The organism is Glutamicibacter sp. NPDC087583, from assembly GCF_044743685.1.
In the GTDB taxonomy this organism is placed as follows: domain Bacteria; phylum Actinomycetota; class Actinomycetes; order Actinomycetales; family Micrococcaceae; genus Glutamicibacter.
Genome location: NZ_JBIUWY010000001.1, coordinates 746 through 114468 on the forward strand (window position 1 = coordinate 746; position 113723 = coordinate 114468).

Here is a 113723-nt window from a genome sequence, read left to right on the forward strand (position 1 = left end):
ATGCTGACGCTACCGATGCTGACGCTACCGATGCTGACGCTACCGATGCTGACGCTACCGATGCTGACGCTACCGATGCTGACGCTACCGATGCTGACGCTACCGATGCTGGCGATAACGACAGCAACGATTCGGGCAAGAACGATTCTAAGAACGATTCCAAGAAGGACAAGTTGGCCGACACCGGCGCAAACGCTCCACTGGTAATCGGCGGAATCGCCTTGCTGCTGGTCCTCGCAGGTGGAGCCGTAACCGTGCTCCGTCGTAAGAAGGCCTAAGCTATCGTAAAGTAGCACCATAAATCTTGAGCTGGGCAGCTGATATTAGCTGCCCAGCTCAAGACTTTTTATTTGGCACATGACTTAGATGTGGCTGCGCATCTGAACCTTGTTCTGTTGGAATATAGTTCTCTTAAATAGGCGAGTAATCGATACAGAAGATTTCAGTAGCTGGCTGAATGCCCGGCAAAGTGTTCAGCAGAGACCGATGTCGATAGAAAATTTGGGCAATGACGGCAAGCGGAATGACGCCCTGACATTCGAGAGGTAAGGATGACCAAAAAAGGTCACACGCGAAGGCTGATAGCCGTAATTGTTGCGTTGGTAATGGTGCTTGGTTATAGCGCAGTAGCAGTATCCATGGCAGTGGAAGCATCTAATCCAGTGAAGCGCGAATTATCGCCGTTCTTCAGTCAGAAATGGAATGTTTTTGCTCCCAATATTCAGAAGCGCGACTCCTACTTGGAGGTTCGCTCCCGGGCATATGACGACGACGGGAAAATCACAGAATCGGAATGGATTCCCGTTACCGAAGTAGAGCGACTACTGAATAAAGGCAGCTTGGCCCCCTCCCGGATTCAAAAACTTTCTCAAAACACCACCAGTGTTTACCTCTCACGATTCAACAAGCTGAAGTCCGATCAGCGGGAAACTGCACGGAAGAACTTTGTCTCTGTTGACGGTAAGAAACGCGATGTCATGACCGACAGTGAAGTCGTCAAAGCCATCCAGGGTGAAGAAAAAAACTCATCACGTGTAGTGAGCTTTGTACGTATGGATTACATGCTTGTTCGCTACGCCACGGTTTACTCTGAAGCCTATACCGGGAAGAAAGCACGTGATGTGCAATGGCGCATCGTCGGAGATCGAAATAACGACTTCAACCACCGCTTCATGGACGACGCGCAATTCGAAACGAGCGTGCGAACCTTCGGATGGCGTGCGGCTGATGCCAGCCCGTACGAACATGCCGTGGAGCATTTGGAGAACATGATTGACCGCCAGGAAGGCCGATAGGAAATGACATCTCTTATTGATAAATTCGGTAACTGGCTTCTCGAATCTAAACACTCTCTGATCAGCTTCTCGTTGCTGCGTATTATTTACGGCATCGGTATGCTCACCGTCTTGCTGCCAAGCATGGAAGACCGTTCCATACTTTGGGGGCCAGCCTCCTGGTGGGTTGATCCGGAAGCCAAACGGCGCGGCTACTGGACCTTTGACACGATTCTTACCAAGAGCGACGAATTGCTCTTCAGCCTTGGGTACATGGCTTTCATAGCCATCGTGCTGATCTTCATCGCTGGCTGGAAGACTAAGTACATCACGCCGTTGTTCCTGCTGTTCCTCGTTGCGTTGCAGTCCAACAACCCATATCTCACCAACGGCGGGGATACGCTAACGCGAATTACCTTGCTCTTCCTTGTTTTCGCCAACCTCAACGAGCATTTCTCAGTGGATTCTTGGTTGCGGCGACGTAAGGGAAAGACCGTCAATCGCAAGAACAAGCCAGCATGGAACGCGGTCCACAATATCGTGCTTCTGCTGTGCATGGCGCAGATCGTCATTGTCTACGTTATCTCCAGCTATCTGAAAGTCATCGGGGATAACTGGCTTGATGGAACGGGCTTCTACTATGCCTTGAATTTGGAGTCTTATCAGATCTACCCAGGACTCAACGAGCTGATTTGGCAGTCCAGTTTGTTCATCAAAATATCATCGTGGATGACTCTGATTGCCCAGGGCGGTTTCATCATTTTCATTCTGTGGCGCAAGCTGCGTCCATGGGCTGTGGCGGTCCTATTCACTATGCACATGGGCATCGCGCTTCTACTGGCAGGTCTCTGGCAGTTCTCGTTGGTCATGATCGCTTTGGACTTGCTCTTCATTTCCAATAAGGAATGGGCGGCGATCGCTGGATTCGTGAACAGAAAGATTCTTCGAAGGCGCTCGATCGAAGACGAACTTTTCGAAGAAAAGGAACTGGTTGCAGCTGGACGATAGCTAAACACAAAAATATGGGGTAGCTGAACTTTTGGTTCAGCTACCCCATATCGTTTAAAGAATTATTCGCCTACGTAGAACAGGCGCTTGTTCACGAATTCGTCCATGCCCAGCGGGCCAAGCTCGCGGCCGAAGCCCGAACGCTTCACGCCGCCAAACGGCATTTCTGCACCCTCTGCGCTGGCTGCATTCACGTTGGTCATGCCGGACTGCAGCTTCTGAGCCACCCTGGAGGCACGCTCGACGTCGGTGGAGTGCACCGAACCGCCCAAGCCGTAAATGGTGTCGTTGGCCAGCTCAGTGGCTTCCTCGTCGCTGGATACCTTGTAGACCACTGCTACCGGGCCGAAGAGCTCCTCGTAGTAGGCACGCATCTCCTTGGTGATGCCGGTGAGCACCGCAGGGGAGTAGTAGGCCGAAGGGCCGTCGTGCAGCACGCCGCCGGCGTGCAGGGTAGCGCCCTTGGCCACGGCGTCCTGGACCTGCTCGTGCAGGGACTCTGCCGCCTTGCGGGAGGACAGCGGAGCGAAGGTGCCTTCGGCTTCCGCCATCGGGTCGCCAGGCTGCAGGCCTTCGGCACGCTTGGTCAGTTCGGAAACGAACTCGTCATAGATGTCTTCCATGACGATCATGCGCTTGTTCGAGTTGCAGGCCTGGCCGGTGTTGTCGATGCGGTAGCCCCAAGCGGTATCCACGATGCCCGGTACGTCATCGGAGTCCAGGACAACAAATGGATCCGAGCCGCCCAGCTCCAGTACGGCCTTCTTCAGGTTGCGGCCGGCCTGCTCGCCGATAATGGCGCCAGCGCGCTCCGAGCCGGTCAAGGAAACACCCTGGATCCTGGAATCGGCGATGATGGTGGAGATCTGGTCGTGGGTGGCGAAGAGGTTGTTGTAGACGCCGGCCGGTACTCCAGCCTCATCCATGATTTCCTGGATGGCCAGTGCTGAACGCGGGCAGGACTCGGCATGCTTCAAGATGATGGTGTTGCCCAGCATCAGGTTAGGTGCCGCGAAGCGCGCTACCTGGTACAGCGGGAAGTTCCACGGCATGATGCCCAGCAGCGGGCCAACCGGGCGCTTCTGAACGACGGCCTTGCCGCCGGAGAAGGACTTGATCTCCTGGTCCGCTGCCAAGGCTGGTCCCTCGGTGGCGAAGTACTCGAAGATCTCCTGGCAGAATTCAGCTTCGCCCACGGCCTCGGACAATGGCTTGCCCATTTCGGTGGTCATGATCCTGCCGAGTTCTGCTGCGCGCTCGGCGAAGAGCGTGCCTACCTTGGAAACAATCTTGGCGCGTTCGTTGATGTCAACGTCCTGCCATGATTCGTAGGCGCTCTGCGCGGCAGCCAGCGCCTGTTCGACTTGCTCATCGGTGGCCGCGGCGAATTCCTCGACGACTTCACCGGTTGCCGGGTTCAAGACCTTGTAGGTTGGGGCGCTCATCAATGCTCCTGTCGTATGCACAAAAGTGGTCAGCGTAAGCCGTGTGGATCTAACGCTAGCGGACTCCACGCAATAAATGAATGTAATTCACTTCATATTGCGTCTACTCCGAGCTTATCCGCAGAAACAACATTCAGCCACCAAGGAACAGTAGGTATTTGGCTTGAGTGGAAGTTGCAGACGGAAGCGAATGAAAAAGCCGCGGTTTCCAAGACTTGTCTCGGAAACCGCGGCTCAAGAACACAGGTATTACCTGTGTGATCAGTGGATTACTAGCCGATAGCGGAAGAACGCCACCAGTCGATTCCGGCATCGCCCTGGGCGATCTTGGCAATCTGGGCCAATTCCGCGTCGGAGAACTCAAGGTTGTCCAGCGCGCCCAAGTTCTCGTCGAGCTGCTTGGTGGACGAGGCGCCGATCAATACCGAGGTTGCCGCGCCATCGCGCAGCAACCAGGCCAGGGCCATCTGCGCCAGCGACTGCCCGCGCGTCTGCGCAACCTCGTTCAGGCTGCGGACCTTGGCCAGGTTCTGATCGGTCAGCTGGGCTTCGAGCGAACGGCGTCCGCCTTGGCGGACCACATCAGTGGTTTCCAGGTACTTATCGGTGAGCAGGCCCTGGGCCAGCGGGGTGAAAGCAATGGTGCCCATGCGTTCCTTTTCCAGGGTTTGCAGCAGGCCGTGCTCTACCCACGGGTTCAGGATGTTGTAGGAAGGCTGATGGATTACCAGCGGGGTTCCCAGGTCCTTGGCGATAGCGGCAGCCTCGGCGGTGCGTTCTGCCGAGTACGAGGAGATGCCCACGTAGGTGGCCTTGCCCTGGCGAACCAGGGTATCCAAAGCGCCGATGGTTTCTTCCAGAGGAGTCTTCGGATCGAAACGGTGCGAATAGAAGATGTCCACGTAGTCCAGATTCATCTTCTTCAGCGAGGCTTCGCAGGAGGCCAGCAGGTACTTGCGCGAGCCGAAGGTGCCGTGCGGGCCTGGCCACATGTCGTAGCCGGCCTTGGAGGAGATGACCAGCTCGTTGCGGTAGGGCTTGAAGTCCTTTTCCATCATGCGGCCGAAGTTCTCTTCGGCTGAACCTGCCGGAGGACCATAGTTGTTGGCCAGATCGAAGTGGTTGATGCCGTTATCGAAAGCGTGGCGCAGGATCTCGCGCTGGGAATCGAATGGACGGTTATCGCCGAAATTCCACCACAGTCCCAGGGACAGCGGGGGCAGGCGCAGGCCGGAGTCGCCAACGCGGCGGTAGCCGAAGTGCGCATAGCGGTCTGCGGCAGCAGTGTAGGGACGGTGCAGTTCCGGGATGGACGGGAGGCGTTCGTATTCCACGAGGCACCTTTCTGCCAGGTCAAGCGCTGGCGAGCGGAAATCGATTTGACGTCAGTTTCCACAATAGGCCAGAGCCTGAACTAAATAAATAGCGCAAAGGTGGATCCGCTGTGTGCGTAATGGTTTCGTGGATTGGGATTAAATGAAGAACCGACCCGCCAGGCCAAGGAGGTAACGCCTGTGCGGATCGGTTCATCTAGATCACTCGCACCTTGAGAAGGTAATAACCACACTAGGAGCTGAAACTTGAAAGTAGCTGAATGCGAGGTGTGCGGTCTCTTGGGAAAAGGCTTTTGCTAATAATTCGAAGGCGGATCCGAAGCCGGGAATGACTCGTCTTCCCACTCTTCGACGAGAGCTTCATCGTGCTCGTCATGGCGCTTCTTTTCTTCTGCGGCCAGCCGCAGCTTTTCCTCTTCAGCGCCACCGGGCTGCCCAGCAGCTGATTGTTCAGGCATGATCTTCCTCCCAACTTCCGTGGGCCACCCCCTGCGGATGGCTGGACCCTGTGTCTTCAGTGTTCACCTATTAGCCGCGGATGTCGAGGGCGGCGGCAAACACTGATTTCGCCTTCAACGTCAATACAGGATTTAATCGAAGGCATGCCGATGATCAATAATCCCGCAGATGGTTCCGAAATCTTCTTTGACGATGACGGGGCTGCCGGGGAGCCGATTCTCTTCCTCCATGGCTCCGCCCTGTCCCGGTCCATCTGGAGAGGACTCGGCTACACCAAGGCGTTGGGCCAGGGGCACCGCACCATCCGCATGGACCTGCGCGGGCATGGCAAGTCAGCCAAATCCCATGACGTAGCCGACTACACCATGGACAAGGTGGCCGGCGATATCCGCGCGGTGATGGATCACCTGGGCATCGGACGTATTCACATTGTCGGCTACTCTTTTGGCGCACGCACCGGGCTCCACCTGGCCATGCACCACCCAGAGGAGGTGATCTCGCTGATCATGCTCGGCGGCACCTACGAAATTACCCCCGGCGAAATCGGGAAGCTCTTCTTCCCCGGCTACCTCGAGGTCCTGCGCAATGGCGACATCGAAGGATTCGTCACCGGGCAGGAAAAGAATGGACGCCTGGATCCAGCAACCCGCATGGCCTTCAAGTCCAACGACCCGCTGGCCCTGGCTGCCTACTACGAGGCCGCCGAGACCCTGCAGAACATCAATCTGTCCGAGCTGGGCAAGATCAGAATCCCGACCTTGCTGCTGATCGGCACCCGGGACCAGCCGCGCTTCGACCAGAACAAGATCATGGTCCGCACCTTGCCCAATGCGCGCATGGTGGCCTTGCCGGGGCGAACCCACGGCAGCACCCTGTTCCCGATTGAGCCTGTGGTCAAGGCCATCGAGTCCTTCTGGGCTGGACGCCAAGCATGAGTTCGGCCCGCTTCGACCTGAACAGGATTGCTTCAGGGCTGGCTTTCGGTCCCAGCAGGGAGGAACTCCATGAATCCTTGGCGGCTAATCCTGCCCAGCCGTTGGTGATCCAGGCGCCACCGGGATCCGGCAAGACGACGATAGTTCCACCCACGGTAGCCAACGCCCTGGACCAGGCAGGACTGGCTGGCAAGATCATCGTGACCCAGCCACGTCGTGTCGCTGCCCGGGCTGCTGCCCGTCGCCTCGCCCAGCTTGATGGATCGGTTCTGGGCCAGCGCGTTGGCTTCGCCGTGCGCGGGGAACGGCAGTCTTCGGCGCAGACCCGCGTGGAATTCGTGACCGCAGGCCTGATGCTGCGCAGGTTGCTGGCCGATCCGGATCTTGCCGGTGTGAGCGCGGTGATCATTGATGAGGTCCACGAGCGGTCGATCGATACGGATTTGTTGCTGGCGATGGCCAACCAGGTCAGCGAATTGCGTGATGACCTGTCGCTGATCCTGATGAGTGCCACCTTGCACGCCGGGGAACTCTCGGCGCTGCTGGCCCGTGGCCATGCCGCTCCAGTGCTCAGCGCCCACACCGCGCAGTATGCCGTGCAACAAGCTTTCGACAGCTTCGCCGGAATCCGGAATACCGAACGCGGACTGAATGATGACTACCTGCGCCACGTTGCCGCCGTCGCGGTACGCCACAGCGCGGAAGCCAACGCAGCAAGCGCAACCCCGGTGGACACCTTGGTGTTCGTCCCCGGGGTACGGGAAGTCGACCGCGTCTGCTCGCAGATTGCTGCCTCCGGAGTGCAAGCCCTGGCCTTGCACTCGCAGATCTCTTCCAAGGAACAAGACCGGATCCTCAGTGAGCCGGAGGCTGGCAGCGCCCCGCGGATCATCGTCTCCACCTCCATTGCCGAATCGTCGGTGACCGTGCCGCGCGTGCATCTGGTGGTGGACGCCGGCTACGCCCGCGAGCCGCGCCGAGACAGCTCGCGTGGTTTCTCGGGGTTGATGACCGTGGTGGCCAGCCGTTCCGCGGCCACCCAGCGGGCGGGCCGGGCAGGACGACTCGGGCCGGGCAAGGTGGTGCGGACCTTGGACCCCAAGTCCTTTGCCGCCGCCCCGGCGCACTCCACACCGGAAATCCGCACCGGCGACCTGGTCGCCGCCGGCTTGTCGCTCGCAGCATGGGGGACCCCGCGTGGCGAGGGGCTGGCCATGTGGGAAGCGCCGCCGGCTAGCGCCATGGCCAGCGACGAGCAGATCCTGCGCAGCCTGGACGCGGTTGACGGCACCGGGCAGATCACCGCCCTGGGCGAGCAGATGATGAAGGTTCCAGCAGACCCGCGTGCCGCCCGCGCGTTGCTCGAAGGCAGCCGGATTTTCGGCACCCGGGCTGCCTCGGATGCTGTCGCATTGCTGGCCAGCTCGGAACGCATTGCCAGTGCGGACCTGAATGAATTGCTTGCCGCGGTGCGCCGGAGTTCGCATCCGGCGCACCGTGCCTGGAAGCATGAAGCGCAGCGCCTGGAAAAGCTCCTGGGCAGTGCGGAAAACCGCACCGGGCGGCAGCCTGCACCGGCGGCTGCGGCCCTGACAGGCGTGTGCGCTTTGGCGTACCCGCAATGGATTGCGCGCAAGGTCGGCCCGGAGGAATACCTGTTGGCTTCGGGGACCCGGGCAACCTTGCCACGCGGCAGCCAGCTGATGCATGAGGAATTTCTTGCGGTCGCCGAAGTTTCCCGTGCCGGATCCAAGGCGGTGATCCGACGGGCCGTTGGCATCGAACTTGGCACTGCCGTCGACCTGTTGCCGCAGATGCACCAGAAGCGCGAAGTGGCGGAGCTGGTTGACGGCAGGATCACCGCTCGCCAGATCGAGAGCTTTGGCGAGATCGAGCTGGCGGCCCATCCGGTCAAGGCCACCGCAGAGCTGGGCATGCAGGCTGTTGCCAGCGCCATAGCTACGCAGGGGATAGCCTTCTTCGGCACCCATGAAAAGTTTGATGCCTTGCGCCGGCGGATGGCCGTGGCCCATCGCCTGCTGGGCGAACCCTTTGCCGCGATGGATGACCAGGCCCTGATTGCCTCGGCGGGCAACTGGTTGCAGCCGGTCTTGCGGCAGGTAGCCGCCGGCAAGAACGCGGCCAAGGTTGACCTGTATTCGGCATTGCGGACCTTGCTGCCGTGGGAGCATGCCCATGATTTTGATTCGCTGGTGCCCGAACGGCTCCAGGTGCCTTCGGGATCAAGGATTTCCGTGGCCTATCCCGAGGTCGGTGAAACCGGTCCAGCGGTCGTCGCCGTGAAATTGCAAGAATGCTTCGGGCTCGATGAGTCGCCGCGGCTGGTCAAGGGCAAGCTTGCCGTCCAGTTCCACTTGCTTTCGCCCGGTGGCCGGCCGCTGGCGGTGACCGATGACCTGGTTAGCTTCTTCAATGGGCCCTACGCCCAGGTGCGTTCTGAAATGCGCGGGCGCTACCCGAAGCATCCTTGGCCGGAGAATCCATGGGACCACGTGGCAACGGCAAAGACCAAGAACCGATTGGGCCAGCAGTAGGCAAAAGCACGCCGGGGCCGAGGCCCGGAAGAACGAGCCAGGTCCCGGCGTGCTTTCCGGCGCCCAGGTTCTAGGCGAACGCTGAGAAGCCGGTGATGTCGCGGCCCATGATCAAGGCCTGCACGGTTTCGGTGCCTTCATAGGTGTGGATTGCTTCCACATCAGCGAAATGGCGGGCCACGCGGTTGCTGGTCAGGATGCCGTTGCCGCCGAGCAGGTCGCGGGCGTTCGCTGCGATGGCGCGTGCGGTGCGGGTAGCGGTGTACTTGGCCAGCGACGCCTGCGGGCCGGTCAGCTCGCCGGAAGTTTCGCGCTTGGTCGCCTGCATGACCAGAACCTGGATAGTAGCCAGTTCGGACTGCATGCGGGCCAGGCGCTCCTGGACGATCTGGCTGGCGGCCAGCGGACGCCCGAACTGCACGCGCTGCTTGGCGTAGCTCACGGCCGACTCGTAGCAGGCGGTCGCGTGGCCCACGGCAGACCAGGCGACACCCAGCCGGGTGGCGAACAGGACGCGCGAGGTGTCCTTGAAGCTCTTGGCTTCGGGCATCACATCGTGGTCCGGAACGAAGACGTTCTCCATGCGGATATGCGCCTGCCAGATAGCGCGCAGGGAGAGCTTATTTTCGATGGTGGTGGCCTTGTAGCCTTCGGCATCCTGGTGCACGATGAATCCGCGGACCTTGCCTTCGTCGTCGCGGGCCCAAACGATGCTCACGCCGCCGACCGAGCCGTTGCCGATCCATTTCTTTTCACCGCTCAGGCGGTATCCGCCCTCGACCTTGGTGGCACGGGTTTCCAGCGAAACCGAGTCGGAACCATGAGTTGGTTCAGTCAGCGCGAAGGCGCCTGGAAGTTCGCCGCGCAGCATGGGGATGGCGTACTTCTTGATCTGCTGGGCATTGCCGCAGTACAGCACGGAGCGTAGAGCCAGACCGCCCTGGACGCCAACAATGGTGGAGACCGAACCGTCGCCACGGGCCATTTCCATGTTGACCAAGCCGGCAGCCAGCGGGCTCATTTCCTCGTAGCCTTCCAGGTTCAGGCCATCGCGCAGCAGATCCGCATCGCCGAGCTTCTTGAGCAGATGCAGCGGGTAGTCGGCCTTGTCCCAGTACTCGTGGATGTCGTCCTTGACCTCGTCGAGGATGAATGCACGGGCCTTGGCTCGCCACGCGTTGTCCGCTTCGCCTACTTCGGCGAAGATTCCGGTCGGATCGATATTGACGTCTCCGGACCACAGGTCGTATTCGGGTTCGACAACGCCGGCGGGAAATTCAAAACCGGTCTCCAGCTGGGACATTTCAGATGCTCCTAATAGCTACGGTGAAAAAGCTTCACTCCTAGACTAGTGGAACGCAGTGCCATGTCAAGAAACTTGGTTTCAAGAGTTGGGTGGAATCGATTAGTTTCCGTGCTCTTTGAGCGCGCGGGAGACGGCCTGGAGAATCGCCTGCTCATCGGCGCCGGCATCCAGCACGGAAACCACCACGCTGGGGGCCGCAGGCTTGGGGGCGGCCGCTGCCTGTCCGGGGTCGAGCAGATCTGCGAAGCGGTTCAGGAACTGGCGCACATCGTTGGCCAGCTTGGTGCGGTCCGTGCATTGCGCGTCTTTCAGCCAGCTGCGCAAATGATCGTTGTGGATCGCAACCAGGCCAGCGCTAACGCCCAGGCACAGCGACTTCTCCGTGGCGCTCTTTGCCAAATCGCGACGGTTCAGGAACCCGTAAAACGCCCGTTCGTAACGGTGAGTGGAGACCAGCTCGCGCTCTCGCAGCGACGGCACCGAGGAGAGCAGCTTGTGGCGCAACTGGGCACCTTCGGGGTTGACCGTGTACTGGTCGAAAACCACATGCGCGGCATCGATGAGCGTAGTGATTGCATCAACCGACGAGGCGGCCAGCGTGGTCTCGACGTGTGTAATGATCATTTCCTGGTCGGCGAAGACCATATTCTCTTTCGACCCGAAACGGCGGAAGAAAGTGGAACGGGAAATGCCAGCGGCAGCTGCCAGCTCGTCGACGCTGGTGGCATCGAAGCCCTGGGTAATGAGTAGATCAAGGGCTGCTGGGGGTACTGCGGAAGAAGCGATCATGATTCACGAATTTAGCACGATTCAAGCTGGGAAATTCTTGGGTTCAGCTATGCGCGCCGCGCAAATGATTGTGAACTACTGCGCCCATGACTACGCTGAACATCAGGGCGTTCCATGCAGGAACGCCATTCTTGGACGAAATGAAAGAGAAGTGAGGGCCCATGGGAATCTCGATTGCAAACGCCGCGCTACGTTTGGTCAGTGGTGCGTTCATTCTCAACAGCGGCATCAACAAGTTGCGCATCGATGAAGCCAGCGCCGCAGGCCTGCAGCAGATGGCAGCCAACGGCGTGCCTCAGCTGGCCGAGCTGGAACCGGCAGTTTTCGGTAAGGCCGTATCCATCGGCGAGATCTCGCTGGGTAGCGCCTTGCTGCTGCCGCTGATCCCATCGCGGCTGGCCGGCTTAGGCCTGGGCGCATTCTCCGGTGTGCTGCTGGCTTCCTACCTGCGCACTCCGGGCATGACAGAATCCGACGGCATCCGCCCAACCGCGGATGGCACCGCCCTGGCCAAGGACGTATGGCTGGCAGGTATCGCTGTGGCATTGATTCTTGGTCGCAAGGGCGCCAAGAAGATCAAGAAAGCAAAATAAGCGGACGGAATCGCTTGAGCAAAACACTCGGCACGCCGTAAGTTGATCTTGGAGACTGCGGTTTTCAGCGGCCACATTTGAACTACAAGCTAAGAGGAGAACCAATGGGTTTCTTAGATGATGCAAAGAAGAAGCTGGGCGAGGCAGTCGAAAACGCGAAGGACTTCGCAGGCGACGCTACCGAGAACGTGAAGAACTTCGCAGCGGACGCCCAAGAAAAAATCGGCGAGAAGGTCGATGAATTCAAGAACGGCGATAGCAACGAAGAACCTGAAGACAAGGTCTAGCGACCACGAAGCCAGCGCCTGATCCAGCGACTTTCGAGTCCCGGACCAGGCGCTGGCTCCGTTAAGAGCTGCCTCTGGCTAGTGGCGCTGCGCCTTCTTGCCATCGCTGAGGAACGCTACAACGAGCACAGCAGCCACGCCGATGAAGCCTGGCAGCATCAGTGCCTGTCCCAGGCCAACAGACGTGGCTTCCATGATCACCGCAGGATCCTTGGAATCTGCCTGCGCGATCTGTGCCGAAATGCGGGCATCCATCATCACCGCGATCAGCGCAGAACCAAGCACTGAACCGATTTGCCGGGTGGTGTTGTAAATCCCTGAACCGGCACCCGCATCACGCGCGGTCAAGTCCTTGGTGGCTGCCAGCGACAGCGATGGCCAGATCATGGCTGAACCGATGCCTTGAACCGCTGAAGGAATCAGCAGCATCCACAGCGGGATATCGGCGTGCATCATGAAGGCGTAGACCACCGTGGCACCGCCAAACAGGAAGAACCCGGGCACGGCCAAGATCCGCGGGCTGAGCTGATTGACCTTCTTTCCCAGCTGCGGCGCGAGGAAGATCGCCACGAAAGCCATCGGAGAAATCATCAACGCGGATTCGGTGGGAGTCAGGCCTCGGACATTCTGCAAGAAGAACACCATCGGCAAGGCGATGGTCGCGATGGTCAGGCCCATGAAGGTGATCGCGACATTGGCCAAGGAGAAATTGCGGACCTTGAACAATCGCAGCGGAACCAGCGGTTCAGACGTGGTCTTGGACTGCCACCAGATGAAGGCTCCCATCAGCACCGCGCCGATGATAATCAGATGCCACGAATTCAGCGGGCCAATGAATGGTTCCCAATTGGTGGCATCGCCTTCCTGGATGCCGAAGACCAAGCAGAACATGGCCAACGCCGAAAGGATGACGCCGAACCAGTCGAAGGAATGCGCTTGGGATTCAAGGGCTGGCACGAATTTGAAGACCATGGTCAAGCTGACTACCGCGATGGGCAAGTTGATGAAGAAGATCCATTCCCAGCCGATGGAGTCCACCAGCAGACCGCCGGCAATCGGACCGATCAGCGAAGCGATGCCCGCCACTGCACCCCATAGGCCCATGGCTGCACCGCGGTGCTGATAAGGGAAGAGGCGGGTAATGAGCGTCATCGCCTGAGGGGAAATCATCGAAGCGCCAAGGCCCTGGACGGCGCGCGCCGCCACCAGCGAGCCGAGGGAATCGGACAAGCCGCACCACAGCGAGGCCAGCGAGAAGACCACCATGCCGATGAGGTAGATATTGCGCGGACCGAAGCGGTCACCGAGGCGCCCGGTGACCAGCAGCGGCACCGCGAAGGTGAGCAGGTACGCGCTGTTGACCCACAAGATGCTGGAGATATCGGCGTCCAGCGACGTCATGATGGAGGGCATTGCGGTGGACACGATCGTGGTGTCCAGCAGGATCATGAAGAAGCCGATGACCAGTGCCCAGAGGGCACGCCAGGCGGCTTTCTTGTCGAAGTGTGTTTCGGGATTCGCAGTTTCAGGCACTGGTCAAGGCTAGTCCCTATCAGCCCTGTGCGGAACGGATAGCGAAACTATGCATAGGAAATCAGTCGAAACTCACATCGCCCGAGATGCGGGTGGCGACATCGCCACTGACCCAGACGCCTTTTTCGGTAGCTTCAATATGCAAGATCGCTTCGCGGCCCAAACGCGTGCCCTGGCGCACGGTATAGCGCTGGGGTGCATAACCGGTCTGCGTCAGCCAGATGCCGAACGCAGCATTCAGCGAACCGGTGGCAGGGTCTTCCGGAACAGCCTCGCCGGGAATGAAGGCACGGACCTCATAGTCCGCCGGAGGCTGCAGCACCACATTGCGGAAGCGCTCTTCGGAACGCTCAAAATCAGAGAAGTCCAGCGGACGCAGCTCTTCGCGGGTACCGGAAACGCGCGGCATGACCGATCCGCGCGGTTGCCACACGCTCTGCGAAACGCTGGCTGCGGTGTAGGGGCCGATGACGCCTACTTCCAATCCCTGCAGCGCCTCATAGTCAGGTTCGATGCCCAGCACGATATCGGCGTCACGCAGCACCAGGCCCGCAGGATGCGGACCGTTGACCAGCCACTGGTGGTCCACCACGTCTTCTTCGCGAATGCCCAGCCCGGCAATCGCCCATTGCAGGACATCTGGTTCCAAAGGGCCCGACCTGGTCAGCGGGGGTGCGAGGAAGGCCAAGCGCCGCGAGTGGCGGTCGCTGCTTTCCCGTTCCACACGCACCGGAATCAGCCCGGCACCGCATTGCTGGATCAGATGGCCTGCGGGACCAGCCTCGCCACCGGACTCCAGCCAAGCATGAGCCGCGCCCAGCGTCGGATGGCCAGCAAAGGGCAGCTCGGTGCTCGGGGTGAAAATGCGAATGGCGTAGTCCGCTTCCTCATCAGTGGGCTCGACGAAGAATACAGTTTCCGCAAGATTCAGCCACTGCGCAAAGTGCTGCATCTGGTCATCGCTCAGGCTGTCGGCATTGAACACGACTCCCAGGCCATTGCCGTTGAAAGCAGTGGGTGCAAAGACATCAACCTGCTGATAAGAGAATGTGCGCGACATACTTAGCATGGTGGCACATTAATCAGCAGGTTGACCCGGTGTTACGTGGTACGTCACGCAAAAAGTTGCGAACGCATCAAGGAAATGAACCTTCTTTACCAATGGTGCGCAACATCGATGACCAAGCGTGAACCGTCGCCAGGTCCAGGCAGTGCGAACACGCGCATGGGCAGCCGTGCCCTGGTCGAGAGCCCCACTTTGGTTTGGCCTTCAAAGCTGCCCAGCCACACCAATTGGCGGAACGTCGTGTAGCCCAGATTCTTCACTTCGGCGCCCGGGTTGAAATCCTCGGTTACCGGGGCCTGCACCAGGATTTCCAGGTTGGCACCGCCAGTGGTGTCCACCTGCAGGCCGGAACCGATTCCGGTCAGTTCGCTGACATACCTGGCTGAATGGCTGGCAGCTGGTCCTGCGAGATCGATGACCAGCCGGTCAAAGCACAGGTGCCGTCCGGTCCGAAGATTTTCCACTGCGGAATGCGTGGACAAGGAGCTGGTTTTGGCCAAGGATCCCCAATAAACCGTTGGGCAGGAAGCAGACGCGAGGGCGGCCGGAGCGGGGGCCGCCGCGGAAGCAGGCGTCACCACGAGCAAGGCTGCCGCCACCGTGCCTAGAACGATTCCAATTTTTCCGTGGCGCATATGGATCACCGTCTCTCTTGGTTTGCGCCCGCAGGCAGAGCGGACTGCCAGTGAGTCAACTAAAGGCCTGGAATGCGGCAAGCGCAAGGGCAGAAAAGAATTGGAACCACTCTGAGACGCTTCTGCAATGGAGCCGGAGAACTCCCGGGCCGTAGGGCGGAAGGCAGGTTCCACACAGCATTTATTTAGCGCCATATGACATGCTTTAAACATGTCACCTACCCCCGTTGAACCCATCGGCGAAACCGTCGAGGAAGTCATTACAGCCTCAAGCTTCCTCCCCGAATCGTTGCAATTTTGGGTTGTCCTGCTCATCGGTGCGCTCGTAGCCGCAATCCTGGCGTTTGTTTTCAGCGGCGTTTCCCGCCGCGTGCTGCGCCGGATCGGCGTGGACGAAGCCGACGTGAAAGCCACCAGATTCCCGTTCTTCGGCCTGGTTACCTCGATTATTGCCAAGTCGGCCTTCGCGGTCTTCTATCGAGAACGCACTTGGTACAACCCCTGGCAGTTCGCCATTTTGATCATTCTGGTCTTCTTCCTCACCTGGTTCATCATCAAGCTGGTGCGCGTGATTGAGACCGGCATGATGGCACGCTTCGAGGTGAGATTCGGTCCAGGGCGCAGGCTGGCCAAGGTCCAGACGCAGGTCGGCCTGATGCGACGGGTACTGGTTGCGGTGCTCTGCATCATTGCAATCGCCGCGGTGCTGCTGACGATCGAGCAAGTCAGGGCGCTGGGGGCCGGCCTGTTGGCCTCGGCTGGCCTGGCTTCGGTGGTCGTTGGCCTGGCCGTGCAGTCAACCTTGGCGAACGTATTTGCCGGCTTGCAAGTGGCCTTTACCGACTCGATTCGCGTGGATGACACGGTGGTAGTCGAGGGGGAACGCGGCACGGTAGAGGAGATCACCCTCTCCTACGTCGTGGTGCACCTGATCGACGGGCGCCGGATGATCCTGCCATCGACCTACTTCACCACGACGCCATTTGAGAACTGGTCGCGGCGCAGCACGGAGATCTCCGGAAACGTAGCACTGCAGCTGAAGCTCAATGCGCCGATTTCCTACCTGCGCCAGCGCAGCAGCGAACTGCTTGAAGCCTCCGACTGGTGGGATGGCCGGGACAATGAGCTGCTCGTGACCGACGCGCAAAACGGCTTGCAAACAGTGACCATTTATTTATCCGCGCGCAACGCCGGGGACCTGTGGAACCTGCGCAATATGCTTCGGGAGAAGCTGCTGGCCGAGCTGGTGGAAAACTACCCTGATTGCCTGCCGGATCCCCGGATGATTCCAAGCAACCCGGTCTAGCGGCATAACGGAAGCCGCTGATCCCAGTACTGTGAACTGGGATCAGCGGCTTTTGCCGTTTCCGGGGACTTAGAGCCGCAACGCAGCGGGTCCGTAGTCGTTGTAGCGCTCCTGGCGGGCCGTCGCTTCGCGCAATGCGGAGATGAGCGACTCGGCCTTGCCAATGAGATCCTGGATCAAATCATCGTCGCGTTCCACCCAAAGGTATTCGGGAACCGCGCGCACCGGCACGAAATTATCGTGCTCTTCCCAAACGAACAACGTGCGTTCGGCCCCGATCACATGCTGCTGCCAGAGCACCTGGCGCAGGTAGCTCTTGGGGATCTTCTTGAAGGGCTTGTTGGTGGTCTTGATTTCAGCCAAAACCGGAACTCCCGATGCATCGAAACCCAAGCCATCGGGAGTCGCCAGATGGAGTCTCGAATGCTGCGAGTGGAAGAGCTGGGAGGAGGGGAAAATATTGAAATTCTCTTGGACCCAGGCAGCGATGACCGGTTCGCGCTTGCGCCCGTGATCGGTGTAGGGATTGCCGGAGAAGCCATTGCCGTAGAGCTTGTCCCATGCGGCGTTCTTGATGGACTTCTCGGTGGACAACTTGGCCACGTCCGTTGCGGTGATGCCCTGGGCCCGTGCGCGGAGCCACTCAATGCGGTTGGAAGAGTCGGCTAGAACACGTTCGAAGCATTCATGTTGGACGCCGGGCACAGTAATCACTTGACCTATTCTTCCCCATGAATGGGCAAGAACCGTGCACCTTGGGCTTCGAGCTGGCGTGAGACTAGTCGCTGGCTTCAGCGATAGCGGTCAACAGCTGATTGATAGTCGGTGTCTGGCTGGCACGGAATTTCTCCGTGCCTTCCTGCAATAGCCGAATGACCGGGGTGCTGGTGATTCCCATTTCCTCGCCGCGCTCCACCTGCTCCACGACATTGATCTCTTCGACCTCCAACGCGGGCAGCAGTTCCTGCACGCGGGCGACAGCCAGCCGCGTGCGCACGCACGGTGCGCAGAATGGTTGCGTATACAGTTCCAGCTTCATCTGTTGCCTACTGCTCCTGCTGTCGTCGTGAACTAGCTGCCGGCTGCTCCTACCGGGGGATGAGCCTGGCCGGAGGCTACTTGGAACCCTGCGCTGATGCGCGCGGGTACCATTTGTTGAAAACATTGGGTCATGCTTGAAAATTCCCTTGGCCATCCTCCCGTACTCGCCGCTCACGGACTCTACCGCAGCTTCGGTTCCACCACTGCACTGAACGGCGTCGATCTGCAGATTTCACTGGGCCAGTCCCTTGCCATCATGGGCCCCTCGGGTTCCGGAAAATCCACGCTGCTGCACGCACTGGCCGGTATTGAACTTCCCGACGCCGGCAGCATCATGCTGAACTTCCCGGGCCGTGCACCGGTGGATATCCAGGGGCTCAAGGATAAGGCGCGCACCAGGCTGCGCCGTGAATCCTTCGGCTTCGTCTTCCAATCCGGACTGCTGATTCCCGAGCTCACTGCCGAAGAGAATGTGGCCATGGCCTTGATGATCAACGGCGTGCCACGCAACGCCGCCATTTCCAGTGCCGGGGCGGCCCTGGCGGAACTGGGCCTGGCAGGAATGGAGCAACGCCGCATCGGCCAGCTCTCCGGCGGGCAGCAGCAACGAGTAGCCATTGCCCGCGCGCAGGTCACCGGGGCGATGGTGGTCTTTGCCGATGAACCTACCGGCGCGCTGGATTCAACCACGGGCTTCGAAGTGCTGAAGATCTTGCTGCAATGCACCGTCGGTGCCGGAAAATCCCTGGTGATGGTGACCCATGATCCCAATGTCGCCGCGCGCTGCGACCGTGTAGTGCAGCTGCAGGACGGCCAGCTGATCAGCGACAGCCTGCGCCCATCGGCCACCGTGGATGGCGGTGCCCAGAAGTGAATATCCTGCACCTGTCATGGATGCTTGGCCGGCCGGCGAAGTCCCGGCTGGCACCACTGATCCTGACCGCCAGCGCCTACGCCATGGTCAGCGCGATCCTGCTGATCGTGCTGGGAGGCGCCTACTCCTTTACCAGTTTCGAATCCGCGGCCCAGGGGATGTACCTGCCATTGGCAGCCTTCGCCGTGGTGCTTCTGGTAGTCCCATTGCTGGTGCTGGGATCGGCCGCTGCCCGGCTCTCCGCGCGGTCCAATGACCGCGCCCTGTCGTCCTTGCGCTTGCTCGGCGCAACCGGGGCGCAGATCGGCCTCGTGGCCGTGCTGCAAGCCGCCGGCACGGCGTTGGCCGGCGCACTCGCCGGAATCGTGCTCTACCTCCTGGCCGCACCAGTGGCCTCGCTGATTCCGTTCCAAGGTGCGCCGATCGGTTCGGCCATCTATTTGCCGCTGTGGGTGCTGGCGATAGCAGTAGTCGCTGTCGTGCTCCTCTCGGCAGGCAGTGCAGCTGCCGGCTTGCGCAAATTGGTGATCACCCCGTTGGCGGTGGCAACCCGCAGCACGGTGCCCACCCCCAGCTGGCTGCGCGCGGTGATCACCCTTGCCGGCATTCTGGTGCTGTACATGGTGTTCTCCAACATGGGCCAGTTCGTGCAGTCCATCGCCGCGATCATCGCAGTGGTGGTTGGCGGTTTCGGCTTCGGCCTGCTGGTGATGAACCTGGTCGGTCCGTATCTGGTGGCGAAGGTGGGCAAGGCCAAGCTGCGCAAGGCCAGAACTCCGCAAGAGCTGCTGGCAGCCCGCATGATCCTGGAAAGCCCTGCCGAATCCTGGCGCCAGGTATCCGGGGTTGCCATGGCTTCGTTCGTCGCGGTGGTGGGCGGCAGCGGGGCCGCCTTGATGGAGCTGACCGGAAGCGAACTCGATCAGGGCACCTGGCTGGAGCATGTGCCGGCCGATGTCACCACCGGCGTGCTGGTGACCTTGGCGATCAGCTTCATCTGCGTGGCCGCTTCGGCGGCGATCTCCCAAAGCGCCAGTACCCTGGATCGCGCTGAGCTGTATCGCGGGCTGAACCGGTTGGGCATGCCCTACGAAACGATGAACGCCGCGCGCACCAAGTCGATCATGATCCCGGCGCTGGCTGCCTCGATCGGTTTCGCCATCGCCTCCACGGTGCTCGTGCTGCCCCTGGCCGGGGCCGCCATCCTGCTCAAGCCGCTGACGGTCATCACGGTAATTGTCTCCGTGTTACTCGGCTTGCTGCTGGTGCGGGGAGCAATTTTGGTGGCTGATCCGCGGAAGCTGCTAGCAACTAGAGAATAAAGTCTCTGGTCAGCCCACCGAAAAAACCGCCCGATTTGGTTAGGGTCACTTCAGGGCCGGTGATTAGGGACGTTTCGTGTTGCGTAATGCGCAGAGAAACGCGTATCGTGGCATACGGCCCGGATAGGCATGCCTAACCTAGCTAAACAAAACGTTGACAGAACCTCGCATAGTCTGGAATCACCGACCCATGAAAAATTCACGTCGCGCCGGAATTTTCGCCGCTTCAACTGCCATCCTCGCCTTGGGCCTGACCGCCTGCGGCGCGTCGAGCAACTCAGCGGATCCGTCGGCTGACACTTCAGCCAAGGCCGCAGAAGACTTCACTCCGGTCACCATCGAGAACATCTATGGTGAAACCACGATCGAAAAAGTCCCGGAACGCATTGCGACCATCTCGTGGGTCAACGCAGATACCCTGCTGGCTCTGGATACCGTGCCGGTCGGCATGGACACCGACACCTACGGCATGAACGAGAACAACTCCACCGCATGGAAGGACGCCGCTCTGGAAGAGCAGGGCGCTTCCATCGGCTCCGAGAAGGCGCCCGTGCAGTACAAGGTGGGCGATGACATCGACTACACCGGCATCGCCGCCAGCAAGCCCCAAGTCATCTTCGCTCCATACTCGGGGTTGAAGAAGGAGCAGTACGAGAAGCTGCAGGAAATCGCTCCGGTCGTTGGCCCCATCGAGCCTAACTACCTGACCAGCTGGGAACAGGTCACCGAAGTTGCCGGCCAGATGCTGGGCAAGGAAGAAGAAGCCGACGCCCTGATCGAAGAGATCGAAGGCAAGCTGGCCAAGGTCGGCGAAGACAACCCAGCGCTGAAGGACACCACCTTCATCGCCGCTGACCTCTCGGCGCCGGATACCGCCTACATCTACTCCGAAGGCGACACCCGCCCGCGCTTCCTGAGCGCACTGGGCATGACCCAGGCCGAGTACGTGCAGAAGAACGCCGCCAAGGACACCTTCTTCTTCACCGTGTCGCCGGAAAAGGTCAACGAGTGGGATTCGGACATCGTCTTCGCTTCGGCTGTTGCGGGCAACACCATGGAAGATGTCGTCAAGGGCCAGCCGCTCTACGGCCAGATCCCTGCCGCGAAGAACGATGCCGTGGCACTGCCAGGCACCGATGAAGCAACCCTGGCGATCTCCGCGGCTTCGCCGCTGTCCATCGAATGGGCACTGGATAACGTAGTTCCAGGCATCGTCAAGGCTGCTGACAACGCAGCTGCCGCGAAGTAGCTCCGGCTAGGGATTCACTGACAGATAGCGCAATTGGGCTTCCAGGGAATGGGTAGCTGCGCCCACCAAGCGCGCATCGAGGTCGGGGTAGACATGCTCCAGCAATTCAGCTGGCTGCGTGTGGACCCCGGCCTTGCCGAGTTTCTGCAAAGCCGCACGCACCTGGTCCAGCCGCGCATGCCGATGCTTGATGTACATCTGCAGCAGCGGATGCGAGGAATCATGCTGCTCGCCGTGCGCCGGATGCAAAGCCATATCGGGCAGCGCGAGCAACCGATGCAAGGAATCCAGGTAGTCGGCCAGTGTGCCGTCCGGGTGTTCCAAGATGGTGGTGCCCCGGCCCAGCACGGTATCCCCAGTGAACAAGTGGGCACCCCCGCCCTGGCGGATGAAGCACACCGAGTCCGAGGTGTGGCCAGGGGTGAAGACCACCTGGATGATGGCGCCGGCGGCGCTGATCGTTTCGCCATCGGCGAGCACCGGGGCATCCCGGCAGTACTGCTCCAGCATGGCACGCACCGGCGCACTGGTCATCCGGTAGAGCGCATCGATGCTTCCCGTGTGATCGGCATGCCGATGGGTAATGAGCACCAGTTGGATGTCGAAGGCCGCCAGCGCCTGCAGATGGTCCTCGAGCTCAGGGCCCGGATCAATCAGGACGACCGGAGTTCCAGGAAGAAGTTCATCCACTGCAGGGTCGAACAGCAGATAGGAATTAGTCCCGTCCAACGTCATTTCAGAAGGGTTCTGCGCGCGAAGCAGGCCGATGCCTGGAGTGATAATAGTGGGCAAGGGAAGAAGAGCCATAGCAATGAGTGTAGGAACCAATGACCGCGACTGAAAGTATTACGCGCCAAGCACCGGGGGCCAAGTCGCCAAAAGCTGGCCGGAAGCTCGGCGCCTTGCTGCTCCTTGCCCTGTTGCTCGGGCTGGCGCTGTTCGCTTCGCTGCTGCTGGGCGCGCGAAACGTCTCGATGGGCACCGTGTTCGATGCCATCTGGAATTTCGACCCGTCCAATGGCGACCAGGGCGTGGTTGCGTCCCGCTTCGCCCGCACTGTTGGAGCCATCGTGGTTGGCGCTGCCCTGGGTTTGGCTGGCGCCGGATTGCAGGGGCTGACCCGCAACCCGCTGGCCGATACCGGGATCCTGGGCTTGAACGCCGGATCCTCCATGGCCGTGGTGCTGGCGATCGCGTTCCTTGGCGTCAGCTCCCTGGCCGGAATCATGGTGGCCGCCTTCCTCGGCGCTGCTGGGGTGATGGCCTTGGTTTATCTCGTGGCCAACGTGGGCCGTGAAGGCGCCACGCCCATTAAGCTTGCGCTGGGCGGTGCCGCCATGGCTGTGGGCGTGGGCGCGATTACCAATGCGATCCTGATGATTTCCGATGCCACCATGGACCGTTTCCGCATGTGGCAGATCGGCACGTTATCCAGCAGCGGCATCGACACCTTCCTCGGGGCCATTCCCGTGGTGGCCGCCGGGGCACTGATCGTGCTGTCCACCGCCAAGGTATCCAATGCCGTGTCCATGGGCGATGACACCGCGATCGCCTTGGGCTTCAACTTGAACCGCGCCCGGCTGATCGGCTCCATCGGGGTGGTCATTCTCGCTGGCACAGCCACCGCAGTGGCCGGGCCCATCGCCTTCGTCGGCCTGATGATCCCGCATGCCGTGCGCTTGCTGGTCGGTTCCGACTACCGCTGGCTGATGCCAGCGAGCCTGATCGCCGGGCCGATCCTGCTCTTGCTGGCTGATACGGTGGGACGAATCATCGCCCCGCCCAGCGAGATCCAGGTAGGCGTCATGTGCGCCATGCTGGGTGGACCGATCTTCATCATCATGATGCGCAGCGGCATGAAGTCGGTGAGCCTGTGAGCACGAGCGAAATGGCAGCAGCCAACATGACCCAGCCCCGCAGCACCACGGAAACGGCCGGACCGGCGACGGCCCCGGCCTCGAAAGCCGCACCGGCGCTGGCAGCCCGCCGCAGATCCCGGGTGCGCCGCACCGCCTTGTGGATGTGTTTGGCCCTGGCGCTCGCCGTGGCGGCCTACCTGTTCTGGGGGCGGGACCGCCTCCCAGCTGCCGAAGTCTTCCAGGTGCTCAGCGGTGAAAAGGTGCCGGGCACCAGTTTCATCATCATGTCCGACCGCCTGCCGCGCATTGCGGTGGGTGCCCTGGCCGGTGCCGGCTTGGGCATTTCCGGTGCCTTGTTCCAGCGCTGGCTGGGCAACCCGCTGGCCAGTCCCGACGTGATCGGCGTGGGCTACGGCGCATCGGCGGCCGCGGTTTTCGCGATGATCACCCTTGGCTATACCGACTGGAAGCTCAACGCCTTCGCCCTGGCCGGCGGGCTGCTGGTCGCTGCATTGATCTACTGGCTCTCGGCCTCGGGCACGCGGACCGGTCCCCGGCTGATCCTGGCGGGCCTGGCCATCGGCGCGATGCTCCAGGCGCTGATCCAGTACCTGCTGACCCAGGCGCAGGTGAATACGGCCAGCGATGTGATGCACTGGCTGACCGGCTCGCTGGCCTCGAGCAACTGGGAGAATGCAATGCTGCTTTTGGCGTCCCTTGGCGCCATCGGCATCCTGTTGCTGCCCCTGGTGCTTCGCCAACTGAAAATGCTGGAGCTGGGCGAGGACACCGCGGCGGCCCTGGGGCTGCACGTGGGCTGGGCCCGGGCGATCTTGGTCTTTGTTGCTGTGGCCATGGGCGCCTTGCCGATTGCCGTCACCGGGCCGATGGCGTTCGTTGCCTTCCTGGCCGGCCCGATTACTGCCGCGCTGAACCGCGGCCCGATCAACATCCTGCTTTCCGGTTTGACCGGGGCAACGCTGGTGACTGTCGCCAATTTCTTTGCCGCGAACCTGTTCGCGGATCTTTCGCTGCCGGTGGGCGTTATCACCGGCGCATTCGGTGCACCCTTCCTGATTTGGATTCTGGTGCGCGCAAACTCAACTGGAAGCGGGGCATAACCCATGGCCACTTTGCAGGCAAGCGATCTGACCCTGGCCTATGACAAGGTCACCATCGTCGACGAGCTGTCGCTGGATATCCCTGCCGGGCAGGTGAGCATCGTCGTCGGGGCCAACGGTTGCGGCAAGTCCACCCTGCTGCGCGCATTGTCGCGGCTGCTCAAGCCAGCCGGGGGCCAGGTGCTCCTGGACGGCGCGGACATCCACTCCAAGCCGGCCAAGGAAGTCGCCAAGACCCTGGGCTTGCTGCCGCAATCGCCCACCGCTCCGGACGGCATCACCGCCCGCGAGCTGATCAGCCGCGGCCGCTACCCGCACCAGGGCCTGTTCAAGCGCTTCTCTGCCGAGGACGAGGCAGCGGTTAATCGCGCCATGGAGCTGACCGGCACCACCGAGCTGGCCGACCGCTCGGTGGACGAGCTCTCCGGCGGTCAGCGCCAGCGCGTCTGGATCGCCATGGCCCTGGCGCAGGAGACCGACCTGCTGCTGCTCGACGAGCCGACCACCTTCCTGGACGTGGCGCACCAGCTCGAAGTCCTGGATGTGGTCAGCGAGCTGAACCGCAGCCGCGGGATCACGGTCGTGATCGTGCTGCACGATTTGAACCTGGCCGCCCGCTACGCCGACTACCTGGTGGCGCTGCGCCACGGCAAGATCTACGCTGCCGGCCATCCCAACGATGTGGTCACCGAAAAGACCGTCAAGGATGTTTTCGGCATGCCCAGCCGCGTGATCCCCGACCCGGTGGGCGGCACTCCGCTGGTGCTTCCCATTGGCCGCCACCGGGTGCTGCGCACCGAGCAGGTGCTCGCTTCCCAGGGCATTTTCCGTACCGAAGCTTCGGCAAAGAAAACTGCGGTGAAGCAGGCGGCAAATGTGAAGCAAGCTGCCCAAGCAGCCGCCGCCCTTGATCCGCAATCAGAACGCCCGGCCCATGAGCATGTGCCGACGTTGGCCTTTGACACCACTGTGGTCAATAGCCAGCAGCTCGCGCCATCCTTCCGCCGGGTGACCGTCAGCGGCGAGGACCTGGAGTACTTCGGCACCAACAGCCACCCGCTGGATATGCGCATCAAGCTCTTGCTGCCACCGGCTGGCGGTACTGCGCTGACCGACGAGATCGCCTCGATGCGCCCTGGCGCGATGACCAGTCCTGCCGAGCAGCAGGGCTGGTACAAGCGCTGGTTGTCGATTGATCCCGATACCCGCGGCCACATGCGCACCTATACCGTGCGGGCCTTCCGCGAAGCCGGGCACCGGGACAATATCGGGGCCACGGCCGAGCTGGATATCGACTTCGTGATGCACGGGCACATGGTTGACGGCCAGCTCCAGGGCGGGCCGGCTACGGAGTTCGGCGACCGGGCCAAGGTGGGCGACCAGCTGTTGCTGCTGGGCCCGAACAAGACCCTGAACGACTCCAGCTACGGCGGCATCGAGTTCCGCCGCGGCGAGGCAACCCGCGTGGTGCTGGCCGGTGACGAAACCGCCGCCCCGGCGATTTGCGCCATCCTCGAAGCCTTGCCCTCCAACGTCACCGGCCATGCGCTGATCGAGGTCCCGGAGACCACGGATATCCTCGGTGCCTCCACCCGCTCCGGCGTCTCGGTGCAGTGGCTGACCCGTGGCAGCCATGAGCATGGTGAATTGCTGCAGTCGGCCTTGCGCCAGGTAGTCGCGATTCCAGCAGCCGGCGTGGTGCATACCAACGCCGAGCCGGAAGATATCGATGTTGATGCGGACATCCTGTGGGAGACAGGCCAGGAAAATTCCGCACCGTTCTACGCCTGGATTGCCGGTGAAGCCGGCACGGTCAAGGAAATGCGCCGTTATCTGGTGCGCGATGCCGGCGTGGACCGCAAGCAGGTAGCCTTCATGGGCTACTGGCGCCGCGGGAAGACCGAGAACTAGCGGGCAGCGGCAACCAGCGCCCGAGGCCCCGGCACGCATATGCTGGGGCCTCGGGTTCTATCCGCTAGCTGGCAGCTAGTTCTCTTTCGCCGGGTTCTTGCAAGCGCTGCGCACCGGCCGCGGGTTCTCGCGGTCCAGGATTGCCAGCAGCCGGGTGAGCTCGGCGCGGTCCTCGTCGCCGAGCTTGTCGAAATAGCCGTCCATGCTCGAACGGCGCAATTCGGCGAGCTCGCCGAGCTGGGCGCGGCCCGTGGCACTGAGCGCAATCAACGTGGCGCGGCGATCGGCCGGATCGGGGGTGCGCACGACAAGCTCCTTGGCTTCCAGCTGGTCGACTACCTCGGTGGTCGAGCGCGCGGCGATGTGCAGCTGTTCTGCGAGCTGCGAGTTGCGCAGCCCGATCCTATCGGCCCGGGACAGCAAGGTCAGCACCCTCGATTGGTGCGGAGTGATGCCCAGGGGAGTCAAGCTGTCCCTCCATCTGCCGCGAAGCATGCGTGAAGCGTGGAGGAAAAGATCTGCCAAGTCAGGCTTGGGCTCTTCGTTCTGCATATGTTCAAGGATAGTGTGTTTCTGGGTACAATTTCAAGATGCAACCACATAGTGAGGTTCCCTCTGTTATTCTGGACTTGAGAAATTCAGAGGTAGAGGGGGAGTCCATGAGTGCAATGGGAATGCCGGGGCCGCATCCGGGCGGTGGCGGGCAAGGGCGGTCCGGCAACGCCGCCCGGGACAAGCAGCGGCTCACCGAGCATCCGGTGTCCCTGGCGCGCATCGCCGCGCTCTTCCGGCCCCATCTGGGATCGGTGATTGCGGTCATGGTGCTGATCGTGGCAGCGTCGGTCATCGGCCTGGCCCAGCCGTTCATCATCCGCGAACTCATTGATGACGCGATTCCCAACAGCAATATCCGATTGCTGCTCTTGGGTGCCGTGGGACTGGTGCTGATCTCCCTGGCTACCGCGATTCTGGAAGTCGTCCAGACCTGGCGGGCAACCCTGATGGGCCAACGCGTCATGCATGGCCTGCGGACCGGGCTGTTCACGCACCTGCAGAAGCAATCCCTGGGATTCTTCACCAACTCGCGCTCCGGGGACGTGCAGTCGCGCCTGGTCAACGACGTGGGGCAGATGCAATCGGTGATTACCAATTCGGCCACGAGCATTGCCTCGAACCTGACCACCGTTGTGGCCACCGCCTGCGCGATGGTGGCGATCTCGTGGAAACTGAGCCTGATCTCATTGGTCGTGCTGCCGCCAGCGGTGCTGCTTGCCAAGCAAACCGCGAAACTGCGCCGCGCCGTGACAGGAAAGCGCCAGCGCGAGATGTCGAACCTGGCTTCGCTGATCGACGAGCGCCTGAGCATCTCCGGGGTCCGCCTGGCCAAGATCATGGGCACCGGAGCCGCTGATGCGGCGGCCTTCGGAGAGTCCAGCCACAAGCTCATCGACCTGGAAATGAAAAGCGCTTTGGCCGGGCGTTGGCGCATGGCCACGATGAGCATCATTTTCGCGGCCATCCCCGCGGTGCTGTACATCGTGGCGGGGCTGCCCGCCACCGGGCAGGGAATGAGCATCGGCACCTTGGTGGCCTTTACCGGGCTGCAGGCCGGAATCTTCCGTCCGGTCATGGGCATGATGCAGATTTCGGTCCAGTGGGTCTCGGCCTTGGCCTTGTTCAGCCGCGTCTTCGAATACCTGGATACGGACCAGGCGCTGCCGGTACCCCAGCGGCCGCGAGCGGTCGAACCCGGGAAGCTGCGTGGCGAAGTGCAATTGCGCAATGTCAGCTTCCGCTACCCCGAGGCTGACCGCGCCACCCTGGAACAGCTGGATTTGACCCTGGAGGCGGGAACAATGACCGCGGTTGTCGGTTCCACCGGTTCGGGAAAGTCCACCCTGGGGTCCTTGCTGCCCCGGCTGCTTGACCCTACCGAGGGCCAGGTATTGCTCGACGGCATTGACCTGAAGGAATTCGATCCTGAAGGCATCGCCCAGGCGGTCTCCGTCGTTGCCCAGGAAAGCTACCTGCTGCATGCTTCGATTCGGGAGAACCTCCTGTGGGCAGCGCCCCAGGCCACCGAGGAAGAGCTCTGGCAGGCGCTGGAAGCCGCGCAGATTGCGCAGCTGGTCCGCAGCCTGCCGCAGGGCCTGGAAACCCAGGTGGGGCAGCGCGGCCACCGTTTCTCCGGTGGCGAGCAGCAGCGACTGGCTATTGCCCGCACCATGCTGCGCAAGCCCAAGGTCCTGGTGCTCGACGAGGCGACCAGTGCCCTGGATACGGTCACCGAGGCTTTGGTGCAGCGGGCGCTGGACGAGCTCGCACTGGGGCGAACTACCTTGCTGATCGCGCACCGGTTGAGCACCGTGATGCGAGCGGACCGCATCGTCGTGCTAGAAGCTGGCCGGATTGCCGAAGCGGGAACTTTTGACGAGCTGGTCCAGCTTGGCGGGCAATTCGCCCAGCTGGTAGCCAAGAGCGAACTGGCCGAAAGGGCCAGCTAGCACTGGCCATCTTTCAGTCCCTGCTTTTCCAGCGAGGCCAGGATCTTCGGCAGCGCCGATTCCAATGCCGTGCGTTCGGAGGGGCTCAGGGAATCGAAAATGGTTTCACGCACGAAGCTCACGTGGGTTGGCGCGGCTTCCTCAATGGTCTTGCGCCCCTGGGCGGTGAGCGTAATCTGGTGCCCGCGGCGGTCGGTCTCATCTGAGCAGCGGCTGACCAGGCCCTTGGCTTCCATGCGGCGCAGCAGGTGGGAGAGTCGCGAGCGGTCCCAGCGCAATGCGGTCGCCACGTCGGCCGGGCGTAGACTTGGTTCGGTTGTTTCCGAAAGCACAGCCAGCACCGAGTATTCACCGGAGAGCATGTTCGAATCGCGCAGCAGCTGGCGATCCATGCCACTGGGGAACTGCCAGAGGAACTCGCGTATGGTGCGCCAGAGGTCCTGCTCGCTGTCGGTGAGCCAGCGGGTCTCTTCGCTCTTCATTCTCTTTCCTAACCATGTTGTCCCCATGGGGGACATTCAAAATATTGTTGACGCATCAATCATCTCCTGTATAGTGGAATTTAGCAAGAGAAGATGACGTGTCAACTAAATTGTTGGCCGGAGAACTCCAAGGAGAGCAACTTGTCGAAGATCGCTATCGTTACCGGTTCCACCCGTCCAGGACGTGTCAACCAGGGCGTCGCCCAATGGGTGCTGGCCAGGGCCCAGGAATTCGGTGGTGCCGACTACGAGCTGGTGGACATCGTCGAGTTCAACCTGCCGATGCTCGACGAGCCGTTCCCGGCCGCCTACCAGAACTACCAGAACGGGCACACCAAGGCCTTCGCCGCCAAGATGAGCGAATTCGATGGATACATTTTCATTGTTGGCGAGTACAACCACTCCGTCCAGCCTGCATTGGCCAACGCACTGAGCTACCTGAATGCAGAACTGAACAACAAGGCCGCCGGCATGGTCGGATACGGCTCCGCCATGGGCTCGCGTGCCGTGGAGCACCTGCGCGGGATCCTCTCGGAACTGCAGATCGCCCACGTGCAGAAGACCGGCATGTTCTCGCTATTCTCCGACTTCGAGAACTTCTCGGCTTTCGCTCCGACCGAACGGTCGGCCAATAGCGTGCAGCCCATGCTTGAACAGGTGCTCGCCTGGAGCAAGGCGATGCGCACCGTACGTGAAGGCGCCACGGTCAACGCCTAGACCGGGTTGAAATCGGCGGGGGAATGGAAAAGTGCATTGCGCCATTTCCATACCTGCCCAACTGCCATAGTCTCGAGGTGAATGGTTTATGCACGGGACTTCAAAATTCTTTGGAAGGAATGCGATGAGCGAGGAATATTCGACCAAGGGCGCCTACGTCACCGGCGGAGAATTCACCCGGGACACCAACTACATCCAGGACCGCATCGTCGCTGATGCCAGCGCCGAGCACTATGGCGAGGGAAACAGCCACAGCAAGATCGGGCATCCCAACGCGGGGCTTTCGGACGGGGCCCGGCTTTGGCCGGTGGAAGCTGGCCGCTACCATCTGGTCGCAGCCCGCGCGTGCCCCTGGGCCAACCGCACCCTGATCGTTCGCCGCCTGCTGGGCTTGGAAGACGCGCTGTCCGTCGGACTGCCCGGCCCAACCCACGACGCACGCAGCTGGACCTTTGACCTGGACCCCGGGGGCAAGGACCCTGTCCTGGGTACCGAGCGGGTCCAGGAGAACTACTTCAAGCGCTTTGCCGACTATCCACGCGGCATCACTGTGCCGGCAATCGTCGATATCCCCACCGGTGCGGTTGTCACCAATGACTACCCGCAGATCACCTGGGACATGTCCACGCAGTGGAAGGAGTTCCACCGGGAAGGCGCCCCGGACCTCATTGCGCAGGACCAGCTCGATGAGATGCTTCCGCTGATCAAGCGGATTTTCACCGAGGTCAACAACGGCGTCTACCGTGCCGGGTTCGCCGGGGACCAGCAGGCCTACAACGATGCCTACGACCGGTTATTCGCCACCTTGGACTACCTCGAAGATCGGCTGGGCACCCGCCGCTTCCTGATGGGTGATCACATCACCGAGGCCGATGTCCGGCTGTTCACCACGCTGGTGCGATTCGACCCGGTCTATCATGGCCACTTCAAGGCCAACCGCAACAAGCTCATCGACATGCCGAACCTCTGGGGCTATGCGCGGGACTTGTTCCAGACCCCGGGTTTCGGCGACACCATCGACTTCGAGCAGATCAAGGCGCACTACTACGTGGTGCATGAGGACATCAACCCGACCAGGATCATCCCGAAGGGGCCGGAGTTGGCGAACTGGCTCGAAGCGCCGGGCCGAGATGAGCTGGCCGAGAGCGGTCCGTTCCTGAACGGTACAGCACCGGGCGAAGTCCGGGCTGACGAGCGGGTCCAAGCCGGGCACAACCCGTTGTACCCCGCCTAGGAGCGCTGGCGATCCGCCGCGGATCGGCTCAGGAGCCCGCTATTTCGAGGGGTCCTGGGCCGATCTGTCCTATTCGAAATCGAAGCCTTGCCCCTCGCAAGCTTCCTGGAAAGCGGACAAGTCAGTAATTTGGGGATCCCCGGATTCATCGGCGGCCACCGCAGCGCTGATCTGTTCGGTGGAGGCCTTCGCCCCATGATCAGCGGCTTTCTGCATATTCGTTGCGCCGATGCCCTCGGGGTCAACCAAGCCCCCGCCAAAATGCACGCAGGCGGTATGGCCCTGGGGATCGAGTTGGCGCAGCTCGTCAACCGAGGGGCCAGCGCATGCGGACAGGACCAGAACCAGGGTGGCCAGTACAGGCAGGATTTTCTTCACATCCCAATCCTAGGCATGGACCTGGCTGGATGCTGTGATCCATTGTGCAAGTATTCGCTGGCGACATGGCCCAATGCATGGAACCGAGTGCGGGCGTCAACGTGGCAGGATTAAAGCATGACGATCATTGCAGCTGCGGATGGATCAGCCCTAGGAAACCCCGGACCGGCAGGTTGGGCCTGGTACGTGGACCAGGACAACTGGGCCGCTGGCGGTTGGGACCACGGAACCAACAACATGGGGGAGCTCCAAGCGGTGCTCGAACTCTTCCGGGCCACCGAGCACCTGCCAGAAGAAGAACTCAGGATCCTGTGCGATTCGCAGTATGCGATCAACTGCATCAGCAAGTGGATGCCGGGTTGGAAGAAGAAGGGCTGGAAAAAGGCCGACGGCAAACCGGTCTTGAACCAGGACATCCTCAAGGAACTTGACCGGGCCATTGCCGGGCGCAAGTACACCTTCGAGTGGGTCAAGGGCCATGCCGGACATGAGCTGAATGAAGCTGCTGACGGCCATGCGCGTGCGGCTGCGACCGCGCACCAGCAGGGCTCTGTAGTAGAGGCCGGACCGGGCTACACCGCAGTCGGCGGCCCAGCGGCTTCCAAAGCTCCAGCGGCTTCCAAAGCTCCAGCGGCTGAAGATGCCGTGCTGGCACCCGGCGGGCAACCCGCCGCCGCACCGGAACCCGGCGTGGACATCGCGGCCACCGTCTTCGAACTGGAACAAGGTTTCCTCGACCCGCAGATCCGCACCAGTTTCGCGGAACTCAACGACTTCCTGCATCCGGGCTACCAGGAAGTGACTCGCCATGGCGGCCTGCTGGATGTGGCCACGGTCCGGGCCATGCTGGAATCCGGGGCGAGCCTGCCCAGTACCGGTGCGGTGCAGGTCCTTGCGGCCCGGGAAGTGGATGCCCAGATGGTGCTGCTCGCGTACCGCATGAAGCCTGCAGAGGGCCCGGTGCTTGTCGTATCTTCCTGGTGGCAGAGCACCGAAGGCGGCCTGAAGCTTCGGTTCCGCCAGGAAACGGTCGAGCAGACCGCATAGAAAACACGCTTAAAGCAGTGATGCCCGCCAAATGGCGGGCATCACTGCTTTAACGGTTTGGGATCAGTACTGTCCCGGGCGGGTTTCGATGACGCCCTTCTTGTAGTTGATCCGGTTGACCAACCAGGTCACGGCCCACAGCAGCACGCCGATGACCAGCAGCAGGCCGGCAATCTCGTACTGGACCCAGTCTTCACGCGAACGAGCCCATGGGCCGGCAAGGAACAGGCAGAAGAACACGCCGAGGATCGGGATGATCGTTGGAGCGCGGAACGCATCGGGTTCCGGCTTGTCGCGGCGCAGCACCAGCAGGGCTACGTTGACTACGGCGAACACGCACAACAACAGCAGCGCGGTCGTGCCGCCCAGCGAGCCGACAATGCTGCTTCCGTTGCTCAAGTTCACGTAGACCACCAAGGCGATGGCCAGCACGGTGCTGAACAGGATCGCAGCCCATGGCGAGCGTCGGGTCGAATGCACCTTGCCCAGGAACTGCGGCAGCACGCCTTGGCGGGCCATGCCGTAGAGCAGGCGGCTAGCCATCAGCATGTTCATCAGCGCGGTGTTGACCACCGCGAAGACGGTCAAGAACGGGAAGATCGCGTCAACTGGCAGGTTCGGCAGGCCGATGCGCACAACATCCAGCAGGATGCCGGCATCCGGGTTCTTCGGGTTCAGCAGATCGCCGGTCGGGATCACCATGATGACCGTGACGGCCACCAGCATGTAGATCAAGGCGCAGATGCCCAGGCCGATGAGCATGATCTTCGGGAAGGTCTTCTTGGGATTCTTGGTTTCCTCAACCAGGTTCACCGAATCCTCGAAGCCCACCATCGCGAAGAACGCAATGGCAGTACCCATGGTCACGGCGGCGAAGACGCTGCGGTCGGTGGGGGTCTCGAAGACCACCAGGCGGGAAATGTCACCCTGGCCCGAGGCGATCACCGCGAAGCCGATGCCGATGATCGCGGCCATGATGGCCAGCGAAACTATGGTCAGCACGAGGTTGAACTTCACGCTCTCGCCCACGCCGCGGAAGTTGATCACTGCGAGGATCACGATGATCGCAATAGCTGCCCACATGCCCGCTTCCGGGGTGTTGGGAACACCCTCGACAAACTGGCCAATGCCAATGAGCAGGTTGCGCCCCACCAAGGTGGCCGAGGTGGCGGCACTGGTGATGCCCGAGCAAGCCACGGTGAACGCCACCAGGAAGGTGACGAAGTGGATGCCGAATGCCTTGTGGATGTACAAGGCAGCACCGGCCGCGTGCGGGTATTTGGTCACCAGTTCGAGGTAGCTGAAGGCGGTGAGGGTCGCGATCGTGAAAGCGATCAGGAACGGCAGCCAGGCGGCTCCGCCCACCTGGCCGGCAACTTTGCCGGTGATGGCGAAAATTCCGGCGCCGATGATATCGCCCATGATGAGGAATAGCAGCAGCTTCGGGCCAATCACCCTGCGGAGTTCTGTTTCTTTGCCGTCGGTAACGGCCGTGTCACTGTTCACAGTCATGCGATCGAGATCATCTCCTTCAATTTTGTAGGCAAACATTACAACTTTAGGGTCAGCGCATGAAGTGGGCAAACCGGCTTCAAGGCTGGCTCACAGAACTTGGGGTCCAGCGGTAGTGAAATGTCGATTAGTGGCTTAAACAAGCCAATGCTGTGAGCTGACGTACCTATATGCTAGGTGTCGGGTCAGCGTGTGGAACTACCGGGCCATGGGATCGAAGCGGTTAGGGTTAGTTGATGAGAGACAAGCACTTTGAAGGATTTAGATGCAATCGGTGATCACTGAAGAGTTCGCGCCCCTGGCGGAAGCACTAGAGGCGCGAGCCGCTGAGGAAGAAGGCTATTCGGCGCAGCTGGCCGTGTACCACCGCGGCGAATTGGTGCTCAGCCACAGTGTCGGCGAGCACCTCTCTGGTGACGCGCTGACCTGCGTCTTCTCCTGCACCAAGGGCCTGGGCGCGCTGGTCGTGGCACTGCTCGTGCAAGATGGGCTGATCGACCCGAACGCGCCAATTGCCACCTACTGGCCGGAATTCGGCGACAACGGGAAAGCCCAGCTCACCGTCGGCGAGGTGCTCAGCCACCAAGCGGGAGTGCTCGGAGTGCCCGGGGGCGTGCCCAGCGAGATCCTCCTGAACTCCGCCGAATACGCCAAGGTGCTCGCTTCCATGCCAAGCGTCTGGCCGCTGGGCCAGAACATTGTCGGCTACCACGCGATCACCATGGGCGTGCTCATGGAAGAACTGGTACGCCGGGTCACCGGCAAGGAACTGAAAGAAGTCTTCGAGGAGCGCATCCGCAAGCCGCTGGGAGCCGAAGCATACATCGGCCAGGACCCCGCGCTGGAATCGCGCTACCGCGATGTATTGCCGGGCGCTGACGCCGCACCGGAATTCTTCGATCCGTTCTCCCCGGCCGGGCTTTCGGTGAACTCGGCCTCCGGTTTCGCGCTGGAAAGCGGCCCGGTCTACAACTGGCACGAACTGGCCAACGCGCCGCAGGTGCGCGAACTGGGCCCCGCATCCATGGGCGCGGTCGCCAATGCCCAAGGCCTCGCCGCAATCTATGCCGCCTCATTCGGTGCAGTGCCGGCACTGGGCGCCACCCGCGGATTCCTCACCGCCGACACCTGGTCCCAGGTTTCCACCGAGCTGGTCTACGGCCATGACCGGACCAACGGGCTGCTGCAGGCCTTCGCCCTGGGGTTCATGAAGGCCACCGCGCGCAACAACTATGGATCGATTTTCGCCTACGGCCATGACGGTGCGAATTCCTCGCTGGCCTTCGCCGATCCAGCCCACCAGCTGGGCTTCGGTTTCATCCCCTCGCGCAATGAAGGCGTCAAGGAGATCTCCACCGGGGTCAAGCTCAGCCAGCTGGCCCGCCAGCTGATCATGCAGAAGAACATGTCGGCCCAGGCTGCCGGCAGCAACGCGTAGTAAACCCATCGGGAATGGAACGAAGCAGGAGCGAAGTGAAGAAGTTTGTGGCACTAGGTGACTCGTTCACCGAAGGCGTTGGCGATGTGGATCCGACCCGGCCCAACCAGGTCCGCGGCTGGGCGGACCGGGTTTCGGAAGTGCTCTGCGCCGAAGGCGAATGGGAATACGCCAACCTGGCGGTGCGCGGCAAGAAGATCGGGCAGGTGATCAACCAGCAGCTGGACCAGGCGCTCGCACTGGCCCCGGATCTGGTCACCATCTATGCCGGTGGCAATGACATCCTGCGCCCGAAGGCGGACCTGGATGCGCTGATGCGCGGCTATGAAGGCATGGTGCGCCGCTTTGCCGAAGCCGGAAGCGCGGTCGTGCTGTTCACCGGTTTCGACACCGTGGAGTCACCGTTGTTCTCCAAGACCCGTCCGCGCACGGCCATTTACAACGAGAAGGTTCGCGAAATCGCGGACGAGTACGGCGCGGTGATCGCCGATTACTGGCGGTGGCGCGAATTCTCCGATCTGCGCTACTGGGCGGTGGATCGGCTGCACATGAACGAGCTGGGCCACACGCTGATGGCCTCGAAGGTCCTTGACGTGCTCGGCACCCATCGGATCACCGAGGGAAACTGGTCCTCCAGGATCCAGCAGCCGTCCCTGCCGGAACTGGCCGTGAACTCGCGCGGCGAAAAGCTGAAGCAGGAATTGGGCTGGGCCAGAGAGCATTTGGCTCCGTGGGTCAAGCGCCGGATCACCGGCACCTCGTCGGGTGATTCCTTGTCAGCGAAATATCCTGATTACATCCGTTTAACTGCCGACGCCAACTGAACGCATTTATGACTTTTCCGGACCCCGCTCCTGTTTGACCTTGGGGGCGGGGCAGGTAACATGGTGGTGTGCTGCAGGTCTCCGGCCGGCAGCGCGCGCCATAGACGGATGGCGGGAGAGTCCCGTTCACACCATGGACGGGCGCCGTAGGAGCAATTCCTCCCCAGGAAACTCTCAGGCACCCGTACCGCCATCATGAGGCAACTCTGGAAAGAAACCGGCCCGTTCCGGTTCACCGAAGGTGCAAGTGCCCGGCTTGGTTTGCTGGATGCGTAAAACTCTCAGGTTATGCAACAGGGATGGGGAGGTAAAAAGACCTTCCTTTGGCATGCGCCAAGACAGATCCCATGGAGATACCAGCACCATGACCATCACGCAGACTTCGGCACGAGCGAATACTGAATTCGTTTCACGCCATATCGGCCCACGTCCTTCCGACGTCACCACCATGCTTCAGACCCTGGGCTACGACAGCCTGGAAGAACTGATCGACACCGCCGTTCCGGCAGACATCCGCCAGGACTCCGCACTGGATATCCCTGATGCTCTGAGCGAAACCGAAGCCCTAGCCCACCTGCGTGCGCTTGCCTCGAAGAACGTCATGAAGACCCAGATGATCGGCCAGGGCTTCTACGACACCATCACCCCAGCCGTGATCCGCCGCAACATCGTGGAAAACCCAGCCTGGTACACCGCTTACACCCCGTACCAGCCGGAAATCTCCCAGGGCCGCCTCGAAGCCCTGCTGAACTTCCAGACCATGGTCATGGACCTGACCGGCCTGCCCATCGCCAACGCGTCGCTGCTGGACGAATCCTCCGCCGCCGCCGAAGCCGTGCTGATGATGCGCCGCGCCAACAAGAAGAAGTCCAAGGGCAAGACCGTGCTGGACTCCAACATCTTCCCGCAGACCCTCAAGGTCGTGCAGGGCCGCGCTGACGCACTGGGCTTCGAAGTCGAGATTGCCGACCTTGCCGCAGGCTTGCCAGAGGGCGAGATCTCCGGCATTGTCCTGCAGCAGCCTGGCAACGACGGCTCGATCGCGGACCACGCTTCGATCATCGCCGCCGCCAAGGAAACCGGCGCCATGGTTACCGTGATCGCCGACCTGCTGGCCCTGACCATGATCACCCCTCCGGGCGAGCAGGGTGCCGATATCGCCGTGGGCAACACCCAGCGATTCGGCGTGCCGCTGTTCTTCGGCGGACCGCACGCTGCCTACATGGCCGTGGCCGATGGCCTGACCCGTTCCATGCCAGGACGCCTGGTAGGCGTTTCGGCCGATGACGCCGGAGTCCCTGCCTACCGCTTGGCCCTGCAGACCCGCGAGCAGCACATCCGCCGCGAAAAGGCCACCTCCAACATCTGCACCGCACAGGCCCTGCTGGCCATCTGCGCTTCGATGTACGCGGTCTACCACGGCCCAGCCGGCCTGAAGCAGATCGCCTCGCGCGCCAACAACCACGCCCGGGTCATCGCCAGCTCGCTGGTTTCAGGCGGCTACACCCTGGCTTCGGATTCCTTCTTCGACACCGTGGTGGTGAACGTCGAGAACGCCGATGCCATCATTGCCAAGGCCATCGAAGCAGGCATCAACCTGCGCAAGGTGGGCGAGACCCAGGTGGGCATCTCCACCGACGAGGCCACCACCTCGGGCGTCGTCAAGACCCTGCTCGAGGTCTTCGGCGCAGAGCTCTCGGCTCCGGAAGGCTTCGAGATCCCGGCCGGGCAGGTGCGCACCAGCGACTTCATGACCCACCCGATCTTCAACACCATCTCCTCCGAAACCCAGATGATGCGCTACCTGCGCCGGCTCTCGGACCGCGACCTGGCCCTGGACCGCACCATGATCCCGCTGGGTTCGTGCACCATGAAGCTGAACTCGGCCGCCGAGATGGAATCCATCACCTGGCCGGAATTCGCCTCGATCCACCCCTACGCGCCTGCAGCGCAGACCGAGGGCTGGCGCGAGCTGATCACCGACCTGGAAGGGCGCCTGACCGCAATCACCGGCTACGCTGGCGTTTCGATCCAGCCCAACGCCGGCTCGCAGGGCGAGTACGCGGGCCTGCTGGCGATCTCGGACTACCACCGTTCGCGCGGCGAAGGCCAGCGCGATCTGTGCCTGATTCCGGCCTCGGCCCACGGCACCAATGCCGCGTCGGCAGTGCTGGCCGGGATGCGCGTGGTGGTCGTGAAGACCGCAGCCGATGGCACCATCGACGCGAATGACCTGGATGCCAAGATCGAGGCCAACAAGGACGTCCTTGCAGCCATCATGATCACCTACCCATCCACCCACGGCGTCTACGACGCGGACGTGCGCGAGGTCTGCGACAAGGTCCACGCCGCCGGCGGCCAGGTGTACATCGATGGCGCGAACATGAACGCCATGGTTGGCCTGGCCCAGCCAGGCAAGTTCGGCGGCGACGTGTCGCACCTGAACCTGCACAAGACCTTCTGCATCCCGCACGGCGGTGGCGGCCCAGGCGTAGGCCCAATCGGCGTTGGCGAGCACCTGCTGCCATTCCTGCCAGGCGATGCTTCGGGCACCTACTCCGAGCGTGACGGCGTGCCGGTGGTGGCGACCGCTTTCGGCTCGGCCGGCGTCCTGCCGATCTCCTGGGCCTACATCGCGATGATGGGCGGGGACGGCTTGACCGAAGCCACCAAGCACGCGATCCTGAACGCGAACTACATTGCCAAGCGCCTGAACGAGCACTTCCCGGTACTGTTCACCGGCAACAAGGACCTGGTTGCCCACGAGTGCATCCTGGACTTGCGCGAACTGACCGCCAAGACCGGGGTCACCGCCGAGGACGTGGCCAAGCGCCTGATCGACTTCGGTTTCCACGCGCCGACCCTGTCCTTCCCTGTGGCAGGCACCCTGATGGTGGAGCCCACCGAATCCGAGGACCTGGCCGAGATCGAGCGCTTCATTGAAGCGATGATCACCATCCGCCAGGAAATGGACGAGGTCCTCTCCGGTGCCTACAGCATCGAGGAATCCCCATTGCGCAACGCTCCGCACACGGTCTCCGCCGTGGTCAACAGCAAGTGGGACCGCAAGTACTCGGTCGAGCAGGCGGCCTTCCCGGTCCCGGCGCTGAAGTTCGACAAGTACTTCCCAACCGTGGGCCGCATCGACGGCGCCGGTGGCGACCGCAACCTGATCTGCTCCTGCCCGGCTCCCGAAGCCTTCGAAGACTAAGGAAGAGTTAGAGATGACTGAGACTACTCAAGCACTCAAGCACACCGCGCTGCACGCGCAGCACGAAGCTCTCGGCGCCAACTTCACCGACTTCGGCGGCTGGGACATGCCGTTGAAGTACGGTTCGGAACTGGCAGAGCACAAGGCCGTGCGCTCCACCGCTGGCCTGTTCGACCTGTCCCACATGGGCGAGGTCTACCTCTCCGGCCCGGAAGCCGGCAAGGCGCTGAACACCGCCCTGGCAGGGAACCTGGGCATCATGAAGGTCGGCAAGGCGAAGTACTCGCTGATCCTTGACGCCGAGGGCAAGATCATCGATGACCTGATCGTCTACCGCCTGGAAGAGGAGAAGTTCCTCGTCGTGCCCAACGCCGGCAACGCCCCGGTGGTTGCCGCCGAACTGGCTGCCCGCGCCGCCGGCTTCGACGTCGTCGTGGACGACGCTTCGGGCCGCCAGTCGCTGATCGCCGTCCAGGGACCGAACGCTGAGGCGATTGTGCGCAAGCTGGCCGCCGACGAGGCAACTGCCCAGGCTGTCACCGAGCTGAAGTACTACGCTGCGGTGAAGGTGGTGCTCGGCGGCATCGACGTGCTGCTGGCCCGCACCGGCTACACCGGCGAAGACGGCTTCGAGCTGATCATCGAAAACGAGGATGCGGCAGCCCTCTGGGAAAAGAGCGTTGAAGCCGGCAAGGACCACGAGCTGGTTCCTTGCGGCCTGGCTGCCCGCGACTCGCTGCGCCTTGAAGCCGGCATGCCGCTGTACGGCAACGAGCTGTCCCTGGAACGCACCCCGTTCGATGCCGGCTTCGGCCCGGTGGTCTCCTTCAAGAAGGAAGAGGACTTCGTGGGCCGCGAAGCCCTGGAAGCGCTGCGCGGTGCGACCCCGCCACGCAAGCTCGTCGGCCTCAAGGGCCTGGGCAAGCGTGCCGGCCGCGGCGGCTACGCCATCGTCAAGGACGGCGCAACCATCGGTGAAATCACCTCCGGCCAGCCTTCGCCAACCCTGGGCTACCCGGTTGCACTGGGTTACGTCGACGCCGAATTCGGTGCAGTGGGGACCGAGCTGGAGGTAGACCTGCGTGGTAAGACTTTGCCTTTTGTCGTAGTCGAACTGCCGTTCTACACCCGAGCCAAGTAACGTTAAACATCAGTAGGGCTAAGCAAATCGCCCGCTAATTCCCTTGGGAGAGGAAATACCGTGAGTAAAGTTCTTTCGTCATTGCGCTACTCGGCCGAACACGAGTGGATCGATGCATCGTCCCCAGCAAAGATCGGCATCACCCAGGTTGCCGCCGACGCCCTGGGCGACGTGGTCTACGTCGACCTGCCAGAGGTCGGCGACTCCGTTACCGCAGGCGAGACCTGTGGCGAAGTCGAGTCCACCAAGTCGGTTTCCGACCTGTACTCGCCAGTGACCGGCACCATCGTTGCCATCAACGGCGAGGCAGTGGACAACCCAGGCATCCTGAACGAAGACCCATACGGTGCCGGCTGGCTGTTCACCGTTGAGGTCGCCGAAGAGGGTCCGCTGCTTTCGGCAGCTGACTACGCAAGCGCGAACGGTGGAAACGTCGAGTAATGAGCAACCAGACTTTTGAATCCGTTGCCGCTGCAACGTTGACCCAGTCGCTGGCTTCGCTGGACCCGGAGGTCGCGCAGCGTATTGACGCTGAGCTGGCGCGCCAGCAGCGCGGCCTGGAAATGATCGCTTCGGAGAACCACACTGCGCAAGCAATCATGCAGGCGCAGGGTTCGGTACTGACCAACAAGTATGCCGAGGGCTACCCGGGCCGCCGCTATTACGGCGGTTGCGAGGAAGTTGATGTCATCGAGACGCTGGCGATCGAGCGCCTCAAGGACCTGTTCGGGGCGAAGTTCGCCAACGTGCAGCCGCACTCCGGTGCGCAGGCCAACGCGTCGGTGTACCACGCGCTGGTTCGCCCGGGCGATACCGTGCTGGGGCTGAACCTGAACCACGGTGGCCACCTGACCCACGGGATGAAGCTGAACTTCTCGGGCCGCTTGTTCAACATCGTTCCTTACGGTGTGGACGAGGAAACCTATGAGGTGGACATGGACGAGGTGGAGCGCCTTGCCATTGAGAACCAGCCGAAGATGATTGTTGCTGGCTGGTCGGCGTACCCGCGTCAGCTGGATTTCCAGCGTTTCCGCGAGATCGCGGACAAGGTCGGTGCGTACTTGTTCGTGGATATGGCGCACTTCGCTGGCTTGGTGGCAACCGGGTTGCATCCTTCGCCGGTTCCGCACGCTCACGTGGTGACTTCCACGACGCATAAGACGCTTGCTGGTCCTCGTGGCGGCATTATTCTCTCGAATGATGCGGAGATTGCGAAGAAGTTGAACTCGGCGGTGTTCCCTGGCCAGCAGGGTGGTCCGTTGGAGCACGTGATTGCTGGCAAGGCGGTGGCTTTCAAGATTGCCGCTTCGCCGGAGTTCAAGGAGCGCCAGGAGCGGACCTTGGCTGGTGCGCGTATTTTGGCTGAGCGTTTGACCCAGGAAGATGTTGTGGCCAAGGGCATCAGCGTTTTGACTGGTGGCACGGATGTTCACATGGTGCTCGTTGACTTGCGTAATAGCGAGTTGGATGGGCAGCAGGGTGAGGATCTTTTGGCTCAGGTGGAGATCACGGTGAACCGCAATTCGGTGCCGTTTGATCCTCGTCCGCCGATGGTGACTTCGGGGTTGCGTATTGGTACCCCGGCGTTGGCTACCCGTGGTTTCTCGGAGGCTGCGTTTGCTGAGGTTGCGGAGATCATTGCGCAGGCGTTGATTGCTGGTGCTGAGGGTAATGCGGCGGTGTTGCCGGAGCTGAAGGATCGTGTTCTGCAGCTTGCCGCGGCCCACCCGCTGTACCCGGAACTGGCTAAGGTTTCCGAGTAGCATCATCTGATTAGGATGTGGGCCCGGAAGGTGGAAATACTCGCTTTTCGGGCCCGCGGTCTTTCAACATCCAGAGGTCCAGGCGCTGCACGGTACGTGCGGTGGCCGCAAGCCTCTGGAACCACACTCCACAGATCCGGGGCAGAAGCTCTCGGATTACCCAAGTTCTAAGGATGTGACCCGCTATGGCGGTTAGCGTATTCGATCTTTTCTCGGTTGGCATCGGACCTTCTTCCAGCCATACCGTGGGACCAATGCGTGCAGCACACGCATTCATTGCCCAAGTAATCCGAGAAGGCCAACTGGACGCACTGGAAAATATCCGTGTTGATGTCTACGGATCCCTGGCCGCTACCGGACGCGGCCACGGCACCTTCACTGCCATCATGCTGGGGCTTGAAGGCTTCGAACCTGAAACCGTGCTGCCATCACAGGTCGATGACCGCCTGGCGGACATGGAAGCCACTGGAATCCTCCACCTGGCCGAACAGCTGGATCAGCGCAAGGACCTGAACTACAAGGTCGAAGACATGATCCAGCATCCGCTCACCGTACTGCCGCGCCACACCAACGGCGTGAAGTTCATTGCCCTCGACGCTGACGGCAACGAAATCGCCAACGAGACCTTCTTCTCCGTAGGCGGCGGCTTCATCGTGCGCGAAGGCGCCGAAGACCGCATCGAGAAGAACCTCGAAGAGAAGCTGAACAAGCAGCCCTATCCATTCACCACGGCAGCCAAGCTGCTGGAACATGTGAAGGAAACCGGCCTGTCCATTGCCGACATCATGATGGCCAACGAAATGGCCTACCGGTCCCGCGACGAGATCCGCAACGGCTTGGTCCACATCTACGAAGTGATGGAAGACTGCAAGGATTCCGCGCTGGAACGCACCGGAGTGCTGCCAGGCGGCTTGAAAGTTCGCCGCCGTGCGCCGGAATGGCATGAACGCCTGCGCAAGGAAGACAAGGACCGGGATCCGGTCTACTGGCAGGAATGGATCAACCTCGTTGCTCTGGCCGTCAATGAGGAGAACGCCTCCGGCGGACGCGTGGTCACCGCTCCGACCAACGGCGCAGCGGGCATCATCCCAGCCGTGCTGTTCTACGCCACCCACTACGCACCGGGCGCAAAGTACTGGAATGAGGAGGAAAAGCACGACGCTGTCGTACGCTTCCTGCTCACCGCCGGTGCCGTGGGCGTGCTGTACAAGGAGCAGGCATCGATCTCCGGCGCCGAGGTCGGCTGCCAGGGCGAAGTCGGTTCAGCATCATCGATGGCTGCTGGCGGCCTGGCCGAAATCCTTGGCGGCACACCAGCACAGGTAGAGAACGCAGCGGAAATCGCCATGGAACACAACCTTGGCCTGACCTGCGACCCGATCGGCGGACTGGTCCAGATCCCTTGCATCGAACGCAACGCCATCGCTGCTTCCAAGGCAGTGAACGCGGCGAAGATGGCGCTGATGGGCGACGGCGAACACCACGTCACCTTGGATGAAGTCATTATCACCATGCGCGAAACCGGCAAGGACATGAGCGACAAGTACAAGGAAACTGCGATGGGCGGCCTGGCCGTCAACGTGGTGGAATGCTGATTTCCCAGTAACGCATGACCCAGTTCGGGAGGCCTGCACTGCAGGTCTCCCGAACTTTTTAAATGTGATCTTGGCCCCCAAGTCCGGCAATTCCAAGCCATAGCTGATAGAACTGGGACTAGGCCCAATGCGCGCTAGCGCAAACCAGTTTCGAGGAGGTGAGTGTCGTGGAAGACAGTTCTAGTCGATCTATGCACACGAACTCACCCGGACGCTCGTAGCCGAATCAGCCGAATCTGGCAGCATCCTGCCATGGGATCCCAACGAGTTCGTGACTCTTGTACATGTCACCGGCGCCTGGTCCTGCACGCAAATACTGACTGATTTATCTCCCTGTATTCATGGGGTGATCAAGCGGTGAGAAGTTGCTGGCAGGCTTGCATTCACGCGCCAAATGAACCATTTGGACCAAAATCATGTTTTCTCCAGAAAAGGTAGACTTCTCTACTATTTCGCGAGCCTTGCGCTCCCATCTCAATCACGCAGAATTCCAGCTCGCGGCAGGGCTGCTGGGCGGTCTGCACATCGCCCAGACCATTGAGCACCTCGAAGCACTGGATGCCACCGAGGCTGCCCTGGCCTACCGGCTGCTGGACAAGCAAGCCGCGGTACTGGTCTTCCAGGAACTCGACGCCCCGGTGCAAGCCGACCTGGTGCGGGCGCTGCAGTCGCAGACCGTCATCGATGCCTTCGCCCAACTCCCCGCCGCGGGACGGGTAGCGCTGCTCGATGAACTGCCAGCGATCGTGGCCACGAAACTGCTGGCAGGGCTGCCGAAGGCCAAGCGCCAGGAAACCGGAATCCTGCTGGGCTATCCGGAATCAAGCGCCGGCAGGGCGATGTCCCCGGATTTCATCGCCACCCACCCACAGCTGTCTGTGGCCGAAACCCTGGAACGCATCAGCGCACGCCTCGGGAACTGCGAGAACGCGCAGCTCATCCTGGTGATCGATGATGAACGCCGGCTGCTTGGCACCATCAAGCTCAGCGAGCTGCTCACCGAGCCGGCCGGGACAACGATCGGAGAACTGTGCACCCAGAGTCCGGTCGTCCAGGCCTGCGAGCCGGAGACGAGCGCGGCACGGGCGGTGGTGGATCGGAAGGCAGGGATGCTCCCGGTGCTTGATCGGGAAGATCGCCTGCTGGGAGTGCTGACCTTGCCCATGGCGATCGGGATCCTCGAGGATGCCGAAGAGCGCCGCTCCGCGTACGGCTCCGGAACGGATCCGCTCTTCCGCCCTTACCTGGGGACGCCATTGCGCCACCTGGTAAAGGCACGCGTCATCTGGCTGCTGGTCCTGGCTATCGGCGCGACCTTGACGGTCAAGGTGCTGTCCAGTTTCGAGCAGACACTGGAGTCGATGGTGGTGCTCAGCTTGTTCATCCCCTTGATCGTGGGCATTGGCGGGAACACCGGCAACCAGGCGGCGACCACTGTCACCCGTGCGCTGGCCATGGGGGATGTGCGGGGAAGCGACTTCTGGCGGGTGCTGATGCGCGAGGTGCGAATCGGAGCGGTCCTGGGACTGTGCCTGGGCGCCATAGCGCTGGTGGTGGCCGGGAGCATTTTCGAACTGCGCATAGGTTTGGTGATAGGCATCAGCCTGGTGGCACTGTGCAGCATTGCTGCCGCTGTCGGCGGGGTGATGCCGATCATCGGAAAATTCTTCAAGGTTGATCCTGCGGTATTTTCCAACCCCTTCATTTCAACCTTCGTGGATGCCGCCGGGCTGATCGTCTACCTGTCGGTGGCCGTGCTGATTCTTGGATAGCCAGCAGCTGCACTGGGGTGCGCGGAATAAATTCGCGCACCCCAGTGTCGTAACAGGTATGCCTCATAGCAAGCTCTTTACTGAATTTACCGTCCCGGCCAGAAGCGGAGAAGGCCTGAAGCTTCGCAACCGCGTCGTGCTTCCGCCGATGTGCCAGTATTCCGTGGAAAAACGCGACGGCGTTCCAACGACCTGGCACTTGGCTCACCTGGGTTCCATGGCCCATGGCGGATACTCCTTGGTGATCGCCGAAGCAACTGCGGTGGCAGCTGAAGGCAGGATCTCCGATCGCGATACCGGCCTGTGGAATGACGAGCAGGCCGAAGCCTGGAAACCGATTGCCCAATATATCCGCTCCCATGGGGCAGCCGCCGGCGTGCAGCTGGCGCACGCCGGAGCCAAGGCATCGACCTATGGCTGGCTCAAGGATCTTGAAGACGCTGGAAAATCCGGCAGCATCAGCGCGGAAGATGGCGGCTGGGAAACCTTCACTTCCTCGCCCAGCGAGCTCTACGGGCTGAAGCCAGCTACCGCGATGAGCGTGGAACAGATCCAGGCATCGGTGCAGGACTGGGCTGATGCGGCCAAGCGTGCCGACGCGGCCGGATTCGACCTGATCCAGATCCATGCCGCGCACGGCTACCTGGTGCACCAATTCCTGTCGCCGCTGACCAATAAGCGCACCGACGAATACGGTGGCAGCTTCGAGAATCGCACTCGATACCTGCGTGAAGTCATCGAGGCTGTGGCTGCCGTGTGGCCGGAAAACAAGGCCCTGGGCATTCGCTTCTCCGGAGAAGACTGGGTGGACGATGGATGGAGCATTGCTGACACCGTTCGAATCGCCAAGGAACTCTACGGCTACGGTGTGCGCCACTTCGACCTCTCCAGTGCAGGAATTGGCAAGTTCAACGGACCGTCTGGTCCCGGCTACCAAGTGCCGTTGGCTCAGGCAGTGAAGGAAGCGCTGCCCCAGGATGCCTTCGTTACCGCGGTCGGCGTCATCACCGAGCCGATGCAGGCAGAACAGATCGTCGTGACCGGGCAAGCCGACGGCGTCTGCGTTGGGCGCGCTGCACTGGGCGATCCGCAGTGGGCTAACCGTTCGGCGCAGGAATTGGGTGCACCGATGGCATTCCCCGCCCAATACTGGCGCGGCCGCTGGTAAACGCAAGTTGCCATGCTGATTTCATCCAAACAACGACATAGTTTCTGGTTACCTCTTCCAGCCACTGAATAGTGATGTTAGGTTAGTGCCACGGATCTAGTCGCACCGCGGCCAAGGGTCGCGTGCGGAAGGGAGTCAGCATGGCACTACGCGCGGATTCTAATGGAATCGACGCTTCGCTCTATCGGAGAAACGGCTCGTGGAGCACAGCTCTCGTGGATGCATCGTTGGGAACCACTGCCGCCCAGGAAGCGGCAGACCGGCTTCCGGACGAGGTAGCCAAGCTGCTCAAGAGCCAGCAGGCGCAGCCCAGCGATGTCCAAGCACTGATCGGCGCACTGGAGCCAGCCCAGGGACTGCGAGCACCAGTAGCACGGTTCGTCGCTGTTCATGACGGCGAAATCGTCCTGAACGAACTCATCCCAGGCCTCAAGGTCCAAACTTCATCGGTTGATGTGGGTCCGTTCCCGAATTTCACGGCGCTGGCCCGCGCCCGTGGCGGATCGTTCTCCTACCTCGTAGCTGAAGTCAGCAAGGACGGCGGCGAGGTGCACCTCTACAATACGGCGTCACCTGAACGCCTGGGCAGCCGCGGCATCGTCGGGTTGCCCGAGGAAATCCACCATGCACGCAAGGTGCCCGGGGAATACGACCAGCCCAAGGCCCAGGCCGCCGCCGATGAGATGGCTCGTCGAAACGCTGACGAGGTTGCCGAGCTGATCAGCGAAATGTCCAACGAGAACTACGTCCGCCTGATCATTCTTTCGGGCGACATCAAGGCTCGTGAACTGGTGCTCGGGGCAGTACCCGTGGCGCTCAAGGACTATGTAGAAGTCATCGACTCGCATACGCGCACCGGGGGTGCGGACAGCAAGCAAGTCGATGCCCAAATCACCAAGCTTGTAGAGGAAGTGAAAGCCAAGTCCCTGGCTGAATTGGAATCGAAGATCGCTGCGCAGTCCGGCAACGGCAAGGCGCAGCTTGCTGTCGGACTCGATGAAGTTGTCACTGCGCTCCAATCGGCGCAAGCCGAAATGGTGCTGGTTGGACAGTACCAAAGCGAGCATACCCTTCGCGCCTTGAGCGCCGAACCATGGATTGCCCATCAGGACGGAGATGACCATGCAGAGTTGGTCGTCGGGGAATGGCCGGCGCCAGAAGTGCTCCTGCGCGCCACCGCGCTAACCGATGCCAGCATTCGCTATGTACCGGATTCGGTGATTCCTGACGGTGCGGGAATCGCAGCCTTGCTGCGCTGGGCCAAATCCTGAACAGTTCACTAAATGAAACGATCCGCACGGGAAATCCTGCGCGGATCGTTTTTTTGCGTTCCAGCTATCTGGTGCCTAGCGATCTGACGGGCCGGCTGCCGGGGGAGCCGGTAGGGAAACATCTGAACCGTGATCGGAGTTCTGCTGCTGCCCAGGCTGATAGGCCGGAGGAGCCCAGTAGGCCTGGCTAGGGTGAACCGGTGGCTGGCTCATCTGCCAAGGCTGCAGCATCGGACGGCGCTCTGCTGCTGGAATCGGGCCTGCCGTACGCGCAATGCCTTGCCTGTCTGCCAGCTTCACCAGCACGAAGGTCAATAGGGCCATGAAGCACACCGAGAAGACCAGCGAAACCGGGTTGGATTCCGTGGCGTTCAGATCAACTGCGCCCATTGCACCGAGCAGGAACAAGAAGGTGTTGTTGATGATGTGCATCGCCATCGCTGCTTCAAGGCCACCGGTGCGCCAGGTCAGGAAGCCTGCCGCGATAGCGAACGCCGCCACATCGAGAAGCCCCCAGACATCGTAGAGATGGCCGATGGTGAAGAAGGGAACTGGAAGCAGGATGGCGAACAATGGATGCTTCAGCCAGCTGCCGATGACCTGCATGAACGCGCCACGGAAAACAAGCTCTTCAGCTGCGCACTGGAAGGGCGTCAAGAGGATCACCAGCAGGGCATAGAACAGCGGATCCGCCGGCAGGCTGCTCGCCGGCACGGGTTCGGACTCGCCAATGCCCAAGGCGCCCAACCCGAAACTCAGCCCGAAATACACTGCGAACAAGATGGCGCTGGCACCCAACGTCAGGCCGAACCAGCGCCAGCGCAATTTGCCGGCGACCGATATCAGCAAGCCGACAGGCTTGGGCCCGATGAGCAAGTAGGCGAGGTAGACCGCCGGGATCATGATGATCAGGGAGACCATGGTCATCGAGAAGTCCGTCGCCGTGGCCATGTTCAGGGTTGGATCCATGAGGAACTGATCGGGAGCGTCATCTGGATTCTCCGCAGCCCACGTCAGCGGGTTCATGATCAATGCGATGAACATCGCCAGTATGGCGATGAGCAATGCCGCGCCGTAGAAGCCAATGCCGATGCCGGTGAACGCCAGCGGCCTCCACCAGCGGTAGTTCTCACTGCGTCTCATTAGGCGATGGAACGAATAGTTCATCTCACCCTCGGCGCCTTGCGGCAAGGGTGGCTGGTTCATTGGCAAGCTCATGGCTCAATTCTCCCGTTCCGCAGTGTTTGAAGGTATGAACCTTACGGAGGATTTATCGGGTCATCCTTTTGAATATCCAGGACCAGCTCTTCGCAACGCGGTCGGCGGCCAAGGCAAACTCCAAGGGGCTAGCTCTTACACTTGGAAAGAACGATTCGCCTTCTTTGATTTGGAGCAGCACCACGTGGGCCATCATCACCATGACGAACCGATTTTGCAGGATCCCCGGCGCCGGCGGCGTGCCTCGATCATCTTATGGGCGCTGCTTGCGCCTATCGGCGCCCTGGCCCTGGTCATGGTCATCTTGTTGTGGCCGCAAGGCAACTACGACAAGTTTGCCCTGAACGGAGCCATGGACACTACCGGTGGCGCAACGATGGAAGTGGGCACTGTCACGCGCAGCACAGTCCAGGACTGCCCGTCTTCCCAAGGGTTGGAAGAAGTTGGTGGCAAGGTTCTCGAATGCCAAGTAACCTACGTGATGCCCGAATCCGGTGGCGCGGAAATCCAATTGGAAATCCCACCGGAAATGCTGCAATCACGTGATGCGCGCGCGGGCGACAGCATTCGATACCTTGATCTCTCCGCGGTGGACACCACCAGCGGCAGCCCGTACGTATTCGTTGACTTCGTGCGCACTTTGCCCATGGCACTGCTGGCCATCGCCTATGGCGTGGTCGTGGTGCTGGTCGCTGGATGGCGCGGCACGCGGGCGATGATCGGCCTGGTCGGTGGCATCGCCTTCATGATCATCTTCATGGTTCCGGCCTTGCTTGAAGGCGGCAATCCGGTCCTGGTGGGACTCACCGGTTCTACCGCCATCATGTTTGTCGCGTTGTATTTCGCCCATGGGCTGAACGCGAAAACATCCACAGCGCTGCTGGGAACGCTCTTTGGCCTAGCGGTGACCGCGGCGATGGTGCTTTGGTTGACCGATGCGGCCGCTTTGACTGGAGCCAACGATGAATCGGCTATCACCCTATCGACGGTGGCCCCGCAAATTTCCCTGCCCGGCTTGCTGATCTGCGGCGTGCTGGTTGGCGGCATGGGTGTGCTCAATGACGTGACAATTACGCAGTCGGCCACCGTCTGGGAACTGGCAGAGAGCACGCCCAAGGCTTCGGCCAGGGAACTGTTCTTCCGCGGCATGCGCATCGGCCGGGACCATATCGCTTCGACCGTATACACCATCGCCTTCGCCTACGCCGGTGCGGCCCTGCCGGTGCTGGCCATTGCGGCGCTGAGCAACCAGAGCTTCGGGGTCACCCTCGGCTCCGGCGCCATGGCTGAAGAGGTCATCCGAATCCTGATTGGTTCCATCGGATTGGTATTGGCGATCCCGGTAACCACCGCCATTGCAGTGATGGTCGTGAAAGCTACCGGCACCGGCGGTGCCCACGGCAAGCGGGCTTTGCAGAGTGTAAGCTCCGACTCCTAGGTGCGAACCATTCTCATATGTAATGTAGAATAGTTCTCAATAGCGATCCGATTTAGATGGAGACCACCATGAAGAACTACCGCTCGCTGCTCGCAGCTGCCGTCGCCCTGCCCGCTGCCGGACTGATCCTTGCCGGATGCGGTAGCGCCACAGGAAGCGAATCGAAGGACGCGGAATCTGCAGAGATCAGCGTAGTGGCCACGACGAACGTCTACGGACAGATCGCCCGTGCCATTGGTGGAGATAGCGTGGAGGTCAGCGAGATCATCACTTCGGCCGCGCAGGATCCGCACTCCTACGAACCAACCGCACGCGACAAGCTTGCGATCTCCAGCGCGGACCTGGTCCTTGCCAATGGCGGCGGATATGACCAATTCATGGACTCTCTCGTTTCTTCGCTACCGGAAGGCAAGTCTGGCGAGATCACGCTCATGCACGCTGTGGATTCCTCGCCGGTAGCTGCGGAATCCGAAGAGGCCGGGCATGAAGACGAAAGTGCCGAGGAGCATGCGCAGCACTCTGATGAGGGCGGCCATGAGGGCGAAAGCGCTGAGGAGCATGCGCAGCACGCTGAAGAGGGCGGCCATGAGGGCCACGACCACGCGGGCTACAACGAGCACATCTGGTACGACCTGGATTCCATGGGTGAACTCGCTGATGCGCTGGCCGAGTCCTTCGCCAAGGTCGATACCGCCAACGCGGATCGGTACAAGCAGAACGCAGCAGCCTTCAACGAAGGGATCGGGAAACTCGAAGCCCAGCTCCAAACTGCCAAGCTGGATGGCAAGAGCTTCATGATGACCGAGCCGGTTCCATTCCACTTGCTGGAAGCTGCCGGCATGGAGAACACCACCCCTGAAGGGCTGAGCGAAGCCATCGAAGAGGGCGAGGGCATTGCGCCGATGACCATGAAGAAGGCTGAAGACAAGCTCGTTGCTGGCGACGCTGACATGCTTGCCTACAACGTGCAGACCGAAGGCAGCGAAACCAAGGCGCTGAAGAAGAACGCTGAGCGGGGACAGGTACCTGTAGTCGACTTCGCAGAAACCATTCAGGATGATTCCAGCTACCTCGAATGGATGGAATCCAACATTTCCGACTTGGCTTCCGCAATCAACGGCTAAACCTACGTAAACTAAATGCATGGCATTGTTCTCTTCCCAGATAACGCAAGCGACAGGTAAAGCACGCTCCCTCATTGCGGAGCGGTCTGTTCGAGCGGAGATCGCTCACTCGGACCGGGGAATCGAGCAAGCCGACCATGTGCTTTTCTTCGCCGAGGGGCCCGGGCAGTTCTACCAGCTCGGAGTCTGGCTGGGTACCTTCGAGCGCCTGGCTGCCCAGGGGCTCAACGTCGGCGTGGTGCTCATGGACGCACTAAGCGCGCGACACGCGCTGGCAGAGTCGAACCTGCCGATATTGTTCTCGCGTTCCATGGAGCAGATCGAGAATAAGCTGCGCGAGTGGAATACCAAATCGATCAACTACGTGAACAACGCCCAGCGGAACTTCACGATGCTGCGCTTCAACGGACCGGCGCATATTCACTTGAACCACGGTGAGAGCGAAAAGGCCTCCATGGTCTCCAACCAGCTCAAAGCCTACGATTTCGCCTGCGTGGCTGGTGCTGCCGCGGTAGAGCGCATCACCGAGAACATCTCCCGTTTCGACCCATCGCATCTGGTGCAGATCGGACGCCCGCAGCTCGATGAACTGGAACTGCCCGGCCCTTCGGAGAAGATCCGGGTTCTCTACGCACCGACTTGGGAGGGCGACTCGCAAGCCATGGCGTACTCCTCGGTGGCTACTTTGGGCGAGAGAATTCTGGCCCAGCTGAGCAACGATGAGCGTTTCGAAGTACGTTTCCGTCCTCATCCGAAGACCGGTGATGTGTCCGCAGAGGCAAAGAAAGCCGTGGTAAGCCTGAAAAGCAACTACGCTGCCACCGTGGATGCGCTCAGCGACGCGGCGCAGTCCTTGGTCTGGGCGGATGTGGCCATCTGCGACACCTCGGCGATGGCCTATGACGCGGTAGCGCTCAACATCCCGCTGCTGCTGGCCGGAGACCCCCAAAGCAAGCTCCATTCAGGGTTGCCATTGGACCAGCGGCTGGGCAACGCCAACGGGCTGGCGCAGCGGGTTGCGGATCTTGCCGCGTCCTCGGTTGCCGGGGCGCAAAAACAGCTGGCCCAGTACTTCTTTGCCACCACAGAACCCGGGGTGGCTACGAAGAAACTGAGCCAGCTGCTTTCGAGCCTCTAGCCTTCTGGGCCTAGCGCTGCTTGAAGACCGTATCCTGCCATTCGCGATGGGCCGCGGGATCATGGGAGATCATCACATGCTTGACATTGGTGTACTCATCGAAGGAATACTGGCTCATGTCCTTGCCCATCCCCGAAGCCTTGTAGCCTCCATGCGGCATATCGGAAACGATCAGGATATGCTCGTTGATCCACACGCAACCGGCCTGGATTTCGGCGCTGGCACGCATCGCGCGGTCAACGTTCTTGGTCCATGCGCTCGCCGCCAGGCCATACGGGGTGTCATTGGCCAATTCGATGGCCTCGTCATCGGTATCGAACGCCAACGCCACCAGGACCGGGCCGAAGACTTCCTGCTGCACGATCTCTGAATCCTGGGCAGCTCCCACCACCAGGGTAGGGCGGTAGAACCAGCCATCGCCCGGAAGCTGCTTGCCTCCGGCCAGCACCGTTGCTCCGGCATCCTTGGCACGCTCAACCATCGAGGAAACCTTCTGCAGGTGGGCTTCGCTGATCATTGAACCCATGTCGGTATCGGGATCGGTCGGATCTCCCACCACCATGGCCTCCATCAGTTCGGCCACCTTGCTGGTGAACTTCTCGAAGACCGAGGAATGCACGTACGCGCGGGTGGCGGCGGTGCAATCCTGTCCGGAATTGATCGTCGAGCCGGCCACCGCACCATGTGCGGCAGCTTCGATATCGGCATCATCGAAGACCACCATCGGTGCCTTGCCGCCGAGTTCAAGATGAACCCGGGTACCGGTCTCGGCCGCCATGGACATGATCTTCAGGCCCACGGCGGTAGAGCCGGTGAACGAAGTCATCTTCACCAGCTTGTGGCGCACCAGGGGCGAGCCAACGCTGGGCCCGTCGCCAACGACAATATTGATCACGCCGTCCGGCAACCCGGCATCCTTGGCGGCCCGGGCAAAGAGCACCGAGGTGCCCGGGGTCAGCTCGCTGGGTTTGAGCACAATCGTATTGCCGGCGGCAATCGCTGGCAGGACCTTCCACGCAGCCATCTGCAGCGGGTAGTTCCACGGGCTGATCGAACCAATCACGCCGATAGCTTCACGGCGAACCATCGAGGTGGTGTTGCCCGCGTAGTCCCCGGCGGCCAATCCCTGCAAATTGCGTGCAGCGCCAGCAAAGAAATTCACGTTGTCGATGGAACCGGGCACATCGAACTGGGTCGACATGCGGATGCTCTTGCCGGTCTGCGCGGTTTCCAAAGCGGCGATTTCATCGGCATGCTTTTCCAGTTCGCGAGCGAATGCCAGCAGGTGGTCGGCCCGTTCGCCCGGGGTCAGCCGGGACCAGGTCTTGAAGGCGCCGGCGGCCGCCTGCACCGCCTGGTCAACCTGCTCGCCGGTCGCGGTATCCACGTCCAGCAACTTCTTTCCGGTGGCTGGATTCGCGCGTTCCAGCACCGGGCCGTGCCCGCGGACCTGCTGGCCATTGATGAACTGGTGTCCGAGGGAACTATCGTAGTAGGCCATGTGAATTCTCCTAGGGGGATTCAGAGGGTGAAATAGATCTTGCGCAGGGTTTCGGTGACGATCCAACGGGTTCTCATGCCCGCATGGAGCCGGACAACGCTGCCTGGAACTAGCACCAGTTCTTGGGCGCCGAAACCATCGGCTTCCAGAATCTGCACCGTAGCGCACCCGGCAAGCACCACGAAGTACTCGTCCGCTTCAATATCCTGCATGGCACCGCGGGACATCTCCCAGATGCCAATTCCTGCATCCCCGAGGGTGCCCAGTTCGCGGCAGCCTGCGGTTGCGGATGCCTGGCCGGCGACCACCTGCTCGTCGCCGATGGCAACATGCTTGACCTCAAGGGCATCGGCCTGGACGATGCTGGCTTGAAGTATTCTTCCAGGCATCAGGAATCGAACCCCATTCCAATCTTATCCATCAGCTTCAAGAAGGCCGAGCGCTCGCCTCGATTGCGATCTGCCTTGACCAGCTGGCTTGTCATCAGGTTCACGCCCACCCATGCGGCAGGTTCCGGCGGGAATGGGATCGGCTTGGTACGCACCAGTTCCAATTCGGTCAGCTCGGTCTTCTGGCCCGAGAGCAGATCCAGCATGACCCTTGCACCGAAACGGGTAGCGCCGACACCGAGGCCGGTGAAGCCTGCACAGTAGGCGACCTTGCCGCCGTAGGCCAGATCGAAGAAGGAGAAGAAGCGGGAGCAGGTATCAATGGCGCCACCCCACGCATGGGAGAACTTCACCTGTGAGAGGTCCGGGAAGCTGCCTAAGAAATGCGCGGCGAGCTTCTCGAAGGTCTGCTGGTTGGTGTCGTAGCTGGAGCGGACCTTGCCCCCGAAGTGGTAGACCGCGTCGTAGCCGCCGTAGAGAATGCGGAAGTTCCCTTCGGCGTCGATGGTTGGGCGGGCATAGTGGAACCGGTTGTTCAGGTCGGCCAAGCCCACCATGTTCTCCCAGCCGATGGCCGCGCGCTGCTGCGCAGTGAGCGGCTCAGTCATCAGCGCGTAGTCGTATACCGGCACAATTCGGGAGCGGTGGCGCTTGAGCAGAGACGGGAAAACATTGGTTGCCAGGGCCACATGCTTGGCGGTGATCTGCCCGTCGGCGGTCAGTACCTGGACCTGCGTGCCGGCATTGTTCATCTCCACGGCGTGGGTATGCTCGTAGAACTCGACGCCTAATTCGCTGCAGACGCGGGAAAGCTCCCAGACCAGCTTGGCGGGGTGGACCAGCGCGGTTGAATCATGGTCACGGGCGCCGGCCAGGAAGTCTGGCGAATTGACCAGTTGCCTTACCGCGCCGGCATCGAGGTAGTCGACACCCGGTGCCTCAGCTTCCTCGGCCACCCACGCAATCTGATGCTGTTCGGTGGCCACGCTGAGCGCGCCCTCGCGGACGAAGTCCACGTCCATCGCATAGCGGCGCACCGTCGCTTCGAACTCGTCGAGGTTCTTCCTGCCGAGCTCCGCAAGCAGCGCATTTTCCTTGGGCAGATGGTTTTCGCCGTTGGCCTCGCCGTGGACCAGGGAGGCTTCGCAGAAGCCGCCATTGCGCCCGGAAGCGGCCCAGCCCAAGCGCTGGCCCTCGATCAGTACGACCCTTCGGCCCGGGTTCTGTTCCTTGGCTTGGAGCGCGGTCCACAATCCGGTGTAGCCGCCGCCGATAATCAGCAAGTCGGTGGTGAGTGAGCCATGCAGCGCCGGGTGGGGTGCGGGGCGGTGCTCATGATCCAGCCAGTAGCTGGTGCGCTTGGCGCCGGCCAATGCTCGGGAGATCAGGGTAGGGGAGACTTCGGCTTCATGCCTGTCGAAAGTCAGGTCATTGGTGCTGTTCATTGGTTCTTTCCTCGAAGGTAGCGGGTTCGGCAGGCGCTATCGAGGCAGGGGAACAACCAGTGGTCCGTGCGGCTTTGCCGTCTGCTGGGCACCGGGGATGCCAGTTGAGTGCCAATCGGCGGCCAAGGCTATCCCTCTTCTCGGCAAGATGAATACAAATTGAATGTGATTCATTACTCATCTAAGCCTGCGCCGCTCGGGGTTGTCAAGGTCCCGAAGCCAAGCCGAAACCCGGCCTTCGAAACAGCAGAGAACTGCTTCGAAGACCGGGCCTGGTCATGCGGGAACCGCGACCGGTTTGCCGCTAGTGAATTGATGCGCCCGTCCCGGGAAATGGCGGCTGAGCCAAGCCGCGCCGAACATCAGGAGGAATTCGGCGGCCGCAACTGCCAGCATCACCGGTGCATGCTGGGAGCCGTGCGCAGCGTGGGACGCGTGATGGCCGCCAAACCACGGCATGCCGATCACCATCGCCACATGGGCGGTGCCCATGAGCGCGCTCATCACCAGCAGGCGCAGGGGAGAACCGCCGCGCAGCACGCACCAGGAGCATTCGATGCACCACAAGGTCATGGCAAGCAATGCCAGGTTCCACCACAGGGAGTGCGGCATCAGTGCCAGAACCAGCAGGTGGGTTGCGGCCAGGCCCAGCGAAGCGGCTCCCAGGGCAATGTGTCCGGCCGGCACCCTGCCCGCGTGGCTAGTCGCCGCTGCCACAGCAACCGTCTGACTCCTTGGTGGCGCAGCAGCCGTGCTGGACCGGGGCTGGAACATCAAGGACAGGGGAGCGGTCGAAGAAGCCCTCGGGGCGGATGGTGAATCCTACGGTGTCCACAGGCATCATCGGCCAGTCCTCGGTCCGCGGGAAGTGGGTCAACGCGAAGGTGTGCCACAGGCTGATCTGCTCGCCGTCGATGTTCTTGTCGTCCTCGATCCACGAGCCAATGCCGTCAACGCCCGGGTTCTGGTTCACGAAGTCACCGGTTGGATAGCGGTGGCCGTCCTCCCGCTTGGTCACCCACAGGGCCTTGGAGGCGAATTCTGCGCGACGATGGATGGAGGATCCTTCGGCGGCCAGCAGGGTCGGCAGTCCCTGGGACATCAGCTTGTAGCCCACCGGCTTGCCGAGGTAGTTCTTCGAATCCGGGTTGGTCACCACCCAAGTGCGGCCGGCGGTCGGATTGCTATCGCGTACCGCCTGCTTCTCGGTAGCCAGCACCGTGTGGCTGCGGGTGAAGGCGTTGCCCCGGGGGTTGTCCTTGCTGATGGGCAGGCGCACGGCTTCTTCTTCGATGACGCGGCTGGGTCCGCCGTCCAGGGCGAAGTCCAGCCGGGCGCCGAAGATGTGCTGGTGGAAGGGCGCGCCCAGGCCAGGCGCCATTTCCGAGGAGTAGCGCTCGTCGAGCATGGCCGAGGTGAACACGATGCCGGTGGCCTTGGCCTCGAATTCGATGGTGCCGTCCAGGTACAGGTACCAGTAGAAGCCGTAGTCATAGTTGCCCACGGTCGTGAAGAAGCTGATCACCAGGCGGCGGTTGCGGCGCGTGTACTTCACGCCTGACCAGTCATCGGCGTGCTTGGAGAGGATCGAGGCGTCTTCCTCATGCATGCAGATGCCGTTGGTGATCTTCTGCGCATTGCCATCGGCGTCGGTGACCACAGGGGAGATGTAGTGGATTTCGCCCAGGCAGTCGCAGCCCAGCTCCAGCGAGTTGGCCAGGCGCCCGATCAGGTACTCGCCGGTGTCGAAGTAGTTCTGCCAGCTGCGCACCGGGGAAGGGTCCCCGTAGGGGACTACCATTTCCGCGATGGACGCACGATCCAGGATGCGGCGTTCGGTGCCCCGATCGTTGAAGGCGATGTTGTAGAGCACCAGCCCTTCGCGCATGTCGAAACCGATATCCAGCGACCATTTCTCCCACTCGACGTGGTTGCCTGCGCTGACCGTGAAGCTGGCGCCCTCAGGCTGGGTGATCTCGATGGGCTTCTGGGTGGTGCGCACCGGGCCAGTGAGTTCCGGATCCGTGTAGTTGCCGTGGGTTTCGGGCACCGGGATGACTTCCAGGTCCAGCAGCTGGTCGATCTTTCCGGCGATGGTGTCAATGTAAACCACCAGTCCATCAACGGGATGGGCCCAGGCGGAGTCTTCGGCGAAATCCTGGCGGAAGGCCAGGCCGCGCAGGATGCGGCGCCCGGCTTCTTGCGGGTACTCGTCCTCGAAGACTCCTGCGGAGAGCGGGGCAACGCGCACCTGTTCTGGCGTCAGGTTGCGCTTGGCCAGAGCGGCCGCCCACTGCGGATCGGCAACCAGGATGGCCTCCACCATTTCGAATTCCTCCAGCAGCACGGGCATCTGCCCCACCTTGGCCGGATCCAGGTCGATGCGGGAGTGCACGGCCTGCGCGCCCAAGTCCAGGACGACGTCCTTGGGTGAGTTGGCCAGCTTGTCCATGAGCATGACGCGGACAAAACGTCCGGGGCGGTCAGCGCGTGGATCCTCCAGGCCCATGTAGGCGATGCGGGTGTTCTCGGTGAAAAGCTGGTGGCTGACCAGCAATTCCTTGGCGGTGGCAATCTCTGCTTCGCTGAGCAGGGTGAAATCCGTGGTGGTGGTGATTGGCATGGGATTGGCTCCTTCGGCACTGAAGTGTGATCTGCGGCATTTATTATTCTCTAGTTGTAGAGAATACGGACGGGGCCAATGCGACGCAAGCCCTTGCCTGAAATAAATTGTTTTTCGCTAATCTTGAACCATGCCGAAAATCGTGGACCATGATCAGCGTCGCCGGGAGATTGTCGAAGTCACTTGGAGGTTCATTGCCCGCGAAGGCATCGAGAAGCTGAATCTGCGTGATTTGGCGGCCGCAGCCGGCTATTCGAATGGCGCCTTCAAGCCCTACTTCCCGACGCGCGATTCGCTGCTGGTTGCCACGTTCCGCTACGTGGCCGAGGCTACCGACCGGCGCATCGCCCGCATGTGCCAGGGGCAATCCGGGCTGGGCGCGCTGGAGGCGTTCGCGCGCGAAGTGCTCCCGCTTGATGAGCTGCGGCGCAATGAAGCCCGCATTGCTGTGCACTTCTGGCATCTGGCCCTCGGGGACCGTGCGCTGGCTGCGGTCAATGCGCAAACCATGGACCGGTGGCGCGAACTCATCGACCAGTGGCTTGGGCAGTTGCTGGGTCCGGAGCACCCGGCGGCTCGTGTTGCCCGCGACTCGATGATCAATTTCCTGATGGGCGCTCAGGCCAGCAGCGTGCTCGATGAAGCTGTCAACACCGCCGAGTCGCTCGAAGCGCAGCTGCAATACCGTCTGGATGCCTTGCGTCGCCTCCACCCCCAGAGCTAGGCGGATATTCTCCGCGCGAAGAAAATAGTGACTTTTCGCCTCGCTCGGCGTACTCTCATTCGTGATGCCCGACACAGTTGACGGGCTTCAATGGGGAGGCAAGCATGTACCAACTTCAGCACGTCGATTCGTTCACCGCGTGGTCGCGGCTCATTTCCGACGCCTTCGTCAGGCTGCAAAGCGAGCAGATTTCCAGTGGCCACTTCACCGCCACGCTGGGTGCCAATATGCTCGGCGATATCGGTTTGATGCGCATACATGCCAAACCCCACGCAGTGCAACGAACCGAGAACCTGACTTCCAGCGGCGACGGGGATTTCTACAAGGTCTCCTACCAGCTCGATGGCTACGGGCTGCTGATCCAAGACGGTCGCGAGACCCTGCTGGCGCCAGGGGACCTGGCGATCTATGACACGCAGCGCCCCTACACCCTGGCCTTTGAAAAGCCGGCGTCGGTGCTCGTCGCATTGGTTCCCCATGGTCTGTTCCGCCTGTCCCAGCAACAGGTCGGCCAGCTCACCGCCGTCGCCCTGAGGCAAACCCACCCGCTATCGGGAACCGTCGCCCCGCTGCTGCGCCATCTTGGCGCCAATCTGTCCCAATGGGATGAATTCGGCGGCTACCAGCTGGCGCGCAATACCGTGGACCTGCTGGCAACTGCCCTGGGCGGGGCGCTTGGCGCCGAGTGCCATGGCGATGCCAAGGAGCGGCAGCGCGAATTGGCCACCAGCTACATCGGCGCGCACCTGGATGATCCCGACCTGGGACCTGCACGCATCGCTGCCGCCCACTTCATGTCCGTGCGCAGCCTGCACGCGCTTTTCGAGAACCAGCCGCTCAGTGTTGCCGCATTGATCCGCCATCTGCGGATGCGCGAGGCCGCGCGCCTGCTGCGCGACCCGCTGCTGGCCGAACTGCCCGTCCAAGCCATCGGGTCCCGGGTCGGGATTGCCGATGCGGCCGGATTCAGCCGCATGTTCTCCAAGGAATTCGGTTCCACCCCGGGCAAATACCGCTGCGCCGGCTGAGGCGCAGGACACTCTTGTGCACGCGGAGCCAATGGTCCTGCACTCAATGCCAAAGACAAGCCCGAGCACTTGGGCGATGCTGATATCCAAGCACTCGGCAAATGGGGGATCGAATGGGACTCGAACAACGCACACTGACGGTGCCGGCTCTGGTCGTGATGATCATTGCCGCCAGCGCACCGCTAACCGCCGTGGCTGGCGGCGTGACTACCAACTACGCGGTGACCGGCATGGAATCCGTGCCGTTGTCCTTCCTCATGGTCGGTGCCATCCTGCTGGTTTTCAGCATCGGCTACACCGCGATGAGCCGCTACATCCCGAACGCCGGCGCCTTCTACGCCTACATTGCCCAGGGGCTGGGACGGGCATTGGGCGTGGGAGCGGCAATGGTCGCCCTGGTCAGCTACAACCTCATGCAGATCGGCATCTACGGCATGTTCGGATTCGCCGCGGCATCCTTTGCCAATGCCTCCTTCGGCACCGCCATCCCATGGTGGGCCATGGCCCTGGCCGCGTGGGCAGTTGTCGGCTTCCTGGGCATGAACCGGGTCGACTTCTCCGTCAAGATCCTGGGCATCGTCGTGGCCGCAGAATTCCTCGTGGTCATCATCTACAACATCATGGCCTTCGTGCTGGCTCCCGAAGCGCCGCAGCCGGCCGCATCCTTCAACATGGCTGACGCCATCGCACCGGGCATGGGCGCCGTCATGGCCTTCACCATCGCCGCTTTCATGGGCTTCGAATCCGGAACCATCTACAACGAAGAGGTCAAGGATCCAGCACGCACCGCCCGGCGTGCCACGATGATCGCGGTCGTGATCATCGCCTGCTTCTACGCGTTTTCGGCCTTTGCCGTAGCTGTCGGCGAAGGCGCCTCGAACGTCATCGGCGCTTCGGCAGAATTCGGCCCCGACCTGATTTTCGCGTTCTTCGGCGCCAACGCGCCAGCCTGGTTCGTCGATCTGGCCAACATCCTGTTCATCACCAGCCTCTTCGCCGCGCTGCTGGCCTTCCACAACGTCATTGCCCGCTACTTCTACTCCATGGGCCGCGGCGGGGCGCTGCCGAAGTTCCTTGCCGCAACTTCGCGCACCACCCACGCCCCCGTTGCAGGCTCGCTGGCGCAGTCCACCCTCGGACTGGCGGTTATCGCCGTCTTCGCGGTGATCTCGCATGGCAAGGATCCGATGTATGTCGTGTTCACGATGTTCACCTGGATGACCAACTCGGCGGCCTACGGGCTGGTGCTGCTCATGGCACTGACCTCTTTTGCCGTCATCGGATACTTCAAGGCGAACCGCAGCGGAGAATCCCTGATAACCCGGGTGATCGCTCCGCTGGTCTCGGGCATCGCCCTGGTCTATGTCTTCGCCCAAATCGTCATCAACTTCGAAATCTTGCTTGGCATGGCAGAACCGGGAATGCTCGGTTATGTGCTGCAAGGCATCGTGATCCTGCCTGGCCTCATCGCATGGGTGCTGGCACTGGTCATCCGCTCGTCCAAACGGCGTGCACCGATGGCCGAAAAACTTCCCGTCACCTAACAACTCAGTACCAAGGAGCTCAAAGATGGCTTACGCAAACGCCCAAGAACTGCTGGATGCGATCCAGCCAGCAACCGGTGGCACCGAAATCCTGGACCCGGCAACCGGTGAACTGGTTGGCCGTGTTGCCGAGCAGAGTGCCGCCGATCTCGACGCGGCCGTTGCCGCCGCAAAGTCCGCCCAGCCGGCCTGGGATGCCTTGGGCCACGACGAGCGCAACCGCGTGCTCAATGCAGCCGCGGACAATATCGAAGCCAATGCGGAGGCGCTCGCCGAGCTGCTCTCCCGTGAGCAGGGCAAGCCGCTGAACGGGCCGAATGCGCGCTTCGAGGTCGGGGGAGCAGCCGCCTGGCTGCGCGCCGCCACCGCTTACGAAATCGAGCCGGAAGTGGTCGTGGACGACGGCGAAACCTATGCAGCCAAGCACTTCCGCGCACTGGGCGTAGTGGGCGCCATCGGCCCGTGGAACTGGCCCATGATGATCTCCATCTGGCAGCTGGCCCCGAGTTTGCGCATGGGCAACACCGTGGTGATGAAGCCCAGCGAATACACCCCGCTCTCGGTCCTGGCCCTGGTCCACGTGCTCAACGAAGTGCTGCCAGCAGACGTGCTGAAGATCGTGGCTGGCGGACGCGAGGTCGGCGAGAGGCTCTCGGGCCATCCGGATATCGCCAAGATCATGTTCACCGGCTCCACCCGCACCGGCAAGGCCATCATCCGCTCCTCGGCCGATACCGTGAAGCGCCTGACCATGGAACTGGGCGGCAACGACGCCGGCATCGTGCTCGAAGACGCCGATCCGCAGGCCATCGCCGAAGACCTGTTCTGGGGTGCCTTCATCAACACCGGCCAGACCTGTGCCGCGCTCAAGCGCCTGTACGTGCCCGAATCGATCTACGACGCGGTGTGCGATGCACTGGCCGGCGTCGCCGCGCAGATGCCCATGGGTATCGGCCTCGACGAGAACAACGTGCTGGGCCCGCTGCAGAACAAGGCCCAGTACGACATCGTCGCTTCCCTGGTCAAGGATGCCGTGGATTCCGGCGCCAAGGTGCTGCTCGGTGCCAACCCCGATGAAAACGCGGCCGGCTACTTCTACCCGACCACGCTCATTGCCGACATCGACCCGGGCAACCCGCTGGTGGTCGAGGAGCAGTTCGGCCCGGCCCTGCCGATCATCAAGGTCAAGGACACGGCCGAAGCGATCAAGCACGCCAATGCCCTGGAAGTCGGGCTCGGAGCCTCGGTATGGAGCAGCAACCGCGAGAAGGCACTAGAAGTCGCGGCGCAGATCCAGGCAGGCACCGTGTGGATCAACTCGCACGGCACCATCGACCCGCGCATTCCATTTGGCGGCGCCAAGCAGTCCGGCTACGGCCTGGAATTCGGTATTGACGGCTTGAAGTCCCTGGCTCAGCCGCAGATCATCAAGGGCTGACGGAGACTGCGTTCGCCAGCATTCCCCGGCGGTGCCCGGTGCCTATCCAGGCATCGGGCACCGCCCATTTGCGTGCGAAGGCTAGTTGATGATCTCGGCAGTGGGGTCATCGGTGATCCTTGCGATGCGTTCACGCCAGCTCTGCAAGGCTTCGGGCGACAGCCGGGTCCAATCGTGGACTTCACGGATCACCCGTACAGGATGCGCACTGCGGTAGGAACGCGTGGGATTGCCCGGGAATTTCTTGTCGGTGACATTCGGGTCATCTTCATACGCCCCGGTCGGTTCCACTTCATAGACATGGGCGGTCCCCTCCAGGGCCGCAATTTCGGCGGCCAACCCCGCGCCATCGGCAAGTGCGGTGAAGTAGATGTGGTTCATGATGATTTCGGGACGATAATTCGACGGGAATCCGGCAGTCAAGACTTCTCCTGGCTGCAGTTCGGCTTTCGTGCCGTGGAAGAACGGGCCGTCATCAAGTTCGTTGCTCATAGGCCAAGACGATAGTCGCCATTGCCGGTTCATGAAAGGATCGGCCGCGTATCGCCACGTATATTGGGAAGTGAACCGACGACAGTATTTGGAGAGCAACGCGTGCCTATTTTGAACAAGGACATGACCCTATGCATTTCGTTATCTGGTCGACCATCTAATATCGGCACCCGGTTCCATAATTACCTGTATGAAGAACTCGGGCTGAACTTCATCTACAAGGCCTTCTCGACCGAAGACCTCGCTGGTGCCATCGCTGGTGTCCGGGCCTTGGGCATTCGTGGCTGTTCGGTATCCATGCCGTTCAAGGAAGACGTGATGAACATGGTCGATGAGATTGAGCCTTCGGCCAAGGCAATCGACTCGGTGAACACCATCGTGAATACCAACGGGCGACTGGTTGCTTCAAATACCGACTTCGAGGCGATCGCGACGCTCATCGAACGCCACCAGCTGGATCCTGAAAGTTCCGTGCTTGTCCGAGGCTCCGGAGGAATGGCCAAGGCCGTCGTGGCCGCCTTCCGCGAAGCCGGATTCAACGACCTGACGGTGCTGGCACGTAACGAAGTTTCCGGCCAAGCCTTAGCTGACAAATACGGTTACCGATTTACCAGTGCTGACCCGGCTCCAGGACACGAGATTCTTGTGAACGTAACGCCGCTGGGCATGGACGGAGCCCAGTCTGAGGAGCACGCATTTAGCACCCAGCAGATTGAAGCCGCACGAACCGTCTTCGACGTGGTGGCTTTCCCAAGTGAAACACCATTGATCCGCGCAACACGAACTGCTGGCAAGCAGGTGATTACCGGGGCAGAAGTCATCGCCCTGCAGGCCGCGGCGCAGTTTCAGAAGTACACCGGCCAGGCACTAAGTGAAGAGCAGGTATTGCGTGCCTCAGAATTCTCCCGGGAATCCTGAAGCCCCGAATATCAGTACGCGCCCTAGTTGGCGGTACTCACTTGGCTTATGATGTTCTTTCCACGAAAAAATACCATCAGCAGGACGAAGAACGAGATCGGCAAGAGCACGATCAATCCCATGGATAGCAACTGGAAGAATTGCGTGTTCAATGCAATTCCATTCGTGATCGGTACACCGTTCTCGGGCATGTAGTCGGCGTACCTTGCAGGCCTGGATGTCGCCCACAAGATGAAGAACCGGAAGATGAATGCACCTGCCGCGGTGATGGCGAGCGAGGGAAGCAGAAGTGACTGGTTGTCGGCACTTGTGCGCCTTATTTGGCATATACGGGCGAAGACCGCTATTAGTGCCGAAGCGCCTAGACCCAGCGTGAGGATCTGCAATAACCACGAATGAGCCATGACGAAAGACAAAGCCATCATCGCAATACTCAGCGCAGTCAGGATTCTGATCTTCGACAGGAAAGTTCTAGACATGAACCGAACCTACCTTGCTAAAGGAAGAAAATCAGCCCCGGCAACTGAACACGGATGATAGATACAGCAAGGGCCCGGCACTTTCGTGCCGGGCCCTCTTGCTGGTGAGCTGCTAACCGCGCAGCACGACCTCGACTTCTTCCATCTGCTGGCCGGCAGGGTACTGGCCGTTGAACAGCTTCGAACCTGCCTCGGTGAGCACCGCCGAGAAGCGGGTCTTGACCAGGCCGAAAGCGTTCGAAACGCTGGTTTCGGTGAGCTCCGCAATGGCAACGCGTTCGCCGGCTTCGTCGATCGTGAGGCTGATGTTCTCGTCATGGTTCACGATGCGCGGTTCAAAGAGATCCAGCTTCATCATGCCGCCGTGCCCGGAGAAGGACACACGCCCGTTGAACCAGATTTCGTTTTCCGGTACCTCTGCAGCGGGGGAGACGGGGAACGCCAACGCGTTGCCTGCCTGCCATACCCCGTTGGCAGCTTCAATGCGTCCGTCGGCGAGGGAAGAAATATAGCTCACGAACGAGGTTTTCAGACCCCATTCAAGATGCGGCTGGAACGGATCGCCTGCTGGCGCACCACTTCCGGTCATTGTCTTTTCCCTCCACAGGATATCGGCGTGAAAATATGCTGTGGCCAGTATTTCATACTGGAGTTGGATCATGGCGACAGTTCTCTGCCAGCTAATCCTGCGTCATCTTCGGTTCAACTAGTGGACGGTAGGCAGACTGCATTGAGATCTGGGCATCCACGTAGCTGGTGCCATCGGCAAAGGCGATATCTGCTGTTGCCCACGACCCGTTCCAGTACTTGATCTCCAACTCGGTCGGCGAATATTCCTTCTGGACGTTCGCCACGAGGTTGCTCATCGCGGTGTTGTAGCCGGTGATGCCCATGACCAGGCAGATGGCCGTTGCCACCACAGCAATTCCGGCAGAAATGAACTCGGTGCGGATGGATGCGCGTCGCGCATAAGTCTGCTCCCCGTCACGCAGGCGCGTGAAGCCCTTGCGTCGGATCAGGGCGTGGATGATCAAGGGCAACCCGATCAGCAAGAAGATCACAGAAGCCGCCAGCGACACGAGAGGAAGGCTGAAGTCCACCGGTAGATACTCATCCATGTATTTACCCTACCCATGTCAGCGGATGACTTCTAGGGTTAAATCGCCTTGCCCGGGTTCAAGATGCCCTGTGGATCGAACACCGCGCGCACCCGTCGCTGCAGCGCAAGCGAGGTTTCGCCCAGCTCTTGGGCCAGCCAATCCTGCTTGAGCAAACCGATGCCGTGCTCGCCGGTGAGCGTGCCGCCCAGGGACTTGGCGAGGTGGAACATGTCTCCCAGCGCGGCCTTCGGTGCGCCGCTGGTGATGGATTGGCCTTCAGGCACCACGATGATCGGATGCAGGTTGCCATCGGCGGCATGGGCAATAGTGAAGATCGATACTCCGCGTTCATCCTCGATGCGCTGCAGGCCGGCGAAGGCTTCGGCCAAGCGATTGCGCGGCACGCCGATATCGCAGATCGAGGCCGTGCCCAGCAGCTCCATGCTCGGGATCGCCTGGCGCCGGGCTTCGATCAGCGCCTGTGCTTGCTCCTGGTCCGTGGCGATCTCGATGTGCGCGGCCAGCGGGGCGATCGCATCCTGCAGGGTCTGCATTTCCAGCTGCGCGCCGTAGCCGTCGGTCTGCGCGAGCAGCAACGCGCCGCCGCGCGCTTCGTGATCCGTTCCGAGCGCCGCATCCACTGCCTTCAGGGTCTTGCCGCACATCAGCTCCAGCACCGAGGGGGCCAGCCGTTCGGCGATCACCGCCGAGGCGGCCTTTGCCGCGGTATCCTCATCGGGGAAGTAGGCGACCAAGGTGGAGGTGTGCTTGGGCTTCGGGCGCAGGCGCAGCAGTGCTTCAACCACAATGCCCAAGGTGCCTTCCGAACCGATCATCAGCGCATTCATGTCATAGCCGGCCACGCCCTTGATGGTCCGCCGCCCGGTACGCAGCAGCTGCCCGTCGGGCAGCACCACCAGCAAGCTGAGCACCGACTCGCGGGTCACCCCGTACTTGGCGCACCACATGCCGCCGGCATTCGTCGCAATATTGCCGCCGATCGAGCAGATCGCGGTACTGGCAGGATCCGGGGCGTAGAACAGCCCGTGCTCGCCGGCGGCCTGGTTCACCGCCGCATTGAGCACGCCGGGCTGCACCACCGCGGTGGCTTCCACCGGATCGATTTCCAGGATCTTGTCCATCCGGGACAAGTCGAGCACGATCTGCCCGGCCTCGGCGCTGGCCCCTGCCGCCAGCCCGGTGCCGGCCCCGCGCGGGACGATCGTGGCGCCATGCTTGTGGGCCAACTGCATCGCCAGCACCACATCATCGATGTCCTGCGCGAAGATCACCCCGTCGGCAAAGGTCGGGGGCACATAGCCGGAGCGGTCCACGCTGGCCTGCTTGCGGTCCTGCTCATCGAGCGAGGCCCGGGGATGGGCGCATAGCACTGGACTGGTCGCCACGGTAGTCATCTCGATCTCCTTTGAATGCAGAACTGGCAGGACAGCTGAGCTGTCCTGCCAGATCGGTGCTATTGAACGAACGTGTCGGCGACGGCCAAGGCCTGCTCGAGGCGATCCAGCGCCTGAATGAGCACCTCATCCTCGATGTTCATCGCCGGCACCACATGCAGCCGGTTGAAGTTCGCGAAGGGCAGCAGCCCTGCGGCCTTCGCGGCGGCAACCACTTGGTTCATCTCCGGGCTGCTGCCTCCATAGGCGGCCAGCGGCTCGCGGGTTTCCCGGTTCTTCACCAGCTCGATCGCCCAGAACACGCCGGTTCCGCGCACCTCGCCCACGCTCGGGTGCTCGGCCGCGAACTGCGCCAGGCGCGGCCCGATGATTTCCTCGCCCAAGCGCTGGGCGTTCTCCACCATGGCCTCGTCCTCCATCGCGGTGATGGTGGCTACCGCCGCCGCGCAGGCCAGCGGGTGGCCCGAATAGGTCAACCCGCCCGGGTAGACCCGCTCGCGGAAGGTCTCGAAGATTTCCGGGCTGATCGCCACCCCGCCCAGCGGCACGTAGCCGGAATTCACGCCCTTGGCGAAGGTCAGCAGGTCCGGCACCACCGCGGCATGGTCCACTGCGAACCATTGCCCGCTGCGCCCGAATCCGGCCATCACTTCATCGGCGATGTACACGATGCCGTGCTTCTTAGTCAGCTCGCGCACGCCCTGCAGGTACCCCGGAGGCGGCAGGTAGATGCCGGCGGTACCCGGAATGCTCTCCAGGATGATCGCGGCAATGGTGCCGGGGCCTTCGAGCAGGATCGTGTCCTCCAGGTGCTTCAGCGCCCGGGCCGTCTCCTCCTCGGGAGTGCTCGAATTGAAGTAGGAGCGGTACGGGTAGGCCGGGAAGAAGCGCACCACCCCATCGGTTCCGTGGTCCGAGGCGAAGCGCCGCGGATCCCCGGTGAGGTTCACCGCCAGGTGGGTGCCGCCGTGGTAGGAACGGTACGCGGAGAGCACCTTGTGCTTGCCGGTATGCAGCCGGGCCATGCGCACCGCATGCTCCACTGCATCGGCACCGCCATTGGTGAAGAAGATCTTGTCCAGCTGCCCGGGGGTGTGCTTGGCGATCAGCCGGGCCGCCTCAGAGCGCGCGTCATTCACATGCTGCGGGGCGATGGTGGCCAGCTTGCCGGCCTGCTCCTGGATCGCGGCGATCACCTTCGGGTGCTGGTGCCCGATGTTCGTGTTCACCAGCTGGCTGGAGAGGTCGATCAGCGCGTTGCCCTCGCCGTCCCATACCCAGGAGCCTTCGGCCTTCAGGATGGCCATCGGGGCGAACGGCCCCTGGGCCTGCCAGGAGTGGAAGACGTGCTTGCGGTCCAGCTCGTAGGCGTGCTGGCCAGCGGCGATATCCGCTGCGGAAACGCCCTGCGTCAGTGGCTGTGCCAATGGTTCAGTCATGGGTATCAGTCATTCTGCGGGAAGCCGAGGTTGATACCGCCGTGGCTCGGGTCGAGCCAGCGTTTGGTGATCACCTTGTTGCGGGTGAAGAACTTGAAGCCCTCCGGGCCGTAGGCGTGCTGGTCGCCGAACAGCGAGGCCTTCCAGCCGCCGAAGGAGTGGTAGCCCACCGGTACCGGGATCGGCACGTTGACCCCGACCATGCCCACCTGGATCTCGTCCTCGAAGCGGCGGGCCGCGCCGCCGTCGTTGGTGAAGATCGCGGTGCCATTGCCGTACGGCGAAGAGTTGATCAGCTCGATGCCCTCGTTGAAGCTCTCCACGCGCACCACCGAGAGCACCGGACCGAAGATCTCCTCGGTGTAGATGGACATGTCCGTGCCGACGTGGTCGAACATCGTCGGGTGCAGGAAGAAGCCCTCGCCATCAGCATCCACGGTGCCGGTGCGGCCATCGAGCACCAGGTCCGCGCCGGCGGAGATGCCGGCCTCGATGTACCCGGCCACCTTCGCCTTGTGCTCGCCGGTGATCAGCGGACCCATGTCGCAGCCGCGGGTGCCATCGCCCACGCGCAGCGTCTTGGCGCGTTCGGCGATCTTGGCCACCAGCTCATCGGCGATGGTGTCGATCGCGACGACTACGGAGATCGCCATGCAGCGCTCGCCGGCCGCGCCGAAGCCTGCGTTGACCGCCATGTCGGCGGCCAGGTCCAGGTCGGCATCCGGAAGCACCAGCATGTGGTTCTTCGCGCCGCCAAAGGCCTGCACCCGCTTGTTGTGCGCGGTGCCGGTGGAGTAGACGTACTGCGCGATCGGGGTGGAACCCACGAAGGACACGGAGTTCACGCGCGGATCGGTCAGCAGGGTGTCCACCGCCTCCTTGTCGCCGTGCACCACGTTCAGCACGCCCTCGGGCAGGCCGGCCTCGGTGAACAGCTCGGCCAGCCAGTTGGCGGCCGACGGGTCCTTCTCCGATGGCTTGAGCACCACCGCGTTGCCGGCGGCGATCGCTACCGGGAAGAACCACAGCGGCACCATGGCCGGGAAGTTGAAGGGGGAGATGATGGCCGAGATGCCGACCGGCTGGCGCATGGACTGCACGTCGATGCCGGTGGAGGCGTTCTGCGAGAACTCGCCCTTGAGCAGGTAGGGCGCGTTGCAGCACAGCTCGACGACTTCCAGGCCGCGGGCCACTTCGCCCAGCGCGTCGTCCAGCACCTTGCCGTGCTCGGCGGTGATGATCGCGGCCAGCTCGCCCTTGCGCTCGGCCAGCAGCTGGCGGAAGTTGAACATGATCGCGGTGCGGCGGGCCAGCGAGGTGTCGCGCCACTTCGGGAAGGCCTCAGCGGCTGCGGCGATCGCATGCTCGGTGGTGGCCTTGGAGGCCAGCGCAACCTGGCGGGTGACCTCGCCGGTGGCGGGGTTGTAGATCTTGCCGGTGCGGTCATCGGCGGAGTAATTGGCGTTGTTGATCCAGTGCTGCAGGGTGCCGGTCAGCGTTGCGGTCATCGTATCGGCCTTTCGAAGTTGGGTGCCTGCCTTCATCATGGGTCATGGATGTGAGGGACAACACCATCACTGTGTCATGATTTAAGCACTAGTGCTGACGGAGTGTAAAAATGCTGACGGTAGACGAGGTACTGCACCTGCCAGTGGTCCAGGCCGCTGACCCCCAGGTGCTCTGCGGAACAGGGATGGACGCGCCGCTTCGCTGGGTGCACGTGACCGAATCCACCGAGAACATCGACCTGCTGCTGGGCCGCGAGCTGATCCTCACGACCCTGCGCAACGTGAGCGACGTGCGCGCCTTCATCACCGCGCTGCGCGAGGCCGGGGCCGTCGGGGTCATCATCGAGGACCTTTCCGGCGCACCGCTGGACGTCGCCGACCTGGGCCTGCCGGTCATCGCCCTGCGCACCACCACCCGCTTCGTGTCCATCACCGAGGTCATCCACCAGAAACTCGTTGCCGAGCAGCTCGAGGCCGTCCAGTTCTCCCGCACGGTGCACGAAATCTACACCGGGCTCTCGCTGACCGAGGCCGACGAAGCGCAGATCGTGGACCGCACCGCGCAGCTGCTCTCGGCCCCCGTGGTCCTGGAAGATGTCCGCCACCACGTGCTCGCCCAGTCCGGCGCGCAACTGGAACACTGGATCACCCGTTCGCGCTTCGTCGGGTTCCTGGAGCACACTGGACGCGCCACCGGCACCGAGAACTGGCTGCAGACCCCGGTCGGCGCGGTCCGCAGCCGCTGGGGGCGGCTGATCGTCCCGGCCATCCTGGAGGACGACGACCGCGCGGCCCTGGTGCTGGAACGGGCCGGCCAGGCGCTGACCATCGCCCGCCTGTCCGGGCGCGACCAGCGCGAGCTGCTCTACCAGGCGCGCACCTCCACGCTGCACGAACTGCAGGCCGGGCACAGCTACAGCGACAAGGACATCGCCATCCGCACCCAGGCCCTGGGCCTGGCCGCCGCCCCCTACTATGTCCCGGTGGTCATCTCCCTGGCCGGTTCCGGAACGCCGACCGAAACCCAGCTGGCCGACCGCGCCCTGCTCGAAGTGCTCGACCAGCTGGCCGACACCCTGCACCTGGGCATCCTGGCCGGCTCGCTCAAGCCCGGGTACCTGGGGCTGATCCTGCCGCTGCGCGCCCGCGAACTGCTGGACTCCACCCTGCAGGGCTTCACCCGCCGGCTGGCCGAGCAGCTCACCGCGCCGGTGGCCATCGGCGTGGGGCCCGAAGGCACCCTGGCCACCAGCATCGCCGGGCTGGAGGAAGCCGCGCAGGTCGCGCAGATCGTCCCGCACCTGCCCACCCGCGCCCAGCCCTACTACCGCTTCGCCGACCTGCGCCTGCGCGGGGTGCTCTCGGCCATGGGCAGCGACCCGAAGCTGCGCACCTTCGCGCTGGCCGAGCTCTCCGGCCTGCTCAACCCGCTCGACCTTCCCGCCCTTGACCTGCTCGATCTCTACCTGGCCCACGGCGGGAACAAAACCGCGCTGGCCAAGGCCGGCTACCTCTCGCGGCCCACCCTCTACTCCCGGCTGGCCAAGCTCGAAGCCAAGCTCGGGGTGCAGCTGGACTCCGCCGAGTCCCGCGCCTCGCTGCAGGTGGCGCTGCTCTGGTACCGCATGCACGGCTGAGCTATCCACACTTGGCTCCCGGTCCGAAAACCCCGCAGGACGCCGCAGGCATCATGGGGGCATGAGCACAGAACAGGCACAGGCGCTGAAGGACCTGGCCGACGCGGAAGAACTCATCGCATCGGCCACCGCGGTCCTTGCCGGCGGGCCATTGAGCCCCGGCCACGCGGCCTGCTTTGCGCAGCTTGCTGACAAGCTCGCCCGCCGCCAGAGCCGCACCCAGCTGCACGCCGCCCATGCGCTGCGCCGCACCGGTGCCCACAAGCTCGACCAGGAATCCTTCCAGGCCGTCACCGAGGCAGGCGAGCACCCGAGCCTCGCCGCATTCCAGGTGGCCGCCGGGCGCACCACCACTGCCCGCACGCATTTCAAGAACACGGCCGGGCTGCTGCACGGCTGGCTGGACATCCCGCGCAGCACGGTCCGCGACCGGCTGGCCCTGGTGGATTGCTTGCTGGGCGGTGTCGACGAGGCAGGGCAACCGCTGCCCGCCTGGTTGCCGGAACTGGCCGGGCAATTCGCCGACCCCGACGTGGATCCCCGGCTGGTGTCCTCGGCCGCGCTGAAACTGCATTCGGCCCGCAAGGACTTCGGCGAAGGCCAGGCCGGGCAGGCCAAGAAGGACCAGCTGCAAGCCGAATCGGCCGCCTTCATCCGCAGCGAACCCAAGGCCGCCCGCAGGCACATCAACGCACTGGTGGCGCAGGTGAAGTCCGGCCAGCGCCCGTTGCAGGCCCTGCTGGATGGGATCGGGATCTTCAAGAAGGGCATGCGCCAGGGCCTGGTCGAATACGTCCTGCGCGTCCTGCCCGCCCATGCGGCGATGATCGAAGCGTATTTCAACGCGCTGGACAACCCGGCCTCCGTGGCCGGGAACCGCGACGCCCTGGCGCACGCCGAGGCGCAGTTCACCGGTGCCCAAGACAGCGGCTGGGATGACGAGGAATCGATGCCCGACTGGGCCAAAGACGGGGAACCTGCCGGATCGGCACCCGAGGGATCCGCCGAACCTGAAGAACCCGAAGAACCTGACAAACCTGACGAACCTGGAGAACCCGAGGAACCTGACGAACCCGAAGAACCTGAAGAGCCCGAGGAACCTGCCGGCCCGGCCGCCACCCAGTTCGAGGAGCTCAAGCCAGAACGACGCCGGCTCGTAGGATTCCTGGCCTTGCTGATGACCGACCGCAACCAGAGCGGTTCGCCAGGGAAACAACCCGGGTTGGCGGTACCGCAGGTGAGCATCATCCTGGATTACGAGAAGATGAGACGCGACGGCAAGGAATTCGCGGTCACTTCCACCGGGATCCAGCTATCCCCGGGCGAAACCAGAGCGGCATTGTGCACGGCCGGAATCTATCCGCTGGTGCTGAACGGCCAGAGCCTTCCCCTGGATCTGGGCCGCACCCAGCGGCTGTATAGCAAGGCGCAGGGCCGCGCCATCCGGGCGGCCTATCGAGGGTGCCTGTATCCGGGATGCAGCATGCCCGCCGAACGATGCGAACTGGATCATCTCGACGCGTGGGAAAAGGGCGGCAACACGGACATCGAGTCCGCGGCCTTGGGATGCACGATCCACCATATCGGCAGGCATTGCGGGTTGTTCCACGCGGTGAAGATCCCTGGATGCCGGCCGATGGCCCTGCTGTCCAAGGAACTCGACCCGCAGCAGAAACTCCGGGTGAACACCTACTGGATGACCCCGCAGGAAGCCCTGGCGGCCGATGCCCTCGCCGAGCGCATGACCGCGAAGTGGCGTGCCGGGGAACTGGACATCGAGATCGTGGAGCCCTAGTCATCCTCCGGGTAGGGCCACCGCACGTCTTTGCTAACTCCATCGGACCACTGGGCGATCCACTCTCCGGTGCCTTCGGAGACATCGCGGACCCCTGCCTCCAGCCACTGGAACTTCCCGTCCAGCAGGTCCGCGGCGATCCGTCCATCGGTACGGGTGGTGTTTTTCCAGAGCCTGTCGAAATGCTCCTCGCAGCGTTGCGCGGCCTGTTCGCAGAAGGCCAGGGCAAGATCCTGCGCAGAGTCGCGCTGGCCGGCCGGGGACTGCGGCAGCGCAGTGGTCTTGGCGATCACCGCGGACATGGCGAACAGCTCCGCGCCGATATCCACGATATGGCCCAGGAAGACCTGCTGCTTTTCCAGGCCGGCCTGCCAGCGCGCCATCCCGGCGAACGTCTGGCGTGCCAGCCGCCGCGAGGTCCGCTCCACATAGCGCAGGTGCTTGGCCAATGGGCCGTGCTCGGCATAGGAGTTCGGAAGCGAGCCTGCGCCCATCGCAAGTTTGGGCAGCCACCGGGCATAGAACCCCGAGGCATCCACCGCCGCTCGGGCCTTGTCCTGGATGCTCGACCCGGCGCGCGCCAGGTCCCCGGCCGCCTGCAGGTGCGCATCCACGGCCTCGCGGGCAATCAGCAGGTGCATGATTTCGGTGGAGCCTTCGAAGATGCGGTTGATCCGCAGGTCGCGCAGCATCTGTTCGACCGGCACCGCCCGCTCGCCGCGCGCTGCCTGCGACTGCGCGGTCTCGAATCCGCGCCCGCCGCGGATCTGCAGCAGCTCATCGGCGATCGTGCAGGCGGTCTCCGAAGCCCAGAGCTTGGCCAGTGCCGCCTCGATGCGAATATCCTTCATGCCGGCATCGGCCAGCCGGGCGGACACCTCGAACACCGCTTCCAGCGCATAGCTGCTGGCCGCGATGCAGGCGAGCTTGCCGGCGACGGCTTGGTGCTTGCCGACCGGGTGGCCCCACTGCACGCGGGCCGCGGACCATTCGCGGGCGATCTTCGTGGACCATTTGCCGGCCCCGGCGCACATGGCCGGGATGGACAAGCGCCCGGTGTTCAGGGTGCTCAGCGCGATCTTCAGCCCCGAGCCTTCCTTGCCCAGGCGGTTGGCCGCCGGCACGCGCACCGAGCGGAACCGGGTCACCCCGTTCTCGATTCCGCGCAGGCCCATGAACTGGTTGCGGTTCTCGACGGTGATGCCCGCGGTATCGGCCTCGACGATGAAGGCGGTGATTCCGCCGCGACCTGCAGGCTCTTGGCCGAGGGCCTCATGCGGCTGCACCGCGGCCATCACCACGAGCAGCTCGGCGACCACCCCGTTGGTGGTCCACAGCTTCGCGCCATCCAGGATGTAGTGGCTGCCGTCGTGACTGAGCCGGGCTTCGGTGCCCAACCGTGCAGGGTCGGAACCGACATCGTTCTCGGTGAGCAGGAAGGCGCTGATGGCTCCTGCCGCGCAGCGCGGCAGGTACTCGCGTTTTTGCTCCTCGGTGCCGAAGGACTTCACCGGTTCGGGGACGCCGATGGACTGGTGGGCCGAGAGCAGCGCGCCGATGGCCGGGGAAACCACGCCGACGCGCATCAGCGCCCGGCCGTAGTCCAGCAGGCTCAGCCCCAGTCCGCCGTATTCGACCGGGATCTTCATGCCGAAGGCGCCGATGCGGCGAAGCTGGGCAATATATTCGCCGGGGATGCGCGCCTGGGCTTCGATGCGCTCCGGGTCGATGCCATCGAGGACCGCTTCGAGCTGCGGCAGGAATTCCTGTCCGCGTTCTGGATGCAGGGCGCTGGGCAATGGTTCGATCAGGGAGAAGTCCACGGCCCCCATGTACAGGCCCTTGGCGAAGCTGGGCCGGTCGAACTGCTCGCGGGACTCCTCGGCGACTTGCCTGGATTTGTCGGCGTTGATTTGCATGGCGATCCCCTTTGGCTCGGCGATCGGCCGCGGCGCCATCGCCTGGTGGCACCAGCGTAGCTGCCAAACCCCGGGGTTGCTAGAGCGCGTGCAAGTGGCCGCGGATCGCCTGGCCGGCGTCGTGCAGGTTCTCTCCTTCGAGCAGCACGAACGCCTGCCCGAAGGTCAGCTCATGGATCTGCGATGCGGTTTGCCCTAATTCGCGGGCGATCCGTGCGGTGCTGGCCCGATGGTCGCGCTGCAGGGAGGGGAAGACCAGGGAGAAGACCCGGGAGACCAGCTGCTGGTGCTCCTGGGCCGGTTCCAGCGCCAGCTCCTGGGACAACCACTGGTAGGCGCCCTCGCCCAGCAAGCCGCGGGCACGCGAATGCGCGAGGATCACCTGGGCCGGTGCACCGAACTGCTCTTCGAGTGCCAGCAGCTGCGGGATCTGCAGGGAATCGGAGACCCGCACCTGCAGGGACAGGGAGGGCAGGAGCAAGCGTGCCGCGAATTCGTCGGCCTCGCGTTCCGCGGCGGCCACCTGCTCGCGGTTCTCGCCCAGCGAGGAGTGCATCAGCAGATGCCCCAGCTCGTGGGCCATCGCCAGGCGCTGTGCATTGCGACTGCCGGCGGCCAGGAAGATGAAGGCCTGCTCGTCTTCCCAGAAGCTGAAGGTCTTGACCGCTTCGAGCGAGGCCGGCAGGCTCAGCACCCGCACCCCGCGGGCTTCGAGCAGATGCAGCAGATCGGGCAGCGCGCCGCATCCCAGATCCCATTCGGTGCGCAGATGCGCGGCGGCATCTTCCGGGGTGAAGCCGCACAGCTCGGGGATCCCGGTGTGCGGGAGCCGGAAGTTCCGCGTGATCAGGTTGTAGAGTTCTACGCCGTTGCGGCCCAGCGCGGCTGCGGCGACTTTTTGCGCGGTGCTGGTGCGGCGCGGGGAGCGGAAGAAGATCCGCTCGGTGTCGATGCCCTGGGCCGCGGGAAGCCGGAAGAACTGCGGCGCGCAGCCCAGCGCATCGGCCAGCGCAAGGGAAAGATCCTCGGGAGCATGGGCGAGTTCGCGCTCGCAAATACCCAGCGAGGCGGCCAAGGCGGACCGGCTCAGCGCTGCACGTTCGCGTGCCAACCTGATTCTGGTCGGTTCCAAAGTCATGAGGTTCCTGCAATCTTCCAAAAGGCGATCTTGATCGTCTAATGACCTCAGACTAGTGGCCTATGCCACAAAGCACCAATTGCGTGCAGCTTCGTGAAGTAACACGCTCTGACTTGCGAAAAGGCTCGCAGGCGGTGCCTGCGAGCCTTCGTGGCGCTAGATCTTGCTGGCCGCTTCCTTCAGCACGGTGCGCAGGATGGATTCGATCTGGTCGAACTCCGGCTGCCCGATCGTGATGGGCGGAGCCAGCTGGATGACCGGGTCGCCGCGATCGTCGGCGCGGCAATACAGTCCCGCTTCCCACAGGGCCGGGGAGAGGTACCCGCGCAGCAGGCGTTCGGACTCCGCGTCGCTGAAGGTCTCCTTGGTCGCCTTGTCCTTGACCAGCTCGATCCCGTAGAAGTAGCCGGCGCCGCGCACATCGCCAACGATGTCCAGATCGGTGAGCTTGGACAGCGTGGATTTGAACGCGTCGGCATTGTTCTTGACGTTCTCGTTCAATCCTTCCCGCTCGAAGATGTCCAGGTTCGCCATCGCCACCGCGGCTGCCACCGGATGCCCGCCAAAGGTGTAGCCGTGGTAGAAGGTGGTATCGCCCTTGGTGAAAGGCTCGAACAGCTTGTCGGAAACGACCATCACGCCCAGCGGGACATAGCCACTGGTCAGCGCCTTTGCCGAGGTGATGATGTCCGGGACGTAGCCGAAGTCGTTGCAGGCGAACATCGAGCCGATGCGGCCGAACGCGCAGATGGTTTCGTCGGAAACCAGCAGCACATCGTATTCGTCGCAGATCTCGCGGACCCGGTCGAAGTACCCCGGTGGTGGCGGGAAGCAGCCGCCGGAGTTCTGCACCGGTTCCAGGAAGACCGCCGCCACGGTGTCGGCGCCTTCGAATTCGATGGCTTCGCGGATGCGCTCCGCGGCCCACAGCCCGAAGTCCTTCTCGTTGTCCGCGAACATCTGCGGTGCGCGGTAGAAGTTGGTGTTCGGCACGCGGAAGGTGCCGGGCACCAAGGGCTCGAACGGGGTCTTCATATCCGGCAGCGAGGTGATGGCCAGGGCTCCCTGAGGGGTGCCGTGGTAGGCCAGGGCGCGTGAAATGACCTTGGTTTTGCCCGGCTTGCCCTTCATCTTGAAATGCTGCTTGGCCAGCTTGAAGGCGGATTCGACCGCCTCGCCGCCGCCGGTGGTGAAGAAGACGCGGTTCAAGTCGCCCGGTGCATAGCTGGCCAGGCGCTCAGCCAGGTCGATCGCCGGTTCGTGGGCGTAGGACCACAGCGGCATGAAGGCCAGCTTCTCGGCCTGCTTGGCCATGGCTTCGGCCAGTTCGGCGCGCCCGTGCCCCGCGTTGACCACGAACAGCCCGGCCAGGCCGTCGATGTATTCGCGCCCGGCATCGTCGTAGATCTTGTGCCCCTCGCCGCGCGAGATGATCGGAACGTGCGCGCCGTTGGAAATTCCGGAGTGCCGGGCCATGTGCATCCAAAGGTGATCGCGAGCGGCTTGCTGGCGATCGGTACCGCGTGGTGTGTTCATCGTGTTCCCCAGTTGTATTCCTGTTTTTTGAGTGAAAGGTAGGTGTACGTATTGGTGCTGACCACGCCTTCGAGCCCGCGGATCGTTCCGATCACGCGCAGCAGGTCCTCATCGTTCGAGCAGATGACCTCGGCGAGGATGTCCGAGCTGCCGGCAGTGACCACGCAGTAGTCGACTTCCGGAAGTTCGGCGATCCGGTCGGCGGTGCCGCTGATGTCGCTGGCGGCGACGACGCCGATCATGGCCTGGCGGGTGAAGCCCAATTCCAGCGGGTTGGTGACTGCGACGATTTGCACGACGCGGCTCTCGACCAGCTTCTGCACGCGCTGGCGCACAGCCGCTTCGCTCAGGCCCACTGCCTTGCCGATGGCGGCATAGGAACGCCGGCCATCTTCCTGCAGCTGCTCGATGATCTCCTTGGAAATTTCATCAATGGCCTGTGCCGTATGCGAGGGCAGCGTCATATCGACCTCCTAGGTCTAAGGGACTTTCCACAGACCCTACCGTCACTGATTCAGTTGCGAAAGGGGTATTTTTGAAAGTTTTCCGTTTTCGTAACGTAATTTTTACAAGGAAACTTGCGTTCGGGTCTTGTTGGACCTGTGCATTGCTGGCAGGATGAACGACAACACTTTCATGTGTGGCCGATCACATTTGTCGTTAGGATTCCAGCCATGTCGCACTCGCAACGCCGACTTCCGCAAGACCCCCAAGTCCGCGCACTGGTCCAGGCCATGAGCCAGCGCAGCTACTCCCGCCGCAGCGTGCTTTCCGCGGCCGGCGCATTGGGCCTGACCGGGCTGCTCGCAGCCTGCGGCACCGGAGGAAGCAGCACCAAAGCCGCACCGTCGATCGAGGACATTTCCGCAAACGACCCCACCGTGAACTGGGCCAACTGGACCCTGTACCTGGATTACGACGACGAGAAGAAGACCTACCCGACACTGGATGCGTTCACCAAGCAGACCGGCATCAAGGTGAACTACCGCGAGGATATCGACGGCAACGACACCTACTACGGCAAGGTGCAGGGCCAGCTCAAGGCAGGCCAGGACATCGGCCAGGACATCATCACGATGACCGACTGGATGGCCGGCCGCATGATCCGCCAGGGCTACGCCCAGGAGCTGGACCTGGCGAACATCCCCAACTCGGCCAACCTGCTGCCCAACCTCAAGGACGTGGACTTCGACCCGGGACGCAAGCACTCTCTGACCTGGCAGTCCGGCTACGCCGGCATCGCCTGGAATAAGAAGGCATTCCCCAAGGGCCTGAAATCCGTCGAGGACCTCTGGGATCCAAAGCTCAAGGGCCGTATCACCGTGCTCGATGAAATGCGCGACACCATCGGCCTGCTGATGCTGCACAACGGCGTGGACATCGCCGGCCAATGGGGCGAAAGCGAATTCGGCGCCGCTGCCGACGTGCTGCGCGAGAACATCGGCAATGGCCAGATCCGCCAGGTCAAGGGCAACTCCTACAAGGAGGACTTCGTCTCGGGCGATGCGATCGCCGGCATCGTCTGGTCCGGCGATATCGTCCAGATGAACTTCGAGAACGATGACCAGTGGGAGTTCGTGATCCCCGAGGCCGGCGGCACCCTGTGGAGCGACAACCTGATGGTCCCGGTGGCCTCGCCACGCAAGGCCAACTCCGAGAAGCTCATGGACTTCTACTACGACCCGGCCGTGGCCGCGCAGGTCGCAGCCTACGTGAACTTCATCTGCCCGGTGGTCGGCGCCCAGGAAGAAATGGAAAAGATCGACCCGGACCTGGTCGGCAACCCGCTGATCTTCCCGACCGATGAGGATCTGGCCAAGGCACATGTCTTCCGCTCGCTGGAAGCGGATGAAGAGACCGCTTTGAACTCTGAATTCCAGAGTGCAATCGGCGCCTAGAAAGCGGGGAACACCATGACTCGCCAACGAGCCATCAACTGCCAGCACCTGCCCAAGGGCCGCGGTTATGCCCCGGCCCGCGCCAGGGACGTCGTCAACCAGGCACCCTCCGCACGTGCTGTACCGCCAGCAGAAACCGATTTCCACAACCAGTTCCAGGAAGTGATAGGGGCATGACAACCTTGGCAACGCGTACCGAAACCACTGCCACCGGCGCGGATCTGCACCTCTCGGGCATCACCAAGCGCTTTTCCAGCTTCGTGGCGGTCAAGGACCTGGATTTGGTGGTCCCTTCGGGCACCTTCTTCGCCCTGCTCGGGCCCTCCGGCTGCGGCAAGTCGACCACCCTGCGCATGATCGCGGGCCTTGAGGCCCCCAGCGAGGGCAGCATCTCGATCGGCGGCCAGGACGTGACCGCGCTGGCCAGCCACCAGCGTCCGGTGAACACCGTGTTCCAGTCCTATGCGCTGTTCCCGCACATGAGCGTGCTGGAAAACGTGGCCTTCGGGCTCAAGCGCAAGAAGGACAAGCAGGCGATGGAGAAAGCCAGGGCCGGGCTGGACCTGGTGGAGCTCGGGCACCTTGCCAATCGCAAGCCGATCCAGCTCTCCGGCGGGCAGCAGCAGCGCGTGGCCCTGGCCCGGGCGCTGGTCAATCGCCCGCAGGTGCTGCTGCTCGATGAGCCCCTCGGGGCACTTGACATGAAGCTGCGCCGCCAAATGCAGCTGGAGCTGAAGAACATCCAGACCGAAGTCGGCCTGACCTTCATCCACGTCACCCACGACCAGGAAGAGGCCATGACCATGGCCGACGTGGTCGCCGTGATGAACGGCGGACGGATCGAGCAGATGGGCCCGCCGCGCGAGCTCTACGAATTGCCCAAGACCGCGTTTGTCGCGAACTTCCTGGGCAAGTCGAACCTGATGCGCGGCACGGTCAGCGGCAATGACGCCGGCATGCTCAGTGTCATGGTCAATGGCCAAGCCATCTTGCTGCCGGCCGACCGCGCCGTGCAGGCTTCGGGGGAGGTGGTCGTCGGGGTGCGCCCGGAGAAGATCACGATCTCGCGCGATGGCTATGCGGGGGAGAACCGCTTGTCCGGCACCGTGGTCGACGTGTCCTTCACCGGCACCACCACCGAGTACCTGGTCGAGGTGGACGGGATCGGCACGCTCGGGACCTTCGCGCAGAATCGCGGCCAGCAGCCGGCTGCCGAAGGCGACACCGTGTACCTGTCCTGGGAAGCGCAGCATTCCTTCGGCCTGGCCGGTGCCGAGCACGAGGATGCCGGAGTTGACCAGCCATGACGGTCATGACCAAGAAGGGCATCGTCGACCTGCGCAGCCCCGAGGAGATCCGGGCGGAGCGGCGCAAGGGCCGCACCGGCGTCTACCTGATCGCCCCGGGCATGCTGGTGCTCGCCCTGTTCTTCGCGCTTCCGGTGGTAGTCCTGCTGGCAATGAGCCTGTACGTGAAGCCCGAGGGCGGGGAAATCGGCGAATTCGTGCCGGGTTTCGACATCGGCAACTACGCCACGGTGCTCGCCGCCTACTGGCCCGAGCTGCTGCGCTCCTTCGGGTTCGCGCTGATCGCCACCGTCCTGGCCTTGCTCATCGGCTTCCCGATGGCCTACCTGGTCGCAGTCCGCTTGCGCGAGAAGACGTTGCTGCAGGGCATCTTGCTGGTGCTGCTGATCGCCCCGTTCTTCTCCAGCTTCATTCTGCGCACCCAGGCCTGGAAGCAGATACTGGCCGACGAGGGGTTCATCGCCCAAACGCTGAAATTCCTGGCGATCCTGCCAGCCGACGGGCACCTGACCGCCACGCCGTTCGCGGTCGTCGCGGGCCTGACCTATAACTTCCTGCCGTTCATGGTGCTGCCGATCTACGCTAATCTGGGCCGGCTGGACACCCGCCTGCTCGAGGCCTCGGGAGATCTGTATGCCAGCCCGATGACCTCCTTCTTCAAGGTGACGCTGCCGATGAGCGCCCCAGGCGTCTTCGCCGGCACCCTGCTGACGTTCATCCCGGCCGCCGGCGACTACGTGAACGCGGCCCTGCTGGGCAATAACCGCAATACGACGATGATCGGCCAGATCATCGATTCCAGATTCTTCAAGGTCATCGATTACCCGGGCGCCTCGGCGTTGAGCTTCGTGCTGATGGTCTCGATCCTGGTCCTGGTCACGATCTATATCCGCCGCTTCGGCACCAAGGAGCTGATGTAGCATGAAGCAGAAAATCGGACGCTGGTTCATCCCTGCTGTCGGCGGGCTGGCTTTCATCTACCTCCTGGTACCGATCGCTTACATCTTCGTGTTCTCCTTCAACGATGCCGGCCGCACCAACCTGGACTGGCGCGGCTTCACCCTGGAGAACTGGCAGAACCCCTGCGGCGCTCCGGCGGTCTGCGAATCGCTGGTGCACTCGCTGCAGGTCGGCACGGTGGCCACGATTGCCGCTACCGCCTTGGGCACGCTGATCGCCATCGGCCTGGTCCGCTACAAGTTCCGGTTCCGCAAGCTCACCGATGTGCTGATCATTTTGCCGTTGGCTACTCCGGAGGTCGTGCTCGGTGCTTCGCTGCTGGCACAGTTCCTGAACCTCGGTTGGGAACTGGGCTACGCCACCATCGTGATCGCCCACATTGTGTTCTGCATGTCCTTCGTGATCGTCACCGTCAGGGCTCGTGTCTCCTCGCTGGATCCGCGATTGGAAGAAGCGGCCGCCGATCTCTACGCCTCGCCGCGGGCGGCCTTCTGGAAGGTGACGTTCCCGCTGCTGCTGCCAGGCATTGTGGCCGCCGCGCTGTTGTCCTTCGCGATGAGTTTTGATGATTTCATCATCACGAATTTCAACTCCGGCACCTTCCAGACCTTCCCGAAGTTCATCTATGTGGCAGCTACCCGCGGCATCCCGGCCCAGGCGAATGTCATTGGTTCGGCGATGTTCATCCTTGCCCTGCTCGTGGTGGTCATCGGACAGGTGATCAGCTACCGGAAGAAGAAACAGCTGGAGAATTCCTAGGTTCCAAAGGCCCGCGCTCTTCAGCGCGGGCCTTTGGCTTGCCAGCTGCTCAAAAAGCAGGGATCGTCACTAGCGTGAGCGGTACCCAGCTCGCTCCTTGCGCCCTCTGGGACCTGCACGTTGTTGGACTGGCGCTAGGCCTCCGGCCGCTTGCTGCTCTTGCGGTGATTTGCAGGACCATTGCCTGCAGGATGCAGCCGCGCCCAAAGGCCATTAGGGTGGCTGGCGGAACGAAATATTGGCAGAGAGCCGAAATGCGGGCATCTGACATATAGTAAATACTTAGCTTTACAATATATGGTCTACAGGTTGATACCTTGCTGGCCTGTAGGTGCAGGTCTATGAACGATTGGAAACTTCATGAGCGATAAGCCAGTTTGGCTCTCCGGGCCTGAACGCGACGCCTGGCTTGGACTGCATGCTGTCATGACTTTGCTTCCGGCGGCCTTGGATTCCGATCTGCAGGGCCTGGAAGGCATCACGCTTTTCGACTACCACATGCTCGCCATGCTCTCCGAGGCCAAGGACCATCAGCTGACCATGACGACGCTGGCTTCGCACACCAGTGCTTCGCTTTCGCGACTGTCGCATGTGGTCAAGAAGCTGGAGAAGCGCGGCTGGGTTACCCGCGAGCAGTCCGCAGAAGATGCCCGTGTGAAAATCGCCTCATTAACGCAGGCCGGATGGGAAGCCGTGCAGCAGATGGCGCCTCACCACGTTGCCTCGGTGCGCGGACTTCTCTTCGATACCCTTGATGACAAGGACGTTAACGATCTCACGCGGATCGCACGCAAAATTACAACTTCGCTTGATGCGGATCATTGGATCCTGAATTCGGAAAACCTCGATTTGGAACACTGAGGAATTCTCGATAAGCTAATCAGGCGTTAATCGCGTGTGTTGTTATGCCGTCTAACAGCAGAACAACTGCGCGTTGCCCGTAATACCGAATATCGTGGCCGACTGAGTACGGGGAAATTGCTCGACCGGTTGCGAAGTTCACCGACTTACATACTTTAAGGCTCTTCGGTTGGTTCTCACCCAGCCTGGTTACCTTCCTAGTGTGCAGTATTAACGGTGTTTCACTGGTTGGCGGGACTCATAACGCAGAAGCGGTGTCGATATTTTGGTATGGGCACTGTGCGCGAGTACCGCCGAATTTTACTACTAACTAACTGAGGAGTGATCATGGCAGCTGTTTGCCAGGTAACCGGTACTACTCCGGCCTTCGGACATAGCATCTCCCACTCGCACCGTCGCAACAAGCGTCGTTTCGATCCGAACATCCAGAAGAAGACCTACTACGTGCCTTCCCTGCGCCGTAAGGTGACCCTGACCCTGTCGGTCAAGGGCATCAAGGTCATCGATGCTCGCGGTATCGACGCTGTAATTGCTGACCTGATTGCGAAGGGTGTGAAGCTCTAAAAATGGCAAAGAAGGATAAGGACGTACGTCCGATCATCAAGCTGAAGTCCACCGCTGGAACCGGTTTCACTTACGTAACCCGTAAGAACCGTCGTAACAACCCTGACCGCATGGTCATGAAGAAGTACGACCCAGTCGTCCGTAAGCACGTTGAATTCCGAGAGGAGCGCTAAGACATGGCCAAGAAGTCCAAGATCGCAAAGAACGAACAGCGCAAGGTCATTGTCGAGCGTTACGCTGCAAAGCGTCTCGAATTGAAGAAGACCCTGGTTGATCCAAACGCAACCGACGAAGCTCGCGAAGCTGCACGCGTAGGCCTGCAGAAGCTTCCACGCGATGCTTCCCCGATTCGCGTTCGCAACCGCGACGCAATCGACGGTCGCCCACGTGGCACCTTCCAGAAGTTCGGTATCTCCCGTGTTCGCTTCCGCGACATGGCGCACCGTGGTGAGCTTCCGGGCATCACCAAGTCTTCCTGGTAAGACCTGCAAGTCTTTTGACTTAGCAAGCCGCCTTCCCTTTTGGGAAGGCGGCTTCGCCTTTTAACGCCGCCACCACCGGCGTTTCACCGGTGCTTTCTCTGCCACCGGTGCAGGTTCTGCCGCCCGGCGTTCCTGCCAACCAAGCACCTCTGCGGTGGAATCGCGCAAAGCGGTGATCACCGGCGGGCCGCCAAGCAGCTGCCGCCGCGCCTCGATAATGCGGGCATTGAAATCCTCGATATGCTCACGCACGGCCCGCTCGGAGGGCAAGCGGTCCAAGGTCTGCTCCATCTGCTCATCTTCCACCCGCAAGGTCAGCGCCGGTGGGCCCAGCCCGGTAAGCTGCTCGCGGCGCATCATGGACTTCAGCCACCAGTCGGGATCGTCATTGCTGGTGATATGGTCGATCTTCTGGCCCGAGAGGGCAAGATTGTCGAAGTCCCCGCGGGCGAAAGCCTCATCGAGCACGGAGTTGGCCACTTCCCATGCCTCGTCCTCGGCATGCAGCTGCAGCGGCGTCTTCTGCTTCTCGACGGGAGCCATCCCGGTGGCCTGCGCATACTCGTCCACCGGCAACGGCTCGCTGTCCTGCTTCATCTTGTACCGGGCCGCATTCAGTGCGGCATCCTCGCTGTGCTCCATCTTCCAATGATCCCACCGTGCGCCTGAGCCCGGCAACGGCACTGGGACTTTCCGAAGCAATTGATGGGGGAGCTGGGAAGATAAAATCATTCCCTTCGGGTTCGGGCGCCTCGCCAAGGATTCAGTGCCCAGCAAGCGGCTGCGAGGTGGCTGGAGATCGCTATAAGCGGCCATGTCCCACCCGCAATCGAGCATTATCCCTGTAGTAGCGTGTATTCCATGAAGCCAGCGACGCGCTATCCGAGACCCGCAACTGACATCTACGCGAACCGGCAGCGGTGGGCGCCGCTGGGCCAAGGCAAGACCGTTGTGGTGACCGGCGCGAATAGCGGCCTTGGCTTCTTCGCGAGCCTCGGCTTGGCGCGAGCCGGTGCGCAAGTCATCCTGGCCTGCCGCAACCAGAGCCGTGCGGAGCATGCCATGGAGCAGATCCGGCTGCGCGTACCGGCGGCTAGCGTGGAATTCATGCAGTTCGACTCCTCGCGCATGGAATCCGCAATGGGACTGGCAGCTGAACTGCGCAATCGGCCATTGGATGCGCTGATCGCCAATGCAGGGGTCATCCGGGCGCCGCAGAGCCGCGTCGAGGGCCTGCTGGGCCATGAGCTGACCATGAGCACGAATTTCATCGGGCATGCGCGGCTAGTCGGCGAGCTGGCCGAACGCTTCGCCCAGCCGCTGCGGTTCATCGGGCTGGGATCGATGTCCACCCGGATGCTGGCTACCGATCCGCAAAACCTGGCCTTGACCCGCGACTACCATCCATACCGTGCCTATGCGCAGTCCAAGGCGGCAGTGCAAGCCTTCACCTTGGCCCTGGACCACCGGCTGCGCCAGCTGGAACTGCCGGCTCGCGCGCTGGCCATCCACCCGGGGTATTCGCTTTCCGGGCTGACCCCGCAGGTGCCCAACATCAACGAACCGGACTTTGCCAAGCGGCTGATTGGCCAATTGCAGTCCAGTTTCGCGCAGGGCAAACATGAAGGTGCGGTGGCATTGGTCGAAGCGGCATTGGCGCCGGAACTCGAAGACGCGCCCCGAGGCAGCTATTTGGGGCCGAAATACCTCACGAAGGGTCCAACGGCACTGGCCAGCCCGGCGAAAGCGACCCGCGGCAAGGAGCTGCAAAGCAAAGCCTGGGAACTTTTCGTGGAGGCAAACGAAGGCCTCGATCCGTTCGCGCTGTAGGTCCCGGGTGAACTTTCACACCCTTGATTTGGCGAAAATTCAGCAGAATCCGCAAGATGATGCACTTTTTGTCGCTTTCAGCTGGTAAGTTCAACTCTTGATAAGTCCGTGCGACCGTGCGGCGTTCGGGGCCCGGAAGAGGGCTTTGGATCACTAGTCCAGGAGGACCATACATTGGCTATGAACCGTAGCGAACTTGTTGCTGCTGTTGCAGCGAAGACCGAAAACTCCCAGGTTGCCGTTAATGGTGTTCTGGATGCAGTCTTCGAGGTTTTCGTCGACCAGATTTCCAAGGGTGAGAAGGTGTCGATCCCAGGTTGGTTGGCTGTAGAGCGCACCGATCGTGCAGCTCGCACCGGCCGCAACCCACAGACCGGTGAAGCAATCCAGATTCCTGCTGGCCACTCGGTCAAGCTGACCGCTGGGTCGAAGCTGAAGGCTGCTGTAGCCAAGAAGTAAGCTTCCGCTAGAGCTTTGCGCAAGGCCCGCTGTCCGTTCCCGGATTGGCGGGCCTTGCGGCGTTAAGGAACGTTGCAAAAGCCTTCATTGAACCCAAAAATGCTGCCGTTGAGCCAAGAAATCTGCAATTAGTTGAAAAAATCCCGGTTTTCCGCCTGTTTTCCGCAGTTCTGGGGCGAAACGTTTGATATGTTCTCACTGGTAAGACCGTGCGACCGTGCGGCGTTCGGGGCCCGGAAGAGGGCTTTGGATCACTAGTCCAGGAGGACCATACATTGGCTATGAACCGTAGCGAACTTGTTGCTGCTGTTGCAGCGAAGACCGAAAACTCCCAGGTTGCCGTTAATGGTGTTCTGGATGCAGTCTTCGAGGTTTTCGTCGACCAGATTTCCAAGGGTGAGAAGGTGTCGATCCCAGGTTGGTTGGCTGTAGAGCGCACCGATCGTGCAGCTCGCACCGGCCGCAACCCACAGACCGGTGAAGCAATCCAGATTCCTGCTGGCCACTCGGTCAAGCTGACCGCTGGGTCGAAGCTGAAGGCTGCTGTAGCCAAGAAGTAAGCTTCCGCTAGAGCTTTGCGCAAGGCCCGACCCGCTCCGGAGAAATCCAGGAGGCAGGGTCGGGCCTTCTGCTTTATCGGAGCACCGTTTGAGGCGCTCTTCTACTTCGCGTAGAATCAGCTTCGATCGTAGAACTCCGCGAAGAATGGCTGCCCATCGTGTCACAGAAACCCGCAACCCGCGTTATCCGCGGCTGGTTGGCGGCAAGCGTGTGCACCTGGACAGCCTTTGCCGCGCACGCCCACAGTGCGCCTACAGCGCTATCGGTGGTGGCCATGGTGCTCATTACCTGCGTCTCTGCGGCTATCGGCGTCGTGCTGGTGGGCCGGAAGTTCTCCCTGTGGGCGACCAGCCTGGTCGTGCTGCTCAGCCAGGGGCTCTACCACCTGAGCTTGTCGGTGATGAGCCACCAGGGCGGCGACATTTCCGGTCTGGAACACGCGCACCATGCGGGGCGCAATCCAGCGCTGGCGCAGGACATCACCGCGCAGTACGCCAACGTGCATACCGAATCGATGCTCTACGCCCACGTGCTGGCCGCGATCGCCAGCGTACTGGTGCTCTACGGCGGTGAACGCCTGCTCAAGGCCATGGCCGGCTGGCTCACCCTTTCAACGGCCCGGCGGATCCTCTCGCGCATTCGCGTGCAGGTACCTGCTGCCCGGCCGCTTCGTGCCTACTTCCCCTTGCGTTTCCAACTCAAGCTGGCGCAATTGGGAAGACTGCCGGAGCGCCGCGGTCCGCCCTGCTTCATTCTTGCTGCCTGAGTAAAGAATTGAAGCGCCCCGCAAGGGGCTTGGAAGGAACATCATGAGCGTAGTAACCAAGAACATCACCCGACTAGTCGCAGTACTGGCATTCTCCTTGCTGGCTTTCGCCGGCTCGATCGGTGCCGCCAACGCGCACGACCAGTTGATCGGCTCTACCCCGGAGGCCGGGGCCACCATCCAGGAAGTGCCCGAGGACATCACCCTCGAATTCTCCGGCGTGCTCCAGAGCCTATCCGGCGTGGACTCCACGGTGGTCTCGCTGACCCTCGATGGGGAAAAGATCGACACCGAGGCCAAGACCAAGGGCACCAAGGTCACCGTCACCCCGGCCAAGGAGCTGGGCAACGGCGAGTACCAGCTGGCCTACCGCGTGGTCTCGTCTGACGGCCACCCGATCGAGAACAAGATCGGCTTCAGCGTCGACGCGCCACAGGCCGCCCCCACCCTGGTCAGCTCGAGCGCGCCAGCGGCGCCTAGCGACTCCGCAGGGTCCGCCGACCTGGATCCAGGCGCTAACCCGGTCCAGGACCTGGGCAGCTCGATGAGCCCGGTGGTCTGGGTCATCATCGGCGTAGTCATCCTTGGCGGCGCGCTGGGCGTGCTGGCCAAGTTCATGCGCCAGTCCAAGTAGCCCCCACCCTTCCGGTGCGCCCGAGGCCACCGCTGCCTTTGGCGCGACTGCACACCGAACCCGAAAGCTTGAGAACATGAATTTCCGCAAAACCACTGCACTGGCCCTGGGCCTTGGACTGCTGCTCACCGGCTGCGCGCAGAGCGCCGACGGGCAGCAGCCCGCACCGGCCGCCGAACAGAAAACCGCCGGGCAAGCCGAAGCGCTGGCCACCAGCGAAACCTGGGCCAAGGCCGCCGAGTCGGGCATGAGCGCGGCCTTCGGCATCCTGCACAATAATTCTGGCACCCCGATTGCGCTGCGCAAGATCAGCAATGCCCAGGGCGATCAGATCCAGATCCACGAAATGCGCGGCACCGGCGACGGGATGACGATGGCGCAGCTCGAAGGGGATCTGGTGATCGAACCCGGCAAGGACGCGGTGCTGGCACCGGGCGGCCACCACCTGATGTTCATGGACCTGCAGGAATCGCTGGTGGCGGCCCAGACGGCGAGGCTGAAGCTGGAATTCGCCGACGGGTCGAGCACCGAGGTGGACTTCCCGATCCGCAACTTCGACGGGGCCAACGAAAGCTACGACGAGCATGCCGGGGATGCGCATGCCGGGCACTAGCGTCGACCGCCGGCTGCTGCTGGGCACCACCGCGGCCGCCGCGCTGGGCGGAATGCTCACCGGGTTCGGCACCGGAAAGCTGAGCGCTCCAGCCCCAGCGGCCACCGCCAACCCGCAGGGGTACCGCCCGTTCTACGGGAAGTACCAGTCGGGGATCCTCGACGGCCAGCAGGCCCACGCGGTCTTCGCCGGGTGGGATCTGCACTGGCGCGAGGGCTCCAAGAAGGAGCAGCTGCGCGCGGTGCTGCAGATGATCACCGATGATGCGGCCCGGCTGGCCAGTGGCCGCGGGGTGCTGGCCGACACCGAACCGGAAATGGCGCAGCCCGGATGCGAGCTGACGCTGACCGTGGGGCTGGGCCAGAGCCTGCTGGATGTGGCCGGGCGCGGGCAGATCGGCACGCTGCCGCGCTTCGCCGGGGACCAGCTCGATGAGCAGTACGGGCAGTGCGATCTGCTGATCCAGTTCTGCGCGCAGGACCAGACCGTGCTGCACCATGCGGTGCGGGCGGTGTCCAAGAACCTGCGCGGGCTGGGCGCCAGGCGCTTCGCCCAGACCGGGTTCATCAACCCCGGCGGGCGCGGGTTCCGCAACCTGTTCGGCCAGCTCGACGGGATCAACAACCCCGGCGGAGAACTGCGCGAGAGCGCGGTGTTCGGCCAGCCGGGCTGGATCGAGAACGGGACCACCCTGGCGCTGCGCAGGTTCGAGATGGACCTGGACGGCTGGGACGAGGTGGACGGCGCCGGACGGGACCATGCCCTGGGCCGCCGGCAGTCCGACGGCGCGCCGCTGTCGGGCGCCAGCGTGGATGATCCGGTGGACCTGGCCGCGGCCAATGAGCTGGGGCTGCCGGCGATCGCGGCCAACGCCCACGTGGCGCTGGCCAAGCCGGCCAGCGCGGACGAAACCATGCACCGGCGGGGCTACAACTTCGACGGAGCGGCTTCCGGGTTGCTGTTCGCCAGCTACCAGCGCGACCCGGCCACCAGCTTCATCCCGGTGCAGCACCGGCTGGCGGCCGCAGATGCGCTGAACACCTGGCTGAAGCCGGTGGGATCGGGCCTGTACGCGATCCTTCCCGGGGTGCGCGAAGGCGGCTACCTGGGGGAGGCGTTGCTGGGCCAGGTGTGAGATGCGCCCAAAGCGGGCTGCCGCGCGGTGACCGGCCGGGCGAAAAATGAGATGATGAGAAGGTTATGGATACAGCACAGCGCACGGTTTCAGTCACCCGCTTCATCCTGCCCGGAATCCTCGCTGCGGCGGTGGCCTTCCTGGCGGCGGTGTTGTTCACCGGGATCGCCCGGCCGGCGGATTTGGCCGATCCCGGGGCTTTCGTGCGCTGGTCGCTGCCCATCTCCCGGGCCATCCACCATGCCTCGATGTCGCTGAGCATCGCCGCGCTGGTTTTCGGTGCGGCGATCATCCCGCGGGCCGCCAAGGTGACCGGCGATGCCGAAGGCCAGGCCCATCCGGCGTTCGCCCGCACGATGAATATCGCCGCCGGGGCCGCGGTGGTGTGGACCCTGTCCGCGGCCACCGTCATGCTGCTGACCTTCTGGGATTTGGCCGGCATCCCGATGAGCCTGGATCCGCAGTATTCGGCCGCGATCCTGGACTACATCCTGTCGATCACCAGCGGGCGGGCCTGGGCCTGGATGGTGGTGATCGCCGCGATCACCAGTTCGCTGGCCCTGGCCGCGCGCTCCAGGACCACGGTGGGGCTCAGCGCATTCTTCTCGCTGTTCGGCATCCTGCCGCTGGCCTTCATCGGCCACGCGGCCGGGGGAGACGACCACTTCGCCGCGGTGAACTCCATCGGCCTGCACCTGCTGGCCGTGGTGCTCTGGTTTGGCGGCATCATGGTGCTGGCCCTGCTCGCTCCGACGCTGGCCGGCGAAGCGCCGGGACGCAAACGCGGGCAGGTGCTGGCCGGGGTGGTGCTCAAGCGCTATTCCGCGCTGGCCACCTTCGCGGTGTTCCTGATGATCGGCTCGGGCCTGGCTTCGGCGGTGATCCGCATTACCGGCTGGGACCAGTGGCTGACCCCGTACGGCATCCTGGTGATCGTGAAGATCCTGATCACCCTGGGGCTGGGCGCACTGGGCCTGTGGCATCGGCGCATGGTGATCCCGCGGCTGCTGGAGGGCAAGTTCACGGCGCTGCGCGCGGCCTGGCAGGTCGTGGCCGGCGAGGTCATCCTGATGGCTGCGGTGATGTCGGTGGCCACCGTGCTGGCGCGCACCGCTCCGCCGACTTCCGATGAGCCTCCGGTGCAAGCGACCCCGGCCCGCCTGCTCACCGGCTACGACCTGCCGCCGGCCCCGGATACCGCCGCGTGGTTCACCACCTGGCGCATGGACTGGATCTGGGTGGCCGTGTGCCTGTTCGGCCTGGCCGTGTACCTGTGGGCCTTCATCAAGCTGGCCCGCCGCGGCGACAAGCCCAGCGTGCTGCGCCTGGCCAGCTGGATCGTGGGCCTTTTCGCGCTGTTCTACGTGACCAGCGGCGCGGTGGCCGTGTACGGCAAGATCCAGTTCTCCACCCACATGGTCGACCACATGTCGCTGACCATGATCGTGCCGATCTTCCTGGTCCTGGGCACCCCGGTCACGCTGCTGCTCAAGGTGCTGGGATCGCGCGTCGACGGCACCCGCGGCCCGCGCGAATGGATCCTCTACCTGGTGCACTCGCGCTACTCGAAGGTCATCACCCACCCGATTTTCGCTGCGGTGAACTTCGCCGGCTCGATCGTCGTCTTCTACTTCACCCCGTTGCTGGAACCGGCCATGCGCTACCACGCGGGCCACGAGCTGATGAACCTGCACTTCCTGCTCACCGGATACCTGTTCGCGCTGTCGCTGGTGGACGCCGACCCGGTCCCCAAGCGCTACCCGTACCCGATGCGCCTGGTGGTGCTGCTGGCCACCGTCGCCTTCCACGCCTTCTTCGGGGTGGCGCTGATGAGCACCGAAACCCTGCTGGCCCCGGATTACTTCGGGAACATGGGCCGCACGTGGGGCGGCACCGCACTGGAGGACCAGGTGGTGGGTGCCGGGGCGATGTGGGCGATCGGCGAAGTGCCGACCCTGGTCCTGGCCATTTTCGTGGTCATCTCGTGGCTGCGCCAGGACAAGAAGGACACCAAGCGCTACGACCGCCAGGCCGAGCGTGACAACGACGCCGAGCTGGCTGCCTACAACGAAATGTTCGCCCGCTTCAAGCAAGCCGACCGAAGGGACCCACGTGCCTAGCACCAAGAAAATCCTCGCCGCCTCCCTGGCGGTGTGCGCGCTGCTGGCCGCAAGCGCCTGCTCCGCGCAATCCGAAATGCCGCAGGACGAAACGCACAAGATCGCCGTGCAGGGCACCGCGACGCCCAGCGCATCGCAAGAGCCGCAAGAGCCTGCCCAGCCGGAAGAATTGACCACCGCGCAGGTGGCCACCACGGCCGGCGCAGTGATGGCCGCCGAGCTCGGCTTCCCCTCCAGCGCCAAGATCCAGGGCGAGGACCTCGAATCCCTGGCCACGCCGCCCACCGATACGCTCAAGGACCTGGTGGTCCTGCCGTCCCAATGCTCGGCTCCGATCGAGGACTTGAACTGGTCGCCGGTGCAGCTGGGCACCGAGGCGGCGCGCACCGACTTCACCAACGAGAACCAGTCGATCACCGGGTCGGTGGAGGTGGCCAAGCTCGGCGACGGGGCGGCGAAGGTGGCGGCGCACAATGCGAACGTGGCCACCATCCTGGAGGAATGCAAGAGCGTGAAGCTCAACGGGCTGGACTACCGCGAGACCCTGGCATTCTCCGATCCGGGCGTGCAGGATGCCGATTCGGCCCTGTACTACAGCCGTGATGGGCAGTATGCGCAGGATTCGCTGGTGCTGATCAAGAGCACCGGGGAGTATGCGGTGATGGTCTCCTTCCTCTCGGCGACCTCGCTGCAGGATGCCGCCTTCAACCAGGTGGCCACTGGCATCATGGACACCGTGCTCGCGCAGCTGCCCTAGCTCGCCGCCCCGGCAGGGAATAGAAGGCGTGGGCCTGCGGTTACACCAGCAGACCGTGAGCGAGTTTCACACTTTTCTCAATGTTGCTTAACACCGTTAGCCCCAGCGGGCCGCGGTGGCAGATAATTGAGGTTCGAATTGCCGCAGCCGCGGCGACAGCGAAAGGATCACCATGAGCACTTCCGAATCCGTCCGCGCCAATTACAAGGTGCGCGCCAGCGAACTGCTGGGCCGCAACTGGCTGAATACCGGCGGCAAGCAACTGGATCTGGACGCATTGCGCGGCAAGATCGTGCTCCTGGACTTCTGGACCTTCTGCTGCATCAACTGCCTGCACGTGCTCGACGAGCTGCGCCCGCTGGAGGAGCAGTACAAGGACGTGCTGGTCACCGTCGGCGTGCACTCCCCGAAGTTCGAGCACGAAGCGGATCCGGATGCGCTGGCCGCCGCCGTGGAGCGCTACGAAATCCACCACCCGGTGCTCGACGACCCGGAATTGGTCACCTGGCAGGCCTACGGTGCCCGCGCCTGGCCTACCCTGGTGGTATTGGATCCCGAAGGCTACATCGTCGCGCATCTGTCCGGCGAGGGCCACGCCCAGGGCCTGGGCTCGCTGGTCGAGGAACTGGTAGCCGAGCACGAAGCCAAGGGCACGCTGCACCGCGGCAACGGTCCGTACGTGGCACCGGCAGCCCGCGAGGGCGACCTGCGCTTCCCGGGCAAGGCGATCGCCCTAGCCAACGGCAACTTCCTGGTGGGCGATTCGGGCCACCACCGCCTGGTCGAACTGGCCGGCGACCTGTCCACCGTGGTGCGCACCATCGGCGCCGGGGTCAAGGGCTATGCCGACGGGGACGCTGCCACCGCGCAGTTCAACGAACTGCAGGGGCTGGCCGCCTTGCCGGCGGAACTGGCCGCCGAAGTCGGCTACGACGTGATCGTCGCCGACACCGTCAACCACCGCCTGCGCTCGGTGAACCTGGCCACCGGCGCCGTGGGCACCCTGGCCGGCAACGGCGTGCAGCGCCTGCTGGATTCGGAGAACGCCCGCCAAGAAGTCCAGCCCACCGAGCTGGGCACCGATGCGCTGAATATTTCGCTCTCGTCCCCATGGGATGTGCTCTACCACCCATCGGGGCAGGTCATCGTCGCGATGGCCGGAACCCACCAGATCTTCGCCTTCGATCCGCGCACCGGCGCCGTGTCGGTCTTCGCCGGCACCGGGCTGGAAGGCCTAACCGATGGCGCGCCGGATGAGGCCTGGTTCGCCCAGTCCTCGGGCCTGGCACTGGATGGCGAAAACGTGTGGATCGCCGACTCGGAAACCAGCGCCCTGCGCTGGATCGAGGTTGAAGAAGGCAAGGCCAAGAGCGTGAACACCGCGGTGGGCACCGGCCTGTTCGACTTCGGCTTCCGCGATGGCGATGCGCAGCAGGCGCGCCTGCAGCACCCGCTGGGCGTGGCCGTGCTGCCGGACCACTCGATTGCCATCGCCGACTCCTACAATGGCGCGGTGCGCCGCTTCGATCCGGCCACCAAGACTGTCTCCACCCTGGCCAAGGGCCTGAAGGAACCGGCCGACGTGCTGGTGGACACCACCGTGGACGGCGATCCGGTGCTGCTGGTCGTGGAGACCAACTCCCACCAGCTGGTGCGCATCCCGATCCCTGCCGAAGCACTGGTGGTCGACCAGGGCGCCAGCCAGACCCAGCGCCCCAAGACCCGGGTGCAGGCCGGCAAGCACGGGATCCTGGTCCGCTTCGCCGCACCCAAGGGGCAGAAGCTCGATGACCGCTGGGGCGATCCGACCCAGCTGAAGATCTCGGCCAGCCCTGAGGAACTGATCCTCGACGGCGCCGGCACCTCGGTGGGCCTGTCCCGCACCCTGGAACTGAACCCGGAGGTGGCCGAGGGCGTGCTGCACATTACCGCCCGCGCGGCGGCCTGCGATGGCGAACCGGGCGGCGAGATTCCCGATCACGCGGCCTGCCACCTGTACCAGCAGGACTGGGGCATCCCGGTGGTGCTGGACGCAGAGGGCGAGGACGAACTGCTCCTTGACCTGCGTGGCGTGAACTAGCCCCGGCCCGAAGCATGCATCAGGCGCACCAGGGATGGTGCGCCTTTTGCGTGCCCGGCGGCGAACGCCCGGGCAGCGCCGCAGCAAGAATCTGAGGAAACCTCAGCATTTTCCTGCCCGGGTGGCTAGACTGGAGGACGGGAGGAGCCGGAGGGATCTGGCGGTAGCTATGGCGTCGAAAATGTTCCGTGCACTGGAAGTACCAAATTACCGGTTGTGGGTGATCGGTGCGCTGGTCTCCAATATCGGAACCTGGATGCAGCGTGTGGCCCAGGACTGGCTGGTGCTCACCGAGCTCACCGACCACGATGCAGTGGCCACCGGCATCACCACCGGCCTGCAGTTCCTGCCCGTGCTGCTGCTTGGCCCCTATGCCGGACTGATCGCCGACCGCTTCGACAAGCGCCGGCTGCTGATCCTCACGCAGAGCTTCATGGGAGTCTGCGCCCTGGTCCTGGGCCTGCTGGTGGTTACCGGCACGGCGCAGCTGTGGCATGTCTACGTGCTGGCCACGATGCTGGGCATCGGCGCCTCCTTCGACGCCCCGGCACGCCAGGCGTTCGTCTCCGAGGTGGTTCCCGGCACCCACCTGGCCAACGCGGTGGCGTTGAACAGCGCCAACTTCAACCTGGCCCGGCTGGCCGGGCCCGGCGTGGCCGGTGCGGTCATCGCGCTGGTGGGCACCGGACCGGCGTTCCTGCTCAACGGCGCCTCATTCCTCGCGGTGATTTTCTCACTGGTGTTCATGCGCAAGGACGCGCTGAACCCCTCCAAACCGGTCGCGCGCGCCAAAGGGCAGGTGCGGGAGGGCTTGGCGTACGTGAAGAACCGCAAGGACCTGGTGCTGATCTTCTTCCTGGCCGGCGTGATCGGCACCTTCGGGCTGAACTTCCAGATGACCAACGCGCTGATGGCCACCGAGGTCTACGGGGTAGGAGCAGGGGAGTACGGCATCCTGGGCTCGATCATGGCCATGGGCACCTTTGGCGGGGCGCTGTTCGCCGCCCGGCGTTCGGCTCCGCGCTGGCGCTTCCTGATCGGCGGCGGCGTGTTCTTCGGCATCGCCGGGATTGCCAGTGCGTGGATGCCCAACTACATCGCATTCGCGCTGGTGCTGATCCCGGTGGGACTGGGGTCGCTGACCTTCTTGAACAGCTGCAACACCATGGTGCAGACCTCGGTGCCCCCGGAGTACCGGGCGCGCGTGCTGGCGCTGTACCTGATGGTGGTGATGGGCGGTACGCCCATCGGCTCGCCGCTGATCGGCTGGTTCGCTGAACTGTTCGGGATCCAGATCGCCGTGACCATTGGCGCCGGGTTGTCGCTGGCCGCCAGCTTGGCAGCGCTGGTGGTCTGGCAGAAGTTCAAGACCAATGCGGTGCCGCTGCGCAGCCAGTTCCGCGAACTGCTCGGACGCTAGCCGGCCACCTGTTCGCCGCCGGCCACCGGAACCACGGAAACTTCGGTGGTGCTGGTGGTCAGCTGCGCGGTGAAGGAGTAGTCATCCTTGACGGTCTTCTTGGCCTTGGCGCCGGTGCGCAGATCCTGCTCGGTCAGGGTCAAGGTGGCGGTGGCCTTCAGCGGGGACAGCACCCAGGCGCCGTTGTAGTAGTTCACTTCAATGGTGGGGTACTTCGCGATGGACCAGTCGATGGTCGCCGGGTCCACGCGCGCCGAGGTGCTGTAGGCGAACGGGCATCCGGCAGGCATCAGCACCTGCTCGCTGGCGCACTCGTTGAGGTAGTTCTTCACCTTGGCATTGATGGCAGCGATGAATTCCTTGGTCGGCTCGGTCTTCAGCGCGATCTCCACCGGCTCCTTGGCAGGCTTGGTGACCACCATCCCGCGGGTGTCGGCCGCAAAGTTCTTGGTGCTGAAGCTCGCGTCGAGGAGCGAGGGGTAGAACACCGGAAGGGTGCTCACGCCAGCCGATAACGGGATCTTCTGCTCGTTGACCGTGACCTCGTTGACGGTGTTGGCCTTGATCTTCACGCTGGGCAGCGTGCTTGGCTCGAAGGCCCACTTGTCGAACAGCAGCCAGGATTTGCCGGCATGGCGCAGCGTGTAGGTCGATTCCTTGTCCACGCCGTGGGCCTTGTAATGCGCGGTGACGGTGCGCAACTGCTCATCGCCCTCTACCGCCTGGGCCTTGTCGGTGGAGAAATCCGTAATTCCGGCCTGGGTGCGCTTGAGCACGTCCCCATCCAGGGCAACAGCATCGCCCTGCGGGACCTGGGCCTGCATCAGGCCCAGGGCTTCGGCGCCTTCGCCCCTGGCCAGATGCTGCTGCAGTGCCTGCACCTGGTGCTGGGGGGAGAAGAGCGTACGGTTGGCGGCGATCGTTCCGGCAATGACCAGAACGACGACAGCCGCTGCAGCCAATGCCCAGCGAAGAGCCAGGCGGGCAGCGGAGATCGGCGTGGAATTACGAGTGTTCATCAGTAGCTAGGCTATCTGGTTTCCGGGCCCAGACCGAAAACGGCGTGCTGGAAGAGCCAGGTATTACTAACGGCGGCGCTTGCGGTTGCCGAAGAAGCCGCGGATCAGCTCGCGGCCAAGCACCTTGGCGGCGCCCATGGCCATGTCCATCATCGGGTTCTCTTCTTGGCGCGGTTGGCTCTGGCGTGGGGCGCTTTCCCGTCGTGGCTCCTTCGCCGGCTCGGGAGCAGTCGCTGGCGCCGGCGCCGCGGCCCGGGTTTTGGCCTCGAGCATTTCGCGGGCAGAATCACGATCCACTGCGGCGCTGTACTGCGCAGCCAGCGTCGAAGTGCCACGGACCTGGGCCATCACCTCAGGTGAGGCCGGGCCGATGTTGGACCCCGGCGAGGACATCTTGGTCCACGCTACCGGGGTCGGTGCACCTTTCTCGCCCAGCACGGTGACCACAGCCTCGCCGACACCAGCCTGGGTCAGTGCTTCCTGCAGGTCCAGCTCACCGGTTGGGAAGGTCTTGATGATCTGCTTGAGCGCGCTCTGGTCCTTGGCGGTGAACACGCGCACCGCATGCTGGATGCGGTTACCCAGCTGGCCGAGCACCTCATCGGGCAGGTCGGTCGGGGACTGGGTGATGAAGAACAGGCCCACGCCCTTGGAGCGGATCAGGCGCACGGTGTTGATGATCGCATCGGTGAACGCCTTGGTCGCATCCTTGAAGAGCAGGTGGGCCTCGTCGAGGAAGAACACCAGCTTGGGCTTCTCCAGGTCCCCGGCTTCTGGCAGGTCCTCGAACATGTCGGCCAGGAGCCACATGAGGAACGTGGAGAAAAGCATTGGCTGGGAGCTGACCGAGGGCAGTTCCAGGATGTTGATGACGCCCGCGCCGTCGCGCACCTGCAAGAAGTCCGCGGTATCGAACTCCGGCTGCCCGAAGAACTGGTCCAGTCCCTGGGTCTGCATGATCGTGATGCCGCGCAGGATCACCGATGCGGTGGATGAGGAGACGCCGCCCAGGGCGGCCAGCGCCGGGGCTCCGTCGTCGCTGAGCAGGAAGCTGATCACAGCTTTCAGGTCGCTGAGGTCATCCAGCGGCAGCTTATTGGAATCGGCGTAATGGAAGATCAGCTGCAGGCATTCTTCCTGGGTTTCGTTCAGTTCCAGGACACGGGCCAGCAAAATCGGGCCGAAGGCGTCCACGCTGGCGCGTACCGGGACGCCCTGCCCATTGCCACCCAGGCTGAGGAACTCGACCGGGTTGGTGCGCGCAACGAATTCGTGGCCGAGCTCGGCCAGTCGGGCACTGAGCTTCTCCGACGGTTCGGCAGGCTGCGCCAGGCCGCTCAGATCGCCTTTGACATCGGCGAGGAAAACCGGAACCCCGGCCACAGAGAGCTGTTCTGCCATGGTCTGCAAGGTGACGGTCTTGCCGGTGCCGGTGGCACCAGCGATCAGGCCGTGGCGGTTGAGCATTTTCAACGGCAGGCGGACCTGCGCGGTTGGCTCGGCCTTGCCGCTGATCAGTGCAGCCCCGAGCTCCAAGCAATCGGATTCGAAGTTGTAGCCTTCAACGAGGCTGGTCAGCAAAGTATTCGTTTCCTGGGTCATGGCTTCACTCTATTGCTTTTAGAACGGGTGCAACAGACGCTGGACGAAAGTTTGGGTGCGGGGGTTGGCAGGCGTGCCGAGCACCTGGGCCGCCGGACCGGTCTCCACGACCACCCCGCCATCCATGAACACCACGGTGTCGGCCACATTCCGGGCGAAGGCCAGCTCGTGGGTCACCAGCACCATGGACCAGCCCTCCTGGGCCAATTCCTTGATGACCGTGAGCACCTCGCCGACCAGCTCCGGATCCAGTGCGCTGGTGGGTTCGTCGAAGAGCAGCAGATCCGGCTGCTGCATCAGCGCGCGGACAATGCCCACGCGCTGCTGCTGGCCGCCGGACAGGGAGTTCGGGTAGGCGTCGGCCTTGGCTTCAAGGCCCACGCGGGCCAGCAGCTTCTTCGCCTGCGCCAGGACCTGGTCCTTGGGACGCTTTTGCACCTCGATCGGCCCGATGCTCACGTTCTGCAGCACCGTCAGATGGGGGAACAGGTGATGTCCCTGGAACACCATCGCCGAACGCTTGCGCAGGATCTGTGCGGCCTTGGGTTTCATCCCGGCGCTGAAGGAAACTTCCGGCCCGCCGGCGAATCCGACGGTGCCGGCATCGGCGATTTCCAGGCCGTTCAGGCAACGCAGGGCAGTGGTCTTGCCAGAGCCCGACGGGCCAATCAGTGCCAGCACTTCACCGGAATGCACGGTGAAGTCGATGCCCTGGAGCACCTGGTTCTCGCCGAAGGCCTTATGCAGGGCGGTGACGGAGAGCAGGGCGGAATTACTTGGCGACATACTTTTCAAGCCTTCCTTCAACAGAGTTTTGCAGAGCCGAGAGCACCAGGCAGATGACCCAGTAGATGGCTGCGGCCTCGCAATAGAGCAGCAGGAACTCGTAGGTGGAGGCCGTGATTTCCTGGGCCTTGCGGAACATTTCGGTGACCAGGATGGTGGAGGCCAGCGAGGTGTCCTTGACCAGGGAAATGAAGGAGTTCGACAGCGGCGGCACAGCCACCCGGGTGGCCTGCGGCAAGATCAGCCGGTACAGGGTGCGCGTGCGCGACATGCCCAGGGTGTAGCCGGCTTCCCATTGGCCCTGGGGGACCGAGAGGATCGCGGCACGAATGATTTCAGCGGCGTAACCGCCGATGTTCAGGCTGAAGGCGATGATGGCACTAGGCCACGGGTCGATGGTCAGGCCCACCGAAGGCATGCCGTAGAAGATGACGAACAGCTGCACCAGCAGCGGCGTGCCGCGAATGATGGAGATGTAGATCCGGGCAATCGAGGAGATGACCCGGTTCTTGCTGATCCGCATCAGCGCCATCAGCAAGGCGATGACCAGGCCCAAGGCCATGCTGATCAGGGCCAGCGGAATGGTTGCCGTGATCGCCCCGAGGGCTAACGGCCCGAGCGAGTCGAGGAATAACTGCCATTTCGAATCCATGGGCTACCTTTTGCGCAAATGAGACTGGCTCCACGCGTTCTTACGTGTGGAGCCAGTCTACTTATAGTGTTTGCTACTTGCTGACGTCTTCGCCGAAGTACTTCTCGGAGATCTTTGCCAGTTCCCCCTCGGCGCGCAGCTCCTCGAGCGCGGTGTCAATGGCCTGGGCCAGTTCAGTGGAATCCTTGCGCAGGGCTACAGCGGATTCGCTCTTCTCCTCGGATTCGGCAGCGATCTTGATGCTGTCATCCGGGTTGGTCTTCTGCGCATCCAGGAACGTCAGCTTGTCGTTCACGGTGGCATCGACACGGCCCTGCTTGAGCAGGGTGATCGACTGGGCCCAGCCTTCCACCGGCTCGACGTTCGCGCCGGCGGCCTTGGCGGTCTCGTAGAAGTTGCTGGTCAGCGACTGCGCGGTGGTCTTGCCTTCCAACGTCTCGAAAGAGGTGATCTCGCTGTTATCGCTCTTGGTCACCACCACGCCGGTGGAGACGGTGTAAGGCTCGGTGAACAGGTACTTCTCTTCGCGTTCCGGGTTGATCGAGACCTGGTTGGCGATGGCATCAAAACGCCCGGCATCCAGTCCGGCGAAGATCGCGTCCCACTGGGTTTCCTTGAACTTGACCTCGACGCCCATCTTCTCGCCGACGGCTTCGATGACCTCGACGTCGTAGCCGGTCAGCTCGTTGCCCTCGTGGTAGGAGAACGGGCGGTAGGTGCCTTCGGTGCCCACGGTCAGCACGCCCGAATCCTGGACCTTCTTCAAGGTTGCTCCGGTGTCCGGCGAGGGCTTGGCGCCACCGGATTCGCTTGCGGAGGTCGATGGGCCTGCCGAGCCGCAGGCGCTCAGTGACAGGGCGATAATTGCGGCAGTAGCCAGCAGTGGTGCAGTGCGCTTCATGGTGACCTCGCTAGGGGAGTGGATAAAAGCTGTTGTCCTACTGAACACTCTAGTGATGATCGCTTATTCCTGCAGGTGGAAGTTACGCTAAATTCCGAGGACGATCGCCAGCAGCATCATCAGCGGGATCGCGCAGATGGTGGTGACCAGGACCGTGTCCTTCGCGATTACCACCCCGTGGTCATAGCGCATGGCCGTCACGAAAATGTTCTGCGCAGTTGGCAGGCCGGCCATGATGACCGACGCCACCAGCAGCTCGCCACGCAGATTGAATACCCAGTAGGCCAGTGCCCAGGCCAGGAACGGGTGGAGCAGCAGCTTGGCCCCGGCGGCGATCAGCACATCGGCGCGGCGGCCCGACTTCTTTTCCAGCGGCTTGGAACCCACCAGGGAGATGCCGAAAGCCATGAGCATGGCGGGGATCGAGGCGCCGGCGATCAGGTCGATCGGTTCGAGCACGATGGAGGGCAATTCGATGCCGGTCAGCGCGACGGCCAAGCCGAGCAGCGACCCGATGATCATCGGGTTCTTCGCGGTGGCCAGCAGCAAAGCGATCGGGGTGGTGCGGTGCCGCGAGGTGGTGGCATCCAGCATCGCCAGATTGATCGGCTGGTAGAGGGCCAACTGGAAGAGGATGATCGGTGCCGCGTAGGACATGTCGCCGAGCACGTACAACGCGATGGGCAGGCCCAAGTTGGCGGAGTTCACCGTGGAGGCGGACATTGCCGCGATGATGCTTTCCGAGGCCGGGCGCTTGAGCATCCGGGCCGTCGCCAGGTAGTAGAGCACCGCGGTCAGCGCCGCGGACAGGGCGGCAACCCAGAGCAGCGGCCCGAGCACGGAAACCGGATCGGACTCGGCCAAGGTGGTGAACAGCAGGGCGGGGCTGGCCACGAAGAAGGTGACCCGGCTGAGCACATGGCGGCCTTGCTCGCCCAGCACCCCGGTGCGGCCCACCAAGTAGCCGACGAGAATGACAACCCAAATGATGGAGAAGCCTTCGAGGACTCCGGTCATCGTGCTCCTTCGCTGGCTATCAGAAGACCAACAACGCCGGAGCACCATTGGTGCCCCGGCGTTCGCTTGAGCGGGCGACGGGAATCGAACCCGCGTATCGAGCTTGGGAAGCTAGCGCTCTACCATTGAGCTACGCCCGCAGTGCACCGAGCGGCCTATTGACGGCCCGGGCATCAAAAGCATATCCCACGAATCCCGCGCACCGGAAAACGGCACGGAAAATCGTGGCCAAAGTTACGCAATGCCTATTCGGAGGGCTTCTCGTTGAGCAGCTGCTCGCGCAGGATCGCCACCCCATCGGCCGGGACCTCGAAGCTGAGCTCGTCGCCGGGGTTCACTACGAAGCCGGTGTTCTCCAAGGCGCGCACCACGGTGGCGCCCTGGACCTTCACGCCGTAGGGCGCCATGTCGATGTACGAGGAAGGGATGCGCTCCAAGGTGGTGAAGACCGCTACCACGGCCTCGCCGGAAGGGTTGGTCAGCATCATCGGCTGGGCATTCTTGTTCTCGCCGGTGACCTCTTCACGGGAGAGGAAATACACCTCGGCGCTCATGAAAGCGCCGATGACCGAGCCGGACAGCTCAGGTTTGTTGAGCCCGGCCTGCAGCATCATTTCGAAATGCGTCTTGGGCTGTGCCCGCTGCTTGTCCATTGGCGTTTCGATGATCGCATCCGGGACCTGGTCTGGTTCTTGGCCTTCAGCGGCGGCGGAGGTGTTCTCGTTGCTCATGTACTACAGCATGTCGCGATAAACCCCCAGGTGCAAACGCCGAATGCGGTTAATTCGGGGTAAAGGCCTAAAATGGCAGATGAGCACACACGATTGAATCAAGGACTGAGCATGCCTGAATTCCGTTACGAGGATCTTCTGCCAATTGGCGAAGATACCACCCCGTACCGCAAGATTTCCTCCGAAGGTGTCGAAGTTGTCGCCGGCCCGGATGGAAAGAACTTCCTGAAGGTCGCGCCGCAGGCACTGGAGCAGCTGGCCGAGACCGCGCTGCACGACATCTCGCACTACCTTCGCCCGGCCCACCTGCAGCAGCTGCGCAATATCCTCGACGACGAGGATGCCAGCCCGAACGACAAGTTCGTCGCCCTGGACCTGCTGAAGAACGCCAACATCGCCGCCGGCGGCATCCTGCCGATGTGCCAGGACACCGGTACCGCGATCGTCATGGGCAAGCGCGGCCAGCGCGTGCTGACCGAAGAGCAGGACGAGATCTCGCTCTCGCGCGGCATCTACAACGCCTACACCCGCCTGAACCTGCGCTACTCGCAGCTGGCTCCGATCACCACCTGGGAAGAGAAGGCCACCGGCAACAACCTCCCGGCGCAGATCGACCTCTACGCGAACACCAAGGACGGCGCTGACACCAGCTACAAGTTCCTGTTCATGGCCAAGGGCGGCGGATCGGCCAACAAGTCCTTCCTGTACCAGGAGACCAAGGCGATCCTCAACGAGAACTCGATGCTGAAGTTCCTCGATGAGAAGCTGCGTTCGCTGGGCACCGCCGCGTGCCCTCCGTACCACCTGTCCATCGTCATCGGCGGCACCTCGGCCGAGATGGCGTTGAAGACCGCGAAGTACGGTTCGGCCAAGTACCTGGATTCGCTGCCGACCGAAGGCGCGATGACCGGCCGCGGCTTCCGCGACACCGAGCTGGAAGACAAGGTCCTTGAGCTGACCCGCCACTTCGGCATTGGCGCGCAGTTCGGCGGCAAGTACTTCTGCCACGATGTGCGCGTGGTGCGCCTGCCTCGCCACGGCGCCTCGCTGCCGGTGGCCATCGCAGTATCCTGCTCGGCTGACCGCCAGATGCTGGCCAAGGTCACCGAAGAGGGACTGTTCGTCGAGCAGCTGGAAACCGATCCAGCCCGCTTCATGCCGGCGGAGGACCACCCGGCCCTGGCCGCGCACGACGACGAGACCGATGGCGTCACCGGCACCGGTGGCTCTTCGGTGGTCAAGATCGACCTGAACAAGCCGATGAGCGAAATCCTGGCCGAGCTGACCAAGTTCCCGGTCAAGACGCGCTTGTCGCTGTCCGGTCCATTGGTTGTGGCCCGCGATATCGCACACGCCAAGGTCAAGGAACGCCTGGATGCTGGCGAGGAAATGCCGCAGTACCTCAAGGACCACCCGGTCTACTACGCAGGTCCTGCCAAGACCCCAGAAGGCATGCCTTCGGGTTCCTTCGGCCCAACCACCGCAGGCCGCATGGACTCCTACGTGGACCAGTTCCAGGCTGCCGGCGGCTCGATGGTCATGCTGGCCAAGGGCAACCGCTCCAAGCAGGTCACCGACGCATGCAACACCCACGGCGGCTTCTACCTGGGCTCCATCGGCGGCCCGGCGGCACGTCTGGCCCAGGATTGCATCAAGAAGGTCGAGGTGCTCGAATACGAGGAACTGGGCATGGAAGCGATCTGGAAGATCGAGGTCGAGGACTTCCCGGCCTTCATCGTTGTCGATGACAAGGGCGAGGACTTCTTCGCCGAGACCTTGAAGCCGACCTTCACCGGCATTCCGGTGCGCGCGAAGTAATTCTCCAGCGCTCTGGGCAGGAACCACCTGCCATGAACTGCTCCCCAAAAGTTGGACTGTAGAAGCCAGCAACTTTTGGGGAGCATTTTCATGCCGTCCGGCGGCACGCAACCTGGAAAACCGTTCCCGGGATTGCATGCCGGTGCGGAGGGCAGATTCCAGGATGCTCCCGCAGAGGGGCAGGGTGCTGACGAGGCTACTTCGTGTGAACTTGCTGCTTCGCGTCCCGGGCACTAGATAATATTGGACGCTAGTACTGGATGCTCCACTGCACCATGATTCGGGCACTGCCCAACGCCCAGCGGATTGCGGGCAGAGCCGCGAAATGGCGACTCGCAGCGGCAATTTTCGTGGTTCCGGCGGTTCTGGTGGACCTGGCAGCGGCCTGTTCCAGACCGGGCTACTGGGTGAAGCCGAAGCCCCAGTCGCGGTACGGCGGAAGGAAACGCAGGACCATCAAGTCCTCGTCCACGACAACATCTTCGCCGGCCTTCTTGGATTTTTCGTGCGGCTCTTCGTCTTTGGCTTTCGCGGGTTCTTTCTCGATAGCTGCCTTTGCTTCGCTTTGCTCGGCATCCGCTATCGAGGCGGCCAGCATCTGGTGGTACTCTTCGAACGTTTCCGCTCCGGAAGCAAGCATCGCTTCGGCATGCTCGACGCCGACATAGCGCACATGCCACGGCTCGTACTTGTAGCCGGTGATCTCTTCCTTGCCCTGGGGGTAGCGGATGATCAGGCCGTATTCTGCCGCGTGCTCGGCAATCCACAGGCCAGCCGGGGTCTGGCCGAATTCTGCTTTCAATTCGGCGCGGCTATCGGTGTAGCCCAGGTCTGCCGCCAAACCGAGCTGGTGCTCGCTGGTTCCGGGGCGCGCAGAAATCCGTTCGGCATAAGCGGTGCCGTACTTGGCTTGGTACTGGTTGAACAAGACCGCCTGGCGCTGGTATGAACGGTATGCGCTCAGCAGCTTGATCGAATGGCCGGCAGCGCGCGCATCAGCAATGAACGCTTCAATGGCCTCTGCCGCCTCGGGACGCAGGGTCATCGAGCTGCCGGCAACACCAACTAGCTTGCCGGGAACGTAGTCCTCCGGCGAAAGCTTCGTGGTGGGGTTGATCAAGGCCAAGGGGCTCGATGCCTTCGACAGCTGCGAGCTCTCGACGGCAGGCAGATCCTCGGCCGGCGCAGCGAGTGCGGCGGTGCCGGAGAGCAGCAATGCCGATGCGAGTACGGTGCCAGTCAGCGCGGAGGCTAGGCGCATGTTGAATAAACCCTTGCGTTGCGGAGCGATGATGGGAAATCCCAGCTTAACGATAGCTGGAAACGCTGGGTAATTGGTGGGAAATCTGCGACCAGCTGGTGAACAGGATGCGGCCAGTGATCTCGACTCACTGTACATAATTGGCCTAATAGTTCGGCTGCCGGGGAAAGTCAGGATAAATTTATACGCGTGTTGTATTCAGATGGTGACATTCGTCGAGAAATAGCGTCCGGTGAGATTGGGCTAGAGCCCTTTGACCCGCAGATGGTCCAGCCCGCATCCGTGGATGTTCGACTTGACCGGTTCTTCCGGCTTTTCGATAACCACAAGTATGCGCACATCGATCCTTCGGTGGAGCAAGATGAACTGACGCGCCTGGTCGAGGTCGACCCCGATGAGCCATTCATCCTGCACCCGGGCGAATTCGTGCTCGGCTCGACCTACGAAGTGGTGACCTTGGGCCACGGCGTGGCCGCGCGGCTGGAAGGCAAGAGCTCCTTGGGCCGCCTTGGCCTGCTGACCCACTCCACCGCAGGGTTCATTGATCCAGGGTTCTCCGGCCACGTGACCTTGGAACTGTCCAACATGGCTACTTTGCCCATTAAGCTGTGGCCGGGATCGAAGATCGGCCAGCTGTGCTTCTTCAAGCTGACGTCGGACACCGAGCATCCATACGGTTCGGGACCCTACGGCAACCGCTACCAGGGCCAGCGTGGCCCCACGGCTTCGCGCAGCCACCTGAACTTCCACCGGACCATCATCGAGAACTAAGCGGCAGTACCGCTCAGGATCCCGCAAACGGCGCTGGCCCCCAACATTTGTTGGGGGCCAGCGCCGTTTGCGGCTGGAAGCTACGCGGTGACCTTCTTGGGCGACCGGATTGGCAGGAGCAGGAGCAGGCCGAGCGCCAAGACCACCAGGATGCCCAGGATGCCGTAACGCTGGGCTTGGCCGGATGCCACCAGCGGGGTAGCGATGGCGATGGCTCCGGCAAACAACGCCGGTGCCAGGAAGGACACGGCGCGACCGGTGGTCGCGTACAACCCGAAGAGCTCTCCTTCGCGTCCTTCGGGAATCAAGCGCGAGAGGTAGGAGCGGGAAGCTGCCTGTGCCGGTCCGACGAACAAGCACAGCAGCAGGCCGAAGATCCAGAAGCCCGCGGCTTCGGGGGAGAAGAAGACTCCGGCGCCGGCAACCAGCAGGCCGATCAGCGAACCGACAATGACCGCCTTCGGGCCTGCCAAGTCATCGATGCGGCCGCCAAGCACCGCGCCAAGGGCCGCAACGACGTTGCCGACGATCGCGAAGATGATCACTTCGGTCAATTCGAAACCGAAGGTGCCCGCGGCAATGACGCCGCCGAAGGTGAAGATGGCGGCTAGCCCGTCGCGGAAGACGGCGGAGGAGCAGAGGAAGAAGAGCAGGTTGCGGTCGCTGCGCCACAGTTCCCTGATGTTGTTGAACAGCACCTTGTAGGTAAGCATCAGCGGGATTTTCTTCGAGGTGCTCGGTGGCGCTTCGGGGATCACGAAGAACAGCGGCAGCGCGAAGAGCAAGCACCAAACGGCAGAGAACACTGCCACCCAGCGCAAGTTCAACGATTCTTCGGTGCTGGCACCTGGCCAGTCCACGATTGGCTGCACGAACAGGAAGAGCACCAGGGCGAGGGCGAGGATTCCGCCGACGTAGCCCATGCCCCAGCCGAAACCGGAGACCTTGCCGACCGTTGCCTTGGTGGAAATCTGGTTCAGCACCGCGTTGTAGTTCACGCCGGCGAATTCGCCGAAGACCGACATGGCCGCGACGAGGATCGCGCCGAACCAGAGGTAGGAAGGGTCGGGGTAGACGAAGAAGCAGGCCGCGCAGATGGCGACGAGAACCAGGGTGTTGACCACGATCCACAGCTTGCGCCGCCCGGCAACATCGGCGCGAAGCCCGGTGACGGGCACCAGCAGGGCGATGGCCAGTCCGCCGATGGCCAGTGCCTGCGAGAGGACCAGCGACGCATGGTCGGTGTCGCCGAATAGCTCGCTGGTGAGATAGACGGTGAACACGAAAGTGATCATGACAGCGTTGATCGCGGCTTGTCCCCAATCCCAGCTGGCCCACGCCCAGGTGTACTTATTAAGCCACTTTTCACGAATCGCCGACGGTTCGACCTGATTGATTCCCATGCTGGCATCGTACCTGCAACAGGTAATCAGGCGATGAATAGGAACGACCTTTTGGAGAATAGCGGCTAGCTTGGAAAATCAGCTGGTCGCGGAAAACGCAGGGAATATTCCTTAAAGCGCACATTCGTGCGATTGCAGGCAGGCCACGGCTGATAAAATTACAGATGCAGGCGCTTTTCGAAGTGCTCTGGATACTCTGCCCACCACCAGCCGACAGAGGAAAAGCGTGCTAATAATTCTCACTGCGCTGTTTGCCACCGCTGTTTTATGCCCATTAATATTCCGGGCCTTGAAACGAAACGGTTTTTACGTTGTGGCGGCCGTGCCCGCAGTGGGATTCATCTGGTTGCTGACCCGCATGCCGGCGGTGCTTTCTGCCGATAATTCCCTGGCCAATGGTGCGCCAAATGCGCCGCCATCGGTTCAAATGGAATGGATTCCCGGGCTGAATATCGCCCTGAATTTCCGCATGGATTCTTTGGCCGCGACAATCTTGCTGCTGATCCTCGGCGTGGGCGCGCTGGTGCTGTTCTATTGCGCCCGCTATTTCAAGAATGATGATCCGCAGATCGGCAGCTTCGCGGCGAAGATGGTCGCTTTCGCCGGAGCCATGACCGGCTTGGTCACGGCCGATGACATCATCATCATGTTCATCTTCTGGGAAATCACCAGCGTGCTTTCCTACCTGCTCATCGGTTTCAGCCAGGCCCTGATCACCGCGCGCCGTTCAGCCATGAACGCCCTGATCATCACGACCCTTGGCGGACTGGTGATGCTCGCCGGCATCTTGATGCTCGGCGCGGCGGCCGGCAGCTACCAGCTCTCGGAGATCATGGCATCGGCCGATGAACTGGTGGCCTTTGGGGCCTTCACCGATGTTGCGGTGGCGCTGATTATTGTCGGGGCGATCTCCAAATCGGCCCTGGTGCCTTTCCACTTCTGGCTGCCCGGTGCGATGGCCGCTCCGACTCCGGTGTCCGCGTACCTGCACGCGGCAGCCATGGTCAAGGCCGGCGTCTACCTGATCGCCCGCCTGGCCCCGGGCTTCGCCGAGACCACCCTGTGGGTCCCCATGACCGTAGGCATCGGTATTCTCACCATGCTCATCGGCGGCTACCGGGCGCTCAAGCAATACGACCTGAAGCTGATCCTGGCCTTCGGCACGGTCTCGCAGCTGGGCTTCATCATCGCGGTCTTCGGCTTCGGCACCCCCGAAGCGGCTTTTGCCGCACTGGCCATGACGCTGGCCCACGGCCTGTTCAAGGCGACGCTGTTCCTGAGCGTGGGCATCATCGACCACAACACCGGTACCCGCGATATCCGCAAGCTCAGCGGCTTGCGCCGTGCCATGCCGATACTGGCCACGACCACCGGCATCGCCGCGGCGTCCATGGCCGGCGTGCCGCTGCTGTTCGGCTTCGTTGCCAAGGAAGCGGTCTACGAATCGGCCCTGCACCTGGAAACCGGGTGGGGAATGGCCGCGCTCATCGGCATCCTGATGGGTGCGGCGCTGACCATGGCCTACTCGCTGCGCTTCTTCTTCGGGGCTTTCGGCGTGAAGAAAAAGAAGTTGCCTGCATTGCAGTGCAAGGCCCCGACACTGATCTTCCTGGCGCCCTTGCTGGTTCTTTCGGCGGCGACGCTGTTCCTGGGCCTGTACCCGCAGCTGGTGGAGCCGCTGGCCATCCACTGGTCGGCCGCGCAGGGCGGACCGGGCAAAATGCACCTGCTGCCATTTGCCGGCTTCAACGCGGCACTGGGGCTGAGCGCCATATCGGTGGGCCTGGGCCTGTGCTTCTTCTGGCTGCGTCACCGCACCGACACCGGGGCACCGCTGCGCCGCATGGTCACCTCGGCCGAGGAAATCTACCGCATGTCGGTGAACGTGCTGGACAAGGTGGCCATCTGGATCACCGGTCGCACCCAGCGTGGTTCGCTCTCCTTCTACCTGGGCGTCATCCTGGTCGTGGTGCTGGTGATTCCGCTGGCCATCGCGCTGACCGTCTACACCCCGTGGCCAACGAACTGGATCATCGCCGACCACCCGGCCCAGCTGCTGATCGGTGCGGTGATCATCGCCGGTGCGGTGGTCTCCATTACCGCGCCGAAGCGTTTCATGGCGGTGCTGATGGTTTCGGTGACCGGCTACGGCATGGTCGCGATCTTCGCCCTGCAAGGCGCCCCGGACCTGGCGCTGACCCAGCTGCTGGTGGAAACCATCGTGCTGGTTTCCTTCGTGCTCGCCTTGCGCGCCCTGCCCAAGCGACTGTGGGTGGGCCTGACCCGGATCAAGTGGGGCCGGGCCATCCTGTCGATCGCCTTGGCCGTGATGGTCGTCTACATTGCCATCGCGATGATGGCCGCCCGCAACGAGGCCCGCATTTCCCTGGCTTGGCCGGATCTGGCCTACTACGAGGGCTACGGCAAGAACATCGTCAACGTGGCCCTGGTGGACCTGCGCGTGTGGGATACCTTCGGCGAGATCACCGTGCTGGCAGCGGCTGCCACCGGTGTGGCTTCGCTGATCTTCGCCGGGCGCAGCTTCGGCAACCGGGTGCGGGCCCACCACGTGGCACCGGGCAGCATCGACGCGGGTTCCGAAGCCATGGGCAGCAAGGACTCCAAGGAAACCGAGCTGCGCATTGCCCGCCGCTTTGCCTCCAGCTCCAACCAGGACTGGTTGATGGCTGGCAGCACCCTGGTCGCCGAGCGCCGCTCGATCATCTTTGAAGTGGTCACCCGGCTGATTTTCCACACGGTGCTGATCATGTCGGTGTACACGCTGCTGACCGGGCACAATACCCCGGGCGGCGGCTTCGCTGGCGGGCTGATCGCCGGCTTGGCGCTGACCATCCGCTACCTGGCCGGCGGCCGCGTGGAACTTTCCGAGTCGATGCGCATCGCTCCGGGCATGCTGATCGGCGGCGGCATAGCGCTAGCCGGATTGGCGGGCATCGTGCCGCTGCTGCTGGGTGATGGCATCTTCACCACCTACGCCCTGGAATTCTGGTTCTTCGGCGAGCACAAGTTCGTTTCCTCAACGATTTTCGACATTGGAGTGTATCTGGTGGTCCTTGGCCTCGTGCAGGACGTGCTGCGTTCTTTGGGCAGTGAGATTGATTCGCTCTCCGAGGGCCGCAGCCCGGTGGAGCGCCACGACGAGATCCAGGCCTCCCGGACTGGAGTTGGCCGATGAGCGTGAACATCACTTTCCTCGTAGTCACCGGCGTGCTGCTGGCGGCCGGCTTCTACCTGGTGCTCGAACGCACCCTGACCCGGGTGCTGCTGGGCATCATGCTGCTGGGCAACGGCCTCAACCTGCTGATCCTCACCAGCGGCGGGCGCAAGGGCGCGGCGCCGTTGTTCAAGCCGGATGCGGCGGCCGACTCGTACTCGGACCCGCTGCCGCAGGCCCTGATCCTCACCGCCATTGTGATCACCTTCGCGGTGACCGCCTTCCTGCTGGCGATGATCTACCGGTCCTGGACCCTGACCAGCGCTGATGAGCTCACCGATGACACCGAAGATATCAAGGTGTCCCAGAAGACCGCCTACGACGAGGAAGAAGACTCGCCAGTGGCCGAGGATACGACCGAATTCGTCGATGAAGA

104 protein-coding genes, 1 tRNA gene and 1 riboswitch (1 of these 106 cut by a window edge) are annotated in these 113723 nt (G+C 62.5%); of the genes, 62 read left to right on the forward strand and 43 right to left on the reverse strand.

The genetic code is table 11. The features are described 5' to 3' along the window. The 3 genes from ACIOU9_RS00015 to ACIOU9_RS00025 form a co-directional block, all read left to right on the forward strand. Window positions 1–278, forward strand: a 278-nt coding sequence (locus tag ACIOU9_RS00015) for an LPXTG cell wall anchor domain-containing protein (RefSeq protein WP_402695755.1), incomplete at its 5' end; no start/stop codon positions are given. 273 nt (window positions 279–551) lie between these two features. Continuing rightward, a complete protein-coding gene (locus ACIOU9_RS00020; RefSeq protein ID WP_208294297.1) occupies window positions 552–1295 on the forward strand; it encodes a DUF5819 family protein in 744 nt (247 codons plus the stop codon). A 3-nt stretch (window positions 1296–1298) separates the two neighbouring features. Next, window positions 1299–2282: an HTTM domain-containing protein gene (locus ACIOU9_RS00025; RefSeq protein WP_133834863.1), complete on the forward strand. Its 984-nt coding sequence runs from the start codon at window positions 1299–1301 to the stop codon at window positions 2280–2282. 62 nt (window positions 2283–2344) lie between these two features. Here ACIOU9_RS00025 and ACIOU9_RS00030 read toward each other — a convergent pair whose 3' ends face one another. From ACIOU9_RS00030 to ACIOU9_RS00040, 3 genes are all read right to left on the reverse strand, one after another. Then, complete coding sequence (locus ACIOU9_RS00030) at window positions 2345–3727, reverse strand: NAD-dependent succinate-semialdehyde dehydrogenase (protein ID WP_105659101.1); 1383 nt, start codon at window positions 3725–3727, stop codon at window positions 2345–2347. A gap of 272 nt (window positions 3728–3999) precedes the next feature. After that, a complete protein-coding gene (mgrA, locus tag ACIOU9_RS00035; RefSeq protein WP_402695756.1) occupies window positions 4000–5061 on the reverse strand; it encodes an L-glyceraldehyde 3-phosphate reductase in 1062 nt (353 codons plus the stop codon). A 296-nt stretch (window positions 5062–5357) separates the two neighbouring features. Then, window positions 5358–5519 carry a hypothetical protein gene (locus ACIOU9_RS00040; protein ID WP_166650864.1) on the reverse strand — a complete coding sequence of 54 codons (162 nt, stop codon included), beginning with the start codon at window positions 5517–5519 and terminating at the stop codon, window positions 5358–5360. Between the two features lie 144 nt (window positions 5520–5663). Here ACIOU9_RS00040 and ACIOU9_RS00045 point away from each other — a divergent pair, with 144 nt between their 5' ends. Then, the gene (locus ACIOU9_RS00045; protein ID WP_402695758.1) at window positions 5664–6455 is read left to right on the forward strand and encodes an alpha/beta fold hydrolase; all 792 of its coding nucleotides are present in this window, start codon (window positions 5664–5666) and stop codon (window positions 6453–6455) included. Then, a complete protein-coding gene (gene hrpB, locus ACIOU9_RS00050) occupies window positions 6452–9010 on the forward strand; it encodes an ATP-dependent helicase HrpB (RefSeq protein ID WP_402695760.1) in 2559 nt (852 codons plus the stop codon). Before ACIOU9_RS00045 ends, hrpB begins: the two co-directional genes overlap by 4 nt. 70 nt (window positions 9011–9080) lie before the next feature. Here hrpB and ACIOU9_RS00055 read toward each other — a convergent pair whose 3' ends face one another. Further along, complete coding sequence (locus tag ACIOU9_RS00055) at window positions 9081–10313, reverse strand: acyl-CoA dehydrogenase family protein (RefSeq protein WP_105659098.1); 1233 nt, start codon at window positions 10311–10313, stop codon at window positions 9081–9083. Between the two features lie 102 nt (window positions 10314–10415). Further along, on the reverse strand, window positions 10416–11105 hold the full coding sequence (locus ACIOU9_RS00060) for a TetR family transcriptional regulator (protein WP_332595055.1): 690 nt from the start codon (window positions 11103–11105) through the stop codon (window positions 10416–10418). A 161-nt stretch (window positions 11106–11266) separates the two neighbouring features. Between ACIOU9_RS00060 and ACIOU9_RS00065 the strand changes: the two genes are divergently transcribed. Next, window positions 11267–11698, forward strand: a complete 432-nt coding sequence (locus tag ACIOU9_RS00065; RefSeq protein WP_105659096.1) for a DoxX family membrane protein — start codon at window positions 11267–11269, stop codon at window positions 11696–11698. 104 nt (window positions 11699–11802) lie between these two features. Continuing rightward, complete coding sequence (locus ACIOU9_RS00070) at window positions 11803–11985, forward strand: hypothetical protein (protein ID WP_105662724.1); 183 nt, start codon at window positions 11803–11805, stop codon at window positions 11983–11985. A 78-nt stretch (window positions 11986–12063) separates the two neighbouring features. Here the strand turns inward: ACIOU9_RS00070 and ACIOU9_RS00075 are convergent, their stop codons facing one another. The 3 genes from ACIOU9_RS00075 to ACIOU9_RS00085 all read right to left on the reverse strand — a co-directional run bounded on the left by ACIOU9_RS00075 (window position 12064) and on the right by ACIOU9_RS00085 (window position 15219). Next, complete coding sequence (locus tag ACIOU9_RS00075; RefSeq protein WP_105659094.1) at window positions 12064–13518, reverse strand: DHA2 family efflux MFS transporter permease subunit; 1455 nt, start codon at window positions 13516–13518, stop codon at window positions 12064–12066. 61 nt (window positions 13519–13579) lie between these two features. Next, entirely contained in the window at window positions 13580–14578 is a 999-nt protein-coding gene (locus ACIOU9_RS00080; protein WP_332727451.1) for a PhzF family phenazine biosynthesis protein, read from the reverse strand. A gap of 95 nt (window positions 14579–14673) precedes the next feature. Then, complete coding sequence (locus ACIOU9_RS00085) at window positions 14674–15219, reverse strand: hypothetical protein (RefSeq protein WP_402695762.1); 546 nt, start codon at window positions 15217–15219, stop codon at window positions 14674–14676. A gap of 211 nt (window positions 15220–15430) precedes the next feature. On the opposite strand from ACIOU9_RS00085, the gene ACIOU9_RS00090 reads away from it, so the two are divergent. Continuing rightward, window positions 15431–16525 carry a mechanosensitive ion channel domain-containing protein gene (locus ACIOU9_RS00090; RefSeq protein ID WP_365943121.1) on the forward strand — a complete coding sequence of 365 codons (1095 nt, stop codon included), beginning with the start codon at window positions 15431–15433 and terminating at the stop codon, window positions 16523–16525. 69 nt (window positions 16526–16594) lie between these two features. On the opposite strand, the gene ACIOU9_RS00095 is transcribed toward ACIOU9_RS00090, so the two are convergent. Further along, the gene (locus ACIOU9_RS00095; RefSeq protein WP_286134416.1) at window positions 16595–17239 is read right to left on the reverse strand and encodes a YqaJ viral recombinase family protein; all 645 of its coding nucleotides are present in this window, start codon (window positions 17237–17239) and stop codon (window positions 16595–16597) included. A gap of 64 nt (window positions 17240–17303) precedes the next feature. Then, entirely contained in the window at window positions 17304–17564 is a 261-nt protein-coding gene (locus ACIOU9_RS00100; RefSeq protein WP_133834858.1) for a thioredoxin, read from the reverse strand. Between the two features lie 132 nt (window positions 17565–17696). Between ACIOU9_RS00100 and ACIOU9_RS00105 the strand changes: the two genes are divergently transcribed. The 3 genes from ACIOU9_RS00105 to ACIOU9_RS00115 all read left to right on the forward strand — a co-directional run bounded on the left by ACIOU9_RS00105 (window position 17697) and on the right by ACIOU9_RS00115 (window position 21011). Continuing rightward, window positions 17697–18440, forward strand: coding sequence for an ABC transporter ATP-binding protein (locus ACIOU9_RS00105; protein WP_402695764.1), 744 nt, complete (start codon window positions 17697–17699; stop codon window positions 18438–18440). Further along, a complete protein-coding gene (locus tag ACIOU9_RS00110; protein ID WP_388025229.1) occupies window positions 18437–19762 on the forward strand; it encodes an FtsX-like permease family protein in 1326 nt (441 codons plus the stop codon). Before ACIOU9_RS00105 ends, ACIOU9_RS00110 begins: the two co-directional genes overlap by 4 nt. Window positions 19763–19952: 190 nt before the next feature. Next, window positions 19953–21011: an ABC transporter substrate-binding protein gene (locus tag ACIOU9_RS00115; protein WP_133834855.1), complete on the forward strand. Its 1059-nt coding sequence runs from the start codon at window positions 19953–19955 to the stop codon at window positions 21009–21011. Between the two features lie 6 nt (window positions 21012–21017). Here the strand turns inward: ACIOU9_RS00115 and ACIOU9_RS00120 are convergent, their stop codons facing one another. Continuing rightward, the gene (locus ACIOU9_RS00120) at window positions 21018–21818 is read right to left on the reverse strand and encodes an MBL fold metallo-hydrolase (protein ID WP_402695767.1); all 801 of its coding nucleotides are present in this window, start codon (window positions 21816–21818) and stop codon (window positions 21018–21020) included. Between the two features lie 20 nt (window positions 21819–21838). Between ACIOU9_RS00120 and ACIOU9_RS00125 the strand changes: the two genes are divergently transcribed. From ACIOU9_RS00125 to ACIOU9_RS00135, 3 genes are read left to right on the forward strand one after another with little or no spacing between them, the layout of a single operon-like run. Next, a complete protein-coding gene (locus ACIOU9_RS00125) occupies window positions 21839–22888 on the forward strand; it encodes an iron ABC transporter permease (RefSeq protein ID WP_133834853.1) in 1050 nt (349 codons plus the stop codon). Beyond that, entirely contained in the window at window positions 22885–23991 is a 1107-nt protein-coding gene (locus ACIOU9_RS00130) for an iron chelate uptake ABC transporter family permease subunit (protein ID WP_286172314.1), read from the forward strand. The genes ACIOU9_RS00125 and ACIOU9_RS00130 overlap by 4 nt, the downstream gene beginning before the upstream one ends. 3 nt (window positions 23992–23994) lie before the next feature. Continuing rightward, complete coding sequence (locus ACIOU9_RS00135; RefSeq protein ID WP_105659085.1) at window positions 23995–25902, forward strand: SIP domain-containing protein; 1908 nt, start codon at window positions 23995–23997, stop codon at window positions 25900–25902. Window positions 25903–25977: 75 nt separating this feature from the next. On the opposite strand, the gene ACIOU9_RS00140 is transcribed toward ACIOU9_RS00135, so the two are convergent. Beyond that, on the reverse strand, window positions 25978–26370 hold the full coding sequence (locus ACIOU9_RS00140) for a MarR family transcriptional regulator (RefSeq protein WP_332498785.1): 393 nt from the start codon (window positions 26368–26370) through the stop codon (window positions 25978–25980). A gap of 191 nt (window positions 26371–26561) precedes the next feature. Between ACIOU9_RS00140 and ACIOU9_RS00145 the strand changes: the two genes are divergently transcribed. Next, window positions 26562–28406 (forward strand): ABC transporter ATP-binding protein, encoded by a 1845-nt coding sequence (locus tag ACIOU9_RS00145; RefSeq protein WP_402695770.1) that lies wholly within the window; start codon window positions 26562–26564, stop codon window positions 28404–28406. On the opposite strand, the gene ACIOU9_RS00150 is transcribed toward ACIOU9_RS00145, so the two are convergent. Then, window positions 28403–28888 carry a MarR family winged helix-turn-helix transcriptional regulator gene (locus ACIOU9_RS00150; RefSeq protein WP_105659082.1) on the reverse strand — a complete coding sequence of 162 codons (486 nt, stop codon included), beginning with the start codon at window positions 28886–28888 and terminating at the stop codon, window positions 28403–28405. The genes ACIOU9_RS00145 and ACIOU9_RS00150 overlap by 4 nt on opposite strands. A gap of 141 nt (window positions 28889–29029) precedes the next feature. Here ACIOU9_RS00150 and ACIOU9_RS00155 point away from each other — a divergent pair, with 141 nt between their 5' ends. Both ACIOU9_RS00155 and ACIOU9_RS00160 read left to right on the forward strand, forming a co-directional pair. Then, the gene (locus ACIOU9_RS00155; RefSeq protein ID WP_332489107.1) at window positions 29030–29605 is read left to right on the forward strand and encodes an NADPH-dependent FMN reductase; all 576 of its coding nucleotides are present in this window, start codon (window positions 29030–29032) and stop codon (window positions 29603–29605) included. A 124-nt stretch (window positions 29606–29729) separates the two neighbouring features. Then, complete coding sequence (locus tag ACIOU9_RS00160; protein WP_332595049.1) at window positions 29730–30839, forward strand: glutathione S-transferase C-terminal domain-containing protein; 1110 nt, start codon at window positions 29730–29732, stop codon at window positions 30837–30839. A gap of 69 nt (window positions 30840–30908) precedes the next feature. Here the strand turns inward: ACIOU9_RS00160 and ACIOU9_RS00165 are convergent, their stop codons facing one another. Further along, window positions 30909–31217, reverse strand: coding sequence for a hypothetical protein (locus tag ACIOU9_RS00165; protein WP_388025222.1), 309 nt, complete (start codon window positions 31215–31217; stop codon window positions 30909–30911). Between the two features lie 117 nt (window positions 31218–31334). Between ACIOU9_RS00165 and ACIOU9_RS00170 the strand changes: the two genes are divergently transcribed. Continuing rightward, entirely contained in the window at window positions 31335–32264 is a 930-nt protein-coding gene (locus tag ACIOU9_RS00170) for an RNase H family protein (protein ID WP_402695772.1), read from the forward strand. 63 nt (window positions 32265–32327) lie between these two features. On the opposite strand, the gene ACIOU9_RS00175 is transcribed toward ACIOU9_RS00170, so the two are convergent. Continuing rightward, window positions 32328–33776: an APC family permease gene (locus tag ACIOU9_RS00175; protein WP_402695774.1), complete on the reverse strand. Its 1449-nt coding sequence runs from the start codon at window positions 33774–33776 to the stop codon at window positions 32328–32330. A gap of 274 nt (window positions 33777–34050) precedes the next feature. Between ACIOU9_RS00175 and ACIOU9_RS00180 the strand changes: the two genes are divergently transcribed. From ACIOU9_RS00180 to ACIOU9_RS00225, 10 genes are all read left to right on the forward strand, one after another. Beyond that, the gene (locus tag ACIOU9_RS00180; protein WP_402695776.1) at window positions 34051–35214 is read left to right on the forward strand and encodes a serine hydrolase domain-containing protein; all 1164 of its coding nucleotides are present in this window, start codon (window positions 34051–34053) and stop codon (window positions 35212–35214) included. Window positions 35215–35249: 35 nt separating this feature from the next. Continuing rightward, entirely contained in the window at window positions 35250–36038 is a 789-nt protein-coding gene (locus ACIOU9_RS00185) for an SGNH/GDSL hydrolase family protein (protein ID WP_365943138.1), read from the forward strand. A 102-nt stretch (window positions 36039–36140) separates the two neighbouring features. Continuing rightward, a riboswitch (glycine riboswitch) is annotated at window positions 36141–36238 on the forward strand. A gap of 164 nt (window positions 36239–36402) precedes the next feature. Then, the gene (gene gcvP, locus ACIOU9_RS00190) at window positions 36403–39249 is read left to right on the forward strand and encodes an aminomethyl-transferring glycine dehydrogenase (protein WP_402695777.1); all 2847 of its coding nucleotides are present in this window, start codon (window positions 36403–36405) and stop codon (window positions 39247–39249) included. Window positions 39250–39262: 13 nt separating this feature from the next. After that, complete coding sequence (gcvT, locus tag ACIOU9_RS00195) at window positions 39263–40390, forward strand: glycine cleavage system aminomethyltransferase GcvT (protein WP_365943140.1); 1128 nt, start codon at window positions 39263–39265, stop codon at window positions 40388–40390. Between the two features lie 60 nt (window positions 40391–40450). Continuing rightward, window positions 40451–40831: a glycine cleavage system protein GcvH gene (gene gcvH / locus ACIOU9_RS00200; RefSeq protein WP_402695778.1), complete on the forward strand. Its 381-nt coding sequence runs from the start codon at window positions 40451–40453 to the stop codon at window positions 40829–40831. Beyond that, on the forward strand, window positions 40831–42153 hold the full coding sequence (gene glyA, locus ACIOU9_RS00205) for a serine hydroxymethyltransferase (RefSeq protein WP_402695779.1): 1323 nt from the start codon (window positions 40831–40833) through the stop codon (window positions 42151–42153). The genes gcvH and glyA overlap by 1 nt, the downstream gene beginning before the upstream one ends. Window positions 42154–42338: 185 nt before the next feature. Beyond that, complete coding sequence (locus ACIOU9_RS00210) at window positions 42339–43748, forward strand: L-serine ammonia-lyase (RefSeq protein ID WP_105657073.1); 1410 nt, start codon at window positions 42339–42341, stop codon at window positions 43746–43748. Between the two features lie 416 nt (window positions 43749–44164). Beyond that, the gene (gene mgtE, locus ACIOU9_RS00215; protein ID WP_133833514.1) at window positions 44165–45520 is read left to right on the forward strand and encodes a magnesium transporter; all 1356 of its coding nucleotides are present in this window, start codon (window positions 44165–44167) and stop codon (window positions 45518–45520) included. Between the two features lie 58 nt (window positions 45521–45578). Further along, window positions 45579–46688 (forward strand): NADH:flavin oxidoreductase/NADH oxidase, encoded by a 1110-nt coding sequence (locus ACIOU9_RS00220; RefSeq protein ID WP_402695781.1) that lies wholly within the window; start codon window positions 45579–45581, stop codon window positions 46686–46688. Window positions 46689–46828: 140 nt separating this feature from the next. After that, window positions 46829–47959: a hypothetical protein gene (locus ACIOU9_RS00225; protein ID WP_402695783.1), complete on the forward strand. Its 1131-nt coding sequence runs from the start codon at window positions 46829–46831 to the stop codon at window positions 47957–47959. A 75-nt stretch (window positions 47960–48034) separates the two neighbouring features. Here ACIOU9_RS00225 and ACIOU9_RS00230 read toward each other — a convergent pair whose 3' ends face one another. Next, a complete protein-coding gene (locus tag ACIOU9_RS00230) occupies window positions 48035–49102 on the reverse strand; it encodes a lysostaphin resistance A-like protein (protein ID WP_402695785.1) in 1068 nt (355 codons plus the stop codon). A gap of 259 nt (window positions 49103–49361) precedes the next feature. Here ACIOU9_RS00230 and ACIOU9_RS00235 point away from each other — a divergent pair, with 259 nt between their 5' ends. The 3 genes from ACIOU9_RS00235 (at window position 49362) to ACIOU9_RS00245 (ending at window position 52877) form a co-directional block, all read left to right on the forward strand. After that, window positions 49362–50615 carry a YibE/F family protein gene (locus ACIOU9_RS00235; RefSeq protein ID WP_332485868.1) on the forward strand — a complete coding sequence of 418 codons (1254 nt, stop codon included), beginning with the start codon at window positions 49362–49364 and terminating at the stop codon, window positions 50613–50615. A 68-nt stretch (window positions 50616–50683) separates the two neighbouring features. Further along, window positions 50684–51739, forward strand: a complete 1056-nt coding sequence (locus tag ACIOU9_RS00240; RefSeq protein ID WP_402695787.1) for a metal ABC transporter solute-binding protein, Zn/Mn family — start codon at window positions 50684–50686, stop codon at window positions 51737–51739. Between the two features lie 19 nt (window positions 51740–51758). Next, window positions 51759–52877, forward strand: coding sequence for a CDP-glycerol glycerophosphotransferase family protein (locus ACIOU9_RS00245; protein WP_402695788.1), 1119 nt, complete (start codon window positions 51759–51761; stop codon window positions 52875–52877). Between the two features lie 10 nt (window positions 52878–52887). On the opposite strand, the gene ACIOU9_RS00250 is transcribed toward ACIOU9_RS00245, so the two are convergent. From ACIOU9_RS00250 to ACIOU9_RS00270, 5 genes are all read right to left on the reverse strand, one after another. After that, window positions 52888–54378: a gamma-aminobutyraldehyde dehydrogenase gene (locus tag ACIOU9_RS00250; protein WP_105657065.1), complete on the reverse strand. Its 1491-nt coding sequence runs from the start codon at window positions 54376–54378 to the stop codon at window positions 52888–52890. A 20-nt stretch (window positions 54379–54398) separates the two neighbouring features. Beyond that, window positions 54399–54767, reverse strand: coding sequence for a cupin domain-containing protein (locus ACIOU9_RS00255; RefSeq protein ID WP_388025201.1), 369 nt, complete (start codon window positions 54765–54767; stop codon window positions 54399–54401). Next, window positions 54767–56212, reverse strand: coding sequence for an NAD(P)/FAD-dependent oxidoreductase (locus tag ACIOU9_RS00260; protein ID WP_402695790.1), 1446 nt, complete (start codon window positions 56210–56212; stop codon window positions 54767–54769). The genes ACIOU9_RS00255 and ACIOU9_RS00260 overlap by 1 nt, the downstream gene beginning before the upstream one ends. A 276-nt stretch (window positions 56213–56488) precedes the next feature. Then, complete coding sequence (locus ACIOU9_RS00265; RefSeq protein ID WP_402695791.1) at window positions 56489–56929, reverse strand: hypothetical protein; 441 nt, start codon at window positions 56927–56929, stop codon at window positions 56489–56491. Further along, window positions 56913–58835, reverse strand: a complete 1923-nt coding sequence (locus ACIOU9_RS00270; protein ID WP_402695793.1) for a primary-amine oxidase — start codon at window positions 58833–58835, stop codon at window positions 56913–56915. The genes ACIOU9_RS00265 and ACIOU9_RS00270 overlap by 17 nt, the downstream gene beginning before the upstream one ends. 130 nt (window positions 58836–58965) lie before the next feature. Between ACIOU9_RS00270 and ACIOU9_RS00275 the strand changes: the two genes are divergently transcribed. From ACIOU9_RS00275 to ACIOU9_RS00290, 4 genes are all read left to right on the forward strand, one after another. Beyond that, window positions 58966–59559 carry a TetR/AcrR family transcriptional regulator gene (locus ACIOU9_RS00275; RefSeq protein ID WP_402695795.1) on the forward strand — a complete coding sequence of 198 codons (594 nt, stop codon included), beginning with the start codon at window positions 58966–58968 and terminating at the stop codon, window positions 59557–59559. A 104-nt stretch (window positions 59560–59663) separates the two neighbouring features. Continuing rightward, the gene (locus tag ACIOU9_RS00280; RefSeq protein WP_332503671.1) at window positions 59664–60587 is read left to right on the forward strand and encodes a helix-turn-helix domain-containing protein; all 924 of its coding nucleotides are present in this window, start codon (window positions 59664–59666) and stop codon (window positions 60585–60587) included. A gap of 113 nt (window positions 60588–60700) precedes the next feature. Beyond that, the gene (locus ACIOU9_RS00285; RefSeq protein WP_365943153.1) at window positions 60701–62131 is read left to right on the forward strand and encodes an APC family permease; all 1431 of its coding nucleotides are present in this window, start codon (window positions 60701–60703) and stop codon (window positions 62129–62131) included. 25 nt (window positions 62132–62156) lie between these two features. Then, complete coding sequence (locus ACIOU9_RS00290; protein ID WP_402695796.1) at window positions 62157–63569, forward strand: aldehyde dehydrogenase family protein; 1413 nt, start codon at window positions 62157–62159, stop codon at window positions 63567–63569. Between the two features lie 81 nt (window positions 63570–63650). Here the strand turns inward: ACIOU9_RS00290 and arr are convergent, their stop codons facing one another. Beyond that, entirely contained in the window at window positions 63651–64061 is a 411-nt protein-coding gene (gene arr, locus ACIOU9_RS00295) for an NAD(+)--rifampin ADP-ribosyltransferase (RefSeq protein WP_402695797.1), read from the reverse strand. Window positions 64062–64163: 102 nt separating this feature from the next. On the opposite strand from arr, the gene ACIOU9_RS00300 reads away from it, so the two are divergent. Continuing rightward, window positions 64164–64979, forward strand: coding sequence for a shikimate 5-dehydrogenase (locus ACIOU9_RS00300; protein WP_105662520.1), 816 nt, complete (start codon window positions 64164–64166; stop codon window positions 64977–64979). Window positions 64980–65002: 23 nt separating this feature from the next. Here the strand turns inward: ACIOU9_RS00300 and ACIOU9_RS00305 are convergent, their stop codons facing one another. From ACIOU9_RS00305 to ACIOU9_RS00330, 6 genes are all read right to left on the reverse strand, one after another. After that, on the reverse strand, window positions 65003–65458 hold the full coding sequence (locus tag ACIOU9_RS00305; protein WP_402695800.1) for a hypothetical protein: 456 nt from the start codon (window positions 65456–65458) through the stop codon (window positions 65003–65005). A gap of 112 nt (window positions 65459–65570) precedes the next feature. Continuing rightward, window positions 65571–66119: an HtaA domain-containing protein gene (locus ACIOU9_RS00310; RefSeq protein ID WP_105657053.1), complete on the reverse strand. Its 549-nt coding sequence runs from the start codon at window positions 66117–66119 to the stop codon at window positions 65571–65573. 19 nt (window positions 66120–66138) lie between these two features. Next, complete coding sequence (locus ACIOU9_RS00315) at window positions 66139–66576, reverse strand: hypothetical protein (RefSeq protein ID WP_402695801.1); 438 nt, start codon at window positions 66574–66576, stop codon at window positions 66139–66141. A gap of 38 nt (window positions 66577–66614) precedes the next feature. Beyond that, window positions 66615–67973, reverse strand: a complete 1359-nt coding sequence (locus ACIOU9_RS00320) for an FAD-binding oxidoreductase (protein WP_402695802.1) — start codon at window positions 67971–67973, stop codon at window positions 66615–66617. Window positions 67974–68032: 59 nt separating this feature from the next. Next, the gene (locus ACIOU9_RS00325) at window positions 68033–69412 is read right to left on the reverse strand and encodes an aspartate aminotransferase family protein (RefSeq protein WP_402695803.1); all 1380 of its coding nucleotides are present in this window, start codon (window positions 69410–69412) and stop codon (window positions 68033–68035) included. A gap of 5 nt (window positions 69413–69417) precedes the next feature. Then, entirely contained in the window at window positions 69418–70920 is a 1503-nt protein-coding gene (locus ACIOU9_RS00330; protein WP_332485879.1) for a CoA-acylating methylmalonate-semialdehyde dehydrogenase, read from the reverse strand. A 110-nt stretch (window positions 70921–71030) separates the two neighbouring features. On the opposite strand from ACIOU9_RS00330, the gene ACIOU9_RS00335 reads away from it, so the two are divergent. Together ACIOU9_RS00335 and ACIOU9_RS00340 are read left to right on the forward strand one after the other, a co-directional pair. Further along, window positions 71031–72557: a PucR family transcriptional regulator gene (locus tag ACIOU9_RS00335; protein WP_402695805.1), complete on the forward strand. Its 1527-nt coding sequence runs from the start codon at window positions 71031–71033 to the stop codon at window positions 72555–72557. 61 nt (window positions 72558–72618) lie between these two features. Next, window positions 72619–74352, forward strand: a complete 1734-nt coding sequence (locus tag ACIOU9_RS00340) for an HNH endonuclease signature motif containing protein (protein WP_402695807.1) — start codon at window positions 72619–72621, stop codon at window positions 74350–74352. Here the strand turns inward: ACIOU9_RS00340 and ACIOU9_RS00345 are convergent. The 4 genes from ACIOU9_RS00345 to ACIOU9_RS00360 all read right to left on the reverse strand — a co-directional run bounded on the left by ACIOU9_RS00345 (window position 74349) and on the right by ACIOU9_RS00360 (window position 79409). Then, window positions 74349–76271, reverse strand: coding sequence for an acyl-CoA dehydrogenase family protein (locus ACIOU9_RS00345; RefSeq protein WP_402695809.1), 1923 nt, complete (start codon window positions 76269–76271; stop codon window positions 74349–74351). The two genes, ACIOU9_RS00340 and ACIOU9_RS00345, sit on opposite strands and share 4 nt — an antisense overlap. Before the next feature lie 79 nt (window positions 76272–76350). Then, window positions 76351–77409: an ImmA/IrrE family metallo-endopeptidase gene (locus tag ACIOU9_RS00350; protein WP_332485883.1), complete on the reverse strand. Its 1059-nt coding sequence runs from the start codon at window positions 77407–77409 to the stop codon at window positions 76351–76353. A gap of 156 nt (window positions 77410–77565) precedes the next feature. Then, window positions 77566–78945 (reverse strand): aspartate aminotransferase family protein, encoded by a 1380-nt coding sequence (locus ACIOU9_RS00355; protein ID WP_105657045.1) that lies wholly within the window; start codon window positions 78943–78945, stop codon window positions 77566–77568. Next, window positions 78942–79409 carry an Lrp/AsnC family transcriptional regulator gene (locus tag ACIOU9_RS00360; protein ID WP_105657044.1) on the reverse strand — a complete coding sequence of 156 codons (468 nt, stop codon included), beginning with the start codon at window positions 79407–79409 and terminating at the stop codon, window positions 78942–78944. Before ACIOU9_RS00360 ends, ACIOU9_RS00355 begins: the two co-directional genes overlap by 4 nt. A gap of 210 nt (window positions 79410–79619) precedes the next feature. On the opposite strand from ACIOU9_RS00360, the gene ACIOU9_RS00365 reads away from it, so the two are divergent. From ACIOU9_RS00365 to rpsN, 9 genes are all read left to right on the forward strand, one after another. Continuing rightward, on the forward strand, window positions 79620–80843 hold the full coding sequence (locus ACIOU9_RS00365) for a PotD/PotF family extracellular solute-binding protein (RefSeq protein ID WP_105657043.1): 1224 nt from the start codon (window positions 79620–79622) through the stop codon (window positions 80841–80843). Between the two features lie 15 nt (window positions 80844–80858). Beyond that, window positions 80859–81020 (forward strand): hypothetical protein, encoded by a 162-nt coding sequence (locus tag ACIOU9_RS00370; RefSeq protein ID WP_402695811.1) that lies wholly within the window; start codon window positions 80859–80861, stop codon window positions 81018–81020. Next, window positions 81017–82150 carry an ABC transporter ATP-binding protein gene (locus ACIOU9_RS00375; protein WP_332485886.1) on the forward strand — a complete coding sequence of 378 codons (1134 nt, stop codon included), beginning with the start codon at window positions 81017–81019 and terminating at the stop codon, window positions 82148–82150. Before ACIOU9_RS00370 ends, ACIOU9_RS00375 begins: the two co-directional genes overlap by 4 nt. Further along, window positions 82147–83070, forward strand: coding sequence for an ABC transporter permease (locus tag ACIOU9_RS00380; RefSeq protein WP_402695813.1), 924 nt, complete (start codon window positions 82147–82149; stop codon window positions 83068–83070). The genes ACIOU9_RS00375 and ACIOU9_RS00380 overlap by 4 nt, the downstream gene beginning before the upstream one ends. A 1-nt stretch (window position 83071) precedes the next feature. Next, entirely contained in the window at window positions 83072–83869 is a 798-nt protein-coding gene (locus ACIOU9_RS00385; RefSeq protein ID WP_133833539.1) for an ABC transporter permease, read from the forward strand. 360 nt (window positions 83870–84229) lie between these two features. Beyond that, on the forward strand, window positions 84230–84730 hold the full coding sequence (locus ACIOU9_RS00390; protein WP_105657039.1) for a MarR family winged helix-turn-helix transcriptional regulator: 501 nt from the start codon (window positions 84230–84232) through the stop codon (window positions 84728–84730). A 327-nt stretch (window positions 84731–85057) separates the two neighbouring features. Beyond that, a complete protein-coding gene (gene rpmB / locus ACIOU9_RS00395) occupies window positions 85058–85294 on the forward strand; it encodes a 50S ribosomal protein L28 (protein WP_013349911.1) in 237 nt (78 codons plus the stop codon). A 2-nt stretch (window positions 85295–85296) separates the two neighbouring features. Continuing rightward, on the forward strand, window positions 85297–85467 hold the full coding sequence (rpmG, locus tag ACIOU9_RS00400) for a 50S ribosomal protein L33 (RefSeq protein WP_013349910.1): 171 nt from the start codon (window positions 85297–85299) through the stop codon (window positions 85465–85467). A 3-nt stretch (window positions 85468–85470) separates the two neighbouring features. After that, window positions 85471–85776 carry a 30S ribosomal protein S14 gene (rpsN, locus tag ACIOU9_RS00405; protein ID WP_013349909.1) on the forward strand — a complete coding sequence of 102 codons (306 nt, stop codon included), beginning with the start codon at window positions 85471–85473 and terminating at the stop codon, window positions 85774–85776. 60 nt (window positions 85777–85836) lie between these two features. On the opposite strand, the gene ACIOU9_RS00410 is transcribed toward rpsN, so the two are convergent. Next, window positions 85837–86418 carry a DUF1992 domain-containing protein gene (locus tag ACIOU9_RS00410; RefSeq protein WP_166650710.1) on the reverse strand — a complete coding sequence of 194 codons (582 nt, stop codon included), beginning with the start codon at window positions 86416–86418 and terminating at the stop codon, window positions 85837–85839. Window positions 86419–86637: 219 nt separating this feature from the next. On the opposite strand from ACIOU9_RS00410, the gene ACIOU9_RS00415 reads away from it, so the two are divergent. From ACIOU9_RS00415 to ACIOU9_RS00465, 11 genes are all read left to right on the forward strand, one after another. Continuing rightward, window positions 86638–87606 (forward strand): SDR family NAD(P)-dependent oxidoreductase, encoded by a 969-nt coding sequence (locus tag ACIOU9_RS00415; RefSeq protein ID WP_105657037.1) that lies wholly within the window; start codon window positions 86638–86640, stop codon window positions 87604–87606. 174 nt (window positions 87607–87780) lie between these two features. Further along, entirely contained in the window at window positions 87781–88065 is a 285-nt protein-coding gene (locus ACIOU9_RS00420) for an HU family DNA-binding protein (RefSeq protein WP_013349906.1), read from the forward strand. A 275-nt stretch (window positions 88066–88340) separates the two neighbouring features. Next, complete coding sequence (locus ACIOU9_RS00425) at window positions 88341–88625, forward strand: HU family DNA-binding protein (protein WP_013349906.1); 285 nt, start codon at window positions 88341–88343, stop codon at window positions 88623–88625. 158 nt (window positions 88626–88783) lie between these two features. Next, window positions 88784–89392, forward strand: a complete 609-nt coding sequence (locus ACIOU9_RS00430; RefSeq protein ID WP_133833541.1) for a hypothetical protein — start codon at window positions 88784–88786, stop codon at window positions 89390–89392. A 43-nt stretch (window positions 89393–89435) separates the two neighbouring features. Beyond that, entirely contained in the window at window positions 89436–90026 is a 591-nt protein-coding gene (locus ACIOU9_RS00435; protein ID WP_105657035.1) for a copper resistance CopC family protein, read from the forward strand. Window positions 90027–90102: 76 nt separating this feature from the next. Beyond that, entirely contained in the window at window positions 90103–90639 is a 537-nt protein-coding gene (locus ACIOU9_RS00440) for a copper chaperone PCu(A)C (protein WP_105657034.1), read from the forward strand. After that, the gene (locus tag ACIOU9_RS00445; RefSeq protein ID WP_166650711.1) at window positions 90626–91774 is read left to right on the forward strand and encodes a Dyp-type peroxidase; all 1149 of its coding nucleotides are present in this window, start codon (window positions 90626–90628) and stop codon (window positions 91772–91774) included. Before ACIOU9_RS00440 ends, ACIOU9_RS00445 begins: the two co-directional genes overlap by 14 nt. 65 nt (window positions 91775–91839) lie before the next feature. Continuing rightward, the gene (locus ACIOU9_RS00450; protein WP_105657032.1) at window positions 91840–93894 is read left to right on the forward strand and encodes a cytochrome c oxidase assembly protein; all 2055 of its coding nucleotides are present in this window, start codon (window positions 91840–91842) and stop codon (window positions 93892–93894) included. Further along, complete coding sequence (locus tag ACIOU9_RS00455; protein ID WP_402695816.1) at window positions 93887–94651, forward strand: hypothetical protein; 765 nt, start codon at window positions 93887–93889, stop codon at window positions 94649–94651. The genes ACIOU9_RS00450 and ACIOU9_RS00455 overlap by 8 nt, the downstream gene beginning before the upstream one ends. Before the next feature lie 172 nt (window positions 94652–94823). Continuing rightward, window positions 94824–96731: an NHL domain-containing thioredoxin family protein gene (locus ACIOU9_RS00460; RefSeq protein ID WP_332727289.1), complete on the forward strand. Its 1908-nt coding sequence runs from the start codon at window positions 94824–94826 to the stop codon at window positions 96729–96731. 181 nt (window positions 96732–96912) lie between these two features. Continuing rightward, window positions 96913–98151 (forward strand): MFS transporter, encoded by a 1239-nt coding sequence (locus ACIOU9_RS00465; protein WP_402695818.1) that lies wholly within the window; start codon window positions 96913–96915, stop codon window positions 98149–98151. Here ACIOU9_RS00465 and ACIOU9_RS00470 read toward each other — a convergent pair. From ACIOU9_RS00470 to ACIOU9_RS00505, 8 genes are all read right to left on the reverse strand, one after another. After that, window positions 98148–99170, reverse strand: coding sequence for a hypothetical protein (locus tag ACIOU9_RS00470; RefSeq protein WP_402695819.1), 1023 nt, complete (start codon window positions 99168–99170; stop codon window positions 98148–98150). The genes ACIOU9_RS00465 and ACIOU9_RS00470 overlap by 4 nt on opposite strands. A 66-nt stretch (window positions 99171–99236) precedes the next feature. After that, complete coding sequence (locus ACIOU9_RS00475) at window positions 99237–100772, reverse strand: helicase HerA-like domain-containing protein (RefSeq protein ID WP_402695821.1); 1536 nt, start codon at window positions 100770–100772, stop codon at window positions 99237–99239. An 18-nt stretch (window positions 100773–100790) separates the two neighbouring features. Continuing rightward, window positions 100791–101558, reverse strand: coding sequence for an amino acid ABC transporter ATP-binding protein (locus ACIOU9_RS00480; RefSeq protein WP_332730603.1), 768 nt, complete (start codon window positions 101556–101558; stop codon window positions 100791–100793). Next, on the reverse strand, window positions 101545–102210 hold the full coding sequence (locus ACIOU9_RS00485; protein ID WP_105657025.1) for an amino acid ABC transporter permease: 666 nt from the start codon (window positions 102208–102210) through the stop codon (window positions 101545–101547). Before ACIOU9_RS00485 ends, ACIOU9_RS00480 begins: the two co-directional genes overlap by 14 nt. Window positions 102211–102283: 73 nt before the next feature. After that, entirely contained in the window at window positions 102284–103111 is an 828-nt protein-coding gene (locus tag ACIOU9_RS00490) for a transporter substrate-binding domain-containing protein (RefSeq protein ID WP_402695823.1), read from the reverse strand. Window positions 103112–103198: 87 nt separating this feature from the next. After that, window positions 103199–104128, reverse strand: coding sequence for an AEC family transporter (locus ACIOU9_RS00495; protein ID WP_133833550.1), 930 nt, complete (start codon window positions 104126–104128; stop codon window positions 103199–103201). A 69-nt stretch (window positions 104129–104197) separates the two neighbouring features. Then, window positions 104198–104268: transfer RNA gene (locus tag ACIOU9_RS00500), tRNA-Gly, on the reverse strand. A 105-nt stretch (window positions 104269–104373) separates the two neighbouring features. After that, window positions 104374–104859 carry an SseB family protein gene (locus ACIOU9_RS00505; RefSeq protein ID WP_105662527.1) on the reverse strand — a complete coding sequence of 162 codons (486 nt, stop codon included), beginning with the start codon at window positions 104857–104859 and terminating at the stop codon, window positions 104374–104376. A 111-nt stretch (window positions 104860–104970) separates the two neighbouring features. Here ACIOU9_RS00505 and ACIOU9_RS00510 point away from each other — a divergent pair, with 111 nt between their 5' ends. Then, window positions 104971–106677 (forward strand): fumarate hydratase, encoded by a 1707-nt coding sequence (locus tag ACIOU9_RS00510; protein WP_332485900.1) that lies wholly within the window; start codon window positions 104971–104973, stop codon window positions 106675–106677. 400 nt (window positions 106678–107077) lie between these two features. Here ACIOU9_RS00510 and ACIOU9_RS00515 read toward each other — a convergent pair whose 3' ends face one another. After that, complete coding sequence (locus tag ACIOU9_RS00515; RefSeq protein WP_332503908.1) at window positions 107078–107938, reverse strand: M15 family metallopeptidase; 861 nt, start codon at window positions 107936–107938, stop codon at window positions 107078–107080. A gap of 189 nt (window positions 107939–108127) precedes the next feature. On the opposite strand from ACIOU9_RS00515, the gene dcd reads away from it, so the two are divergent. Beyond that, window positions 108128–108709, forward strand: coding sequence for a dCTP deaminase (gene dcd / locus ACIOU9_RS00520; protein WP_013349886.1), 582 nt, complete (start codon window positions 108128–108130; stop codon window positions 108707–108709). A gap of 80 nt (window positions 108710–108789) precedes the next feature. Here the strand turns inward: dcd and ACIOU9_RS00525 are convergent, their stop codons facing one another. After that, complete coding sequence (locus tag ACIOU9_RS00525; RefSeq protein WP_402695824.1) at window positions 108790–110112, reverse strand: MFS transporter; 1323 nt, start codon at window positions 110110–110112, stop codon at window positions 108790–108792. Between the two features lie 226 nt (window positions 110113–110338). Here ACIOU9_RS00525 and ACIOU9_RS00530 point away from each other — a divergent pair, with 226 nt between their 5' ends. Further along, entirely contained in the window at window positions 110339–113308 is a 2970-nt protein-coding gene (locus ACIOU9_RS00530; RefSeq protein ID WP_402695825.1) for a Na+/H+ antiporter subunit A, read from the forward strand. Continuing rightward, window positions 113305–113723, forward strand: partial view of a Na(+)/H(+) antiporter subunit C gene (locus tag ACIOU9_RS00535; RefSeq protein ID WP_402695827.1) — the 5' portion only. Its footprint extends 31 nt past the window's final position; the window shows 419 of its 450 coding nt (coding positions 1–419); its start codon is at window positions 113305–113307; its stop codon lies off the right edge, out of view. Before ACIOU9_RS00530 ends, ACIOU9_RS00535 begins: the two co-directional genes overlap by 4 nt.

Bases quoted from the DNA above. Each gene is read 5' to 3' on its own strand.
- ACIOU9_RS00020 (WP_208294297.1), top strand. From the start codon at position 552: ATGACCAAAAAAGGTCACACGCGAAGGCTGATAGCCGTAATTGTTGCG.
- ACIOU9_RS00025 (WP_133834863.1), top strand. From the start codon at position 1,299: ATGACATCTCTTATTGATAAATTCGGTAACTGGCTTCTCGAATCTAAA.
- ACIOU9_RS00030 (WP_105659101.1), bottom strand. From the start codon at position 3,727: ATGAGCGCCCCAACCTACAAGGTCTTGAACCCGGCAACCGGTGAAGTC.
- ACIOU9_RS00040 (WP_166650864.1), bottom strand. From the start codon at position 5,519: ATGCCTGAACAATCAGCTGCTGGGCAGCCCGGTGGCGCTGAAGAGGAA.
- ACIOU9_RS00045 (WP_402695758.1), top strand. From the start codon at position 5,664: ATGCCGATGATCAATAATCCCGCAGATGGTTCCGAAATCTTCTTTGAC.
- hrpB (WP_402695760.1), top strand. From the start codon at position 6,452: ATGAGTTCGGCCCGCTTCGACCTGAACAGGATTGCTTCAGGGCTGGCT.
- ACIOU9_RS00055 (WP_105659098.1), bottom strand. From the start codon at position 10,313: ATGTCCCAGCTGGAGACCGGTTTTGAATTTCCCGCCGGCGTTGTCGAA.
- ACIOU9_RS00060 (WP_332595055.1), bottom strand. From the start codon at position 11,105: ATGATCGCTTCTTCCGCAGTACCCCCAGCAGCCCTTGATCTACTCATT.
- ACIOU9_RS00065 (WP_105659096.1), top strand. From the start codon at position 11,267: ATGGGAATCTCGATTGCAAACGCCGCGCTACGTTTGGTCAGTGGTGCG.
- ACIOU9_RS00070 (WP_105662724.1), top strand. From the start codon at position 11,803: ATGGGTTTCTTAGATGATGCAAAGAAGAAGCTGGGCGAGGCAGTCGAA.
- ACIOU9_RS00080 (WP_332727451.1), bottom strand. From the start codon at position 14,578: ATGTCGCGCACATTCTCTTATCAGCAGGTTGATGTCTTTGCACCCACT.
- ACIOU9_RS00085 (WP_402695762.1), bottom strand. From the start codon at position 15,219: ATGCGCCACGGAAAAATTGGAATCGTTCTAGGCACGGTGGCGGCAGCC.
- ACIOU9_RS00090 (WP_365943121.1), top strand. From the start codon at position 15,431: ATGTCACCTACCCCCGTTGAACCCATCGGCGAAACCGTCGAGGAAGTC.
- ACIOU9_RS00100 (WP_133834858.1), bottom strand. From the start codon at position 17,564: ATGAAGCTGGAACTGTATACGCAACCATTCTGCGCACCGTGCGTGCGC.
- ACIOU9_RS00105 (WP_402695764.1), top strand. From the start codon at position 17,697: ATGCTTGAAAATTCCCTTGGCCATCCTCCCGTACTCGCCGCTCACGGA.
- ACIOU9_RS00115 (WP_133834855.1), top strand. From the start codon at position 19,953: ATGAAAAATTCACGTCGCGCCGGAATTTTCGCCGCTTCAACTGCCATC.
- ACIOU9_RS00120 (WP_402695767.1), bottom strand. From the start codon at position 21,818: ATGGCTCTTCTTCCCTTGCCCACTATTATCACTCCAGGCATCGGCCTG.
- ACIOU9_RS00125 (WP_133834853.1), top strand. From the start codon at position 21,839: ATGACCGCGACTGAAAGTATTACGCGCCAAGCACCGGGGGCCAAGTCG.
- ACIOU9_RS00135 (WP_105659085.1), top strand. From the start codon at position 23,995: ATGGCCACTTTGCAGGCAAGCGATCTGACCCTGGCCTATGACAAGGTC.
- ACIOU9_RS00145 (WP_402695770.1), top strand. From the start codon at position 26,562: ATGAGTGCAATGGGAATGCCGGGGCCGCATCCGGGCGGTGGCGGGCAA.
- ACIOU9_RS00150 (WP_105659082.1), bottom strand. From the start codon at position 28,888: ATGAAGAGCGAAGAGACCCGCTGGCTCACCGACAGCGAGCAGGACCTC.
- ACIOU9_RS00160 (WP_332595049.1), top strand. From the start codon at position 29,730: ATGAGCGAGGAATATTCGACCAAGGGCGCCTACGTCACCGGCGGAGAA.
- ACIOU9_RS00170 (WP_402695772.1), top strand. From the start codon at position 31,335: ATGACGATCATTGCAGCTGCGGATGGATCAGCCCTAGGAAACCCCGGA.
- ACIOU9_RS00175 (WP_402695774.1), bottom strand. From the start codon at position 33,776: ATGACTGTGAACAGTGACACGGCCGTTACCGACGGCAAAGAAACAGAA.
- gcvP (WP_402695777.1), top strand. From the start codon at position 36,403: ATGACCATCACGCAGACTTCGGCACGAGCGAATACTGAATTCGTTTCA.
- gcvT (WP_365943140.1), top strand. From the start codon at position 39,263: ATGACTGAGACTACTCAAGCACTCAAGCACACCGCGCTGCACGCGCAG.
- glyA (WP_402695779.1), top strand. From the start codon at position 40,831: ATGAGCAACCAGACTTTTGAATCCGTTGCCGCTGCAACGTTGACCCAG.
- ACIOU9_RS00210 (WP_105657073.1), top strand. From the start codon at position 42,339: ATGGCGGTTAGCGTATTCGATCTTTTCTCGGTTGGCATCGGACCTTCT.
- mgtE (WP_133833514.1), top strand. From the start codon at position 44,165: ATGTTTTCTCCAGAAAAGGTAGACTTCTCTACTATTTCGCGAGCCTTG.
- ACIOU9_RS00220 (WP_402695781.1), top strand. From the start codon at position 45,579: ATGCCTCATAGCAAGCTCTTTACTGAATTTACCGTCCCGGCCAGAAGC.
- ACIOU9_RS00225 (WP_402695783.1), top strand. From the start codon at position 46,829: ATGGCACTACGCGCGGATTCTAATGGAATCGACGCTTCGCTCTATCGG.
- ACIOU9_RS00230 (WP_402695785.1), bottom strand. From the start codon at position 49,102: ATGAGACGCAGTGAGAACTACCGCTGGTGGAGGCCGCTGGCGTTCACC.
- ACIOU9_RS00240 (WP_402695787.1), top strand. From the start codon at position 50,684: ATGAAGAACTACCGCTCGCTGCTCGCAGCTGCCGTCGCCCTGCCCGCT.
- ACIOU9_RS00245 (WP_402695788.1), top strand. From the start codon at position 51,759: ATGGCATTGTTCTCTTCCCAGATAACGCAAGCGACAGGTAAAGCACGC.
- ACIOU9_RS00250 (WP_105657065.1), bottom strand. From the start codon at position 54,378: ATGGCCTACTACGATAGTTCCCTCGGACACCAGTTCATCAATGGCCAG.
- ACIOU9_RS00255 (WP_388025201.1), bottom strand. From the start codon at position 54,767: ATGCCTGGAAGAATACTTCAAGCCAGCATCGTCCAGGCCGATGCCCTT.
- ACIOU9_RS00260 (WP_402695790.1), bottom strand. From the start codon at position 56,212: ATGAACAGCACCAATGACCTGACTTTCGACAGGCATGAAGCCGAAGTC.
- ACIOU9_RS00270 (WP_402695793.1), bottom strand. From the start codon at position 58,835: ATGCCAATCACCACCACCACGGATTTCACCCTGCTCAGCGAAGCAGAG.
- ACIOU9_RS00275 (WP_402695795.1), top strand. From the start codon at position 58,966: ATGCCGAAAATCGTGGACCATGATCAGCGTCGCCGGGAGATTGTCGAA.
- ACIOU9_RS00280 (WP_332503671.1), top strand. From the start codon at position 59,664: ATGTACCAACTTCAGCACGTCGATTCGTTCACCGCGTGGTCGCGGCTC.
- ACIOU9_RS00285 (WP_365943153.1), top strand. From the start codon at position 60,701: ATGGGACTCGAACAACGCACACTGACGGTGCCGGCTCTGGTCGTGATG.
- ACIOU9_RS00290 (WP_402695796.1), top strand. From the start codon at position 62,157: ATGGCTTACGCAAACGCCCAAGAACTGCTGGATGCGATCCAGCCAGCA.
- arr (WP_402695797.1), bottom strand. From the start codon at position 64,061: ATGAGCAACGAACTTGATGACGGCCCGTTCTTCCACGGCACGAAAGCC.
- ACIOU9_RS00305 (WP_402695800.1), bottom strand. From the start codon at position 65,458: ATGTCTAGAACTTTCCTGTCGAAGATCAGAATCCTGACTGCGCTGAGT.
- ACIOU9_RS00310 (WP_105657053.1), bottom strand. From the start codon at position 66,119: ATGATCCAACTCCAGTATGAAATACTGGCCACAGCATATTTTCACGCC.
- ACIOU9_RS00315 (WP_402695801.1), bottom strand. From the start codon at position 66,576: ATGGATGAGTATCTACCGGTGGACTTCAGCCTTCCTCTCGTGTCGCTG.
- ACIOU9_RS00320 (WP_402695802.1), bottom strand. From the start codon at position 67,973: ATGACTACCGTGGCGACCAGTCCAGTGCTATGCGCCCATCCCCGGGCC.
- ACIOU9_RS00325 (WP_402695803.1), bottom strand. From the start codon at position 69,412: ATGACTGAACCATTGGCACAGCCACTGACGCAGGGCGTTTCCGCAGCG.
- ACIOU9_RS00330 (WP_332485879.1), bottom strand. From the start codon at position 70,920: ATGACCGCAACGCTGACCGGCACCCTGCAGCACTGGATCAACAACGCC.
- ACIOU9_RS00335 (WP_402695805.1), top strand. From the start codon at position 71,031: ATGCTGACGGTAGACGAGGTACTGCACCTGCCAGTGGTCCAGGCCGCT.
- ACIOU9_RS00340 (WP_402695807.1), top strand. From the start codon at position 72,619: ATGAGCACAGAACAGGCACAGGCGCTGAAGGACCTGGCCGACGCGGAA.
- ACIOU9_RS00345 (WP_402695809.1), bottom strand. From the start codon at position 76,271: ATGCAAATCAACGCCGACAAATCCAGGCAAGTCGCCGAGGAGTCCCGC.
- ACIOU9_RS00350 (WP_332485883.1), bottom strand. From the start codon at position 77,409: ATGACTTTGGAACCGACCAGAATCAGGTTGGCACGCGAACGTGCAGCG.
- ACIOU9_RS00355 (WP_105657045.1), bottom strand. From the start codon at position 78,945: ATGAACACACCACGCGGTACCGATCGCCAGCAAGCCGCTCGCGATCAC.
- ACIOU9_RS00360 (WP_105657044.1), bottom strand. From the start codon at position 79,409: ATGACGCTGCCCTCGCATACGGCACAGGCCATTGATGAAATTTCCAAG.
- ACIOU9_RS00365 (WP_105657043.1), top strand. From the start codon at position 79,620: ATGTCGCACTCGCAACGCCGACTTCCGCAAGACCCCCAAGTCCGCGCA.
- ACIOU9_RS00370 (WP_402695811.1), top strand. From the start codon at position 80,859: ATGACTCGCCAACGAGCCATCAACTGCCAGCACCTGCCCAAGGGCCGC.
- ACIOU9_RS00375 (WP_332485886.1), top strand. From the start codon at position 81,017: ATGACAACCTTGGCAACGCGTACCGAAACCACTGCCACCGGCGCGGAT.
- ACIOU9_RS00380 (WP_402695813.1), top strand. From the start codon at position 82,147: ATGACGGTCATGACCAAGAAGGGCATCGTCGACCTGCGCAGCCCCGAG.
- ACIOU9_RS00385 (WP_133833539.1), top strand. From the start codon at position 83,072: ATGAAGCAGAAAATCGGACGCTGGTTCATCCCTGCTGTCGGCGGGCTG.
- ACIOU9_RS00390 (WP_105657039.1), top strand. From the start codon at position 84,230: ATGAGCGATAAGCCAGTTTGGCTCTCCGGGCCTGAACGCGACGCCTGG.
- rpmB (WP_013349911.1), top strand. From the start codon at position 85,058: ATGGCAGCTGTTTGCCAGGTAACCGGTACTACTCCGGCCTTCGGACAT.
- rpmG (WP_013349910.1), top strand. From the start codon at position 85,297: ATGGCAAAGAAGGATAAGGACGTACGTCCGATCATCAAGCTGAAGTCC.
- rpsN (WP_013349909.1), top strand. From the start codon at position 85,471: ATGGCCAAGAAGTCCAAGATCGCAAAGAACGAACAGCGCAAGGTCATT.
- ACIOU9_RS00410 (WP_166650710.1), bottom strand. From the start codon at position 86,418: ATGGAGCACAGCGAGGATGCCGCACTGAATGCGGCCCGGTACAAGATG.
- ACIOU9_RS00415 (WP_105657037.1), top strand. From the start codon at position 86,638: ATGAAGCCAGCGACGCGCTATCCGAGACCCGCAACTGACATCTACGCG.
- ACIOU9_RS00435 (WP_105657035.1), top strand. From the start codon at position 89,436: ATGAGCGTAGTAACCAAGAACATCACCCGACTAGTCGCAGTACTGGCA.
- ACIOU9_RS00440 (WP_105657034.1), top strand. From the start codon at position 90,103: ATGAATTTCCGCAAAACCACTGCACTGGCCCTGGGCCTTGGACTGCTG.
- ACIOU9_RS00445 (WP_166650711.1), top strand. From the start codon at position 90,626: ATGCCGGGCACTAGCGTCGACCGCCGGCTGCTGCTGGGCACCACCGCG.
- ACIOU9_RS00450 (WP_105657032.1), top strand. From the start codon at position 91,840: ATGGATACAGCACAGCGCACGGTTTCAGTCACCCGCTTCATCCTGCCC.
- ACIOU9_RS00460 (WP_332727289.1), top strand. From the start codon at position 94,824: ATGAGCACTTCCGAATCCGTCCGCGCCAATTACAAGGTGCGCGCCAGC.
- ACIOU9_RS00465 (WP_402695818.1), top strand. From the start codon at position 96,913: ATGTTCCGTGCACTGGAAGTACCAAATTACCGGTTGTGGGTGATCGGT.
- ACIOU9_RS00470 (WP_402695819.1), bottom strand. From the start codon at position 99,170: ATGAACACTCGTAATTCCACGCCGATCTCCGCTGCCCGCCTGGCTCTT.
- ACIOU9_RS00475 (WP_402695821.1), bottom strand. From the start codon at position 100,772: ATGACCCAGGAAACGAATACTTTGCTGACCAGCCTCGTTGAAGGCTAC.
- ACIOU9_RS00480 (WP_332730603.1), bottom strand. From the start codon at position 101,558: ATGTCGCCAAGTAATTCCGCCCTGCTCTCCGTCACCGCCCTGCATAAG.
- ACIOU9_RS00485 (WP_105657025.1), bottom strand. From the start codon at position 102,210: ATGGATTCGAAATGGCAGTTATTCCTCGACTCGCTCGGGCCGTTAGCC.
- ACIOU9_RS00490 (WP_402695823.1), bottom strand. From the start codon at position 103,111: ATGAAGCGCACTGCACCACTGCTGGCTACTGCCGCAATTATCGCCCTG.
- ACIOU9_RS00495 (WP_133833550.1), bottom strand. From the start codon at position 104,128: ATGACCGGAGTCCTCGAAGGCTTCTCCATCATTTGGGTTGTCATTCTC.
- ACIOU9_RS00505 (WP_105662527.1), bottom strand. From the start codon at position 104,859: ATGAGCAACGAGAACACCTCCGCCGCCGCTGAAGGCCAAGAACCAGAC.
- ACIOU9_RS00510 (WP_332485900.1), top strand. From the start codon at position 104,971: ATGCCTGAATTCCGTTACGAGGATCTTCTGCCAATTGGCGAAGATACC.
- ACIOU9_RS00515 (WP_332503908.1), bottom strand. From the start codon at position 107,938: ATGCGCCTAGCCTCCGCGCTGACTGGCACCGTACTCGCATCGGCATTG.
- ACIOU9_RS00525 (WP_402695824.1), bottom strand. From the start codon at position 110,112: ATGGGAATCAATCAGGTCGAACCGTCGGCGATTCGTGAAAAGTGGCTT.